The organism is Streptomyces sp. NPDC048002, assembly GCF_040653275.1.
In the GTDB taxonomy this organism is placed as follows: domain Bacteria; phylum Actinomycetota; class Actinomycetes; order Streptomycetales; family Streptomycetaceae; genus Streptomyces.
Window position 1 is genome coordinate 1 of record NZ_JBEZNL010000028.1, and the last position, 95,029, is coordinate 95,029.

94 protein-coding genes, 1 rRNA gene and 1 riboswitch are annotated in these 95,029 nt (G+C 72.3%); of the genes, 59 read left to right on the forward strand and 36 right to left on the reverse strand.

Annotated elements, in window-relative coordinates; all coding sequences use genetic code 11:
- From rrf to AB0E07_RS28000, 11 genes are all read left to right on the forward strand, one after another.
- Positions 1 to 95, forward strand: a 5S ribosomal RNA gene (gene rrf / locus AB0E07_RS27950); the annotation flags it as partial.
- 110 nt (positions 96 to 205) lie between these two features.
- Positions 206 to 814, forward strand: a complete 609-nt coding sequence (locus tag AB0E07_RS27955) for a CDP-alcohol phosphatidyltransferase family protein (RefSeq protein WP_362257908.1) — start codon at positions 206 to 208, stop codon at positions 812 to 814.
- 113 nt (positions 815 to 927) lie between these two features.
- On the forward strand, positions 928 to 3,423 hold the full coding sequence (locus AB0E07_RS27960; RefSeq protein ID WP_362257911.1) for a mannose-1-phosphate guanyltransferase: 2,496 nt from the start codon (positions 928 to 930) through the stop codon (positions 3,421 to 3,423).
- A 107-nt stretch (positions 3,424 to 3,530) separates the two neighbouring features.
- Positions 3,531 to 4,433, forward strand: coding sequence for a DUF881 domain-containing protein (locus AB0E07_RS27965; protein WP_362257914.1), 903 nt, complete (start codon positions 3,531 to 3,533; stop codon positions 4,431 to 4,433).
- Positions 4,430 to 4,762: a small basic family protein gene (locus AB0E07_RS27970; protein WP_003988855.1), complete on the forward strand. Its 333-nt coding sequence runs from the start codon at positions 4,430 to 4,432 to the stop codon at positions 4,760 to 4,762. The genes AB0E07_RS27965 and AB0E07_RS27970 overlap by 4 nt, the downstream gene beginning before the upstream one ends.
- Positions 4,763 to 4,767: 5 nt before the next feature.
- Positions 4,768 to 5,601 carry a DUF881 domain-containing protein gene (locus tag AB0E07_RS27975; protein ID WP_362257918.1) on the forward strand — a complete coding sequence of 278 codons (834 nt, stop codon included), beginning with the start codon at positions 4,768 to 4,770 and terminating at the stop codon, positions 5,599 to 5,601.
- 61 nt (positions 5,602 to 5,662) lie between these two features.
- A complete protein-coding gene (locus AB0E07_RS27980; protein ID WP_362257921.1) occupies positions 5,663 to 6,598 on the forward strand; it encodes an FHA domain-containing protein in 936 nt (311 codons plus the stop codon).
- A gap of 19 nt (positions 6,599 to 6,617) precedes the next feature.
- Positions 6,618 to 7,355, forward strand: a complete 738-nt coding sequence (locus tag AB0E07_RS27985; protein ID WP_362257924.1) for a MerR family transcriptional regulator — start codon at positions 6,618 to 6,620, stop codon at positions 7,353 to 7,355.
- Positions 7,356 to 7,436: 81 nt separating this feature from the next.
- Positions 7,437 to 7,910, forward strand: coding sequence for a bifunctional nuclease family protein (locus AB0E07_RS27990; protein WP_004002801.1), 474 nt, complete (start codon positions 7,437 to 7,439; stop codon positions 7,908 to 7,910).
- 249 nt (positions 7,911 to 8,159) lie between these two features.
- The gene (locus AB0E07_RS27995; RefSeq protein ID WP_362257928.1) at positions 8,160 to 8,843 is read left to right on the forward strand and encodes a MerR family transcriptional regulator; all 684 of its coding nucleotides are present in this window, start codon (positions 8,160 to 8,162) and stop codon (positions 8,841 to 8,843) included.
- Between the two features lie 88 nt (positions 8,844 to 8,931).
- Entirely contained in the window at positions 8,932 to 10,308 is a 1,377-nt protein-coding gene (locus AB0E07_RS28000; protein ID WP_362257931.1) for a DNA polymerase IV, read from the forward strand.
- 102 nt (positions 10,309 to 10,410) lie between these two features.
- Here AB0E07_RS28000 and AB0E07_RS28005 read toward each other — a convergent pair whose 3' ends face one another.
- A complete protein-coding gene (locus AB0E07_RS28005; protein ID WP_362257934.1) occupies positions 10,411 to 10,785 on the reverse strand; it encodes a PRC-barrel domain-containing protein in 375 nt (124 codons plus the stop codon).
- A 113-nt stretch (positions 10,786 to 10,898) separates the two neighbouring features.
- Positions 10,899 to 10,995: riboswitch (glycine riboswitch) on the forward strand.
- Between the two features lie 176 nt (positions 10,996 to 11,171).
- Between AB0E07_RS28005 and gcvP the strand changes: the two genes are divergently transcribed.
- Positions 11,172 to 14,057 (forward strand): aminomethyl-transferring glycine dehydrogenase, encoded by a 2,886-nt coding sequence (gcvP, locus tag AB0E07_RS28010; RefSeq protein ID WP_362257937.1) that lies wholly within the window; start codon positions 11,172 to 11,174, stop codon positions 14,055 to 14,057.
- A gap of 65 nt (positions 14,058 to 14,122) precedes the next feature.
- Here gcvP and AB0E07_RS28015 read toward each other — a convergent pair whose 3' ends face one another.
- Together AB0E07_RS28015 and AB0E07_RS28020 are read right to left on the reverse strand one after the other, a co-directional pair.
- Entirely contained in the window at positions 14,123 to 14,542 is a 420-nt protein-coding gene (locus AB0E07_RS28015) for a TOBE domain-containing protein (RefSeq protein ID WP_362257940.1), read from the reverse strand.
- A gap of 95 nt (positions 14,543 to 14,637) precedes the next feature.
- Complete coding sequence (locus AB0E07_RS28020; protein WP_362257943.1) at positions 14,638 to 15,036, reverse strand: helix-turn-helix transcriptional regulator; 399 nt, start codon at positions 15,034 to 15,036, stop codon at positions 14,638 to 14,640.
- A 172-nt stretch (positions 15,037 to 15,208) separates the two neighbouring features.
- Between AB0E07_RS28020 and AB0E07_RS28025 the strand changes: the two genes are divergently transcribed.
- The 12 genes from AB0E07_RS28025 to AB0E07_RS28080 all read left to right on the forward strand — a co-directional run bounded on the left by AB0E07_RS28025 (position 15,209) and on the right by AB0E07_RS28080 (position 28,461).
- The gene (locus tag AB0E07_RS28025) at positions 15,209 to 16,690 is read left to right on the forward strand and encodes an APC family permease (protein WP_362257946.1); all 1,482 of its coding nucleotides are present in this window, start codon (positions 15,209 to 15,211) and stop codon (positions 16,688 to 16,690) included.
- Positions 16,691 to 16,873: 183 nt separating this feature from the next.
- Entirely contained in the window at positions 16,874 to 17,059 is a 186-nt protein-coding gene (locus tag AB0E07_RS28030) for a hypothetical protein (protein WP_362257949.1), read from the forward strand.
- Positions 17,056 to 17,145: a K(+)-transporting ATPase subunit F gene (kdpF, locus tag AB0E07_RS28035; RefSeq protein ID WP_340491115.1), complete on the forward strand. Its 90-nt coding sequence runs from the start codon at positions 17,056 to 17,058 to the stop codon at positions 17,143 to 17,145. Before AB0E07_RS28030 ends, kdpF begins: the two co-directional genes overlap by 4 nt.
- 8 nt (positions 17,146 to 17,153) lie before the next feature.
- Entirely contained in the window at positions 17,154 to 18,815 is a 1,662-nt protein-coding gene (kdpA, locus tag AB0E07_RS28040; RefSeq protein ID WP_362257953.1) for a potassium-transporting ATPase subunit KdpA, read from the forward strand.
- Entirely contained in the window at positions 18,815 to 20,929 is a 2,115-nt protein-coding gene (gene kdpB, locus AB0E07_RS28045; RefSeq protein WP_362257956.1) for a potassium-transporting ATPase subunit KdpB, read from the forward strand. The genes kdpA and kdpB overlap by 1 nt, the downstream gene beginning before the upstream one ends.
- Positions 20,930 to 20,933: 4 nt before the next feature.
- Positions 20,934 to 21,602 carry a potassium-transporting ATPase subunit C gene (locus AB0E07_RS28050; RefSeq protein WP_362257959.1) on the forward strand — a complete coding sequence of 223 codons (669 nt, stop codon included), beginning with the start codon at positions 20,934 to 20,936 and terminating at the stop codon, positions 21,600 to 21,602.
- A 118-nt stretch (positions 21,603 to 21,720) separates the two neighbouring features.
- Positions 21,721 to 22,404: a response regulator transcription factor gene (locus AB0E07_RS28055; protein WP_362257962.1), complete on the forward strand. Its 684-nt coding sequence runs from the start codon at positions 21,721 to 21,723 to the stop codon at positions 22,402 to 22,404.
- Between the two features lie 146 nt (positions 22,405 to 22,550).
- Positions 22,551 to 24,053, forward strand: a complete 1,503-nt coding sequence (locus tag AB0E07_RS28060; RefSeq protein WP_362257965.1) for a glycoside hydrolase family 43 protein — start codon at positions 22,551 to 22,553, stop codon at positions 24,051 to 24,053.
- Between the two features lie 181 nt (positions 24,054 to 24,234).
- On the forward strand, positions 24,235 to 25,530 hold the full coding sequence (locus AB0E07_RS28065) for an extracellular solute-binding protein (protein ID WP_362257968.1): 1,296 nt from the start codon (positions 24,235 to 24,237) through the stop codon (positions 25,528 to 25,530).
- Positions 25,531 to 25,536: 6 nt separating this feature from the next.
- On the forward strand, positions 25,537 to 26,535 hold the full coding sequence (locus AB0E07_RS28070; protein ID WP_362257971.1) for a sugar ABC transporter permease: 999 nt from the start codon (positions 25,537 to 25,539) through the stop codon (positions 26,533 to 26,535).
- Positions 26,536 to 26,603: 68 nt separating this feature from the next.
- Positions 26,604 to 27,368: a carbohydrate ABC transporter permease gene (locus AB0E07_RS28075; RefSeq protein WP_362258160.1), complete on the forward strand. Its 765-nt coding sequence runs from the start codon at positions 26,604 to 26,606 to the stop codon at positions 27,366 to 27,368.
- 58 nt (positions 27,369 to 27,426) lie between these two features.
- Positions 27,427 to 28,461, forward strand: a complete 1,035-nt coding sequence (locus AB0E07_RS28080) for an endo-1,4-beta-xylanase (RefSeq protein WP_362257974.1) — start codon at positions 27,427 to 27,429, stop codon at positions 28,459 to 28,461.
- Positions 28,462 to 28,593: 132 nt separating this feature from the next.
- Here AB0E07_RS28080 and AB0E07_RS28085 read toward each other — a convergent pair whose 3' ends face one another.
- Positions 28,594 to 28,800, reverse strand: coding sequence for a DUF5999 family protein (locus AB0E07_RS28085; protein ID WP_362257976.1), 207 nt, complete (start codon positions 28,798 to 28,800; stop codon positions 28,594 to 28,596).
- A 340-nt stretch (positions 28,801 to 29,140) separates the two neighbouring features.
- Positions 29,141 to 29,731 (reverse strand): hypothetical protein, encoded by a 591-nt coding sequence (locus tag AB0E07_RS28090; protein WP_362257979.1) that lies wholly within the window; start codon positions 29,729 to 29,731, stop codon positions 29,141 to 29,143.
- A 553-nt stretch (positions 29,732 to 30,284) separates the two neighbouring features.
- On the opposite strand from AB0E07_RS28090, the gene AB0E07_RS28095 reads away from it, so the two are divergent.
- Both AB0E07_RS28095 and AB0E07_RS28100 read left to right on the forward strand, forming a co-directional pair.
- The gene (locus AB0E07_RS28095) at positions 30,285 to 31,802 is read left to right on the forward strand and encodes a glutamate-cysteine ligase family protein (protein ID WP_362257981.1); all 1,518 of its coding nucleotides are present in this window, start codon (positions 30,285 to 30,287) and stop codon (positions 31,800 to 31,802) included.
- A gap of 90 nt (positions 31,803 to 31,892) precedes the next feature.
- Complete coding sequence (locus AB0E07_RS28100; protein ID WP_362258163.1) at positions 31,893 to 32,693, forward strand: type II CAAX endopeptidase family protein; 801 nt, start codon at positions 31,893 to 31,895, stop codon at positions 32,691 to 32,693.
- A gap of 40 nt (positions 32,694 to 32,733) precedes the next feature.
- On the opposite strand, the gene AB0E07_RS28105 is transcribed toward AB0E07_RS28100, so the two are convergent.
- Positions 32,734 to 33,546 (reverse strand): PhzF family phenazine biosynthesis protein, encoded by an 813-nt coding sequence (locus AB0E07_RS28105; protein WP_362257984.1) that lies wholly within the window; start codon positions 33,544 to 33,546, stop codon positions 32,734 to 32,736.
- Between the two features lie 165 nt (positions 33,547 to 33,711).
- On the opposite strand from AB0E07_RS28105, the gene AB0E07_RS28110 reads away from it, so the two are divergent.
- Complete coding sequence (locus AB0E07_RS28110; RefSeq protein ID WP_362257987.1) at positions 33,712 to 34,344, forward strand: PadR family transcriptional regulator; 633 nt, start codon at positions 33,712 to 33,714, stop codon at positions 34,342 to 34,344.
- A gap of 66 nt (positions 34,345 to 34,410) precedes the next feature.
- Here AB0E07_RS28110 and AB0E07_RS28115 read toward each other — a convergent pair whose 3' ends face one another.
- On the reverse strand, positions 34,411 to 34,839 hold the full coding sequence (locus AB0E07_RS28115) for an SRPBCC family protein (RefSeq protein WP_362257989.1): 429 nt from the start codon (positions 34,837 to 34,839) through the stop codon (positions 34,411 to 34,413).
- Between the two features lie 110 nt (positions 34,840 to 34,949).
- Complete coding sequence (locus tag AB0E07_RS28120) at positions 34,950 to 35,141, reverse strand: hypothetical protein (RefSeq protein ID WP_362257992.1); 192 nt, start codon at positions 35,139 to 35,141, stop codon at positions 34,950 to 34,952.
- A gap of 199 nt (positions 35,142 to 35,340) precedes the next feature.
- On the opposite strand from AB0E07_RS28120, the gene AB0E07_RS28125 reads away from it, so the two are divergent.
- On the forward strand, positions 35,341 to 35,883 hold the full coding sequence (locus AB0E07_RS28125; RefSeq protein WP_362257995.1) for a Clp protease N-terminal domain-containing protein: 543 nt from the start codon (positions 35,341 to 35,343) through the stop codon (positions 35,881 to 35,883).
- Between the two features lie 111 nt (positions 35,884 to 35,994).
- Positions 35,995 to 36,999, forward strand: coding sequence for an EamA family transporter (locus AB0E07_RS28130; protein WP_362257998.1), 1,005 nt, complete (start codon positions 35,995 to 35,997; stop codon positions 36,997 to 36,999).
- Between the two features lies 1 nt (position 37,000).
- Here AB0E07_RS28130 and AB0E07_RS28135 read toward each other — a convergent pair whose 3' ends face one another.
- Positions 37,001 to 37,678 (reverse strand): pyridoxamine 5'-phosphate oxidase family protein, encoded by a 678-nt coding sequence (locus AB0E07_RS28135; protein WP_362258001.1) that lies wholly within the window; start codon positions 37,676 to 37,678, stop codon positions 37,001 to 37,003.
- Between the two features lie 47 nt (positions 37,679 to 37,725).
- Between AB0E07_RS28135 and AB0E07_RS28140 the strand changes: the two genes are divergently transcribed.
- Positions 37,726 to 39,057 carry an aminotransferase class I/II-fold pyridoxal phosphate-dependent enzyme gene (locus AB0E07_RS28140; protein ID WP_362258004.1) on the forward strand — a complete coding sequence of 444 codons (1,332 nt, stop codon included), beginning with the start codon at positions 37,726 to 37,728 and terminating at the stop codon, positions 39,055 to 39,057.
- A gap of 600 nt (positions 39,058 to 39,657) precedes the next feature.
- Here AB0E07_RS28140 and AB0E07_RS28145 read toward each other — a convergent pair.
- On the reverse strand, positions 39,658 to 40,719 hold the full coding sequence (locus AB0E07_RS28145; protein ID WP_362258007.1) for a DMT family transporter: 1,062 nt from the start codon (positions 40,717 to 40,719) through the stop codon (positions 39,658 to 39,660).
- 74 nt (positions 40,720 to 40,793) lie between these two features.
- Between AB0E07_RS28145 and AB0E07_RS28150 the strand changes: the two genes are divergently transcribed.
- The gene (locus AB0E07_RS28150) at positions 40,794 to 41,699 is read left to right on the forward strand and encodes a LysR family transcriptional regulator (protein WP_362258009.1); all 906 of its coding nucleotides are present in this window, start codon (positions 40,794 to 40,796) and stop codon (positions 41,697 to 41,699) included.
- Positions 41,700 to 41,729: 30 nt separating this feature from the next.
- On the opposite strand, the gene AB0E07_RS28155 is transcribed toward AB0E07_RS28150, so the two are convergent.
- Complete coding sequence (locus AB0E07_RS28155; protein WP_362258012.1) at positions 41,730 to 42,197, reverse strand: pyridoxamine 5'-phosphate oxidase family protein; 468 nt, start codon at positions 42,195 to 42,197, stop codon at positions 41,730 to 41,732.
- Between the two features lie 137 nt (positions 42,198 to 42,334).
- On the opposite strand from AB0E07_RS28155, the gene AB0E07_RS28160 reads away from it, so the two are divergent.
- Positions 42,335 to 42,985, forward strand: a complete 651-nt coding sequence (locus AB0E07_RS28160; RefSeq protein WP_362258015.1) for a cysteine hydrolase — start codon at positions 42,335 to 42,337, stop codon at positions 42,983 to 42,985.
- Here the strand turns inward: AB0E07_RS28160 and AB0E07_RS28165 are convergent.
- Complete coding sequence (locus AB0E07_RS28165) at positions 42,972 to 43,409, reverse strand: Rieske (2Fe-2S) protein (RefSeq protein ID WP_362258018.1); 438 nt, start codon at positions 43,407 to 43,409, stop codon at positions 42,972 to 42,974. The genes AB0E07_RS28160 and AB0E07_RS28165 overlap by 14 nt on opposite strands.
- An 89-nt stretch (positions 43,410 to 43,498) precedes the next feature.
- On the opposite strand from AB0E07_RS28165, the gene AB0E07_RS28170 reads away from it, so the two are divergent.
- Together AB0E07_RS28170 and AB0E07_RS28175 are read left to right on the forward strand one after the other, a co-directional pair.
- Positions 43,499 to 44,254 carry a HipA family kinase gene (locus tag AB0E07_RS28170; protein WP_362258021.1) on the forward strand — a complete coding sequence of 252 codons (756 nt, stop codon included), beginning with the start codon at positions 43,499 to 43,501 and terminating at the stop codon, positions 44,252 to 44,254.
- On the forward strand, positions 44,251 to 44,667 hold the full coding sequence (locus AB0E07_RS28175) for a DUF3037 domain-containing protein (RefSeq protein ID WP_362258024.1): 417 nt from the start codon (positions 44,251 to 44,253) through the stop codon (positions 44,665 to 44,667). The genes AB0E07_RS28170 and AB0E07_RS28175 overlap by 4 nt, the downstream gene beginning before the upstream one ends.
- Position 44,668: 1 nt before the next feature.
- On the opposite strand, the gene AB0E07_RS28180 is transcribed toward AB0E07_RS28175, so the two are convergent.
- A complete protein-coding gene (locus tag AB0E07_RS28180; protein ID WP_362258027.1) occupies positions 44,669 to 45,184 on the reverse strand; it encodes an excalibur calcium-binding protein in 516 nt (171 codons plus the stop codon).
- Positions 45,185 to 45,464: 280 nt separating this feature from the next.
- On the opposite strand from AB0E07_RS28180, the gene fabG reads away from it, so the two are divergent.
- The 5 genes from fabG to AB0E07_RS28205 all read left to right on the forward strand — a co-directional run bounded on the left by fabG (position 45,465) and on the right by AB0E07_RS28205 (position 50,216).
- Entirely contained in the window at positions 45,465 to 46,226 is a 762-nt protein-coding gene (gene fabG / locus AB0E07_RS28185; protein ID WP_351928992.1) for a 3-oxoacyl-ACP reductase FabG, read from the forward strand.
- Between the two features lie 11 nt (positions 46,227 to 46,237).
- Positions 46,238 to 46,996, forward strand: a complete 759-nt coding sequence (locus AB0E07_RS28190; RefSeq protein ID WP_362258030.1) for an SDR family oxidoreductase — start codon at positions 46,238 to 46,240, stop codon at positions 46,994 to 46,996.
- Between the two features lie 213 nt (positions 46,997 to 47,209).
- On the forward strand, positions 47,210 to 48,793 hold the full coding sequence (locus AB0E07_RS28195; RefSeq protein ID WP_362258033.1) for an ABC transporter substrate-binding protein: 1,584 nt from the start codon (positions 47,210 to 47,212) through the stop codon (positions 48,791 to 48,793).
- Positions 48,794 to 48,899: 106 nt separating this feature from the next.
- Complete coding sequence (gene ung / locus AB0E07_RS28200) at positions 48,900 to 49,583, forward strand: uracil-DNA glycosylase (protein ID WP_362258036.1); 684 nt, start codon at positions 48,900 to 48,902, stop codon at positions 49,581 to 49,583.
- A 105-nt stretch (positions 49,584 to 49,688) separates the two neighbouring features.
- The gene (locus AB0E07_RS28205; RefSeq protein WP_362258039.1) at positions 49,689 to 50,216 is read left to right on the forward strand and encodes a hypothetical protein; all 528 of its coding nucleotides are present in this window, start codon (positions 49,689 to 49,691) and stop codon (positions 50,214 to 50,216) included.
- A 37-nt stretch (positions 50,217 to 50,253) separates the two neighbouring features.
- On the opposite strand, the gene AB0E07_RS28210 is transcribed toward AB0E07_RS28205, so the two are convergent.
- A complete protein-coding gene (locus AB0E07_RS28210; protein WP_362258042.1) occupies positions 50,254 to 50,751 on the reverse strand; it encodes a hypothetical protein in 498 nt (165 codons plus the stop codon).
- Between the two features lie 112 nt (positions 50,752 to 50,863).
- On the reverse strand, positions 50,864 to 51,373 hold the full coding sequence (locus AB0E07_RS28215) for a DinB family protein (RefSeq protein ID WP_362258045.1): 510 nt from the start codon (positions 51,371 to 51,373) through the stop codon (positions 50,864 to 50,866).
- Between the two features lie 148 nt (positions 51,374 to 51,521).
- On the opposite strand from AB0E07_RS28215, the gene AB0E07_RS28220 reads away from it, so the two are divergent.
- Positions 51,522 to 52,427, forward strand: coding sequence for a Gfo/Idh/MocA family oxidoreductase (locus AB0E07_RS28220; RefSeq protein WP_362258048.1), 906 nt, complete (start codon positions 51,522 to 51,524; stop codon positions 52,425 to 52,427).
- On the opposite strand, the gene lnt is transcribed toward AB0E07_RS28220, so the two are convergent.
- The 5 genes from lnt to AB0E07_RS28245 form a co-directional block, all read right to left on the reverse strand.
- Positions 52,351 to 53,925, reverse strand: coding sequence for an apolipoprotein N-acyltransferase (gene lnt / locus AB0E07_RS28225; protein ID WP_362258050.1), 1,575 nt, complete (start codon positions 53,923 to 53,925; stop codon positions 52,351 to 52,353). The genes AB0E07_RS28220 and lnt overlap by 77 nt on opposite strands.
- Before the next feature lie 78 nt (positions 53,926 to 54,003).
- Positions 54,004 to 54,471: a nuclear transport factor 2 family protein gene (locus AB0E07_RS28230; protein WP_362258053.1), complete on the reverse strand. Its 468-nt coding sequence runs from the start codon at positions 54,469 to 54,471 to the stop codon at positions 54,004 to 54,006.
- Positions 54,472 to 54,535: 64 nt separating this feature from the next.
- Entirely contained in the window at positions 54,536 to 54,715 is a 180-nt protein-coding gene (locus AB0E07_RS28235; RefSeq protein ID WP_362258056.1) for a hypothetical protein, read from the reverse strand.
- An 88-nt stretch (positions 54,716 to 54,803) separates the two neighbouring features.
- Positions 54,804 to 55,679, reverse strand: coding sequence for an undecaprenyl-diphosphate phosphatase (locus AB0E07_RS28240; RefSeq protein ID WP_362258059.1), 876 nt, complete (start codon positions 55,677 to 55,679; stop codon positions 54,804 to 54,806).
- Positions 55,680 to 55,821: 142 nt separating this feature from the next.
- Positions 55,822 to 56,295 (reverse strand): helix-turn-helix domain-containing protein, encoded by a 474-nt coding sequence (locus AB0E07_RS28245; protein WP_362258062.1) that lies wholly within the window; start codon positions 56,293 to 56,295, stop codon positions 55,822 to 55,824.
- A gap of 104 nt (positions 56,296 to 56,399) precedes the next feature.
- On the opposite strand from AB0E07_RS28245, the gene AB0E07_RS28250 reads away from it, so the two are divergent.
- Positions 56,400 to 57,569 (forward strand): thiolase family protein, encoded by a 1,170-nt coding sequence (locus tag AB0E07_RS28250; RefSeq protein WP_362258065.1) that lies wholly within the window; start codon positions 56,400 to 56,402, stop codon positions 57,567 to 57,569.
- A gap of 94 nt (positions 57,570 to 57,663) precedes the next feature.
- Here AB0E07_RS28250 and AB0E07_RS28255 read toward each other — a convergent pair whose 3' ends face one another.
- Positions 57,664 to 58,425 carry a TVP38/TMEM64 family protein gene (locus tag AB0E07_RS28255; protein ID WP_362258068.1) on the reverse strand — a complete coding sequence of 254 codons (762 nt, stop codon included), beginning with the start codon at positions 58,423 to 58,425 and terminating at the stop codon, positions 57,664 to 57,666.
- Positions 58,426 to 58,474: 49 nt separating this feature from the next.
- On the opposite strand from AB0E07_RS28255, the gene AB0E07_RS28260 reads away from it, so the two are divergent.
- The 3 genes from AB0E07_RS28260 (at position 58,475) to AB0E07_RS28270 (ending at position 61,597) form a co-directional block, all read left to right on the forward strand.
- Entirely contained in the window at positions 58,475 to 59,197 is a 723-nt protein-coding gene (locus tag AB0E07_RS28260) for a DNA alkylation repair protein (protein WP_362258071.1), read from the forward strand.
- A gap of 292 nt (positions 59,198 to 59,489) precedes the next feature.
- Positions 59,490 to 60,659 carry an elongation factor Tu gene (tuf, locus tag AB0E07_RS28265; protein ID WP_362258074.1) on the forward strand — a complete coding sequence of 390 codons (1,170 nt, stop codon included), beginning with the start codon at positions 59,490 to 59,492 and terminating at the stop codon, positions 60,657 to 60,659.
- Between the two features lie 92 nt (positions 60,660 to 60,751).
- Positions 60,752 to 61,597: a fused MFS/spermidine synthase gene (locus AB0E07_RS28270; protein WP_362258077.1), complete on the forward strand. Its 846-nt coding sequence runs from the start codon at positions 60,752 to 60,754 to the stop codon at positions 61,595 to 61,597.
- Here AB0E07_RS28270 and AB0E07_RS28275 read toward each other — a convergent pair.
- Positions 61,559 to 62,845 carry an MFS transporter gene (locus AB0E07_RS28275; RefSeq protein ID WP_362258080.1) on the reverse strand — a complete coding sequence of 429 codons (1,287 nt, stop codon included), beginning with the start codon at positions 62,843 to 62,845 and terminating at the stop codon, positions 61,559 to 61,561. The genes AB0E07_RS28270 and AB0E07_RS28275 overlap by 39 nt on opposite strands.
- Before the next feature lie 73 nt (positions 62,846 to 62,918).
- Positions 62,919 to 63,923, reverse strand: a complete 1,005-nt coding sequence (locus tag AB0E07_RS28280; protein WP_362258083.1) for a hypothetical protein — start codon at positions 63,921 to 63,923, stop codon at positions 62,919 to 62,921.
- Between the two features lie 179 nt (positions 63,924 to 64,102).
- On the opposite strand from AB0E07_RS28280, the gene AB0E07_RS28285 reads away from it, so the two are divergent.
- The 3 genes from AB0E07_RS28285 (at position 64,103) to AB0E07_RS28295 (ending at position 67,224) form a co-directional block, all read left to right on the forward strand.
- On the forward strand, positions 64,103 to 64,540 hold the full coding sequence (locus AB0E07_RS28285; protein WP_362258165.1) for a DUF4442 domain-containing protein: 438 nt from the start codon (positions 64,103 to 64,105) through the stop codon (positions 64,538 to 64,540).
- A gap of 285 nt (positions 64,541 to 64,825) precedes the next feature.
- On the forward strand, positions 64,826 to 66,502 hold the full coding sequence (locus tag AB0E07_RS28290; protein WP_362258086.1) for an RICIN domain-containing protein: 1,677 nt from the start codon (positions 64,826 to 64,828) through the stop codon (positions 66,500 to 66,502).
- Between the two features lie 74 nt (positions 66,503 to 66,576).
- Positions 66,577 to 67,224 carry a DedA family protein gene (locus AB0E07_RS28295; RefSeq protein WP_362258089.1) on the forward strand — a complete coding sequence of 216 codons (648 nt, stop codon included), beginning with the start codon at positions 66,577 to 66,579 and terminating at the stop codon, positions 67,222 to 67,224.
- A gap of 40 nt (positions 67,225 to 67,264) precedes the next feature.
- On the opposite strand, the gene AB0E07_RS28300 is transcribed toward AB0E07_RS28295, so the two are convergent.
- The gene (locus AB0E07_RS28300) at positions 67,265 to 67,786 is read right to left on the reverse strand and encodes a gamma carbonic anhydrase family protein (protein ID WP_362258092.1); all 522 of its coding nucleotides are present in this window, start codon (positions 67,784 to 67,786) and stop codon (positions 67,265 to 67,267) included.
- A 107-nt stretch (positions 67,787 to 67,893) separates the two neighbouring features.
- Here AB0E07_RS28300 and AB0E07_RS28305 point away from each other — a divergent pair, with 107 nt between their 5' ends.
- The 3 genes from AB0E07_RS28305 (at position 67,894) to AB0E07_RS28315 (ending at position 69,914) form a co-directional block, all read left to right on the forward strand.
- Entirely contained in the window at positions 67,894 to 68,658 is a 765-nt protein-coding gene (locus tag AB0E07_RS28305) for an acyltransferase (protein ID WP_362258095.1), read from the forward strand.
- A gap of 95 nt (positions 68,659 to 68,753) precedes the next feature.
- On the forward strand, positions 68,754 to 69,326 hold the full coding sequence (locus AB0E07_RS28310) for a helix-turn-helix domain-containing protein (RefSeq protein ID WP_362258098.1): 573 nt from the start codon (positions 68,754 to 68,756) through the stop codon (positions 69,324 to 69,326).
- 30 nt (positions 69,327 to 69,356) lie between these two features.
- Complete coding sequence (locus AB0E07_RS28315; RefSeq protein WP_362258100.1) at positions 69,357 to 69,914, forward strand: YbaK/EbsC family protein; 558 nt, start codon at positions 69,357 to 69,359, stop codon at positions 69,912 to 69,914.
- A 2-nt stretch (positions 69,915 to 69,916) separates the two neighbouring features.
- Here AB0E07_RS28315 and AB0E07_RS28320 read toward each other — a convergent pair whose 3' ends face one another.
- Positions 69,917 to 70,966, reverse strand: a complete 1,050-nt coding sequence (locus AB0E07_RS28320) for a cation diffusion facilitator family transporter (protein WP_362258105.1) — start codon at positions 70,964 to 70,966, stop codon at positions 69,917 to 69,919.
- A 61-nt stretch (positions 70,967 to 71,027) separates the two neighbouring features.
- Between AB0E07_RS28320 and AB0E07_RS28325 the strand changes: the two genes are divergently transcribed.
- Positions 71,028 to 71,387 carry a metalloregulator ArsR/SmtB family transcription factor gene (locus AB0E07_RS28325; RefSeq protein ID WP_362258108.1) on the forward strand — a complete coding sequence of 120 codons (360 nt, stop codon included), beginning with the start codon at positions 71,028 to 71,030 and terminating at the stop codon, positions 71,385 to 71,387.
- A 24-nt stretch (positions 71,388 to 71,411) separates the two neighbouring features.
- Here AB0E07_RS28325 and AB0E07_RS28330 read toward each other — a convergent pair whose 3' ends face one another.
- The 3 genes from AB0E07_RS28330 to AB0E07_RS28340 all read right to left on the reverse strand — a co-directional run bounded on the left by AB0E07_RS28330 (position 71,412) and on the right by AB0E07_RS28340 (position 74,201).
- Entirely contained in the window at positions 71,412 to 72,635 is a 1,224-nt protein-coding gene (locus AB0E07_RS28330; RefSeq protein WP_362258168.1) for a 4-hydroxybenzoate 3-monooxygenase, read from the reverse strand.
- Positions 72,636 to 72,681: 46 nt separating this feature from the next.
- Positions 72,682 to 73,638 carry a formylglycine-generating enzyme family protein gene (locus tag AB0E07_RS28335; protein WP_362258111.1) on the reverse strand — a complete coding sequence of 319 codons (957 nt, stop codon included), beginning with the start codon at positions 73,636 to 73,638 and terminating at the stop codon, positions 72,682 to 72,684.
- A 155-nt stretch (positions 73,639 to 73,793) separates the two neighbouring features.
- Positions 73,794 to 74,201, reverse strand: a complete 408-nt coding sequence (locus AB0E07_RS28340) for a CoA-binding protein (protein ID WP_362258115.1) — start codon at positions 74,199 to 74,201, stop codon at positions 73,794 to 73,796.
- A gap of 157 nt (positions 74,202 to 74,358) precedes the next feature.
- Here AB0E07_RS28340 and AB0E07_RS28345 point away from each other — a divergent pair, with 157 nt between their 5' ends.
- The 5 genes from AB0E07_RS28345 to AB0E07_RS28365 all read left to right on the forward strand — a co-directional run bounded on the left by AB0E07_RS28345 (position 74,359) and on the right by AB0E07_RS28365 (position 80,540).
- Positions 74,359 to 75,099 (forward strand): hypothetical protein, encoded by a 741-nt coding sequence (locus tag AB0E07_RS28345; RefSeq protein ID WP_362258117.1) that lies wholly within the window; start codon positions 74,359 to 74,361, stop codon positions 75,097 to 75,099.
- Positions 75,096 to 75,653 (forward strand): histidine phosphatase family protein, encoded by a 558-nt coding sequence (locus tag AB0E07_RS28350; RefSeq protein ID WP_362258120.1) that lies wholly within the window; start codon positions 75,096 to 75,098, stop codon positions 75,651 to 75,653. The genes AB0E07_RS28345 and AB0E07_RS28350 overlap by 4 nt, the downstream gene beginning before the upstream one ends.
- A 9-nt stretch (positions 75,654 to 75,662) precedes the next feature.
- Positions 75,663 to 76,289: a YigZ family protein gene (locus AB0E07_RS28355; RefSeq protein ID WP_362258123.1), complete on the forward strand. Its 627-nt coding sequence runs from the start codon at positions 75,663 to 75,665 to the stop codon at positions 76,287 to 76,289.
- A gap of 97 nt (positions 76,290 to 76,386) precedes the next feature.
- On the forward strand, positions 76,387 to 77,550 hold the full coding sequence (locus AB0E07_RS28360; RefSeq protein ID WP_362258126.1) for an exonuclease SbcCD subunit D: 1,164 nt from the start codon (positions 76,387 to 76,389) through the stop codon (positions 77,548 to 77,550).
- Positions 77,547 to 80,540 (forward strand): SMC family ATPase, encoded by a 2,994-nt coding sequence (locus AB0E07_RS28365; RefSeq protein WP_362258128.1) that lies wholly within the window; start codon positions 77,547 to 77,549, stop codon positions 80,538 to 80,540. The genes AB0E07_RS28360 and AB0E07_RS28365 overlap by 4 nt, the downstream gene beginning before the upstream one ends.
- 237 nt (positions 80,541 to 80,777) lie before the next feature.
- Here the strand turns inward: AB0E07_RS28365 and AB0E07_RS28370 are convergent, their stop codons facing one another.
- Positions 80,778 to 81,224, reverse strand: coding sequence for an Lrp/AsnC family transcriptional regulator (locus AB0E07_RS28370; protein WP_362258131.1), 447 nt, complete (start codon positions 81,222 to 81,224; stop codon positions 80,778 to 80,780).
- A 123-nt stretch (positions 81,225 to 81,347) separates the two neighbouring features.
- On the opposite strand from AB0E07_RS28370, the gene AB0E07_RS28375 reads away from it, so the two are divergent.
- The gene (locus tag AB0E07_RS28375) at positions 81,348 to 81,830 is read left to right on the forward strand and encodes a rhodanese-like domain-containing protein (RefSeq protein ID WP_362258134.1); all 483 of its coding nucleotides are present in this window, start codon (positions 81,348 to 81,350) and stop codon (positions 81,828 to 81,830) included.
- A gap of 80 nt (positions 81,831 to 81,910) precedes the next feature.
- Complete coding sequence (locus AB0E07_RS28380) at positions 81,911 to 82,414, forward strand: immunity 21 family protein (protein ID WP_362258137.1); 504 nt, start codon at positions 81,911 to 81,913, stop codon at positions 82,412 to 82,414.
- 61 nt (positions 82,415 to 82,475) lie between these two features.
- Here the strand turns inward: AB0E07_RS28380 and AB0E07_RS28385 are convergent, their stop codons facing one another.
- Both AB0E07_RS28385 and AB0E07_RS28390 read right to left on the reverse strand, forming a co-directional pair.
- The gene (locus tag AB0E07_RS28385) at positions 82,476 to 84,164 is read right to left on the reverse strand and encodes a DUF885 domain-containing protein (RefSeq protein ID WP_362258139.1); all 1,689 of its coding nucleotides are present in this window, start codon (positions 84,162 to 84,164) and stop codon (positions 82,476 to 82,478) included.
- A gap of 32 nt (positions 84,165 to 84,196) precedes the next feature.
- The gene (locus AB0E07_RS28390) at positions 84,197 to 84,688 is read right to left on the reverse strand and encodes an Lrp/AsnC family transcriptional regulator (RefSeq protein WP_362258142.1); all 492 of its coding nucleotides are present in this window, start codon (positions 84,686 to 84,688) and stop codon (positions 84,197 to 84,199) included.
- A gap of 60 nt (positions 84,689 to 84,748) precedes the next feature.
- On the opposite strand from AB0E07_RS28390, the gene AB0E07_RS28395 reads away from it, so the two are divergent.
- Positions 84,749 to 85,942, forward strand: a complete 1,194-nt coding sequence (locus AB0E07_RS28395) for a PLP-dependent transferase (protein ID WP_362258145.1) — start codon at positions 84,749 to 84,751, stop codon at positions 85,940 to 85,942.
- A gap of 3 nt (positions 85,943 to 85,945) precedes the next feature.
- On the opposite strand, the gene AB0E07_RS28400 is transcribed toward AB0E07_RS28395, so the two are convergent.
- From AB0E07_RS28400 to AB0E07_RS28420, 5 genes are all read right to left on the reverse strand, one after another.
- Entirely contained in the window at positions 85,946 to 87,355 is a 1,410-nt protein-coding gene (locus AB0E07_RS28400; RefSeq protein ID WP_362258148.1) for a GNAT family N-acetyltransferase, read from the reverse strand.
- 199 nt (positions 87,356 to 87,554) lie between these two features.
- Positions 87,555 to 90,176 carry a DUF6493 family protein gene (locus AB0E07_RS28405; protein ID WP_362258152.1) on the reverse strand — a complete coding sequence of 874 codons (2,622 nt, stop codon included), beginning with the start codon at positions 90,174 to 90,176 and terminating at the stop codon, positions 87,555 to 87,557.
- Positions 90,173 to 91,630 carry an SWIM zinc finger family protein gene (locus AB0E07_RS28410; RefSeq protein ID WP_362258154.1) on the reverse strand — a complete coding sequence of 486 codons (1,458 nt, stop codon included), beginning with the start codon at positions 91,628 to 91,630 and terminating at the stop codon, positions 90,173 to 90,175. Before AB0E07_RS28410 ends, AB0E07_RS28405 begins: the two co-directional genes overlap by 4 nt.
- Before the next feature lie 130 nt (positions 91,631 to 91,760).
- Complete coding sequence (locus AB0E07_RS28415) at positions 91,761 to 93,335, reverse strand: alkaline phosphatase D family protein (protein ID WP_362258157.1); 1,575 nt, start codon at positions 93,333 to 93,335, stop codon at positions 91,761 to 91,763.
- Positions 93,336 to 93,459: 124 nt separating this feature from the next.
- Positions 93,460 to 94,866 carry a PLP-dependent aminotransferase family protein gene (locus tag AB0E07_RS28420; RefSeq protein ID WP_362258171.1) on the reverse strand — a complete coding sequence of 469 codons (1,407 nt, stop codon included), beginning with the start codon at positions 94,864 to 94,866 and terminating at the stop codon, positions 93,460 to 93,462.
- Positions 94,867 to 95,029 lie beyond the last annotated feature (163 nt).

Below are 95,029 nucleotides of genomic sequence, written 5' to 3' on the forward strand. Positions count from 1 at the left end.
AAACGCCCGGTTACATTCCGAACCCGGAAGCTAAGCCTCACAGCGCCGATGGTACTGCAGGGGGGACCCTGTGGGAGAGTAGGACGCCGCCGAACTCCTTTTATAGCTCTGGCTCTTGGGCAATGCGCCCAGGAGCCAGAGCTTTTTTGCGTTGAGGTAGGGTCAGGGGGCATCGTTCGCACGTTTCCCCACAGGAGGCCCCCGGGTGGAGGTCCAGGAGACCCGTGTCCAGACGGACAGGGTCCTCACCATCCCCAACATCCTCAGCATGGCGCGGCTCCTTGGTGTGCCGCTGTTCCTGTGGTTGATCCTCTGGCCCGAGTTCGGTGGGCCCAAGGCCGATGGCTGGGCGCTGCTGGTGCTGATGCTGAGCGGCATCAGTGACTACCTCGACGGCAAGCTCGCGCGGCGCTGGAACCAGATCAGCAGCCTTGGCCGGCTGCTCGACCCGGCCGCGGACCGGCTCTACATTCTCTCGACTTTGGTCGGACTGACCTGGCGCGAGATTCTGCCGCTCTGGTTGACGGCCGTACTTCTCGCGCGGGAACTGGTTCTGCTGGTGATGGTGGGCATCCTCAGGCGCCACGGCTATCCGCCGCCCCAGGTGAACTTCCTAGGGAAGGCCGCTACTTTCAACCTGATGTATGCCTTCCCGTTGCTCCTGCTCAGTGACGGAAGCGGGTGGCTCGCGTCACTCGCTGCGATTTTCGGATGGGCGTTCGCCGGATGGGGTACAACGCTCTACTGGTGGGCAGGAGTCCTCTATGTGGTACAGGTCCGCCGCCTGGTACGTGCGGACGCCATGGCCGATTGAACTCGCCCCTGATGCGACCCCGCGGCTCGATGGCCCGCGAAGCGAAAGTGCGGGACAATCTGGACGGGTGAAGTCGGCTAGACCGTCGTCTCTTTGAGGAGGACGCTTCCGACATGAAGGCCGTCGTGATGGCCGGAGGCGAAGGCACACGCCTTCGCCCGATGACCTCAAGCATGCCCAAGCCGCTCCTGCCGGTGGCCAACCGGCCGATCATGGAGCACGTTCTGAGGCTGCTCAAAAGGCATGGGCTGAACGAGACCGTTGTTACTGTCCAGTTCCTGGCCTCGTTGGTCAAGAACTATTTCGGTGACGGCGAGGAGCTCGGAATGGAGCTCAGCTATGCCAACGAGGAGAAGCCACTCGGTACCGCAGGAAGTGTCAAGAACGCCGAAGAGGCGTTGAAGGACGACGCCTTCCTTGTCATCTCCGGCGATGCCCTCACCGACTTCGACCTCACCGAGCTGATCCGTTTCCACAAGGAGAAGGGCGCGCTGGTCACCGTCTGCCTGACGCGCGTTCCGAATCCGCTGGAATTCGGAATCACGATTGTCGACGAGGACGGCAAGGTCGAGCGGTTCCTGGAGAAGCCGACCTGGGGACAGGTCTTCTCCGACACCGTGAACACCGGTATTTACGTCATGGAGCCCGAAGTCTTCGACTACGTCGAGGCCGATGTGCCCGTCGACTGGTCCGGTGATGTCTTCCCGCAGCTGATGAAGGAGGGCAAGCCGGTCTACGGCTATGTCGCCGAGGGCTACTGGGAGGACGTGGGCACCCACGAGAGCTATGTGAAGGCGCAGGCCGACGTCCTGGAGGGCAAGGTCGACGTCGAGATCGACGGGTTCGAGATCTCGCCGGGCGTATGGGTGGCGGAAGGCGCCGAGGTGCATTCCGACGCCGTGCTCCGCGGACCGCTCTACATCGGGGACTACGCGAAGGTCGAGGCCGGCGCGGAAATCCGGGAGCACACGGTCGTCGGATCCAACGTCGTCGTGAAGACCGGGGCCTTTCTGCACAAGGCCGTCGTGCACGACAACGTGTATGTCGGCCAGCACAGCAACCTCCGCGGCTGCGTGGTCGGAAAGAACACCGACATCATGCGCGCGGCCCGCATCGAGGACGGTGCGGTGATCGGCGACGAGTGCCTCGTCGGTGAAGAATCGATCATCCAGGGCAATGTGCGGGTCTACCCGTTCAAGGTCGTCGAGGCCGGTGCCTTCGTCAACACGTCGGTGATCTGGGAATCCAGGAGCCAGGCGCACCTCTTCGGAGCCCGCGGTGTGTCGGGAATCCTGAATGTGGAGATCACGCCCGAGCTGGCCGTGCGTCTCGCCGGTGCCTACGCGACGACCCTGAAGAAGGGGTCGACCGTCACCACCGCCCGGGACCACTCCCGTGGTGCGCGGGCCCTGAAGCGGGCGGTGATCAGCGCACTCCAGGCCAGCGCCATCGACGTACGCGACCTGGAGAACGTACCGCTGCCCGTGGCGCGGCAGCAGACCGCGCGCGGGAGTGCCGGCGGGATCATGATCCGGACGACACCCGGTGTGCCGGATTCCGTGGACATCATGTTCTTCGACGGGCAGGGCGCGGATCTGTCGCAGGGCAGTCAGCGCAAGCTGGACCGGGTGTTCGCGCGCCAGGAGTACCGGCGGGCGTTCCCCGGGGAGATCGGGGACCTGCACTTCCCGTCCAGCGTGTTCGACTCCTATACGGGGTCGCTGCTGCGCAACGTGGACACGACCGGGATCGCCGATTCCGGGCTGAAGGTCGTCGTGGACGCCTCCAACGGAAGCGCCGGGCTGGTGCTGCCCAGCCTGCTGGGCAAGCTCGGTGTCGACTCGCTGACGATCAACCCCGGTCTTGACGAGTCACGGCCCACGGAGACGGCGGATGCCCGGCGGTCGGGGCTCGTGCGGCTCGGCGAGATCGTCGCCTCCGCCCGGGCCGCGTTCGGTGTGCGGTTCGACCCGGTGGGTGAGCGGTTGTCCCTGGTCGACGAGAAGGGACGGATCGTCGAGGACGACCGGGCGCTGCTCGTCATGCTCGACCTGGTGGCCGCCGAGCGGCGCAGCGGCAGGGTGGCCCTGCCGGTGACCACGACGCGGATCGCCGAGCAGGTGGCGGCCTATCACGGCACTCAGGTGGAGTGGACGACCACCTCGCCCGACGACCTCACACGCGTCGGACGCGACGAGACCACGATCTTCGGTGGCGACGGCAAGGGTGGCTTCATCGTCCCCGAGTTCAGCAGCGTCTTCGACGGTACGGCGGCCTTCGTGCGGCTGATCGGGCTGGTCGCCCGTACACAGCTCACCCTCAGCCAGATCGACGCGCGGATTCCGCGTGCGCATGTCCTGAAGCGGGATCTGGCGACCCCGTGGGCGGTCAAGGGGCTCGTGATGCGGCGGGTCGTCGAGGCGGCCGGAGACCGCTCCGTGGACACCACGGACGGGGTACGGGTGGTCGAGACGGACGGGCGCTGGGTGATGGTGCTGCCCGACCCGGCCGAGGCCGTCACCCATCTGTGGGCGGAGGGGCCGGACGACGCCTCCGCGCAGGCCCTGCTCGACGAGTGGTCGGCCGTGGTGGACAGCGCCGGCAGCTGAAACGGGTCCTACGCGCGCGTGCCGGACAAGTGTCCTCAAGGGGGCCTGTCCGGCACGCCGGTGGGGCCATTCGGAGGTACTGGTCGCGACGTGCGACGATGTGCGGCATGCCGCAGCAGCCCCCCGTTCGGAGCACACCTACGCGCCCCTCGCGCCCGGACGCCTCCATGTCGCTGCTCAACAACGTCATGGATCACAGCCTCGACGACGGGTACGCCGAGGCGGCGGCCAGGAAGCAGGCGGCTGACGGGGGCATGCCGAAGACGCTGAGGGCCAAGCTCGGGCTCGCCGCGGGCCTGGTGCTCGCCGCGCTCGTCGTGACCGTCGGTGCCGCGCAGGCCCGGGTGGCCGCTCCCGTCGTGGCCAAGGAGCGCGAGGAACTGATCGACCGGATCGATCAGGAGACCGAGGCCGCGGACAAGCTGGAGGACAGCGTCGAGGAACTGCGGGCCGACGTCAGCGCGCGCCAGCGCGAGGCGCTCAGGTCGAGCGGTGGCAGCGACCGAAGTGAACTCATGGGCATTCTGGCCGGCGCGCTGGAGGTGCACGGGCCCGGGGTGAAGCTTGTTGTGGACGACGCCAAGGACTCCAGTGCGGGCGGTGACGGGGATCCCAGGGAGACCTCCGGGTTCTCGGACACCGGACGTGTCCGGGACCGTGACATGCAGCGTGTGGTGAACGGGCTCTGGGAATCGGGGGCCGAGGCGATCTCCATCAACGGGCAGCGGCTGACGGCGCTGTCGGCGATCAGGGCCGCGGGTGACGCGATACTGGTCGACAACAGGCCGCTGGTGCCGCCGTACACGGTGCTCGCGGTGGGGGACGGGGAGCGGCTCAGCGCCAGGTTCCAGGACAGTGCCGACGGGCTGTACCTGAACGCCCTTCGGGAGAACTTCGGCATCCGGAACGCGATCTCCGTGGAGGGGGATCTCCGGCTGCCCGCAGCACCCAGTGTGACCGTACGAACGGCACAGCCGAACACCGAGAAAACCGAGAAGGGCACATCGTGATCGCCGTACTGGGCCTCGTCGTGGGAGTCGTGGCCGGCCTGTTGGTCCGGCCCGAGGTTCCGGCGGTCGTCGAGCCTTATCTCCCGATCGCCGTCGTGGCGGCGCTGGACGCCGTCTTCGGTGGTCTGCGGGCCATGCTCGACGGCATCTTCGACGACAAGGTCTTCGTGGTGTCGTTCCTGTCCAACGTGGTCGTCGCCGCGTTGATCGTCTTCCTCGGCGACAAGCTGGGCGTGGGGGCGCAGTTGTCCACGGGCGTCGTGGTGGTGCTCGGTATCCGCATCTTCTCCAACGCCGCGGCGATCCGTCGGCACGTGTTCCGGGCGTGAGGCCGATGAGCGAGCAGGACGAGACGGCCGGGAACAGGCTGCGCAAGGAACTGCCCGAGGAGGTGCCCGCCGCGGCGCCCGAGGCTGCGCCGGACGCCCCCGAGCCCGAGCCCGGTCTCACCGGTCGGCAGCGGCTGGCCAAGGGGCTGTGGCCGCCGCGTGTGACGCGGGCCCAACTGATCGTCGCGCTGCTGCTGTTCGGCCTCGGATTCGGCCTGGCCGTGCAGGTCGCGTCCAACAGTGACGGGGACGACGCCCTGCGCGGGGCGCGCCAGGAGGATCTCGTCCGCATCCTCGATGAACTGGACGACCGTACTCAGCGTCTTGAGGACGAGAAGCAGGGACTCGAGAACCAGCGGGACGAGCTGGAGAACAGCTCGAACCAGGCCGAGGAGGCCCGTCGGCAGACGGTCGAGAAGGAGAGACAACTCGGCATTCTGGCGGGCACCGTGGCCGCGCAGGGTCCCGGCATCACGATGACCATCGACGACACGAAGGGGACGGTCGAGGCGCACATGCTGCTCGACGCCATTCAGGAGTTGCGTGCGGCCGGAGCCGAGGCGATCCAGGTGAACGGGGTACGCGTGGTGGCGGGCACGTATCTCACGGATTCGGGGAACTCCGTGAGCGTCGACGGGAACAAGATCAACGCTCCCTATCGTTTCAAGGTCATCGGCAAGCCGCAGGACCTGGAACCGGCGCTCAACATCCCTGGAGGCGTGGTGCAGACCTTGGAGAAGGAGCAGGCCACCGTGACCGTGGAGCGGTCCGACAAGATCATTGTGGATGCCTTGCGAGCCGCGGAGCGGCCTGACTACGCTCGGTCGTCATCGCGGTGAACCGGGGGTGCATGGGGGACGTCCGGCGAGGGCATGAGCTTGCGGGGGGTCGGCGCACCGAATGGGTGGTGCGTGGTGGAAACTGTCTGGTGGACAGGGACGTTGTGAGGATGTCCGGGTCGGCCGGAGTGTGCAGTCAGGGTTCGTCCTGCCCCACGGGCGGGTCTGTTTCAGTCAAGGGGAATCGCCCGTGAAGTTGTTTGCGAAGTTGTTCGGCAAGAGCGCGCGAGAGGGCAATGACAACGCCACCGCCCGTCATCGCGCACAGCCTGACGCGGAGGGCCAGCGGCCCCTGTTCAGGGACCAGGTGGGTGGTCAGGGCGCGCCGTCGGTTGACCCTGCTCAGGCCGGCGGCATAGGTTTCGGGCAACCGTCAGCCTCAAGTGCGGGTGGAGGGTTTTCCGCCGACCCGTACGCGTCCAACGCCCCGGTGGGGCAGCCGCGGCAGGAGGATCCGTCGATGTCGGCCCTGGTGTGCACGAGGTGCGGTAACCGCAACGCGGAGAACAGTCGCTTCTGTTCCAACTGCGGTGCGCCGCTGCGGGCGGGTGCCGTGCCCGAGCGTCCGTCCGAGACCACCTCCACGATCTCCATCTCCGGTCTTGAGGCCTACGACGCCGAGGTCACCGGCCAGACGCAGATCCCGGCGCTGTCCCCCGAGGCGCAGGCGGCCGTCGAGGCGCTCCCGCTCGGCTCCGCGCTCCTGGTGGTGCGCCGGGGTCCGAACTCGGGCAGCCGCTTCCTGCTCGACGGCGACCTGACCACGGCCGGCCGTCACCCGCAGAGCGACATCTTCCTGGACGACGTCACGGTCTCCCGGCGGCACGTGGAGTTCCGCCGGAGCCCGGACGCCTCGTTCACGGTCGCCGATGTGGGGAGTCTGAACGGCACGTACGTCAACCGCGAGCGGATCGACCAGGTCGCCCTGTCCAACGGCGACGAGGTGCAGATCGGCAAGTACCGGCTGGTCTTCTACGCGAGCCAGCGGGGCTACTGACCCTCCCCGGAGTTGGTCCATGCTTCACACACCGAGCGGCGGTGCCGGACACGGCACCGCCGCCACGGACAGCGGGCTGATGAGCATCGGCACGGTCCTGAACGCGCTGCGCGACGAGTTCCCCGAAGTCACCATCTCCAAGATCCGCTTTCTGGAGTCGGAGGGCCTCATCGAGCCGCAGCGGACTCCTTCGGGGTACCGCAAGTTCAGCGTCGGCGACGTCGAGCGGCTCGGCCATGTGCTGAGGATGCAGCGGGACCACTATCTGCCCCTGAAGGTCATCAGGGAGCATCTGGACGCCATGGAGCGGGGCGAGGCGGTCGTGCTGCCGTCCGTGGGCCGTCAACGCGACGCGGAGGCCGCGGAGGAGTTCGCCGACGCCCGGACGGCGGCCCGGATCGGCCGGGCCGAGCTGCTCGCCGCCGCCGAGATCGGTGAGCCGGAGCTGAAGGAGTGGGAGTCCTACGGGCTGATCGCTCCGCTGCCGGACGGCGCGTACGACGCCGAGGCGGCCACCGTGGCCGCGCTCGTCGCGGAACTGGGGCGCTTCGGGATCGAGCCGAGGCACCTGAGGGTGATGAAGGCCGCCGCCGACCGTGAGGCCGGGCTGGTGGACCAGGTCGTCGCGCCGCTCAAGCGCCATCGCAACCCGCAGACCAGGGCGCACGCCGAGGCGCGCACCAAGGAGCTGGCGGGGCTCACGGTCAAGCTGCACGCCGCGCTGGTGAAGACGGCTCTCGGGGTGCGGCTGCCCTGAGCGGCCCGCCGGGCGGGCCGGATCGGGGCCCGTTTCCGGCCCGACTACCCAAACATCCCGAGCACGGCCTAGGGTTGCTGTGTGAACGAGCTCGATGTCGTAGGTGTCCGGGTCGAAATGCCCTCCAACCAACCGATCGTGCTCCTGCGCGAAGTGGGAGGCGACCGCTACCTCCCCATCTGGATCGGGCCGGGTGAGGCGACGGCCATCGCCTTCGCCCAGCAGGGCATGGCCCCCGCGCGACCGCTGACCCACGACCTGTTCAAGGACGTGCTGGAGGCCGTCGGCCAGGAGCTGACCGAAGTGCGCATCACCGATCTGCGCGAAGGCGTCTTCTACGCCGAGCTGGTCTTCGCCAGCGGGGTCGAGGTGAGCGCGCGCCCGTCCGACGCGATAGCGCTCGCCCTGCGCACCGGAACGCCCATCTACGGCAGTGACGGGGTGCTCGACGACGCGGGCATCGCGATCCCGGACGAGCAGGAGGACGAGGTGGAGAAGTTCCGCGAGTTCCTCGACCAGATCTCGCCCGAGGACTTCGGCACCAGCAGTCAGTGAGACGCCGGCGCGGGTGTCCCGCCGTGACCGCCCGTGGCGGGCGTCGGCTCGGAACCACGGCAATTGCCACCGGCCAGTGAGAGCGTCCTGCGGCCCGCCCGGAGCGCATTCGGCTAGCCTTTCCCCGCGGTGGGGCACGGGAAACCACTCCTAGGGTGATTATCACTCGGCGTGCCGAGTGTGGCGATCGTTGACGCACCCCTGGTGACTGCCTACCGTCGTGAAGGCAGGTCAAGGACGGAGGTCGGCGTGAGAAGCAGCGGCGACGGTACGGCTGGGGGTGCCCCCGGACGCGGTTTCGGGGAGAGCGGTCCGTACCCTCCCCCGGGCTCACGGTTCCGCCCGAACGGGGGATACCCCCAGCCGGGTGGTTCGGCCGAGCGCGCCCCGCAGCTGTCGGCGGCCGTGCCGAGCGGCGGAGGGGCGACGTCCATGGCGTCCGAACAGATCGGCTATCGCGGCCCGACGGCCTGCGCGGCAGCCGGAATCACCTATCGGCAGCTGGACTACTGGGCGCGCACCGGGCTCGTGGAGCCGAGCGTGCGGCCCGCGCACGGGTCGGGGACGCAGCGGCTCTACAGCTTTCGGGACGTCGTCGTCCTGAAGATCGTCAAGCGTTTCCTGGACACCGGGGTCTCCCTGCAGAACATCCGCACCACGGTCCAGCACCTGCGGGAGCGGGGTTTCCAGGACCTGGAGCGCATGACGCTGATGAGCGACGGTGCCACGGTCTACGAGTGCACCTCGCCCGACGAGGTGCACGCGCTGCTCCAGGGCGGTCAGGGCGTCTTCGGGATCGCCGTCGGAGTGGTGTGGCGGGACGTGGAGAGCGCGCTGTCCCAGCTGCACGGCGAGCGGATCGACACCGGGGAGACGCTGGTCGGCCAGAACCCGGCGGACGAGCTGGCGCGACGCCGCAACCGGGCCGTCTGAGACGGGCCGGGGCGCCCGGACTGCCCGCCGGGCCGGGGTGCCCGGTCGGTGGCCCCCGTTGTCAGTGGCGTAGGGCAGCATCGGAGGGGTGAGAAGCGCTCCCACGATCCTGCATCTGGACATGGATGCCTTCTTCGCCTCGGCGGAGCAGGCGTCCAAGCCCAGTCTGCGCGGGAAACCGGTCGTCGTGGGCGGGCTGGGGCCGCGCGGAGTGGTGGCGACGGCCTCGTACGAGGCCCGGGTCTTCGGGGTCAATTCGGCGATGCCGATGGCGCAGGCGCGGCGGCTGGTGCCGAACGCCGCGTACCTCGTGCCGCGCTTTGCGTTCTACCGGTCGATCAGCGAGCAGGTCATGGGGCTGCTGCGGGCGCTGTCGCCGCTGGTGGAGCCGCTCAGCCTCGATGAGGCGTTCGTCGATCTGGAGGCCGGGGGAGCGGCCTGGGACGCCGACTCGGCCCGGCTGACGGGCGTACGGCTGCGCGCCGACATACGGGCGGTCACGGGGCTGACGGGGTCGGTGGGGCTCGCCGCGTCCAAGATGCTCGCGAAGATCGCGTCCGAGCAGGCCAAGCCGGACGGTCTGGTGCTGATCGAGCCGGGCTCGGAGCGGGCGCTGCTCGCGCCGATGTCCGTGCGGACCCTGCCGGGCGTGGGGCCCGCCACCGGGGACCATCTGCGGCGGGCCGGGATCCACACGGTCGGCGAGCTCGCTGAGGCCGGCGAGGACGAACTGGTGCGCATGCTGGGCAAGGCGCACGGGCACGCGCTGTACGCCATGGCGCTGGCGCGTGACGAGCGGGCGGTGGTGGCCGAGCGGGAGACGAAGTCGGTGTCGGTGGAGGACACCTACGACGTCGACATCCATGACCGCGTGCGGGTGGGGCTGGAGGTGCAGCGGCTGGCCGACCGGTGTGTGCGGCGGCTGCGCGGGGCCGGGCTGTCGGGGCGGACCATCGTGCTGAAGGTGCGGCGCTACGACTTCTCGACGCTCACCCGGTCCGAGACCCTGCGCGGGCCCACGGACGATCCGGCGGTGGTGCGGGAGGCGGCCGCGCGGCTGCTGGAGTCGGTGGACACCACGGGAGGCGTGCGCCTGCTCGGGGTCGGGGTCAGCGGGCTCGCCGACTACACCCAGGAGGACCTGTTCGCGCAGGCCGCGGGGGAGCTGGAGACGGCCGAGGACACGGAGGACGGCGAGCGGGAGCCCGGCGGTGGTGCGGGTGACGCCGAGGCGCCGAGGGAGCGGCGGTGGGCCGCCGGGCACGACGTACGCCACGCCGAGTACGGGCACGGCTGGGTGCAGGGGAGCGGTCTTGGCCGGGTCACCGTGCGGTTCGAGACGCCGGACTCCGAGGTGGGGCGGGTGAGGACGTTTCGCGTGGACGATCCGGAGCTGGCGGCGGCGGAGCCGTTGCCGCTGGTGGCGGCCCGGCCCGGAGCCGCGGTGGACGGGGCCCGCCCATGAGACCGAGGAGTTCGGGGAGGGAGGGGGCCGACCGCGCCCGCCCGTGCAGGAAGCGCGCCGGCCGCCGCCACCCGTTCGGCTCAGCGGTCCGGGAGAAGAGGGTCAGGTGTCCGCGTCCTCGGTGCCCGCCAGTTTGCCGAAGTCGTGGTCGGAGGGCGGGGGTGAAGTGATGTCCAGACCGTAGTGGTGGTACAGCTGGAGTTCCTGTTCCGGGGAGAGGTGGCGTCCCACCCCGAAGTCGGGGGCGTCCTTGATCAGGGAGCGTTCGAAGGGCACGTGCAGGGTGCCCTCGACCAGTTCGCTGGGCTCCAGCGGGACGAAGGCGTCCCGGCTGAACAGGCCGGTGCGTATGGCCGCCCACTCCGGTATGCCGGTCGCGTCGTCGAGGTAGATCTCGTCGATCGTGCCGATCTTCGTCCCGTTCTGGTCGAAGGCCTTGCGGCCGATCAGGTTGCGCGGATCGATGTCGGTCTGCACGGGCCCTCCACTTGCTCGCGAATCATCCGTAAGCACTACAAAAGAGCACATCGGGTGAAGCGGCCACTCGAACGCCCGGCCATTGACCTCGCTGGTACGCTTCAAGCGGCTGCTGACCCCGTGCGGGAGAGTCCTTCGGACACCATCCGGAGGCGCCGAAGGAGCAAATCCTCCCCGGAATCTCTCAGGCCCACGTACCGCACGGACGAGGTCACTCTGGAAAGCAGAGCGGGTGTCGACGGTGTCCGCTCTCACCGACGGTGAAAGCCGGGTGCCCTTCGGGGGCCCGGTGAAGCTCTCAGGTTGAGATGACAGAGGGGGAGGCCGTCCGGGTACCCGTGCCGTGGTGCCCCCCGAAGGTCGTGTCAGACCAGGAGGCCTCCGCAATGACCGCCCACCGCATTCCTCTCTCCGAGCTCGAGTCGGGCATCCCCTTCGAGCAGCGTCACATCGGACCTGACCAGGAAGCCCGGGCCAAGATGCTCGCCCAGGTCGGATACGGCTCGCTGGACGAGCTCACCGCCGCCGCGGTCCCGGATGTGATCAAGAACGCCGACTCGCTCGCGCTGCCGGGTGCCCGTTCCGAGGCCGAGGTGCTCGCCGAGCTGCGTGCGCTCGCCAACCGCAACCAGGTGCTCGACTCCATGATCGGGCTCGGTTACTACGGCACCTTCACCCCGCCGGTCATCCTGCGCAACGTGATGGAGAACCCGTCCTGGTACACGGCCTACACGCCGTACCAGCCGGAGATCTCGCAGGGGCGCCTGGAGGCCCTGCTGAACTTCCAGACCGTGGTCGCCGAGCTCACCGGGCTGCCCACCTCCGGCGCCTCGCTGCTGGACGAGGGCACGGCCGCCGCCGAGGCGATGGCCCTGTCCCGGCGCATGGGCAGGAACAAGAAGGGTCTGTTCCTGATCGACGCGGACGCGCTGCCGCAGACGATCGCGGTGATCGAGACGCGCGCCGAGCCGACCGGCGTCGAGGTCGTCGTCGCCGACCTCAGCGACGGCATCCCCGCCGAGATCGCCGCGCGTGAGATCAACGGCGTGCTGATCCAGTACCCCGGCGCCTCCGGTGCCGTGCGGGACATCAAGCCCGTCATCGAGCAGGCCCACGAGCTCGGCGCGCTCGTCACCGTCGCCGCCGACCTGCTCGCGCTGACCCTGCTGGCCTCGCCGGGCGAGCTGGGCGCCGACATCGCGGTCGGCACCACGCAGCGCTTCGGTGTCCCCATGGGCTTCGGCGGTCCGCACGCCGGTTACATGGCCGTGCACGAGAAGTTCGCGCGCAGCCTTCCCGGGCGGCTCGTCGGTGTCTCCGTCGACGCCGACGGCAACAAGGCCTACCGGCTGGCGCTCCAGACCCGTGAGCAGCACATCCGCCGGGAGAAGGCGACCAGCAACATCTGCACCGCGCAGGTGCTGCTCGCCGTCATGGCCGGCATGTACGCCGTGTACCACGGGCCCGACGGCCTGAAGGGGATCGCCGGCCGGGTCCACCGGTACGCCACGATCCTCGCCGCCGGCCTCACCGCCGGCGGGGTCGAGGTCGTCCACGGCGCCTACTTCGACACCATCACCGCGCGCGTGCCCGGACGGGCCGCCGAGGTCGTCGCCGCGGCCCGCGCCAACGGCGTCAACCTCCACCTCGTCGACGCCGACCACGTCTCCGCCGCCTGCGACGAGACCACCGGCCGGGCCCAGCTGGCCGCCGTGTGGAGCGCCTTCGGGGTCGAGGGCGACGTCGAGGCACTGGACGCGAGCACCGCGGACGCGCTGCCGCAGGCTCTGGTGCGCGAGGGCGAGTTCCTCACCCACCCGGTCTTCCACCAGCACCGTTCCGAGACCGCGATGCTGCGCTACCTGCGCCGGCTCGCCGACCGCGACTACGCGCTGGACCGCGGCATGATCCCGCTGGGCTCCTGCACCATGAAGCTCAACGCCACGACCGAGATGGAGCCGGTCACCTGGCCCGAGTTCGGGCAGCTGCACCCCTTCGCGCCCGAGGAGCAGGCCGAGGGCTACCTCACGCTCATCCGCGAGCTGGAGGACCGTCTCGCCGAGGTCACCGGCTACGACAAGGTCAGCCTCCAGCCGAACGCCGGGTCGCAGGGCGAGCTGGCCGGACTGCTCGCGGTGCGCGGCTACCACCGCGCCAACGGCGACGAGCAGCGCACCGTCTGCCTCATCCCGTCCTCCGCGCACGGCACCAACGCGGCCAGCGCCGTGATGGCCGGGATGAAGGTGGTCGTGGTGCGGACCGCCGAGGACGGCGAGATCGACGTCGAGGACCTGCGGGCGAAGATCGAGCAGTACCGCGACGAGCTGTCGGTGCTGATGATCACGTACCCCTCGACCCACGGTGTGTTCGAGGAGCACGTGGCGGACATCTGCGCGCAGGTGCACGAGGCCGGCGGGCAGGTCTACGTCGACGGCGCCAACCTCAACGCGCTCGTCGGGCTCGCCAAGCCGGGGCACTTCGGCGGCGACGTCTCGCACCTGAACCTGCACAAGACCTTCTGCATCCCGCACGGCGGCGGCGGTCCGGGTGTCGGCCCGGTCGGTGTCCGCGCGCACCTGGCGCCGTACCTGCCGAACCACCCCATGCAGCCGAGCGCCGGGCCCGAGACGGGTGTGGGGCCGATCTCGGCGGCGCCGTGGGGCTCGGCCGGCATCCTGCCGATCTCCTGGTCGTACGTCCGGCTGATGGGCGGCGAGGGGCTCAAGCGGGCCACCCAGGTCGCCGTGCTCAGCGCCAACTACATCGCCAAGCGGCTGGAGCCGCACTTCCCGGTGCTGTACACCGGTCCGGGCGGACTGGTCGCGCACGAGTGCATCATCGACCTGCGCCCGCTGACCAAGGCGACCGGCGTCAGCGTCGACGACGTGGCCAAGCGCCTGATCGACTACGGCTTCCACGCGCCGACCATGTCCTTCCCCGTCGCCGGCACGCTGATGATCGAGCCGACGGAGTCCGAGGACCTGATCGAGCTGGACCGGTTCTGCGAGGCGATGATCGCCATTCGCGGGGAGATCGAGAAGGTCGGTTCCGGCGAGTGGGCCGCGGACGACAACCCGCTGCGCAACGCCCCGCACACCGCCGCCTCGCTGGGCGGGGCGTGGGAGCACGGCTACAGCCGCGACGAGGCCGTCTTCCCGGCCGGGGTCTCGGCGGCCGACAAGTACTGGCCGCCGGTGCGCCGGATCGACCAGGCCTTCGGTGACCGCAACCTCGTGTGCTCCTGCCCTCCGCTGGACGCCTACGAGGACTGATCCGCGGTAGCGCGTGACGGGCTCCGCCCGGGCTGTTTCCGGCCCCGGCGGAGCCCTTTCCCGTATCAGGGGGTGGCCAGGGAGATCTCGGTCGACTTGATCAGGGCCACGACGGGGGTGCCGGGGGCCAGGCCGAGTTCGGTGGCCGCGTCCGTGGTGATGGCGGAGGTGAGGTCGCCGCCGGTCGTCGTGATCCGCACGGTGGTCATGGCGCCGCCCGTGGCGACGGAGCTGACGGTGCCCGGGAGCTGGTTGCGGATCGACAGGCCCGCCACGGGGGTGGTCGCCAGGGAGACCTCCGTCGACTTCACCAGGGCCCGCACCTCGGAGCCCGTGGACAGGGAGAGCTCCTCGGCGGCCTCCCGGGTGATCGCGGCGGTGAGGTGGTGGCCTCCGGGCAGGTCCACCTTGACCGTCGCCATCACCTCGCCGGGGGTGACGGCCGCGACGGTGCCGGGCAGTTGGTTGCGGATGCTCAGGGGCATGGGGCGCCTCGCCTTCGGGCGGGATGGGGGGCGTCCCACGGTATCCGCGCGAGGGTTTTGGTCCCGGTACGCGGGGGCTTGCGTCGCCCGAGGTGTCAGGTGCGGTCGATGTGCACGTTCGTCGACTTCACCCGGGCCGTGGCCTCCATGCCGACCTCCAGGCCCAGCTCCTCGACCGCCTCGCGGGTGAGGAGGGAGACCAGCCGGTGGGGGCCCGCCTGGATCTCCACCTGAGCCGCCACGTCCCCCAGCTTGATCGCCGTGACGATGCCGGGGAAGGCGTTGCGGACGGAGGTGTACGAGGTCTCCTCGTCGGGCGAGGCGGACGTCCTGGCCAGTTCCACGGAGAACGCGGCCAGGTCCCGCCCGTCGATGAGGCGCCGGCCGCTGTCGTCGCGGTGGGTGGCCACACGGCCCGCGTCCGCCCAGCGGCGGGCGGTGTCGGGGCTGACGCCGAGGAGTCGTGCGGCCTGGCCGATGGTGTAGGACTGCATGCCGGTCACGATATTGCGTCAGCGTCAGCGTCAGTGTGTGCGGGACGCGGGCGTCGGTCCGCGCGGTCCCGGGCCGCAGCCCGTGTGGTCCCGGGCCGCAGCCCGTGTGGATCCGGGTCTTAGCCCGTGTGGATCCGGGTCTCAGCCCGTGTGGACCCGGGTCTCAGCCCGTGTGGACCCGTCGGCGGCGGCCCCGGTCCGGTTCGGCCTCGCGCAGGACCTCGCGGGTCACGGGGGCCACCTCGCCCTGCCCGAAGAGGAAGAAGCGGAGGACGTTGGCGAAGGGACTGCCCTCGGTCCACTCGAAGTAGATCTGCGGGGTGCGGCCCGTCGTGTCGCGGACGGGCAGGAGGAGGGCGGCCAGCGCGTCGGGGATGGAGGAGGACTCCAGATCACCGGTGTGAACCTGCGCGGCATCGTCGACTCGGCGAAGGCCTTCATCGTGCCGACCGTCGTGTTCGTCGGGTCGATCCTGGTGCTGATCACGGTGGGCCTCTTCCGGGCCGCGCCCGTCAGTACCGCCACGGCCGACGGACACGCCTCCGTCCTCGCCGACAACGCGACCACCGTCGGCGCGCTGCTCCTGCTGAAGGCGTTCGCCTCCGGATGCAGCGCCCTCACCCGCGTCGAGGCCATCGCCAACGCCGTCCCCTCCTTCCGCGTCCCGCGCGCGAAGTCGGCCCAGCACGCCGAGGTCGCCCTCGGCCACAACTGGGCCTTCTACGTCGTCCAGTTCGCCACCGTGGTGCTGCTGGCGCTGTCCGCCAACACCTCCCTCGGCGGCCAGCCCGTGCTGCTGAAGCTGCTCGCCCGCGACAACTACCTCCCGCACGTCTTCGCCCTCAAGGCCGACCGGCAGGTCCATCGGCACGGGGTTCTCACGCTGGCCGGTGTCTCGGCCGCGCTGATGGTGTTCTCCGGCGGCGACACCAACACCCTCGTGCCGCTCTTCGCGATCGGTGTCTTCGTCGGCTTCACCATCGCCCAGGTCGGCATGGTCCGGCACTGGCGACTGCACCGGGGTCCGGGATGGGAGGGCAAGGCGCTGCTCAACGGCTTCGGCGGGCTCCTCACCGGTGTCTCCGCGGTCGTCGTCACCGCGACCACGTTCGAGGAGGGCGCCTGGCTCGTGGTCGTCGCCCTGCCCCTGCTGGTGCCGGCCTTCGAGACCGTGCACCGCGCCTACGGCCGCATCGGCGAGCGGCTCGGTCTGGGGCAGGTGCCCGAGGCCCCGCACCGCGAGCGCGCGGTGGTGATCGTGCCGGTCTCCTCTCTGTCCCGGCTGGCCTCGGAGGCCCTCACCGCGGCCCGCTCCCTCGGCGACGAGGTCCGCGCGGTCACCGTCTGCCACCCCGACGCCGAGGACCGGGCCGCGCTGCACGCCCTGGAGCGCGCGTGGGCCGAGTGGGATCCCGGGGTGCCCCTGGTCCGGCTGGACTGCGCGCGCCGTTCCCTGGGCCGCCCCATCGCCGCCTACGTGCGTGAGGTGGGCGCCGTCGAGCCGGCCACCCGCGTCACCGTGCTGATACCGGAGACCGAGCCGGAGCACGTGTGGCAGCGGCTGCTCCGGAACCCGCGCGGCGCCGTCGTCGCCCACGCCGTGCGGCGGGAGACCGACGCGGTGATCTGCCGGCTGCGGTTCCGGCTGCGCTGAGGCGCCCGGCGCCCCTCTCCGAGCCGGAGACACCCCTCTCCGAGCCGGAGACACCCCTCTCCGAGCCGGAGACACCCCTCTCCGAGCCGGAGACGTCCCTGGTCGAGCCGGAGACGTCCCTGGTGGGTGGCCCACGCGGGGCCGTGGCCGCCCTCGGCGTCAGAGTCCCGTCAAGGCGGCGCGGTGCCCCGTAAGGGACCCGTCAACGACGGTCGTTCTCGGCCGCAGAAGCGGTTTCCTCTAACCGTTCCTGTTCCACCGAACCTCACACTCCAGGAGTTCACGATGGCCGATCTGGCCTTCGTCGTCACCACGATCGCGGCTGTCGCGCTGGTGGTCCTCGTCGCCAAGGGGGTGGCGAAGCTGTGACTGCCGAGAACATCGTCGGCCTCGTGGTCGCCGCCGCCCTGCTGGGCTATCTCGTCCTCGCCCTTGTCTTCCCGGAGAGGTTCTGAGAGCGGCCATGGGTCCCGTACTCGCCGGCGTCCTCCAGCTGCTCGCTCTCATAGCGGCGCTGGCCCTCGCCTACGTTCCCCTTGGCAACTACATCGCCAAGGTCTACACCTCCGAGAAGCACTGGCGTGTGGAGAGGTGGATCTACCAGGGGATCGGAGCCGACCCCGACACCGAGATGCGCTGGCCCGCGTACCTGCGCGGCGTCCTCGCCTTCTCCGTGGTCGGCATCCTCTTCCTCTACGGACTCCAGCGGCTCCAGGGTGTCCTGCCCGGCTCGCTGGGCTTTTCCTCGATCGACCCGGACCAGGCGTTCAACACCGCCGTGTCGTTCGTGACCAACACCAACTGGCAGTCGTACTACGGCGAACAGGCCATGGGCCACGTCGTGCAGACCGCCGGTCTCGCCGTGCAGAACTTCGTCTCCGCGGCCGTCGGCATCGCGGTCGCCGTCGCCCTCGTCCGGGGCTTCGCCCGATCCCGCACCGGTGAGCTGGGCAACTTCTGGGCCGACCTGGTGCGCGGCACCGTCCGGATCCTCGTGCCCCTCGCGGCCGTGGCCGCGGTCGTGCTGGTCGCCTGCGGCGTCATCCAGAACTTCTCCGGCATCCACGAGGTCGGCCAGTTCATGGGCGGCACGCAGGAGTGGAACGGCGGAGCGGTCGCCTCCCAGGAGGCCATCAAGGAGCTGGGTACCAACGGCGGCGGCTACTTCAACGCCAACAGCGCCCACCCCTTCGAGAACCCCACCCCGTTCTCCAACCTCTTCGAGATCTTCCTGATCCTCGTCATCCCGTTCTCCCTGACCCGCGCCTTCGGCGTGATGGTCGGCTCGGTGAGGCAGGGGTACGCGATCCTCGCCACGATGGGCACCGTCTGGCTCGGTTTCGTCGGCCTGATGATGTGGACCGAGTTCGCCCACCACGGCCCGGCCTTCGAGCTGGCGAACGGGGCGATGGAGGGCAAGGAGCTGCGCTTCGGGGTCGGCGCCTCGTCGGTCTTCGCGACCTCCACGACCCTCACCTCGACCGGCGCGGTGGACTCCTTCCACTCCTCCTTCACGGGCCTCGGCGGCGGTATCACCATGCTCGGCATGATGCTGGGCGAGATCGCGCCCGGCGGCGTCGGCTCCGGCCTCTACGGCATGCTGATCATGGCGATTATCGCGGTGTTCATCGCCGGTCTGATGGTCGGCCGGACGCCCGAGTACCTGGGCAAGAAGATCGGCACCCGCGAGATCAAGCTGGCGGCCTGCTACATCCTCGTCACCCCGGCGCTGGTGCTGGTCTTCACCGCCTTCGCGATGGCGCTGCCCACCCCGGCGAACTCGATGACCAACAGCGGGGCGCACGGATTCTCCGAGATCCTCTACGCCTATACGTCCGCCTCGAACAACAACGGCTCGGCCTTCGCCGGTCTGAACGCGGACACGCAGTGGTTCAACAGCACCCTCGGCCTGTGCATGCTCTTCGGCCGCTTCCTGCCGATGGTGTTCGTCCTGGCCCTGGCCGGCTCGCTCGCCGAGCAGAAGCCGGTTCCGGTGACCGCGGGCACGCTGCGTACCGAGAAGCCGCTGTTCACCGGTCTGCTGGTGGGAGCGATCCTCATCATCACCGGTCTCACCTACTTCCCGGCCCTCGCGCTGGGTCCGCTCGCCGAAGGGCTGGCGTGATGACCACCGACGTACAGAAGCAGGACTCCATGTCCACTCCCACCCTGGCGCCGCACCCTGACGCGCCCACCGGGCACAAAACGCCCGAGGGCCGTGTCGGCGCGGGTCTGTTCGACCCCAAGCAGCTGATCAAGTCGCTGCCGGACGCCTTCCGCAAGCTCGACCCGCGGATCATGATCAAGTCCCCCGTGATGTTCGTGGTCCTCGTCGGCTCCGTGCTGACGACCCTGTTCTCCTTCAAGGACCCGGGGGACTGGTTCGGCTGGACGATCAGCGCCTGGCTGTGGCTGACCGTGATCTTCGCCAACCTGGCCGAGGCGGTCGCCGAGGGCCGCGGCAAGGCCCAGGCGGACACCCTGCGCAAGGCCAAGACCGACACCGTGGCCCGCAAGGCCGACGGCACCGTCGTCGCCGGCACCGAGCTGACGACAGGCGACCTGGTCGTCTGCGAGGCCGGCGACGTCATCCCCGGCGACGGTGACGTGATCGAGGGCGTCGCCTCCGTCGACGAGTCGGCGATCACCGGTGAGTCGGCGCCCGTCATCCGGGAGTCCGGCGGCGACCGCTCCGCCGTCACCGGCGGCACCAAGGTCCTCTCCGACCGCATCGTCATCAGGATCACGACGAAGCCGGGCGAGACCTTCATCGACCGGATGATCAACCTGGTCGAGGGCGCGGCCCGGCAGAAGACACCGAACGAGATCGCCCTGAACATCCTGCTGGCCTCGCTCACGATCGTCTTCCTGCTGGCCGTCGCCACCCTGCCGCCGTTCGCGAACCACGCGGGCACCGACCTGACCATGGTCGTGCTGGTGGCGCTGCTGGTCTGCCTCATCCCGACCACCATCGGCGCACTGCTCTCCGCCATCGGCATCGCGGGCATGGACCGGCTGGTCCAGCGCAACGTGCTGGCGATGTCCGGGCGCGCGGTCGAGGCCGCCGGTGACGTCTCCACCCTGCTCCTCGACAAGACCGGCACCATCACCCTCGGCAACCGCCAGGCCGCCGAGTTCGTCCCGGTGTGCGGGACCACGGAGGCCGAACTGGCCGACGCCGCGCAGCTCTCCTCGCTGGCCGACGAGACCCCCGAGGGACGCTCCGTCGTCGTGCTGGCCAAGCAGAAGTACGGCCTGCGCGAGCGGCACCAGGGCGAGCTGGCCGGCGCCACCTGGACGGCCTTCACCGCCCAGACCCGCATGTCCGGCGTGGACGTCGACGGACGCATGATCCGCAAGGGCGCGGCCGGTTCGGTCATCGCCTGGGTCGAGGAGCGGGGCGGCCGGGTCGCGGACGACGCGGACGGGCTCGCCGACCGGATCGCCGAGGCCGGCGGAACTCCGCTGCTCGTCGCCGTCGAGGACGCCGAGGGCGCCCGGGTACTCGGTGTCATCCACCTCAAGGACGTCGTCAAGGACGGCATGCGGGAGCGGTTCGACGAACTGCGCCGCATGGGCATCAGGACCGTCATGATCACGGGCGACAACCCGCTGACCGCCAAGGCGATCGCCGAGGAGGCGGGCGTCGACGACTTCCTCGCGGAGGCGACTCCCGAGGACAAGATGGCGCTCATCAAGCGGGAGCAGGCCGGCGGCAAGCTGGTCGCGATGACCGGCGACGGCACGAACGACGCCCCCGCGCTCGCGCAGGCGGACGTCGGCGTGGCGATGAACACCGGTACGTCGGCCGCCAAGGAGGCCGGCAACATGGTCGACCTCGACTCCAACCCGACCAAGCTGATCGAGATCGTCGAGATCGGCAAGCAGTTGCTGATCACGCGCGGCGCGCTGACCACGTTCTCCATCGCCAACGACGTCGCGAAGTACTTCGCGATCATCCCGGCGCTGTTCGCGGCGGTCTACCCGGGCCTGGACAAGCTCAACATCATGAACCTGTCCTCGCCCGACTCCGCGATCCTGTCGGCCGTCATCTTCAACGCGCTGATCATCATCGCCCTGGTGCCGCTCGCTCTGAAGGGCGTCCAGTACCGGCCGGTGAGCGCGGACCGGATGCTCCGCCGCAACCTCGGGATCTACGGCCTCGGCGGGCTGATCGCGCCCTTCATCGGCATCAAGGCCATCGACCTGATCATCTCCCTCATCCCCGGAATCGGCTGACGCGATGAACAACTCAGTGACCAACACGGCCCGAGTGCTCGGGGCGGGCCTGCGCGCCCTCCTCGTGCTGACCCTGGTGACGGGCGTCGTCTACCCGCTCGTCGTCACCGGCATCGCGCAGGGGCTGTTCAACAACAGTGCGAACGGCTCCGAGATCGAGGCGGACGGCGAGGTCGTCGGCTCCTCCCTGATCGGGCAGGCGTACAACCTGCCGCTGAAGGAGGGGCAGGAGACCCCCGAGCCCGACCTGAAGTGGTTCCAGGGCCGCCCGCAGAACGGTCTCGGCACCAACGGCGTCAACACCCAGTACGCGCTGATCCTCTCGGGCGCGACCAACCGGTCGGGCGACAACCAGGAACTGGTCCAGTGGGTCAAGGACGCCAAGGCCGCCGTCGTCAAGGACAACTCCACCGCCGACCACCGGGTCGAGCCGTCCCAGGTGCCCGCCGACGCGGTGACCTCCTCCGGCTCCGGCCTCGACCCGGACATCTCCCCGGCCTACGCGGACCTCCAGGTCCACCGGGTCGCCGAGAAGAACGGTCTGACGCCCGGCCAGGTGCAGAACCTCGTCGACGAGCACACCGAGGGCCGAACGCTCGGCTTCATGGGCGAGCCCCGGGTGAACGTCCTCGAACTGAACATCGCCCTCAAGGAACTCGTGGCGAAGAGCTGATGGCGTTGTCCGACCCGAACGGGAGTCGGCGGGGCCGGGACTGCACAGCCCCGGACCCGCCGACTCCCGCTGTCATCAAGTCCGCAGACCTCGGTACGACCGGAAAGGCGCTCCCCCGATGACCCGCGTGCTGGTCGTGGAAGACGACCCCCAGCTCGTCCGGGCGCTCGTGATCACCATGCGGGCCCGCCGGTACGAAGTGGACGCGGCCCCCGACGGCGCCACGGCGCTCCGGCTCGCGGTCGCGCGGCAGCCGGACGTCGTCATGCTGGACCTGGGCCTGCCCGACATGGACGGCGTCGACGTCATCAGGGCCCTGCGCGGCTGGAGCCGCGTCCCGGTCCTCGTCCTGTCCGCCCGGCAGGGGGCCGAGGAGAAGGTCGCCGCACTCGACGCCGGCGCCGACGACTACGTCACCAAGCCGTTCAGCATGGACGAACTGCTGGCCCGGCTGCGGGCGGCGGTCCGGCGCACCGAGGAGCTGCCGGTACGGGCGGAGGCGACCAAGGTGGAGACGGACGCGTTCACCATCGACCTGCTCGCCAAGAAGGCCGTCCGTCAGGGACGCGACGTGCGTCTGACCCCGACGGAGTGGCAGCTTCTGGAGATCCTGGTGACCCACCCCGGACGGCTCGTCACACAGAAGCAGCTGCTCCAGGAGGTCTGGGGGGTCACGCGCAGCGGCAAGACCCACTATCTGCGGGTCTACATGGCCCAGTTGAGGCGCAAGCTCGAAGCGGACCCAGCACACCCCCGCTATCTGATCACCGAGCCCGGTATGGGCTACCGCTTCGAAGGATGAACGCGGGGTCGTGCCGAGTGCCCCGGGCGCCCGGCACGACCTCCGTCGCGCGGTCTTGCTGAGCCGGGGGACCCCTCCTACAGTCCGCTCCGTAATGTTCGTCGAAGGGACCGAATGTTTCGACCGGTCTCCGGAAGGACTGACCCATGCGGACGTACGACAACCCCGTGCTCCCCGGCTTCCACCCCGACCCCAGCGTGTGCCGCGTCGGCGAGGACTACTACCTGGTCTGTTCCAGCTTCGAGTACTTCCCCGCCGTTCCCGTCTTCCACAGCCGGGACCTCGTCCACTGGCGGCAGATCGGCAACGTCCTCGACCGCGCCGGGCAGTTCGAGGTCCCCCGGGGCCTGAACGTCTCCGACGGGATCTACGCCCCGACCATCCGTCACCACGACGGCCGCTTCTACGTCATCACCACCAACGTCGGCGCTGGAGGCAACTTCGTCGTCACCGCCGAGCGGCCCGAGGGACCCTGGTCCGACCCGGTCCGGATCGACCTGCCCGGTATCGACCCCGACCTGGCCTGGGACGAGGACGGCACCTGCTGGAGCGCGGTCGCCGGGGTCGGACTCGCCCGCGTGGACCCCGACGCGGGCAAGGTGCTCGAAGGGCCGCACCCGGTGTGGTCCGGTACCGGCATGGCCGACCCGGAGGGGCCGCACCTCTACCGCATCGGCGACTGGTGGTACCTGCTGGTCTCCGAGGGCGGCACCGCCGAGGGGCACAGCGTGTCGGTCGCCCGCGCCCGCTCGCCCCGCGGGCCCTTCGAACCCGCCCCGCACAACCCGGTGGTGTCCAACCGCAGCACCGGACTGCCCGTCCGCTGCACCGGGCACGCGGACCTGGTCCAGGCGGCCGACGGCACCTGGTGGGCGGTGCTGCTGGGGACCCGCCCGCGCGGGTTCTTCCCGCGGTTCCACGTCCTGGGCCGGGAGACCTTCCTGGTCCCGGTGGAGTGGTCCGAGGGCTGGCCGTACATCGGCACGGTGGCGGAGCGGTACCCGGCTCCCGCAGCCTTCAGCCAGTTCCCGGCGGAACCGGCCCGGGACGACTTCGACGGCCCGGCCCTCGCCCCGTGCTACCTCTCCCCGCGCGGCCGGCCCGACGGGTCGTGGTCCCTGCGGGAACGGCCCGGCCGGCTCACCCTGCACGCCGCGGGCGACAGCCTCGACCGGCCGGGGTGCACCTTCGTCGGCCGCCGGCAGACCGACCACGACTGCCGGGTGGCGGCCGCGGTCGAGACCGGCCCCGGCGGCCGAGCCGGCCTGTCCGTCCGGATGGACGAGGCCCACCACTACGAGATCGAGGCCTCCGAGGGGGCGGCCGAGGTGTGGGCCCGCATCGGCCCGCTCCGCCGTCGCGTCGCCCGGCTCGCCGTCCCGGGCGGCCCGCTCACCCTGGCCGTGGAGTGCCGCACGGACGACGCGCCGCCGCCCGCGCGCGGTGTCCGCCCCGGCGGGCCCGACACGATCGCCTTCTCGGTCGAAAGCCCCGAAGGGGCGGTGACCCTGGCCGAACTCGACGGCCGCTATCTCTCCACCCAGGTGGCGGGCGGCTTCACCGGCAGGGTGATCGGCATGTACGTCACCGAAGGCAGCGCAGCCTTCGACTGGTTCGAGTACCGGGGACGCGGCTCCACGGCCCGCTGATCACAACTCCCCCTCGCGCTCCGACGGTTCGGCGGCGGATTCCCCGTGTACGAGGGGTTGCCACCCGTCCGGAGCTGTCTCTAGGGTGCGGCAGCAGCGAAGATTTCTGGATTCTGACCGAAACTTTCGAAATCCCTCGTGGGCGGAGTGGACGCGCCGTCCCGGACTCAAGGAGCGCATGATGGGCGACCCGGCACTGTCCCGCCGCGGCTTCCTGGCGGCCTCCGCCGCTGCCGGTCTGAGCATGACGGCACTGAGCGGCTGCGGCGGCGACTCGGACGGAGGGTCGTCCGACGGCACGACCACCATCGAGTGGTGGAACATCTCCACCACACAGCCCACGAAGGACGTGTGGGCGGGCCTGGCGCGGAAGTTCGAGGCCCAGAACCCCAAGGTCAAGGTGAAGATCGTCCAGTTGGAGAACGACGCCTACAAATCGAAGATGACGGCGCTGACCGCCTCCGGTGAACTCCCGGACATCTTCCACACCTGGGGCGGCGGTGTCCTGCGGCAGCAGGTCGACGCCGGCCTCGTCGAGGACCTCACGGGCCGCACGCAGGACTGGTCGGAAGGACTGCTGCCGGTCGCCAAGGAGCCCTACCTGCTCGACGAGAAGCTCTACGGCGTCCCCTTCGACATCGGGATGATCGGCTTCTGGTACAACAAGGCCCTCTTCAAGAAGGCCGGCATCAGCGCGCCCCCGGCCACCTGGACCGCCGTCCTGGAAGCGGTCGAACGGCTGAAGTCCGCCGGGATCACCCCCCTCGCCCTCGCGGGCAAGGAGAAGTGGCCCGGCATGTACTACTGGTCCTACCTCGCGATGCGCACCGCCGGAGTGGACGCCCTGCGCAAGGCCGACGAGGACAAGGACTTCACCTCCCCCGGGCTCGTCCAGGCGGGCGAGCACCTGAAGGAACTCGTCGAACTGGAGCCGTTCCAGAAGGGGTTCCTCGGCGCCTCCTACTCCGGCCCCACGGGACAGGCGGCCACCGTCGGCAACGGCAAGGCCGCGATGGAACTCATGGGCCAGTGGGCGCCCGTCGTCCAGGCCGACGCGGGCAAGGGCCTCGGCGACGACCTCGGCTTCTTCCCCTTCCCCGCCGTCGAGGGCGGACAGGGAGCGATCACCGAGGTGTTCGGCGGGGGCGGCGGCCACGCCCTGCGCAGCGGCGCCCCGCAGGCGGCCGTGGACTTCCTGAAGTTCTTCGCCTCGGAGGCGACCGACCTGGAACTGGTCGAGAAGACCGGCGTGCTCCCCGTCGTCCCGGCCGCCGAGAGCGCCATCGCGGACCCCAACATCAAGGCCGTGCAGAAGGAACTGACCGCCGCCACCGGCTTCCAGCTCTACCTCGACCAGGCGTACGCGCCCGCCGTCGGCCAGGAGGTCAACGACAGCGTGGGAGCGCTGATAGCCGGGTCCAAGTCGCCGGAGCAGGTCGGCGAGTCGATCACCGGCGTCGCGAAGCAGGAGCAGTAGCCGCCGATGACGTCCACCTTCCTCCCGGACAAGCGGACCGGTCCGGACCCGGAACCCCCGCCCCCGACCGCAGCGGCGGACCGGGAGCGGGCCCGGCGGCGGGCCCTCGACTGGCTCACCGCGGTCTCCTTCCAGGTGCCCGCCCTGGTCCTGTTCGGCGTCCTGGTGCTGCTGCCGATCCTGTTCGCGCTGTACGCCGCCTTCTTCCGGTGGGGCGGCTTCGGCATGCCCTCCGACTACATCGGCGTCGACAACTTCACCCGGCTCCTCGACGACCCGGTCTTCCTCGGCGACCTCTGGCGCTGTCTGGTGCTGGTCGTGCTCTCGCTGGCGCTGCAACTGCCGTTCGCGCTCGCCATGGCCGTCGCGCTCAACCAGCGGATGCGCGGCCGCGCTGTGTACCGGATGCTCTTCTTCGCGCCGTACGTGCTCTCCGAGGCGATCACCGGCGTGCTGTTCAGCATGATCTTCGCGCCGGGCGAGGGCCTCGCCGACCACGTCCTCGGCGGGATCGGCCTGGACGGTCTGGGCGGTGAGTGGTTCGCCGACCCGGACATGGTGATGGCCACCCTGTTCCTCGTCATGACCTGGAAGTACTTCGGCTTCCACATGATGCTGTACCTGGCCGGACTCCAGGCCATCCCGAAGGAGTTGCACGAGGCCGCGCTGATCGACGGCGCCGGTCCCTGGCAGCGGTTCCGCAACGTCACCCTGCCGCTGCTCGCGCCGACCCTGCGGATCAGCGTCTTCCTCTCCGTCATCGGGGCGATCCAGCTCTTCGACCTGGTCTGGGTGGTCACCGCGGGCGGCCCCGACCACCACTCCGAGACCATGGCCGTGACCATGTTCCAGTACGGCTTCAAGCGCTACCAGGTCGGTTACGCCGGCGCGATCAGCGTGGCCATGTTCGCCATCAGCCTCGTCTTCGCCCTCGCCTACCAGCGGTTCGTGCTCCGCCGGGACCTGGAGGGCGCGACCACCACCATGCGGGGAGGCGTCAAGTGACGGTCCGGCCCAAGACCCGTGGACGCGGTCTGCCGCTGCATCTCGTTCTGATCGCGGTCGGCGCGCTGATGGGCGTACCCCTGCTCTACGCGGTCATCTCCGGCTTCAAGTCCACCGACCAGCTCTCCCGCAACCCCATCGGGCTGCCCGACCCCTGGGTGACCGGGAACTACACCGGCATCCTCGCCTCCGGCGACTTCTGGCGGCTGGTCGGCAACAGCACCCTGATCGCGGTGGCCACCACGGTCCTGGTGGTGGCGGCCTCGGCGCTGGCCGCGTTCTCCTTCGCGCGGTTCGCCTTCCGCGGCCGGGAGTGGCTGTTCACGCTGTTCACGATGGGGCTGATGTTCCCCTTCGCGGTGGCGGCGCTGCCGCTGTTCCTGCTGCTGCGCTCGATGAACCTGCTCGACAACCCGCTCGGCGTGATCCTGCCGCAGGCGGCGTTCGGGCTGCCGATGACCATCATCATCCTGCGCGGCTTCTTCCGGCAGATCCCCGGTGAGCTGGAGGAGGCCGCCACCCTCGACGGCTGCGGCCCGCTCGGCTTCTTCTGGCGGGTGCTGCTGCCCATGGCGCGGCCCGCGCTCGGCACGGTGTCCGTCCTCGCCGTGGTCACCAGCTGGAACAACTTCTTCCTGCCGCTGCTCGTCTTCAACGAGCCGACCTGGTGGACGATCCCGATCGGCGTGCAGCAGTTCCAGGGCCAGTACTCGCAGGACGTGGCCCGTGTCTTCGCGTACCTCGTCCTCGCCATGGTCCCGGCCCTGGCCTTCTACTCCGTCGCCGAGCGCCAGCTCGTCGGCGGCCTCACCGCCGGCGCGACGAAGGGATGACCCGCGCCGGCGGACGTACGGCTCACCCACACCCCCTTCGTTCGTGAGGAGTCGCACCATGCGCAGGAACCGCCTCAGACTCGCCGGCCTGCTCGCCGCGGTCCTGGTCGCCGTCACCGCCCCGGCCGCCGAGGCCCGTCCCGAACCGCCCACCCTCGCCGACCTGGCCCAGCGGCACGGCCGCTACTTCGGCAGCGCCACCGACAACCCGGAGCTGACCGACGCCCCCTACACGGCCCTGCTCGGCAGCGAGTTCGACCAGATCACCCCCGGCAACGGCATGAAGTGGTACGCCACCGAGCCCCAGCAAGGCGTCTTCGACTTCTCCCAGGGCGACGAGATCGTCGACCTCGCCCGCGCCAACCACCAGAAGGTGCGCGGGCACACCCTGGTCTGGCACAGCCAACTGCCCGGCTGGCTCAGCGACCGGGAGTGGACGGCGGACGAACTGCGGGCCGTGCTGAAGAAGCACATCCAGACCGAGGTGCGGCACTACCGCGGCAAGGTCTTCGCCTGGGACGTGGTCAACGAGGCCTTCAACGAGGACGGCACCTACCGCGAGACGGTCTTCTACAGGACCCTCGGCCCCGGCTACATCGCCGACGCGCTGCGCTGGGCCCACCAGGCCGACCCCCGCGTGAAGCTCTACCTCAACGACTACAACATCGAGTCGATCGGCCCCAAGAGCGACGCCTACTACCGCCTCGCGCAGGAGCTGAGGGCGCAGGGCGTCCCGTTGCACGGCATCGGTCTACAGGCCCATCTCGCCCTCCAGTACGGCTATCCGGCCACGCTGGAGGACAATCTGCGCCGGTTCTCCCGGCTGGGCCTGGACACCGCGCTCAGCGAGGTCGACATCCGCATGTACGTACCGGCGGACGAGGCGAAGCTGGCGACGCAGGCCGCCTGGTACCGGGATCTGACCGAGGCGTGCCTCGCGGTGCGGCGGTGCGTGGGCATCACGCTCTGGGACTACACGGACAAATACTCGTGGATCCCGGCCTTCTTCGAGGGCGAGGGGGCGGCCCTGCCGTGGGACGAGCAGCTGCGTCCGAAGCCGGCGTACTACGCGATCCGGGAGGCGCTGAAGTAGCCGGAACCCCAGCACGCACGGGGGACTACGGGGAGTGACCGGTGCCGGACACGCGTCGGGGCCGGTGCGCGGATCTGGTCCGCGGGCCGGCCCCCTGGATCTCCGGGCGGTCGGCGGACCGCCCGGCCGCGGTCAGGCCGCGGTCATCACCTGGCCGGTGCCCAACGGGCGGTGCGGGGCGATGATCTGACCGTCGGGCAGGAGCTCACCGGTGTCCTCGAAGTGCAGAACGCCGTTGCACAGCAGGCTCCAGCCCTGTTCCGGGTGGTGCGCCACGAGGCGGGCGGACTCCCGGTCGGCGGAGTCTGCGGAAGGACACGGTGTCTGGTGCTGGCACATGGGTGGGATCTTTCGCTCTGTCGTGGTGTTCATGGCCGCCCCCGTTGCGACAAGTGGTTCGAACCCAGTGTTGCCCCACGGGCGTCGATCCGCAGGGATTTCGGTGCACCGCTTCTCACAGGTTGATGACGCGTCACCCGCGCGGACGGTTCAGCCCAACTGCACTGTCAATTCGGATGGTTCAGGGGGGCCGGATCGGGCTAGTCCATGCAGGTCGGCGGCTCTTGGGAGCGCGTCCTTGCTCGTACGAGCGGGCCAGGGTCGCACACGGCGCCGTACCCCGCGACCGGTGTTCCGGTGGCGGGGTACGGGGCTCGGGGCGGGGGTGAGGGTCGGCCGTTCAGGCGGGGGAGCCGAGCAGCGGGGCCGGGGTCGGGGTCACGCGATGGGTCAGTACCGGCAGCAGATCGGCGGCCCGGTGCGGGCGGTGGGCCGCGATCCCGGGCGGCGCGGGCGCCAGCGGGACGAGGAGGTCCGTGGGCTCGGGGTTCCCGGTCTCGGGGTCGGCCGCGCAGTCGCCGTGCAGCCACAGGGTGAGCATGTACAGGCTCGGGAAGGACAGCAGCCGGGGCTGGTACTCCTGCGGCATGGTCTCGGCCTGGCGCAGCGCTCGCTCGGTGGAGGCGATGTAGGGGCCCTCGAAGAAGTGCGAGAAGGCCCAGCCGTCGGGGGTGAGCCGGGTCTCCGCCGCGGCGACGGCCCGGTCGCCGCAGCGGATCAGGAACCGCCATCCGGCGAGCCGGGTGACGGCGGGTCCGGTGGCGGTGATGCCGTCCAGGACGTGCACCGGGAGGGGCAGTTCGGGGGTCGCGGGCGCCTGAGCGGCACGCAGGGACGGCGTTCGGGCCTCGCGGACCGCGGTGGGTGACCCGAGTGCGGTGAGGACGGAGCGAAGTGCGGGCGTGGGAGCCGGGGGGACATGCAGCGGCATGGTGGGTCGCCTCTCATTCGACAGGCACGGTGGCGCGAGGGCGTGGCGGACGGCGCTGTCAGCTCGCGGGGGGTGGCGAGGGCAGGGGCCGAGGTCTGGATGCGTGGGTGTGCGTCAGGCCTGCCGCAGTCCATCCCTGTGGCAGGTTCTCCGACCGGGCGCCAACCTTCTGCCTTGTCCGCGGAGTTTATACGACAAGTGTTCAGTGAGTGTTTCGTCTACACCTTTGCGGTGCACTCGGCAAGGGTGTATTCGGACGACGATCCGCGGTAATCATCCCGATTCCGGATGGGGTGCGAGGCCTTGACCTCGGTGAATGCGCGTGGAGCGGTCGGCCCATTGTCGTCGGCGTTTTTCACGAGTTCGTCAAGGCGCCGAAACTGCGTACTGCCCCATGCCTGGCGAATGTGCCGCCGGTCACGTGCGACAGCCTAGCGGGCCGCGAGTCGGTCCGGGGACGTTATCGATCGCTCCTGCGGGGCATCATCCAAGCTGACCCGGGACACGGCGGCCGGACGCACGGCCCGCCCAGACGAGGACAGGAGGGACTCCGATGGGGGAGAAGGTCGTGGCAGGGCGGTTCGATCCGTCCGACCGCCAGCGCTACCGCGACAAGCTCCGGAAGTGTCTGGTGGGTCTGGAGCGGCTGCTGGCCGAGAAGCGGTTCGACCGCCCGAAGAACCTCATGGGGCTCGAGATCGAATTGAATCTCGCCGGAGCCGACGGCATGCCGAGAATGTTGAATGCACAGGTTCTCGAGCGGATCGCGAGCCGGGATTTCCAAACAGAACTGGCCATGTTCAACCTGGAAGTCAACATAGCCCCACACCGGCTGGGCGGGCGGGTATTCGACCAGTTGGAGGAGGAGCTTCTCACCTCACTGGCATATGCCCACCGAAAAGCCGGGGAACTCGATGCCGGAATCATGATGATCGGCATTCTGCCGACCCTCGACCGGGACGACCTGGTCTCGTCCAACCTTTCCGACGTCGACCGCTACACCTTGCTCAACGATCAGATCGTCGCCGCCCGCGGCGAGGACTTCGTGCTCGACATCCAGGGCGTGGAACACCTCACCTGCACCTCGAAGTCGATAGCGCCCGAGGCCGCCTGCACCTCGGTCCAACTCCACCTCCAGGTCACGCCGGGCCGCTTCGCCGACGTGTGGAACGCGGCGCAGGCCGTCGCCGCCGCCCAGATCGCGGTCGGCGCCAACTCGCCGTTCCTGTTCGGCCGGGAGCTGTGGAGCGAGTCGCGGCCGCCGCTCTTCCAGCAGTCCACCGACACCCGGCCGCCCGAACTCCAGGCCCAGGGGGTGCGCCCGCGCACCTGGTTCGGGGAGCGCTGGATCACCTCCGCGTACGACCTCTTCGAGGAGAACCTGCGCTACTACCCCGCGCTGCTGCCGATCTGCGACGACGAGGACCCGCTGAGGGTGCTCGACGAGGGAGGCGTCCCCTCGCTCGCCGAACTCGTCCTGCACAACGGCACGGTGTACCGCTGGAACCGCCCGGTCTACGGCATCGCGGACGGCGTCCCGCACCTGCGGGTCGAGAACCGCGTCCTGCCCGCCGGCCCCACCGTCACCGACGTCGTCGCCAACGCGGCCTTCTACTACGGCGTCGTCCGCGCCCTCGCCGAGGAGTCCCGCCCGGTGTGGACCCGGATGCCGTTCGAGGCGGCCGCCGCCAACTTCGACGCCGCCTGTCGGCACGGCATCGACGCCCGCCTCCAGTGGCCCCGGCGCGGACGCCACGGCGGTACCACGGAAGTGGACGCCACCACCCTCGTACGGGACGAACTGCTGCCGCTGGCGGCGGCCGGTCTGGACGCATGGGGTGTCGAACCCGTCGACCGGGATCTGTACCTGGGCGTCATCGAGGAGCGCTGCCGACGGCGGACCAACGGCGCCGCCTGGCAGTCCGCCACCTTCCACCGGGGCCTGGAGCAGGGGCTGTCCCGGGACGCCGCGCTGGCCGCCACGACCCGCCGCTACTGCGAGCTGATGCACGTGGGCGAGCCGGTGCACACCTGGCCGGTGGGACTGCCGGAACCGGTTCCGCTGGGCTGAGGAGCGCCGGACCGGGGGGCGCCGCCGCTCGCTCCATACTGATCGGGCAAGCTGTGACGTCCGATGACGGTGGTGCCCCTGGGAGGCAGTGTGCAGGCGGAGGCGGGTCCCGTTCCCGGTTCGTTCCCGCAGGAGGGGCCCTCGCGCCGGATCCTGAGGGACGAGACGCTGCTGGTGCTGGCGCTCTCGCTGGGGGCGAGCGGGGTCTCGGCCCTGATCAGTTTCATCGGCTCGGTCACCCGCCCCGGGGGCCTGAAGGACCAGGCGGCCACCCTCAACGCCTCCGCGGCGCCGGGCCGTCCCTGGCTGGACCTGGCCTGGCAGCTGTTCGGGATCACCACCTCGCTGGTCCCCGTGCTCCTCGTCGCGCACTTCCTGCTGCGCGAGGGCAGCGGACTGCGCGACCTCGGCTTCGACCGCACCCGCCCCTGGCCCGACCTGGGCCGGGGCGCGGCGATCGCCGCGGTGATCGGCAGCACCGGCATCGCCTTCTACCTCGCCGCCCGGGGCCTGGGCTTCAACCTGACGGTCGTCCCCGAGGCGCTGCCCGAGGTGTGGTGGAAGTACCCGGTGCTGATCCTCTCGGCGCTGCAGAACGCGATCCTCGAAGAGGTCATCGTCGTCGGCTACCTGCTGCGCAGACTGCAGCAGTTGGGCTGGTCGCCGGGTGCCGCGATGGCGGCCAGTTCGGTGCTGCGCGGCTCCTACCACCTGTACCAGGGCATCGGCGGGTTCATCGGCAACCTGGTGATGGGCGTCGTCTTCGTCTACCTCTACCGCCGCTGGGGCCGGGTGGGCCCGCTGGTCGTGGCGCACTCGCTGCTCGACATCGGCGCCTTCGTCGGGTACGCCCTGCTCGCGGGCAAGGTGGACTGGCTGCCCACGGCCTGACCGGGCCGTACGGCGGGGCGCCGGACCCGCCGCCCGGTGCTCATCCGACCAGCAGCTCCCCGTCGATCACCGTGACCGCGCGTCCGCCCAGCAGGGTGCGGTCGCCGCGCGCCTCGGTACGGACGGCACCGGAGCGCGCGGACGCCTGGAGCCCTGTCAGCGCGGGGCGGCCGAGGCGTTCGGACCAGAACGGGGCCAGCGCCGTGTGCGCGCTGCCGGTGACCGGGTCCTCGTCGATGCCGATGTTCGGGAAGAAGCAGCGCGAGACGTAGTCGTACCCCTGGGAGGGGTCCTCGGCGCGGGCGGTGGCGATCACACCGCGCTCGGAGAACGCGCCGAGGGACCTGAGGTCGGGTGCCAGGGCGCGCACGGTCTTCTCGTCGGGCAGTTCCAGCAGCAGATCACCCACGTTCGGGCCGGTGTCGAACGCGCACAGCGGCAGCGCGCCCAGCGCCTCGGCGACCCCGTCCGGAACCTCGGCCGCGGTGAGCGGCGCCGTCGGGAAGTCGAGCACGAACGACCCGTCCTCCTGCGGCGAGGCGACCAGGACGCCGCTGCGCGTGGCGAACCGCACCGGGCCCTCGTGCGCCCCGGTGGTGCGCAGCACGTGGGCGGTGGCGAGGGTCGCGTGACCGCACAGCGCGACCTCGGCGGCGGGTGTGAACCAGCGCAGCGCCCAGTCGGCCGTCGGGTCGCCGGTCAGGGGGTGGGCGAACGCGGTCTCGGCGTGGTTGACCTCCAGGGCGACGTTCTGGAGCCAGTCGTCGGCCGGGAAGGCGTCGAGGAGCAGGACCCCGGCGGGGTTCCCGCTGAACGGGCGGTCGGTGAAGGCGTCGACGATTCGGATGCGCATGGCACGACGGTAGAGGGGTGCCGGGGGCGCGGGCCAAGGCCAATTCCGGGGCGCTGGACCGACCCGGCCGCGCGGGTCCGCCCGAAACAGGGGCTTGCCGTAAGAATAGTTCCGATATATCGTTGACGCATCGCGACAGATCAACGATGGAATGGAGTGATTGCGATGCGTTCCCATGGATTCGAACGTGGACACGGTGGTGCCGGTCGTCAGGGCCGGGGCGGTTTCGACGGTCGGCGTGGTGCCTTCGGGCCCTTCGGGCCGGGCGGTCCCGGTTTCGGGGGCCCGGGCTTCGGCGGCGGACCCGGATTCGGTCCGGGGCCCTGGGGGCCCAGGGGTCGGGGCGGCGGACGGGGGAGGGCGCGGCGCGGTGACGTACGCGCCTCGATCCTGGCCCTGCTCAAGGAACGGCCGATGCACGGCTACGAGATGATCCGCGAGATCGCCGAGCGCAGTGGCGGGGCCTGGAAGCCCAGTCCCGGCTCGGTGTACCCCACTCTCCAGCTCCTGGAGGACGAGGGTCTGATCTCCAGTGAGAGCGAGGGCGGCAAGAAGCTGTTCTCTCTCACCGACACAGGTCGCAGCGCGGCCGACGAAGGCCCCGAGGCGCCCTGGGAAGAGGCCGCGCGAGGGGTCGACTGGGAGGCCGTGAACGACATCCGGCAGGCCGGCTTCGGTCTGATGGAGGCGTTCGGCCAGGTCTGGAAGACCGGCAGCAAGGAGCAGCGCGAGAAGGCGATCTCCGTGATCAACGAAGCGCGCAAGAAGCTGTACCTGATCCTCGCCGACGAGGGCTGACGGCCTCCCCGCCGAGAAGAGGCGCCCCGCGGAACGGTCCGCGGGGGGCCTCTTCTTCGTGTGCCCTCAGGTCACCAGCCCGGCCAGCTTGCGCAGCGACTCGTTCAGCGCGGCCGTCCCCGAGTCCTTCAGCCGGGCCGCCATCAACGACACCGCGGCGCCGGTGAACTCGCCGTCGATCCGTACGGTGGTGGCGTCCCCGTCCGGCGTGAGGGTGTAGCGGGTGGCGACGCTCACCGCCATCGGTCCCTTGCCGCGCAGGGCCAGCACCCGGGCCGGCTCCAGCTCCTCGATGGTCCACTCGACCTCGGCCGGGAAGCCCATCAGCTTCATGTTCTCCTGGAAGGTCCCGCCCACTTGGAGAGCGGCCGGGCCGCCCTTGGGGAAGCTGGTGTGGGTCGCGTTCCACTCGCCGTACCGGGGCCAGTCCGTGAGCTGTGCCCACACCTTGTCGGCCGGTGCCCCGATCCGCGCCTCCGCGTTGACTTCGGCCATGCCGCCACCCTTCGTCGCACGCTACGGTGTCGCGGAACGTAGTCGTGGGGCCCGGAACATTCAATACTGATGAACCGTCAGAATGTGTGGAGGTCGGTGCCGGTCCGGCATCAGGTGGTGACGAGCCGTATGACCGCGGCGTCGAACAGGTCCCAGGCGCGCGGCAGGGCGCTCTCGTCGTGGCAGTGCCAGGCGTCCCAGAACAGGTCGCCGGGCAGCGCGTCCTCCGGGGCGTACACCCGGTAGACGTACTGTCTGCCGTCCACGGCCGGCAGCGCCACCAGCCAGCACCTGCTCTCCATCCACCAGTGGGACGTGCCCCGGACCGGACCCGGTTGCGCGCGGGGCGCGGGGCAAGGCGGCGCGCGCCGTCGACCCGGGAACGGCCTGATCTCATCCCCAGGGAGGAGATTCCGGCGGGCCGGGTCCACTCTGCGTGGGACCCGAAGATGCGTCCCGCCGGGGATGACCGCGTCCCCGGCGACTGATGGGGTAGGGGTTGTGCCATCCCGTATTCCCCGCCAACCGGACCCCGAACAGGCCGGAAGGCGCACGGACAACGATGCCAGGCTCAGCGCGGAGCTGGCAGCGGTGATCTCCGGCGCCCGCCGCCGCGCCGTGCGGGACGCGGACCGCCAGGTCGACACCGCCCATCTGCTGCACTCCCTGCTGGAGTACGACCCCGAGGTGCGGGACGTCTTCGGCGACGCGCCCCGGATCGCCCGGCTGCTCGGCTATCTCGTCCAGCGCAGCATCGGCTACGGCCTGCGCTGGCAGGGCACCGTCGAGGACTCCGGTGCCGTACCCGTGGTGACCGACACCGACGGCCTCTCCCCGCTCGCCGCGGGCGCGCTGGAGTACGCCTGTGAGCGCGCCGCGCTCCGGGAGGAACGCGCCGTCGGCCTGGACCTGCTCGCCGCGCTCGTCGTCGACGCCGGGGCGCGCGCGGTGGAGGTGCTGACCCGCGCCGGGATCGACGCCGACGAGGTGTACGCCCGGATCGACAGCCGGCCGGGGAGCCTCGCGGGCGACCCCGGCTGCTGACCGGACCGGGCTGAACCGGAACGGGCCGGGCTGACCGGTCCGGTCCGCCGCTGTCCATGCGGTGAGACAGGTGTCATCGGGGGTGACGCTCATGTCGTCGCCTGTCATCATGTGCCGGTGCGTACGTCAGAGAGCAGTCAGGGCAGCGGCAGGGGAATGGGGCTGAGCCTCGCCCTCGTCTCCGCGCTCGCCTTCGGGGGATCCGGTGTCGCGGCCAAGCCGCTGATCGAGGCGGGCCTGGACCCGCTGCACGTGGTGTGGCTGAGGGTGGCCGGGGCCGCCCTGGTGATGCTGCCGCTCGCCGTGCGTCATCGCGCGCTGCTGCGGCAACGGCCCGCGCTGCTCGCCGGGTTCGGACTGCTCGGCGTGGCCGGTGTGCAGGCCTTCTACTTCGCCTCCATCTCCCGGATCCCGGTCGGCGTCGCGCTCCTCGTGGAGTACCTCGCGCCCGCGCTGGTGCTGGGCTGGGTCCGCTTCGTGCAGCGGCGGCCGGTGACCCGGGCCGCCGCGCTCGGGGTGGTCCTGGCCGTCGGCGGACTCGCCTGCGTCGTCGAGGTGTGGGCCGGTCTGAGCTTCGACGCGCTCGGCCTGCTCCTCGCGCTCGGCGCGGCCTGCTGCCAGGTCGGCTACTTCGTCCTGTCCGACCAGGGCAGCGATTCGGCCGACGACGTCCCCGACCCGCTCGGTGTCATCGCCTACGGCCTGCTCGTCGGTGCCGTGGTGCTGACGGTGGTGGCCCGGCCCTGGTCGATGGACTGGGCCGTCCTCGCCGACAGCGCGGACATGGACGGCACCCCGGTCGCGGCCGCGCTGCTGCTCTCCTGGATCGTGTTCATCGCCACCGTCGTCGCCTACGTCACCGGTGTGGTCTCGGTGCGCCGGCTCTCCCCGCAGGTCGCGGGCGTGGTCGCCTGTCTCGAAGCGGTCATCGCGACCGTCCTGGCCTGGGTGCTGCTCGGCGAGCACCTCTCCGCACCGCAGATCATCGGCGGCGCGGTGGTCCTGCTCGGCGCCTTCATCGCCCAGTCCTCGGCGCCGGCCAAGGGCTCCGGGGAACCCGTGGCCGCCGGTGGCGGGGCCGAGCGGGAGCTGTCGGCCAGGGGAACGGCCGCGTAGGTCACCTCAGGTAGGCGGGCACCTCGGTGCCCGGGGCCAGGTCCGGGTCGTCGACCGGGGCCTCGTAGCCCTTGCGCAGCGGGACGACGCCGGCCCAGTGGGGGAGGGCGAGGTCCTCGGGCTCGTCGTTCACGCCGCCGGTGCGCAGCTTGGCGGAGACCTCGTCGAGGTCGAGGCGGATGACCGCGGTGGCGGCCAGCTCCTTCTTGTTGGCGGGGCGGGAGTCCGCCGAACGGCCCGGTACGACATGGTCGACCAGGGCGTCCAGCGCGATCCGCTTCTCCTCCGGGTCCGTCACCTGGCGCGCGACCCCGTGCACCACCACGGACCGGTAGTTGATCGAGTGGTGGAAGGCGGAGCGGGCCAGGATCAGCGCGTCCACGTGGGTGACGGTCAGGCACACGGGGAGTCCCGGGTCCTCCTGGCCCGTCATCCGCAGCGGGCGGGAGCCGGTCGAGCCGTGCACGTAGAGCGTGTCGCCGACCCGGCCGAAGAGGGTCGGCAGCACCACGGGCGCGCCGTCCCGGACGAAGCCCAGATGGCAGACGTACGCCTGGTCGAGTATCGAGTGCACCAGTTCCCTGTCGTACGACGCCCGCTCGGCGGAGCGGGTGGGGACGGTGCGGTCCGTCGGCGTGTAGGCGGCGGGCGGTGGCGTCTGCTGAGGCGTCCCCTGCATGGCGGTCTCCATTGCGGTGTCTATTGCACTAGTGCATAATGTGGTTTGTGCTAGGAGAATATCGGATCACGGGTCGGCGCGCATCGGAGATTGCGGCCGGTATCGAGGCGGCCGTCGGCTCGGGCGAGCTGGCACCCGGGCAGACCCTGCCGCCGATGCGGGAGTTGGCGGTGGAGCTGGGGGTCAACCCCAATACGGTCGCCGCCGCGTACCGCACCCTGCGGGAGCGCGGAGTCATCGAGACCGCGGGTCGCCGCGGCAGCCGGGTGCGCCCGAAACCGGCCACCACGGCCCGCGACTACGTCCGGGACGACGTCCCCGAGGGCGTACGGGGACTGGCCGACGGCAACCCCGACCCCGCGCTGCTGCCATCGCTCGCCCCCGCGTTCACGGCGGCGGCGGAGCGGGCGGACCGGGTTCCGGTGCTGTACGGAGACGCGCCCGTCGAGCCGGAGCTGGCGCGGATCGCCCGTGCCCAGTTCGACGCCGACGGTGTGCCGGACGGGCCGCTCGTGGTGACCGCCGGCTCGCTCGACGCCATCGAGCGCGTCCTGGCCGCGCATCTGAAGCCGGGCGACACCGTGGCCGTGGAGGATCCCGGCTGGGGCAGCGTCCTGGACCTGGTGCCCGCGCTGGGGCTGCGCCTCGCGCCCGTGGGCGTCGACGACGAGGGGCCGCTGTCCGACGACGTCCGCGGGGCGCTGGCCGCCGGGGCCCGCGCCCTGATCGTGACCGACCGGGCTCAGAACCCGACCGGCGCCGCGGTCGGCGCCGCCCGCGCGCGGGCGCTGCGCTCGGTACTCCGCGAGTACCCGGACACCCTCCTCGTCGAGGACGACCACGGATACGCCATCGTCGACGTTCCGCTCCACCCCCTGGCGGGCGTCACCCGGCACTGGGCCCTCGTCCGCTCGGCCGCCAAGGCGTACGGCCCCGACCTGCGGCTCGCGGTGCTGACCGGGGACGAGGTCACCCTCGACCGGGTGCGCGGTCGGCAGCGCCTGGGGCCCGGCTGGGTGAGCCTCCTCGTCCAGCGTGCCGTCGCCCGGCTGTGGGCGGACGGTGCGATCGATCCGAAGGCGGTGGCGGCGGCGTACGGTTCGCGCCGGGATCTGCTGATCGGGGCGCTCGCGGAACGGGGTGTCGTCGCGCGCGGCCGCACGGGCATGAACGTCTGGGTGCCGGTTCCCGACGAGACCGGCGCCGTCTCCCGTCTCCTGCACGCGGGCTGGGCCGTCGCCCCGGGCGCCCGCTTCCGCCTGAACTCCGGTCCCGGGCTGCGCGTCACGGTCTCGACCCTCACCGAACGGGAGACCCACACCCTGGCCGACGCGATCGCCTCGGCGGCCCGCCCGGCACCGGGCAGGGGCGGGGTCTAGGGGCGGCCCTGGCCGGCTGACCTCTTCGCGGCCCGGGGCCGCGGAGCTGCCGTGGGGGCGTGATCCGCACGGTGCGGCGCACTGTTCGGTTCGGCGCGCGCGTGCCGGCCCGAGTCGCCGCGAGCGCTTCGGCCGGCGGTCGCGAGGCCGGTGGGCCGCGGAGCTGCCGTGGGTCGCGTCGTCCGCACCGCGCAGCGTGCCGTCCGGTCGGGTGCCGGCCGTGTGCGCCGGGTGGGCACCCGGCCCGGGTCGGTGTGAGCGTTCCGGTCGGGGCGCCGCCGGGGCGGGATCGGCGTGGGCGCTGCCTCAAACCGCCGAGGAGCACCGCGCCGACGTCATCGGCATGTCCGGCCTGCTGGTCGAGTTCACGGTGATCGTGAAGGGCCCGGAGACGGGCGAGGATGTACGGGTGATGCGGGCCCTGATCCCCGGGCAGTGGGATCCGCGCGTCGAGCGCCGCGCCTCGGGCGGCCCGACCGGGTACGCGATCGACCCGGCCCGTGATCTGTGTGCCGGAGGGCGCTGCCGCGCGTTCGTGCCGCGACGGGGCGAAGCCGCACCGCGGCACCGTAGCGGCCGGGGCCGGGGCCGGGCCCGCGCTCAGCGGCCCGTGGTGCCCTGGCCCGCGGGTGCGGTCGTCCCGGCGGGCTGCTTCGGCAGCGAGGTCTCGCGCCGGACGGGCGCGGACGGGGCTGTGGTGTCGCGCCGGACCGGCGTGGCCGTGGCTGTGACGTCGCGCCCGACCTGCGTGGGTGTGGCGGTGCTGTCCGGCCGGTGCCGGGGGCGGAGTTGGGTGAGGGCCGCTCCGGCCAGGACGATCACCGCGCCGACCGGGGTCGACCAGGTCAGGGGCTCGCCGAGCAGCCAGACGCCCGCCGCCGTCGCGATGACCGGGATGAAGTACGTGACCATCTGGGCCGTCGTCGGACCGACCTCGGCCACCAGGCCGTACTGGAGCAGCACCGCGAAACCGGTGCCGAGCGCGCCGAGGGCCACCACCGCGAGCAGCGGGAGGAGGGGGAGCCCGGTCGGGGCGGTGGTGAACAGTGGCGTGACGACGGCCAGTTGGGCCGTGGCGAGCAGCAGTTGGGCGCCGGTCAGGGAGAGGTGCGAGGACGGGGAGCCGGCCAGGGTGCGGCGGATGTGGATCCAGCCGACCGGGTAGCAGAGCGAGGCCAGCAGGGCCATGCCGGTGCCCCGGGCGTCCATGCCGCTGAAGCCCTGCCACGCGCCCAGCACCGTCAGCACCCCGAGGAAGCCGAGGCCGAGACCCGCGACGCGCACCCGGGTGGGCCGGTCCTCGGAGAGCGCGACCATCGACAGCGCCATGCCCCACAGCGGGGACGTCGCGTTGCAGATGCCCGCCAGCGTCGAGGGGATGGTCAGCTCCGCGTACGCGAACAGCGAGAAGGGCAGCGCGTTCAGCAGGAACGCGGCGACCGTCAGATGCGCCCAGGTCCGGGCCCCGCGCGGCAGCCGCTCCCGGCGCACGGCCATCGCCACCGCCAGGACGGCCGTGCCGAACAGCAGCCGGCCGAGGGTGACCTGGAAGGGCGCGAACCCCTCCGTGCCCACCTTGATGAGCAGAAAGCTGAAACCCCAGATCAGGGAGAGCGCGGCGAAGCGCAGCCGCCAGTCGAGCCGAGAGCGTGAGCGGGTCATGGCACCAGCGTGCGGGAGGAAGATCTCGTAGCACAAGCGAGAATTCGCGAGCCTTATCTCGTAGCATCGCTTACATGTTGAACCTGGAGCGCCTGCGCACCCTCGATGCCCTCGCCCGGCACGGCTCGGTCAGCGGCGCCGCCGAAGGGCTGCACATCACCACGTCCGCGGTCTCCCAGCAGATGTCCAAGCTGGAGCGCGAGGTCGGACAGCGACTGCTGGCCAAGAACGGCCGGGGCGTCCGGCTCACCGACGCCGGACGGCTGCTCGCCGAGCACGCGGCCCGCATCCTCTCCCAGGTCGAGCTGGCCCAGGCCGATCTGGAGGCCCAGCGCGGCCAGGTCGCCGGGGAACTGAGGATCTCGGCGTTCCCGACGGCGGCGCGCGGACTGTTCCCCGTCGCCCTCGCCGCGCTGCGCGCCGCGCACCCGGCACTGCGGCTGCGCTCCTGCGAGCTGGAGCCGGAGGCGGGCGTGGCCGGGGTGGTCCGCGGCGACCTCGACCTCGCCGTGGTCCTCGACTGGTACAACAAGCCGATGCCGCTGCCGGACGGCCTGGTGAAGGCGCCGATCCTGGACGACCCCGCCGATGTGGCGATGCCGGTCGGCCACCGCTTCGCGGACCGCGAGGAGGTCGACCTCGCCGAGTTCGCCGAGGACGAGTGGATCACCTGGGGCCAGGGCGAGTTCTGCCACGAGTGGCTGATGTTCACCCTGCGCTCCAAGGGCATCGAGCCGATCGTCGGCCACCGCGCCGCCGAGACCCACACCCAGCTCGGCCTGGTCGCCGCGGGCCTCGGGGTGTGCGTCGTTCCCCTGCTGGGCCGCGATCCGATGCCCCCGGGTGTCGTCGCCGTACCGCTGCGCCAGCGGGTGCGGCGGCACGTGTACGTCGTATGGCGGGCGGACGCCGACCGCCGGCCCTCGATCCGGGCGGCGGTCGAGGAACTGCGCGCGGCGGGGGACCGGATCACCGCGTAGCGCACCCGCGCGCGGCACCCGAGGCCCGCTTCAGGCCCCCGACAGCTTCCTGAAGTCCCAGGACACCGTCTTCTCGGGGGTCAGACGCACCCACGCGTGGCGGCCGTCGTGCGGCATCTCCTCCAGGTTGAAGTTCTTGCGCGCGAACAGCGTCTCCGGCACGTCGAGTTCGGCGCACAGCTCCCCGGTGCGCGGACTCTCGCCCACGAACTCCACCGTCCCGGACAGCTCCACGCCCCGCAGCTCGTCGTACTCCTCGCCCGTGTCGACGACGACCGCGACCCGCTGGTCGCGCCGCAGCTGGGCCCAACGCCTGCTGCGCACCACGGAGTAGAGCCACAGCGAGGTGCCGTCCCACACGAACCAGAGCGTGCTCACGTGCGGCGCCCCGTCCGCCGACACCGTGGCGACCCGGCAGGTGCGCTGGGTGGCCAGGAACTCGTCCAGTTCCCCCGGTGTCATCATGATCTTCCGGCCCCGGCGCTGAGTGACGGTCATACGTACCCCCTCTTCTCCCACGTCGTGCCAGAGGAGATCCTCTGACATCACGTCAGAAAAGAATGAGTCGTCTTCCGTCCGCACGCAATGGTGGCTACTGTCGCCCGCTCCGGCCCGTCGGCGAGAAGGGGACCACCGTGCCGTCCTTCGACCAGCTCAGCCAACTCCTCGACCCCGCCGGTACCGTGCTGCTCACGGTCGAGTGCCAGCAGGGGGTCGTGGGACCGGACAGCGCCCTGCCCGAACTCGCCCGCGCCGCCCGCTCCTCGGGCGCCCTCGCCAACGTCGCCCGGCTGGTGGCCGCCGCCCACGAGAGCGGGGTGCAGGTGATCCACGCGCTCGCCGAGCGCCGCCCCGACGGCCGCGCCGCGAACCGCAACGCGCGCCTGTTCCGCGCCGCCGAACGGCTCCCCGTCCAGCAGCTCGCCGGCTCCACCGCGGTCCGCGTGGCGGCCCCGATCGAGGTCCGGGAGGAGGACATCGTCGTACGGCGCCTGCACGGCCTGTCGCCGATCCAGGGCACCGACGTCGACGCCCTGCTGCGCAATCTGGGCTGCCGCACCCTGGTCGTGTCCGGAGTCTCGGCCAACGTGGCGATCCCCAACGCCGTGTTCGACGCCGTGAACCGCGGCTACACGGCCGTCGTCCCCACCGACGCGATAGCCGGGGTGCCCTCCGAGTACACCCCCGCGATGATCCGTCACACACTCGCCCTCGTCGCCACCCTCACCACCACCGACCAGGCGGTGGCCGCCTTCCGTCGTGACCGCCGGCTCAGGCCAGTGTGATCGCGTCGCCGTCCACCGCGACCTCCCGAGCGGCCAGCGGTTTCGTCGCGGGCCCCTTCTGCACACTGCCGTCCTCGATGGAGAACCGGCTGTTGTGGCACGGGCAGGTGATGGCGCCGTCGGCGACACCGGTCACCGGGCAGCCCTGATGGGTGCACTCGTAGCTGAACGCCTTGAAGGTGCCCGCGGTCGGCTGGGTCAGTACCACCTTGTGTTCGGGGACCACCCTGCCGCCGCCCTCGGGGATGTCCGCGGTCCGCGCGACGACCGTCCCTCCGGCATCCTGCGCCCCGGACGACCCTGAGGCGTCCTCGTCCTCCGAACCGCACGCGTTGAGCGCGAGGGAGATCCCCACCGCGCCCACGGCGGCCACGACGGTCCGGCGGCTCGGGGCGGCGGCGGGGTGCAGCGGTTCGCTCGTCATGCGGGTCATCCCTTCCACGGAGGTACGCCTTGCGCCCTCAGGTACGGGCGGCGCGCGTGTGCCGTTCAGAGCGCCAGTAACCTGGGGCGATGCTCAAGGAAGTCATCGCGACCCGCTTCGTCGCACCGCTGCGCGAAGGCGGCTCGCTGCCGGGACTCGTCGAGGCCGACGACTTCCGCGCGTACGTCATGAAGTTCCGCGGCGCCGGACAGGGCCGCAAGACGCTGGTCGCCGAGGTGGTGTGCGGGGAACTCGCCCGCCGGCTGGGGTTCCGGATGCCGCGCCTGGTCACCGTGGAACTCGATCCGGTCCTGGGCCTCGGCGAGCCCGAGCAACAGGTGCAGGAACTGCTCAGGGCCAGCGGCGGCACCAACCTGGGCATGGACTTCCTGTCCGGCGCGCTCGGCTTCGACCCGCTGGCCTTCCCGGTCGGCCGCGAGGAGGCCGGCCGGATCCTCTGGTTCGACGCGCTGGTCAACAACGTCGACCGCTCCTGGCGCAATCCCAACCTGCTGATGTGGCAGGGCGAGCTGTGGCTCATCGACCACGGCGCCACCCTGATCTGGCACCACAACTGGCCCGGCGCCGAGACCTCGGCGGCCCGCCCCTACGACGCCGGCGGCCACGCCCTCGCGCCCTTCGCCCCCGATGTGGCGGCGGCCGCCGCCGAGTTGGCGCCCCGGATCACCGAGGACCTGCTCGCCGAGGTCACCGCGGAGATCCCGGACACCTGGCTGGCCGACGAACCCGGCTTCGACTCCCCGGACGAACTCAGGCGGGCCTACGCGCGCCCCCTGCTGGCCCGCGCCGCCGTCATCCACGAACGCATCGAGGGGATCAAGTGAGCGACGACCGTCACTTCATCAAGGGCGGACCCACCGGCCGCGAGGTCTTCGAGTACGCCGTCCTGCGCGTCGTACCGCGCGTGGAGCGCGGCGAGTGCATCAACGCCGGCGTGCTCGTCTACTGCCGCGCCAAGGGCTACGTGGGCGCGCGCACGCATCTCGACGAGGCCCGGCTGCTGGCCCTGGACCCGCGGGCGGACGTGGCCGGGGTACGGGCCGCGCTCGGCGCGGTGGAGCGCGTCTGCTCCGGCGGCGAGGCGGCGGGCCAGGCGGCGCCCGACGACGCGGGCCGCCGGTTCCGCTGGCTGATCGCCCCCCGCTCCACGATCGTCCAGCCCGGCCCGGTGCACACCGGCCTGACCACCGACCCGGCGGCCGAACCGGAACGCCTTCTGGAGCTGCTCGTACGGTGACTCAGGAGCGGGAGCGGCGACGCTTCACCACGTAACCGGCCGCCACCGCGCCGCCGGCGAACAGGGCCGCCCCGGCCGCCGCCTCCCAGCCCCGGAACGCGGAGCCGGAGGAGCCGCCCAGGCCGCCCCGCACGCCGAGGGTCGGCGAGAGCGTGGCCGCGGGACTCGGGGCGGCGGGCGCCGTGGTGGCGGGCGTCACCGTCGCCGGGGCCGTGGTGGCGGGCGTGACGGTCGCGGGCGTCGAGGGCGGCGGCGTGACCGTGGCGGGCGGGGTCGCGGGCGGGATCAGGGTGGCGGCCGAGCGCCGGGGCAGGGCCTCGCAGGCGATGCCGTCGTCCGGCCCGTCGTCCTCGTCGAGCCTGTTCGGGTCGGCGGGGTTCGCGTCGTACACCGCCTGGGCGTCCTCCTGGTAGGTGAAACTGCCGCAGTCCAGGTCCTGCGGGTGGGCGATGCCGGCCATCGGCATGATCGCGGCTATCGCGATCAGCGTGCCTGCGGCCCCGGTGCGACGGCGCATGGCGCGCCTCCTCTCCGCCCGTACGGGCTCTCCGGCCGACGCTAGGGGCGGCCCGCGGCGGTGACCCGCCCAGCGGGGCCGATCGGGTGTCGCGGGCGGGCGCGGCGCGGGAGGATGACGGACGGCCGCGGCTCGGGACCAGGTAATGGATCACACGTGACGATGTGCCGTTGACACCGAGTGCCAGGGCTTCTAGCGTCACGTCTGCTGAAGGTACTAAGCGGTCGCTCACCGATGGGCGGGCCGCTGAGCCGCACCCCAAGGGCGAGGAGAAGCAGCCATGTCCACCACTGACCAGCGGGTCGCCGTAGTCACCGGCGCAGCGCGCGGGATCGGCGCCGCCACCGCCGTACGCCTGGCCGCCGAGGGCCGCGCGGTCGCCGTCGTCGACCTCGACGAGGCCGCCTGCAAGGACACCGTGGAGAAGATCACCGCGGCCGGCGGCAAGGCCCTCGCGGTCGGCTGCGACGTCTCCGACGAGGCGCAGGTCGAGACGGCCGTCGCCCGGATCGCCGAGGAGCTCGGCGCGCCGACCATCCTGGTCAACAACGCGGGCGTGCTCCGGGACAACCTGCTGTTCAAGATGAGCGTCTCCGACTGGGACACCGTCATGAACGTCCACCTGCGCGGCGCCTTCCTGATGGCGAAGGCGTGCCAGAAGTACATGGTGGAGGCCAAGTTCGGCCGCATCGTGAACCTCTCCTCGTCGTCCGCGCTCGGCAACCGCGGCCAGGTCAACTACTCCGCCGCCAAGGCCGGCATGCAGGGCTTCACCAAGACCCTCGCCATCGAACTCGGCAAGTTCGGCGTCACCGCCAACGCCGTCGCCCCCGGCTTCATTGCCACCGACATGACGGCCGCCACCGCCGCGCGCGTCGGCATGGGCTTCGACGACTTCAAGGCCGCCGCCGCCACCCAGATCCCGGTCCAGCGGGTCGGCGAGGCGGACGACATCGCCAACGCCATCGCCTTCTTCACCGGTGAGGCGGCCGGCTTCGTCTCCGGCCAGGTGCTGTACGTGGCCGGCGGACCGCTCGACTAGGGGATCGACAGATGACTTCAGCAGCACTCTCCGGCAAGGTCGCCCTGGTCACGGGTGGCAGCCGCGGCATCGGCTACGGCGTCGCCGAGGCGCTCGTGGCGCGCGGCGACCGGGTCGCCATCACGGGCCGCAACGAGGACTCCCTCAAGGAGGCCGTCGAGCAGCTCGGCTCCGACCGCGCGATCTACATCGCCGGCAAGGCGCACGACGAGGCCCACCAGGCCGTCGCCGTCGAGCGCACCATGGAGGCCTTCGGCCGGGTGGACTTCCTGATCAACAACGCCGGCACCAACCCGGTGTTCGGGCCCATCGCGGACCTGGACCTGGGTGTGGCCCGCAAGGTGTTCGAGACCAACGTGATCTCGGCGCTGGGCTTCGCGCAGAAGACCTGGCACGCCTGGCAGAAGGAGAACGGCGGCGCGATCGTCAACATCGCCTCCGTGGCGGGTATCGCGCCCTCGCCCTTCATCGCCGCCTACGGCGTCAGCAAGGCCGCGCTGATCAACCTGACCCAGCAGCTCGCGCACGAGTTCGCGCCCAAGGTGCGGGTCAACGCCATCGCCCCGGCCGTGGTGAAGACCAAGTTCGCCCAGGCGCTCTACGAGGGCCGGGAAGCGGAGGCGGCCGCCTCCTACCCGCTGGCCCGCCTCGGCGTGCCCTCCGACATCGGGGGCGCCGCCGCGTTCCTCACCTCCGAGCAGTCGGACTGGGTGACCGGACAGACCCTCGTCGTCGACGGAGGCATCTTCCTCAACGCCGGCGTCGGCTGACGGACGCTTCGAAAAGGCCCGCATCCCTCCCGGGGCGCGGGCCTTTCTCCGTACAGAGCGGGGCGGAATGTCCAAAGGGAATAAGTTCACAGGACGTTGACAACGTAGTCAAAGGTTTATCGATCAAGAACCCTTGTGACAGACCGGTTCAACTGGTGAAGCTCTGCGGTATGGTCTGCCGACCCTTGGTATGGCAGATCGAGGAGCGTGCGCGTGTTCAACCGGAACCGATGCCTGCGGCAGGTGGCGGCCATCGCGTCCATATCGTCCCTGGTGACCGGATGCGGAATTCTCTCGTCTGACTCTTCCGAGGACGAGGGGCCGATCATTGTCGGGACCACCAGTGCGCCCAGCACGCTGGATCCCGCCGCCTCCTGGGACAGTTCCTGGGAACTGTTCCGCAACATCTACCAGACGCTGCTCAGCTATCCGGCCGGCGCCAGTGTGCCCGAGCCCGACGCGGCCGAGGAGTGCGCGTTCACCGACACCTCGAACACGGCCTACCGCTGCGAGCTGCGCGAGGGCCTGGAGTTCTCCAACGGTGACACGCTGGACGCGCAGGCCGTGAAGTACTCGATCGACCGCATCCGGGACATCAACGTCAACGGCGGTCCCGCCGGTCTCCTGGGCAGCCTCGAACGGGTCCAGGCGCTGGGCGACCGAGAGGTGGTCTTCCACCTCAACAAGCCGGACGCCACCTTCCCGTTCGTGCTGGCCACGCCCGCGATGTCGATCGTCGCCCCGGACAGCTACCCCAAGGACAAGCTCCGCGAGGACGACGGCATCGTCGGCTCCGGGCCCTACACGCTGGAGTCGTACGAGGACGGCGCGAAGGCCGAGCTCGTCCGCAACGGCAGCTACGACGGGTACGCCGAGCGCAAGAACAGCGCCGTGACCATCCGCTACTTCCAGGACTCCGGCGAGATGGTCGGCGCCCTGCGCGAGCACGAACTGGACGTCGCCTTCCGCGGTATCGCCGCCGACGACATCCTCGACCTCCAGACGCACGAGGCGCAGAAGGAGTTCCAGGTCGTCGAGAGCGTCAGCACCCAGATCAGCTACCTGGTCTTCAACCCCAAGGACCCGTGGGCCGCGAAGCCCGCCGTCCGCAAGGCCGTCGCCCAGCTCCTGGACCGCCCCGCCATCGCGCACAAGGTCTACAAGGACACCGTGGAGCCCCTGTACTCCATGGTCCCCAAGGGCCTGACCGGCCACACCACCGGCTTCTTCGACGACTTCGGCCAGCCCAGCACCGCCAAGGCCCGCGAGCTCCTCACCGACGACGGCATCACCGAACCGGTGCCGCTCGAACTCTGGTACACCACGGACCGCTACGGCTCCGAGACCAAGGCGGAGTTCGAGGAGATCAAGAAGCAGCTGGACGCCTCCGGCCTCTTCGCCGTCACCCTCAAGAGCCGCCCCTGGAAGACCTACGTCACGGGCTACCAGAAGGGCGAGTACCCGGTGTTCGGCCGCGGCTGGTCCCCCGACTTCCCCGACGCCGACAACTTCATCGCGCCCTTCGTCGGCGACCAGAACGCCCTCGGCACGCCCTACCCGGCCCCCGAGATCACCGGCGACCTGCTGCCCCGCTCACGTCAGGAGAGTGACCGGGCCGCGGTGGAGAAGGAGTTCGAGGAGGCCCAGAAGTACCTCCTCAGGGACGCGCGGCTGATCCCGCTGTGGCAGGGCCGGCAGTACGTCGCGGCCAGCAACGAGATCTCCGGCGCCGAACGGGCGCTCGACCCGTCGACGATCATGACGATGGGCTCGCTGTACCGCAAGACCAGCTGGTAGCGGACCGGGACCCGGGTACGCGCGGCGCGTTGTCAGTGGTCGCCGGTAGGTTCTGTGGTCAGGAAGCGACGCACGTCGTAGTGACCGCACACCGAAGGAAGTTGACGTGACCGACATCGCCATGCTGCCCGAGTCCTGGCGCGGGGTTCTGGGCGACGAACTGCAGCAGCCCTACTTCAAGGAGCTGACGGAGTTCGTCGAGGAGGAGCGAGCGAAGGGTCCCGTCTACCCTCCGCGCGACGAGGTCTTCGCGGCGCTCGACGCGACCCCCTTCGACCGGGTCAAGGTCCTGGTCCTCGGCCAGGACCCGTACCACGGCGAGGGACAGGGACACGGTCTGTGCTTCTCGGTCCGGCCCGGGGTGAAGACGCCGCCCTCGCTGCGCAACATCTACAAGGAGATGGAGCAGGAGCTGGGCCTGCCGGTGCCGGACAACGGCTACCTGATGCCGTGGGCCCAGCAGGGCGTGCTGCTGCTCAACGCGGTCCTCACGGTCCGGGCCGGCGAGGCCAACTCCCACAAGGGCAAGGGCTGGGAGAAGTTCACCGACGCGGTGATCCGCGCGGTCGCCGGCCGGCCCGACCCGGCGGTCTTCGTGCTGTGGGGCAACTACGCGCAGAAGAAGCTCCCGCTGATCGACGAGACCCGGCACGTGGTCGTGAAGGGGGCGCACCCCTCACCGCTGTCGGCGAAGAAGTTCTTCGGGTCCCGTCCCTTCACGCAGATCGACGAGGCGGTCGCGGCACAGGGCCACGAGCCGATCGACTGGCGGCTGCCGAACCTCTCCTGACCGGGGCCGGGGCCGCCCTCCCGGGTCGGCCCCGCCTCGCCCGGTTTGCCCCGGGCTGAGGTTAGCGTCGGGTGCGACCAGGGCCGGTGAGGTGTGGAGGACGCGGTGGCGGAGCGACAGGAGCGTACGGCGCCGGACGCCGTGATGACACGGATCGGGCAGCTCGTGATGCTGCATCACGCGGGGGACCGGGAGGAGGCCCGGCACCGCTTCCTCGATCTGTGGTCCGAGATCGGCGAGGACGGCGACGCCCTGCACCGCTGCACCCTGGCCCACTACCTGGCCGACACCCAGGACGAGCCCGACGACGAACTCGCCTGGGACTTGAGGGCGTTGACGGCGGCGGAGGAGCTGACCGACGACCGGCTCGCCGAGCACGAGGGCGCCCCGGCGGTGCGGGCGCTGTACCCCTCGCTGCATCTGAACCTCGCCGCCGACTACGTGAAACTCGGGCGCCCCGACGCCGCCCGGTCCCATCTGCGCCGGGCCCGCAGCGCGTCACAGGCGCTCGCCGAGGACAGCTACGGGGACGGGGTGCGGGCGGCCATCAGCCGACTGGAGCTGCGGCTGGGGGACGGGGACGGGGACGGGGACACCTCGGGCGGCTGGGGTCCTCCTGGGCAGCGCCTCTGAGACCGGCCGTCCACGGGGGATCCTCCACCGGGGATCCTCACCGCCCGTACGTCCGCTCGCACAGACGGGCCTCCGGGCTGTCCGCGCGCCAGCCCCCGTACTTCCGGCCCAGCGCGCAGACATCGGTGTTCTCCCGTACCGACTCCGCGAGATCGGGGACGACCTCGACGCCGGGGCGCCGCGGGAGGGTGTGCTCGGGACGCCGGGGTTCGGGGTGGTCCGGACGCGTGCGGGCCCGCGGCACCGACGGCCGTACCTCCGGGGCGGCCGGTGCCGCCGAGGCCCCGTCCGGCCGCTCGGCTGCCGGTGAGCGCCGCTTCTCGGGGCTGCGGGAGGGACCGATCAGCTCCAGGGCCTCCAGCGCCGGCGCCTGCACGGTCTGCGGCTCGGAGCGGGCGTCCGGCAGCGGCGCGGACGGCTGGTCCGACGCGGGCACGGGGGCCGACACGGGCGGGCGCTGGATCGTCACACAGCCCGAGAGGGCCGAGAGGGCGACGGTGACCAGGAGGGTCGCGGTGGTCGTCGTTCGATGCACCCGCGCCACTCTGCTGGTTCCGCCCGCTCCCGCGACACCGGACGGGCGCAGGATGCCCCGCACGGGTGATCTCGGCCCCCGTACGGAGGCCGCGCGCCCGCCGAGGGTGACGTCACTCCCCGGTGGCCCCGTCGATGCGCTCGCGCAGCAGGTCGGCGTGGCCGTTGTGGCGGGCGTACTCCTCGATCATGTGGGTGTAGATCCAGCGCAGGTTGAAGGCTTCGCCGGACCGGCTGGTGCCCTTGGACAGCTCGTCCAGGCCGAGGCCGGCGCTGTTGCCGCGGGCCCGTTCGATCTCGGCCCGCCAGGTGTCCCGCGCCTCCTGCCAGGTGTCGGAGTCGGAGAAGTGGAAGTCGCCGTCCCGGTCCTCCTCGGAGGAGTACAGCACGCCGAGGTCCTCGCCGAGGAGGATCTCGTGGAACCAGTACCGCTCGACCTCGGCCAGGTGCCGCACCAGACCCAGCAGGGTCAGCTCGGACGGCTCCACGGAGGCCGTCCGCAACTGGGCCTCGGTCAGGCCCTCGCACTTCCCGGCGAGCGTGGCCCGGTGGTAGTCGAGCCAGCCCTCCAGCATGGAGCGTTCGTCGGCGGTCAGGGAAGGTTCACGGCGTTCGGTCGTCATGGCCGCATCCTCGCCCAACTCCCCGCGGCCCACCAGCGGTTTTACGCCTCCTCGGCGCTTTCCGAAGCGCTTGCCGAAGGCGCTTTCGGAAGCAGCTCCGCCGTATGCTTCGGTGGTGTCACCTCGGGCACCCGGACAAGGAGCATCAGTGAAGGTCGGCGTCATCGGACTCGGCGACATCGCGCGGAAGGCCTACCTTCCCGTCCTCGGCCAGCTGCCCGAACTGGAACTGCATCTCCAGACCCGCACCCCCGCCACCCTGACGCGGGTCGGCGACAGCCTGCGCGTCCCCGGCGGGCAGCGGCACACCTCGCTGGACGCGCTGCTCGACGCGGGCCTCGACGCGGCCTTCGTGCACGCCCCCACCGACGTCCACCCGGCCATCGTCACGCGGCTGCTCCAGGCGGGCGTGCCGACCTATGTCGACAAGCCGCTGGCGTACGAGTTCGCCGACTCCGAGCGGCTGGTGGAACTCGCCGAGCGGAGCGGGGTGACCCTCGCGGTCGGCTTCAACCGCCGGCACGCCCCCGGGTACGCGCAGTGCGCCGAGCACCCGCGCGAGCTGATCCTCATGCAGAAGAACCGGGTCGGGCTCCCGGAGGAGCCGCGCGCGATGATCCTCGACGACTTCATCCATGTCGTGGACACCCTGCGGTTCCTGGTGCCCGGCACGGTGGACGACGTGACGGTGCGAGCCCGCACCGAGGGCGGGCTGCTCCACCACGTGGTGCTCCAGCTCGCCGGGGACGGATTCACCGCCCTCGGCGTGATGAACCGGCTCAGCGGCTCGGCCGAGGAGATCCTGGAGGTGTCCGGGCAGGACACCAAGCGGCAGGTGCTCAACCTGGCCGAGGTCGTCGACCACAAGGGCCAGCCGACCGTGCGCCGCCGCGGGGACTGGGTGCCGGTGGCCCGGCAGCGGGGGATCGAGCAGGTGGTGCTGGCCTTCCTGGACGCCGTGCGGGCCGGAAAGGTGCTCAGCGCCCGGGACGCGCTGGCGACCCATGAACTGTGCGAGCGGGTGGTACGAGCCGTCCAGGATCAGGCCGCCTGACCCGGCGGGTGCGCACCCCCTCGCCCGTGCACCAGGCGGCGAGCACCAGCAGCGCCATCAGCAACGGCCAGTCCCCGAACCGGACGTAGACCGTGGTGCCCCGGGCCAGCGGTACGTCGTAGACCTGCGCGGCGGCGACGCTCGTACCGAGCCAGGGGCCGACGCGCCGCCCGCTCGCGTCGTGCACGGCGGACACCCCCGTCAGGGTCGCGTGCACCATCGGGCGGCCCGTCTCCGCGGCGCGCAGCGCGGCCAGGGAGGCGTGCTGCTCGGGGGCCCAGCTCTGCTGGAAGGTCGACGTCGCCGACTGGGCGACGAGCACTTCGGCGCCGTCCGCCGCGAGATGGCGGCTCATGTCGGGGAACGCCGACTCGAAGCAGACCATCGGGCCCACCCGCAGCCCCGGTCCGGTGTCCATCACGACCTGCTCGGTGCCGCGCCGCCGGTCCTCGCCGGCCGCCTCGCCCACCGAGGTCGCCCAGCCGAGCAGCGACCGGGCCGGCACGTACTCGCCGAAGGGGACGAGCCGCATCTTGTCGTAGCGCTGCCCGGTCAGGCCCGCCGGCCCGACCAGCACCGAACTCTTGTAGATCCCGGGCCGGTCGGAGCGCCGGGCGTCCACGTTGACGAGGACGGGGGCGCCCGTCTCCCGGACCAGCGCCGCCAGCCGTACCGTCAGGTCCGGACGGCTGCCGAGGTCGAAGCCGACACTGCTCTCGCCCCACACGACCAGGTCCACGTCCTGGCCGGCGAGTTCACGGGTGAGGCGCTCCTCCACCGCGAAGCGCCGGTCGGGGCTGTCGGCGCCCTTGATCACCCCCGGCTGGACCACGGCGATCCGGGTGCGCCCCGCGTTCTCGGGGCGCGGCGCCCAGGCCCAGGCGGCCGAGGTGACGGTGGCCGTGGCGACCAGCCCCGCCACGGCGGGCACCCGGGACCGGCGTACCGCGATCAGCACGGTCACCGCGACGTTGAGGGCCACCACCAGGAAGCCGATCAGCCAGACCCCGCCGACCGAGGCGATCCGCAGCGCCGGGTCCACCTGCCACTGGGAGGCGCCCAGCACCCCCCAGGGCCCGCCGAGTCCCTCCCAGGAACGGACCAGCTCCACCATCAGCCAGCCCGACGGCAGGACCACCAGCGCGGCCGCGACCCGGCCGGGCCCCGGCTCCCCGGCGAGGAAGTGACGCACCAGCAGGCCCCAGGGCGCCCACAGCACGCCCAGCAGCGCGGCGATCACGAGGGTGAACACGTGCAGGTTCGGCAGCAGCCAGTGGTGCATGGCCAGCATGAAGCCGAAGCCGCCGCACCAGCCGTCGTACAGCGCCCGGCGCCCCGTGGGTGCGGTGCGCAGCAGCAGGAGCCAGGGGACGAGGGCGGCGTAGGCGAACCACCACAGGGAGGGGGCGGGGAAGGCCAGCACGGGCAGTGCCCCGGCCACGGCGGCGGCCGTCGAACGCCGCCACGGGGTGACGAGCCAGTGGCCGAACCTCTGCATGCGCCGCCTCCCTGCCCGTGGTGCCTCCAGTGTGCGCGCCGGCAACGCCCGGGGAACAGAGCTGCCGCGCGCGGTTGATCATCGTGTCGCCGCGGGTTCGGGCAGCCGCCGCCATTTCTCCCGCACCACGACCCCGTCGAGCCGCCAGCCGTCGTGGGTGCGGGTCAGGCCGAAGTCGTAGCGTCCGCCGCAGACGAAGTCGGGGGCGGTGCCGTCGGGGGCCATGCGCATCGGGTTGACGTAGTCCGCCTGGACACGGGCGGTGTCACCGGTGTCGTGTTCCAGGACACCGAAGCGGATCAGACGGTTGACGATGAGGTGCTGGCGCATCGGGAACAGCCGCATGGACTCGGCGAGCCACTCGGCGACCTGCCGGGCGTCGCCCTCGATGCCGCCCGCCGAACGGTAGTCCGCGCGCCCCGCGGGGGCGAACAGCCCGCGGTACGCCTCCCAGTCGCCGTCGTCGACGGCCACCGCGTACGCGGTGACCAGACCGTCGACGGCCAGCCGGTCCATCACGGTCGCGAGCTCCACACGCTGCGTCATCGGCTCAGTGTTGGGCATGGGAGGAACGCAGCCAAGAGGTGTGCGGGTACGTACATCGGCCGGCTCAGGCGGCCTCGGCGACGGCGCCGCGGATGGCGGCGGCCCACTCGACGACGAGCAGTTCGTACTCGGCGCGCTCCTGGGCGGTCAGGGTGCCGCCCGCGCGCACCCACAGCGCGCGGATCTGCTCGTTCACCTCGGCGGCGGAGCGCACGGAACCACGGGTTAAGTAATCCGGGGACATGCGGACCAGCCTAGGGGCAAGCACTGACACTGCGCTACCGAATGGCTACGCATCCCCTATGCCCTGGGTCACGGGCGCGGCCCCCGGGTCAGTGCGCGGGCTCGCCCGCGTCGGGGCTCAGCGCACCGGTGGCCACCAGCACGATGATGACGATGCCCAGGGCGATGCGGTACCAGACGAACGGCATGAAGCTCTTGGTGGAGATGTACTTCATGAACCACGCGATGACCGCGTAGCCGGTCGCGAAGGCGATGACGGTCGCGAAGATCGTCGGACCCCAGGTGACGTGACCGCCCTCCATCGCGTCCTTCAGCTCGAACAGGCCGGAGGCGAGTACGGCGGGGATCGCGAGGAGGAAGGAGTAACGGGCCGCCGCCTCGCGCTGGTAGCCCATGAACAGGCCGCCGCTGATGGTGGCGCCGGAGCGGGAGACGCCCGGGATCAGGGCCGCGGACTGGCACAGGCCGAAGATCAGGCCGTCCTTGACGTTGAGGCTCTGGAGGTCCTTGCGCTGCTTGGCCGCGCGGTGCCGGCCGCCCTGCTCGTCCCGGGCCGCCATGCGGTCGGCGATGCCGATGACGATGCCGACGACGATGAGCATCGTCGCGGTGATCCGCAGGTCGCGGAAGGGACCCTCGATCTGGTCCTTCAGCGTCAGGCCGAGGACGCCGATCGGGATCGAGCCCACGATCACCAGCCAGCCCATCTGGGCGTCGTGGTCGCGTCGCATCGCCTTGTCGGTCAGCGACTTGGACCAGGCCAGCACGATCCGCCCGATGTCCTTGCGGAAGTAGATCAGCACGGCTGCCTCGGTGCCGATCTGGGTGATCGCGGTGAAGGCGGCGCCCGGGTCCTCCCAGCCGGAGAACGCGGCGGTGAGCCGCAGATGCGCGCTGGAGGACACGGGGAGGAACTCGGTCAGCCCCTGGACGAGTCCGAGGATGAGAGATTCGAACCAAGACATGAAGTTACGACGTCCAAGTGCTGATCGGGTAGGCGCGAACGGGTGCACCGCGCCCGCGGGGCGCGGTGATCACAGTGGTCGAGGGCAGCGTAGCGCCCCTCGACTCCGGCCATGGCACAGGGGTTTCACGGAATGGGGCGCCTCAGGTCGTGGCCGTGGGCCCCGACACCGTCCACCCCGGCGTCTGCGGATGCGCGGTGAGGTCCTGGTGCCGGACGTGCTCGCCGCAGGCGGAGCAGGTCACGACCGGATCGAGCGGCCGGCCGCACACATGCTCGACGATCATCGGGGGCTCCGCCGTGCCGCGCAGATGCCGGTCGCCCCACGCCATCAAGGTCATGAGGACCGGTTCCAGTTCGAGGCCCGCCCGGGTGGGCCGGTACTCGAACCGCTGCGGCCGCTCGCTGTAGGGCCGCCTGGTCAGGATTCCGGCCTCCACGAGACGGCGCAGCCGGGCCGCCAGGACGTCGCGCGGGGCGCCGATGTTGCGCACGAGCTGGTCGAAACGCCCGTTGCCCAGGCAGACCTCGCGCAGGACCAGCAGGGAGTACTTCTCGCCGACCAGCGCGAGGGCGTCGGCGATGGAACAGGGGCGCGGGTCCTTCGGGGCGGGCATGGCGCCCAGTCTAGAGGGAGCCTTCGGAAGGGTTTGTTTTTCAAACTGACCGGGTTATGGTGAGTTCGGATTTCCTACTGACCGGTAGCTGTGGAGGCCGCACCATGCGAGACGCAGTGATCGTCGAAGCCGTACGCACCCCGATCGGCAAGGGCAGGCCCGGTGGCGCCCTCGCCCACGTCCACCCCGTGGAACTGCTCGCCCACACCCTGCGCGCCCTCGTCGGACGCGCCGGCGTCGACCCGGCGCTGATCGACGACGTCATCGGCGGCACCGTCGACCAGGTCGGCGAGCAGGCCATGAACACCACCCGCTACGCGGCCCTGTCGGCCGGGTTCCCCGAGTCGGTCCCGGCGACCACCGTGGACCGCCAGTGCGGCTCCTCCCAGCAGGCCGTGCACTTCGCCGCGCAGGGCGTCATGGCGGGCGCCTACGACCTCGTCGTGGCCTGCGGGGTGGAGTCGATGAGCCGGGTGCCGATGTGGTCCAACGTGCCGCCCGGCGCGGACCCCTTCGGCCCCGGCGTCGCCGAGCGCTACCCCGAGGGCCTGGTACCGCAGGGCATCAGCGCCGAACTCATCGCCGCCAAGTGGTCGCTCACCCGCGAGCGCATGGACGCCTTCGCCGTCTCCTCGCACCGCAGGGCCGCCGACGCCTGGGAACGGGGCCTGTTCGACGCCGAGGTCGTCCCCCTGGACGGTGTCACCCGGGACGAGTGCGTACGGCCGGACAGCACCACCGAGGTCCTCGCGGGCCTCAGGTCCGCCTACCACGACCCCGGGTTCGCCGAGCGCTTCCCGCAGATCGAGTGGAACATCACCGCGGGCAACGCCAGCCCCGTCAACGACGGCGCGTCCGCCGTGCTCGTCGCCTCCGCCGAGACCGCCGCCCGGCTGGGACTGCGCCCGCTGGCCCGGCTGCACAGTTTCGCCGTCACCGGCTCCGACCCGCTGCTGATGCTCACCGGCGTCGTCCCCGCCACCGAGAAGGTGCTGCGCCGGGCCTCGCTCACCCTCGACGACATCGATCTGTTCGAGGTCAACGAGGCGTTCTCCAGCGTCGTCCTGGCCTGGCAGCAGGAGACCGGCGCGGACCTGGCGAAGGTCAACGTGCACGGCGGCGCCGTCGCGCTCGGCCATCCGCTCGGCGCCAGCGGCACCCGCCTGACCACCACGCTGGTCCACGCGATGCGCGAACGCGGCGCCCGGTACGGCTTGCAGACCATGTGCGAGGCGGGCGGACTGGCCAACGCGATGATCCTGGAGAGCTGCTAGGCCGTGTCCGACGCCCCGAGGGCCGCGGGGGGCCGCGTGACCGGCCACGGCCGACCCGCGGGGGACCGGCCGAGTGCCCCGGCACCTTCCACGGTCAGCCCCGCAGGTGATGCCGCTTGCGCCAGGCCACCACCACGCCGGCCAGGGCGGGTACCGCGATACAGGCCAGCGCGATCAGGAAGGCCGGGGACGTCGGCGTCGAGGCACGGGCGCCGGCCACCACGTAGGCGGCGGTGTTCGGGATCGAACCGAGCGCCGTCGCCAGCAGGAACGGCACGTATCCCATGCGGGAGACGGCGGCGCAGTAGTTCGCCGCCCAGAACGGCACCCCCGGGAAGAGCCGCACCGCCAGCATCGAGCGGAAGCCGTGCCGGGAGAGCTGTCCGTCCGCCGCCTTCAGCCAGCGACCCCGCAGCAGCGGGCGCAGCGCCTCCTGCCCGAGGATCCGGCCGAGCCCGAAGGCGAGCCCCGCCCCGAGCACGGTTCCCGCGATCGCCGCCGCCAGACCGACCTGGGAGCCGAACAGCGCGCCCGCCGCGAGGTTGAGCAGCGGCCGCGGCACGAACGCCACCGTGCACAGCCCGTACGCCGCCGCGAACACCAGCGTCGCGGCGGCGCCGCTCAGTTGCGGGGGCCAGCCGTCCGCCAGCAGCCGCTGCGGTTCGAAGAGCAGCACGCAGACCGCGGCCGACACCAGCAGGGCGAGCAGCAGTGACAGACGGGACCACGGCGACAGCAGCGCTCTCGAACAGCGCGCGGCGAACGGCAGGGGAGCCGGCACGGGGAAGGCCGGCTCGGCGGAGGCCGGGGGAACGGCCAGGGCGGTGCCCCCAGAGCGGGTGGTGGCATCGAGCATCCGGTGACACTAACCGACATATGTGTGTGATCGCCGTATGGTTCGTCTCATGAGCGTGACAGGCGGGGGAACCCCGGGCGTCCCCGACAGCTCCCTCGCCGACGTCCTGCTGCCCCGGCTGACCGCCGTCTACGGCGCCGCAGCCGATCCCGAGCGGGCCGCGGGAATGCGGGCGTACATGAAGGACGTGGCGCCCTTCCTCGGCCTCACCACCCCCGTGCGCCGGTCCCTGTCCCGGACGGTCCTGGAGGGCACGCCCCGGCCGGACGAGGCGGACTGCGCGGCCGTCGCCCTGCGCTGCTGGCGGCTGCCCGAGCGCGAGTACCAGTACTTCGCCGTGGACTACCTGCGCCGGCACGCCGGACGCTGCTCCTCCGCCTTCCTGCCCGTGGCCCGGCACCTGGTCTCCACCGTCCCCTGGTGGGACACCGTCGACCTGCTCGCCGCCCATGTCGTCGGCGCGCTCGTCGCCGCCGATCCCCGGCTCACCGCCGACATGGACGCCTGGAGCACGGACGACGACCTCTGGATCGCCCGCACCGCCCTGCTCCACCAGCTGCGCTACAAGGAGCGCACCGACGCGGACCGCCTCTTCGCCTACTGCCGGGCGCAGTCCGCCCACCCGGACTTCTTCATCCGCAAGGCGATCGGCTGGGCCCTGCGCGAGTACGCCAAGACCGACCCGGAAGCCGTACGGGCCTTCGTGGCGCGGGAGGAGGGCCGTCTCGCGCCGCTGTCCGTGCGCGAGGCGCTGAAGAACATCAGCGCCTGAGACCGCCCCCAGCCGAACTGCCGCACCGGGCCGCCGAACTCCCGTACCGGCGAAAACCATTCGACGTCGGACACCCGGTCGACGATGATCGGCGTCATGTTCCGGCACGCCTTCCTCCTCGCAGCATCCGCGGCAGCGGATGCCCCGAAGGCTGCCGTTGTCGTCCTCCCGGCCGCTGTCGACGGCGCCCGAAGCTGACCCTCTCCGGATCGTCCGGCGGACCCCGCAGGGGGAGGGTCGGCGAGTCCCCGGGGTCCCACCACCGCCACTGACGACGCTTCGAGGTACCGCCATGTCCAAGACGGCTTACGTCCGCACGAAACCGCATCTCAACATCGGCACGATGGGCCATGTCGACCACGGCAAGACCACCCTGACCGCCGCCATCACCAAGGTGCTCGCCGAGCGCGGCTCCGGCACCTACGTGCCCTTCGACCGCATCGACCGGGCGCCGGAGGAGGCCGCGCGCGGCATCACCATCAACATCGCGCACGTCGAGTACGAGACCGACACCCGGCACTACGCCCATGTCGACATGCCCGGCCACGCCGACTACGTCAAGAACATGGTGACCGGCGCCGCGCAGCTCGACGGGGCGATCCTCGTCGTCTCCGCGCTCGACGGGATCATGCCGCAGACCGCCGAACACGTCCTGCTCGCCCGGCAGGTGGGCGTCGACCACGTGGTGGTGGCGCTGAACAAGGCGGACGCGGCCGACGACGAGCTGGTCGAGCTGGTGGAGCTGGAGGTCCGCGACCTGCTCACCGCGCACGGCTACGGCGGCGACACCGCGCCCGTCGTCCGGGTCTCCGGGCTGCGCGCCCTGGCCGGGGACCCGAAGTGGACGGCGTCCGTGGAGGCGCTGCTGGACGCCGTGGACACCTACGTCCCGATGCCGGAGCGGTACGTGGACGCGCCGTTCCTGCTGCCGGTGGAGAACGTGCTGACCATCACCGGCCGCGGCACGGTCGTCACCGGCGCCGTGGAGCGGGGCACCGTCCGGGTCGGCGACCGGGTCGACGTGCTCGGCGCGGGCCTGGAGACCGTCGTCACCGGCGTCGAGACCTTCGGCAAGCCGATGGAGGCGGCGCAGGCCGGCGACAACGTGGCGCTCCTGCTGCGCGGTGTGCCCCGCGACGCGGTCCGGCGCGGGCACGTCGTGGCGGCCCCGGGGAGCGTGGAGCCCCGGCGGCGCTTCACGGCGCGGGTCTACGTGCTGTCGGCGCGCGAGGGCGGCCGTACGACCGCGGTGTCCACGGGCTACCGGCCGCAGTTCTACATCCGGACCGCCGACGTGGTCGGCGACATCGACCTCGGTGAGGCCGCGGTGGCGCGGCCCGGCGAGACGGTGACGATGACGGTCGAGCTGGGGCGGGAGATGCCGCTGGAGCCCGGCCTCGGGTTCGCCATCCGCGAGGGCGGGCGGACCGTGGGGGCGGGAACCGTGACCGCCGTGGCGTGACGAGCGTGTCCTCCGTCGTACGAGGGGGACCGCGGGCCTGCCCGCGGTCCCCCACCTCACTGACGGCGGCCGGAGCCCCGCACAATGGAGGCGTGAGCGAATCTGTCCCCGTCAGCCGGGCCGTCGATCACGGCACCGCCAAGCTGATGCCCGACGTCGACCGGGAGCGCGCCTGGCTACTCACCGTGGACGGGGCTCCCCAGTCCTACGTCGACCTCGACGAGCCGACCCACCTGGAGTTCGAGTACGCCCGGCGGCTCGGCCACGTCCTGGACGTCGTCGCGGAACCCGGGCTGCCGCTGGAGGTGCTGCACCTCGGCGGCGGGGCGCTCACCCTGCCCCGGTACGTGGCGGCGACCCGGCCCGGCTCCCGGCAGGACGTGGTCGAGGCGGACCGGGGGCTCTCGGAGCTGATCGCCGAGCAGTTGCCCCTGCCGGACGGCGCCGGGATCACGCTGCACGCGGCGGACGCGCGGGCCTGGATCGAGGGGGCGCCCGCCGCTTCGGCCGATGTCCTGCTCGCCGATGTCTTCGGCGGCTCACGGGTGCCGGCGCACCTGACCTCCGCCAGCTACGCCCGTGCGGCCGAGCGGGTGCTGCGCCCGGACGGCGTGTACCTCGCCAACCTCGCCGACGCCGCGCCCTTCGGCTTCCTCCGCTCCCAACTCGCCAACTTCGTGGCCGTGTTCGAGGAGCTGGCGGTGATCGCGGAGCCCGCGGTGCTGCGCGGACGGAGGTTCGGCAACGCCGTGCTGGTCGCCTCGCACCGCCCGGTCGACCTCACCGCCCTGACCCGGCTCGCCGCCTCCGACGCCTTCCCGGCACGTGTCGAACACGGTCCGGCGCTGAGGGAGTTCATCGGCAGGGCCCGCCCGGTGCGGGACGAGGACGCGGTGCCCTCACCCGTGCCCCCCGACGGGACTTTCGGCATCGGCTGAGGGGCGCGCGGCCGAGGTCACCTGCCGGGTGCGGCGGCGCAGGTTCCGGATGTCCGGTACGCACAGCGCGCCCGCCGTGACCACCACGACCAGCGCGGCGCAGCCCCACAGCGCCGAGGTCCGCCCGAACGCCGACTCCGCGGGGCCGGCCAGGGCGGTGGCCATCGGCACCAGGGCGACCGAGCCGAACCAGTCGTAGGCGGCGACGCGGGAGAACTTCTCCTCCGGGATCTCCTGGTGCAGGGCGGTCATCCAGCTGACCCCGAACACCTCCAGCGTCACCCCGGTGACGAACATCACCGCGCACAGCAGGCCGACGGAGACCGGGATCGCGAGGGCGGCGGAGGGAAGCGCCAGCGGGAAGACGCACAGGGTGCCCGCGAGGAGCAGGCGGCGGGGCTTCCAGCGGGTCATCAGCAGGGCGCCCGCGACCGTGCCGGCGCCGAAGAAGCCCAGGGCCAGGCCCCAGGGTCCGGCGCCGCCCAGATGGTCCCGGGCGACCAGCGGGCCGTAGACCGCGTCCGCCGCGCCGACCACCGCGTTCGCCACCGAGAACTGCACGACGACGGCCCACAGCCAGGTCCGGCCGGTGAACTCCCGCCAGCCCTCGCGCAGGTCGGACAGCAGGCCGCCGCCCGGCGCGCGGGGCGCGATGTGACCGACGTCGAGGAAGGCCCGGAGCGACCCGGCGACGCCGAAGGCGACGGCGTCCGCCGCCAGCACCCAGCCCGGCCCGATCGCGGCGACCATCGCGCCGCCCAGCGCGGCACCGCCCACCGCGGCGCCCTGCATGGCCATCCGGAAGACGGCGAACGCCCGGCTGACCTGCTCACCGCTGACCGAGGAGAGCAGCATGCCCTCGGCGGCGGGGGAGAAGAACGCGTGCCCGGTGCCGCCCAGCGCGGTCAGCAGCATCATCTGCCACAGCTGCGGCTCGCCGGTGAGGACCAGCAGGGCGAAGGCGCCCTGGGAGACAAAGTTCAGCGCGTTGGCGGCGACCATCACCCGGTGCCGGGGGAGCCGGTCCGCGACCGCGCCGCCGATCAGCAGGAACAGCACCAGGGGGAGCGTCCGCGCCGCCGCCACCAGGCCCACGTCGCCGCCGTCGCCGCCCGTCTCCAGCACGGCGAAGGCGGCGGCGATGAGCGCGCCGTGACTGCCGAGGTTGGTCACGACCGCGGCGGCGGTCAGCAGCGAGTAGTTGCGGCCCGCCCAGGTGGGGCGGTGGAGCGAGACGGTGGGTTTCACCTGGCGACTATCACCGCGGCGGGGCCGACTTGCCAAGTCGGTTCCCGACCGTTCTCACCCCCGCGACCTGCGCCTAACTGTCGGTGGGCATGCTCTCCGTGAGGCGGACGGTGCTCAGGATCTTCTGGACCGTCGCCTCCGGGAGCTCGTCCTTGACGCCCTTGGCGCCGAACAGGTTCCAGGTGACGTAGTCGCCCGCGCCGTTCTCGAAGGCGAAGGTGATCGCCTTGCCCTCGCTGTCGCACTTGCCGTTCTGCGGGGTGTTCTCCGAGTGGGCGGTGATGAGGCTGCCCTCGATGCCGGAGGCCGTGGTGTACGGCTTGGGCTTGCCGTACTTCACGCTCTTCTTGTCCGGCTGGGTGTAGCCGCCGTAGATCCACCACGGCACCCGGGTCAGCGCCGCCTCGTCCAGGTCCTTGGCTCCGCCCTCACCACGGGTACCGGCGGTGACCAGGGCGGTGTCCTCGGTCCGGCCGTCCTTGTCGGAGTCGACGGTGCACCACTTGGACTTCAGATAGGCCGGAGCGGTGACGGTGGTCCGGTCGAGCTTGCCGTCCTTCTCCTCCCACTCGAAGCCGACGCTGGTGTCCGCGCTGTCGATCTCCCAGTCGGCGGGCACGTCGAACATCGTGCCGAACCGCGTGTTGACGACGACCTTCCAGCCCTCGACGGTCGGTTCCAGCTCCTCCTCGCCGCGCGGGTCGTCGTCGCCGGAGCCGGACGGGCTGGGGTCGGCCGACTTGCTCACGGTGGGACTGGGGGACGCCTTGCCGTCCGCCTTGTCGTCCTTGTCGTCACCGCCGAGCACCAGGACCCCGGTGACCCCGGCCGCCACGACCACGGCCGTGGCCGCCACGATCGCGACCAGCTTGGTGCGGTTGCCGCCGCCACCGCCCTGCGGCGCCGGTGACCCGGCCGAGGTCGGCGCACCCCACTGCGACTGCTGCCCGTAGGGGTTGGGCTGCTGATAGCCGGGCTGCTGATACGGATTCGGCTGCTGGTACCCCGGCTGCTGGTACGGGTTGTTCGACTGTTGCGGGTTCTGCTCGCCCCCGGGCGGCTGCTGTCCTGGCCACATGGGCAGTCACCCTAGCGGCGCCATGGACACGATTCGGTCACCGGGTCTTGTCAGGGACGTAGCAAAGCGGCGCGGGGTCCGGGCCGGGGGCCGCTGCGACCGGTGGCGGGAGGATCACGGCGCGAACCTGGCCAGCCGAGGCTACTCGTGGGTAACATGCCGCCATGAGCGCAGATCAGATGTCGATCGGCGAGTTGCTCGCCGCCACGGTGCCGATGGTTCGGACGCTGAACCTGGAGTACCGGGAGACCACCCCGGAGAAGGCCGTCCTGGTACTGCCGGACCAGGACGAGTACCGCAACCACGTCGGCGGGCCGCACGCCGGCGCGATGTTCACGCTGGGTGAGTCGGCCAGTGGCGCCATCGTGCTCGCGGCCTTCGGCGACCAGCTCTCGCGTGCCGTGCCGCTGCCGGTGACCGCCGAGATCGCCTTCAAGAAGATCGCCCTCGGCCCGGTGACCGCCACCGCGACGCTCGGCCGGCCGATCGACGAGGTCGTCGCGGAACTGGACGCCGGTACGCGCCCGGAGTTCCCGGTGAGCGTCGCCATTCAGCGCGAGGACGGCGCGGTGACCACCGAGATGACCGTCGTGTGGACGCTCCGCCCCAACAGCTGAAAGCTCAAATCCTCCTCAGCGGGTCCCGTACCGGGGCCCGCTGTGTCTTTTCCGGACCACGAGTTCCAAATCGGGTGGGATACCGGCGGTAACTAATCCGCATTCCACGCTCCTTACCCGCGGGGCCTTCGAACTTCTTGTTTCCCGTGAGTAGTTCGTGCGAAGGTGAGCGACCCCTGACCGGCCGAGCCGCTCTCACGCCGTTCAGGTATGCACCAATCGCACGCCCGCTTTTCGACGGACGGCCCCACCGACTGTCGTACGGCGGCTTGGAAGGAACGTTCCATGCCACCCCCCAACCCCCCACGTCCGCCGTACTCCCCGTGTCCCGGCGCCGGTTCCCCGGACTCCGACCGCGACCTCGTCGCCCGGCTGGGCCCCTCCGGCACCGGCGCCGAGGTGCCGCTGCTGATGGCGAGGCACTGGCGGGCCACCCACGCATACGCGTCGATCTGCCTGGCCACGGCCGGCAGCGCCGCGTCGATCGTGACCGCCGCCGCCTTTCACCGACTGCTCGGCCAATCCTCCTGCGGCGCCCTGCGGCCGTACCTTCTGATGACCGTGCGGGACACGGTCAAGGAATGGGTGGCCGATGAAAGCATTTCCGCCGTTCTCCCGGAACTCCGCAAACCCACCGGAGGCCGCGGACTGCGCGCGGCGCGGCCCGCCACACCGGAAAGGAGACAACTCGCCGAGCGTGCCTTCCGGGCCCTTCCGGACGCCTCGCAATGTCTGTTGTGGCACGCCGAGGTGGAGGCGGACCCCCTTTCCGTACCGGCCCGTCTGCTGGGCATCGACACCGCTACCGCCTCGGCCGCGCTGGAACGGGCCCGCGAGCAATTCCGCCTCGCCTGTGTGGGCGCCCACCACGAGTACGCGCCCACCGCGGAGTGCCGGCACCACAACCGCCTGATCGGCCTCCCGGTCCGCCGGGGCGGCTCCCCGCTGCCCGACGTCCGTCGGCACCTGGCGCACTGCCGCTACTGCCGGCACGCGGCCGAACAGCTCGGCCACTTCGAGGACGACCTCGGCACCCTGCTCGCCGAGACGGTCCTCGGCTGGGGCGCACGCCGCTATCTGGACTCCCGCCCCGTCCGCGCCGCCGCGCGCACCGCCCCGGTCCGGCGCCACCGGCGGCCCGCCCCCGCGCGGGTGCCGCGATCCTCGCAGGCACGCGCGAGGGCTGTCGTCGGGGTCGGCGTCCTCTCGCTCGCCCTGCTGGCGACGGTGCTCGTGAGCGACGGCGGCCTCGGCGACAACGGTGTCCCCGACCCGCGGGGCACCTGGAGTGCCGAGCACACCACGAAGGGAACCCCGGCGACCGGCACCGCCGCGACCCGCACGCTCGGACCGGACAGCGGCCGCTTCGTCAACCTGGGCACCGGGCTCTGCCTGGACGTCCGCGGCTCCGCACCCCGCCCCGGCGCCCCCGCGGTGCTCGCCGGCTGCTCGGCCGCCGGGTCCCAGCAGTGGTCGTACCAGGACGACGGATTCCTGCGCAGCGCCGCCGATCCGGCCCTCTGCGTGGCCTCGCCCGCCGGTGGCGGCGCCGTACGGCTCGCCGGCTGTTCCGGGCACGGCTCGGAGACGCGCTACGACCTCACCGTCCACGGCGAACTCCTGGCCCGGGACGACGGCCGCGGCGCCCTCGCGCCCGGCCCCGGCCGGACGGTGACCGTCGCCGACCGGGACCTCTCGGCCGCCCAGAGCTGGCGGTTCGAGGCGGCGACCGCCGAGCCGCGGCGGGAGCGGTCGCCCGGCGCCGGGCCGGACCGCGCGCCGACCCGGGACCGGCAGCCGTACGCGACGCGGCTCGCCGCGGCCGACGGCGGTACCGCACCCGAACCGGCCCTCGGCGCGGACCGGCCGGAGCCGGCGGGCGCACTCCCGGCCCGGCTCACGGAAGCGCTCACCACGCTGCTCTCCCGGCCGCACCCGCGCGTCACGACCCCTTCGGGGTGAGCGGGTAGGCTGCCCCGGCGCGCGCGGCCACGAGCGCGCGCCGGGAACAGGCCCGTACAGGAGAGGAAGCGGCGTTGCACGTCCAGGAATGGCTCGAAACGGTGCCCCCGCTCGCCATCTATCTGCTGGTGGGCCTGGTCATCGGGCTGGAGAGCCTCGGCATCCCGCTGCCCGGCGAGATCATCCTGGTCTCCTCGGCGCTCCTCGCCTCGCAGCACGGTGACATCGACCCCTTCGTCCTCGGCGCCTGCGCCACCGCCGGTGCCATCATCGGCGACTCCATCGGCTACGCCATCGGCCGCAAGGGCGGGCGCCCGCTGCTGGCCTGGCTCGGCGGGAAGTTCCCACGGCACTTCAGCGAGGCGCACATCGCGACCGCCGAGCGGTCCTTCCAGAAGTGGGGCATGTGGGCCGTCTTCTTCGGCCGCTTCGTCGCCCTGCTGCGCATCTTCGCCGGCCCCCTCGCGGGCGTCCTGCACATGCCGTACTGGAAGTTCCTCGTCGCCAACGTCCTCGGCGGCATCCTCTGGGCGGGCGGCACGACGGCGGTCATCTACTACGTCGGCGTGGTCGCCGAGTCCTGGCTGAAGCGGTTCTCCTGGCTCGGGCTGGTCGCGGCGGTCCTCATCGGCCTCGCGTCGTTCCTGGTGGTGCGCCGCAAGGCCAGGAAGGCGCAGGCCCACGGGACGGCGGAGCCCGACCTGGTGCCCGCCGGGGAGTAGTCGGGGGTGCGGCGCGTCACCGGCCGCACCCTCTCGTCGACTACTTCTCGCCGTCGTGCTCCTCGCGGTGCGCCTGGGCGAGTCCCGCGTACATCGTGCCGTTGAGGGTGAGCCCGGCGCGCTCCTCCTCCGTCAGCTCCCGCCTGACCTTCGCCGGTACCCCGGCCACCAGGGAGCCGGGCGGCACGACCATCCCCTGCGGCACCAGGGCCTGCGCCGCCACCAGGGACCCGGCGCCGATCACCGCGCCGTTGAGCACGGTCGCCCCCATGCCGATGAGGCAGTCGTCCTCCACGGTCGCCCCGTGCACCACGGCGTTGTGCCCGATGGAAACACGTTCCCCCACGGTGACCGGGAACCCGGGGTCCGCGTGCAGCGTGCAGTTGTCCTGCACATTGCTGCTCGCCCCCACGGAGATCCGCTCCACGTCGCCCCGCAGCACCGCCCCGTACCAGACGCTGGCGCCCCGCAGCAGCGTCACATCGCCGATCACCGAGGCCGTGGGCGCCACGAAGACGTCCTGGTCGACCTTCGGCTCCCGGCCGCCGATGCCCTTGATCATTCCTGCCTCCCGGTCAGCTGGTACCCGGCACGGTACGCCACCCGTTGGGGCGAAGATCACAGCCCCATCACCGTATCCGGGCGCCGTGCGCTCAGTACCGTGAGCCCGTGCCGAAGAGCAGGAACACGTTCTCGTCCTGGAGTCGCCGAGCGACCCAGCGCGCCGTCCACGCCGGCTGGGCCTGGGTGCAGCGCACCGGCTCGGTGACCGCCGAGCGTCCCGGCCGCCTCCGGTTCGGCGCGATCGGTGAGGCCACCCGGCTGGCCTTCCCGCTCGGCACGGTCTTCGGCGAGCCGTGGATCCACCTCGGCTCGCACTGCATCGTCGGGGAACAGGTCACCCTGACCGCGGGCCTGATGCCCGACCTCGACCTCGGCCCCGAACCGATCCTGCGCATCGGGGACGGCGTGGTCCTCGGCCGCGGCAGCCATGTCATCGCCGACACCACGGTCACCATCGGCAGCGACTGCTACTTCGGGCCGTACGTCTACGTCACGTCCACGAACCACTCCTACGACGACCCGCACGAGCCGATCGGCAAGCAGTGGCCGCGGATGGAGCCGGTGTCGATCGGACCCGGGTGCTGGATAGGCACCGGCGCGGTGATCCTGCCCGGCGCGCGGATCGGCCGCAACGTGGTGGTCGCGGCCGGTGCCGTGGTCCGCGGTGTGGTGCCGGACCACGCGGTGGTGGCGGGCGCGCCGGCCAGGGTGGTCCGGCGCTGGACGCCCGCCGAGGGCTGGCAGCCGCCGCTCAGGACGCCCGCGCCGGTGCCGATCCCGGACGGGGTGACCCCGGAGCAGTTGGCGGCGCTCGCCGAGCTGGACGAGGAGACGGTGGCCCGGCTGGCGCGGCTGGACGCCGAGGGCTGAGCGGGACGTGCTGCCGCGGGCGCCCTCGCAGTACAGTTCGGTGCACGATCGGTGCAGTTCACCGTAGTTCATCGGACCAAGACGTTGGGCGGAATGTGTCGGACCTCGATCTGCTGACCCAGTCCCTGGCGCGCAACGTCAAGCGCTGGCGCACCGAGCGCGGCTTCACCCTGGACACGCTCGCCGCCCGTGCCGGGGTCAGCCGCGGCATGCTCATCCAGATCGAGCAGGCCCGCACCAATCCCAGCCTCGGCACGGTCGTGAAGATCGGCGACGCGCTGGGCGTCAGCATCCCCACCCTGCTCGACTACGAGCAGGGCCCGAAGGTGCGGGTCGTGCCGGCCGAGCAGGCCGTGCGGATGTGGCACTCCGAGACCGGCGGCTACAGCAGGCTCCTCGTCGGCACCGAGGCCCCCGGGCCGTTGGAGATGTGGAACTGGCGGCTGATGCCCGGCGAGAGCAGCGCCTCGGACCCGCATCCCTCCGGCACCGTCGAACTCCTCCACGTCACCTCGGGCGAGTTGACGCTGACCGTCGACGGCGAGGCGCACCGCGTCCCGGCGGGCGCGAGCGCCTACTTCGAGGCGGGCGCCGCGCACACGTACGGCAACGACGGCGAGGTACCGATGGAGTTGGTGCTGGTCGTCTCCGTGCCACCGGTGCGCTGAGCCCCGCCGCGCGGTTGCTACCGTGCGGCCATGCGCGCACCCATCGGACACTTCGACCGTGCCGTCCCCGCCCCCGACTGCCTCGACGAACTGAGCACCCCCGTCGCAGCGGCCCTGCGGGACTGGAGCGGCAGCGTCCCCGCCGACCAGGTCGTCTACGTCGACACCGACCCGCAGTGGGCCGACACCGCCGTGTTCGTCGAGCACTACGGGCGGGAACTGCTGGAGCGGTCGGCCAACTGCGTGGTGGTCGCGGGCAAGCGCGGCGGCGAGACCACCCTGGCCGCCTGTGTGGCGCTCTCCACCACCCGCGTCGACGTCAACGGTGCCGTCCGCCGCCAACTCGGCGCCCGCAAGGCGTCGTTCGCCGCCATGGACACCGCCACCGGCGAGACCGGCATGGAGTACGGCGGCATCACCCCGATCGGACTGCCCGCCCACTGGCCGGTGCTGGTGGACTCCGCGGTCGTCGACCTGCCCTACGTCCTCGTCGGCAGCGGGCGCAGGCGGGGCAAGCTGCTGGTGCCGGGCAAGGCGTTCGCCGAACTGCCCGGCGCCGTCGTGCTGGAGGGGCTCGGGCTCGCCTGACCTCAGTGCGCCGTGTGGTGGGCCAGCGCCTGGTGCGGGTCCGCCGTGCCGGGCACCGGCGCCGGGTCCGCGTGCACCAGGGCGGCGGTGAGCCGCGGGATGGCGTGCAGCAGGGCGTGCTCGGCGTCCACGGCGATCGCGTGCGCCTGCCGTACCGTCGCCTCGCCGTCCACCACCACCGCCACCTCGGCCCGCAGCCGGTGCCCGATCCACCGCAACCGCAGCTCGCCCACCGCGTGCACCCCCGGGACCTGCCCCAGCGCCCGCTCGGCCCGGTCCACCAGGGCCGGGTCGACGGCGTCCAGCACCCGCCGGAACACCTCGCGTGCCGCGTCCCGCAGCACCAGCAGGATCGCCACGGTGATCGCCAGCCCCACGACCGGGTCGGCCCGCTGCCAGCCGAGCGCCGCACCGCCCGCGCCCAGCAGCACCGCCAGCGAGGTGAAGCCGTCGGTGCGGGCGTGCAGGCCGTCGGCGACCAGCGCGGCCGAGCCGATGTCGCGGCCCACCCGGATCCGGTACCGCGCCACCCACTCGTTGCCCGCGAAGCCCACCAGCGCCGCCACGGCCACCGCCGGCAGGTGCTGCACCGGACGCGGATCGAGGAGCCGCTCCACCGCCGCCCACCCGGCGAACGCGGCCGAGGCGGCGATGGTCAGCACGATCGCGAGGCCCGCCAGGTCCTCGGCACGCCCGTAGCCGTAGGTGAACCGCCGGGTCGCCGCGCGGCGGCCGAGGACGAAGGCGATGCCCAGGGGGACGGCGGTCAGCGCGTCGGCGGCGTTGTGCGCGGTGTCGCCGAGCAGCGCCACCGAGCCGGACATCAGCACGACCACTGCCTGGGCCAGAGCCGTCGCGCCGAGCACCGCGAGCGAGACCCACAGGGCGCGCATGCCGCGCGCGGAGGACTCCAGGGCGGCGTCGACCTTGTCGGCGGTGTCGTGGGAGTGGGGCTTGAGGAGATGGGCGACGCGGTGCCGGAGCGGGTGGCGGTGAGGGGGATGGGGGTGGTGGTCAGCGTGGGTGTGAGGGTGGTGGTGCGACTCGGTCACGGGTCCCCCTTGCGGACGGTGTCGGTGGACTTGAGCGGTCCGCTGCCGCCATTATGTGCGTATGAGCGCACGCATGCACCTATCACCTGCGCACCCTGCGCATCCGCACATCCCCGGCGAGGAACAGCTCGCGCTCGCCGCCGAACTCCTCGCCCTGCTCGGGGACCGCACCCGGCTGACCCTGCTGCACGCCCTGACCGGGGGAGAGGCCGACGTCACCACGCTCACCGAGGCGTGCGGCGCCGCCCGCCCGGCCGTCAGCCAGCATCTGGCGCGGCTGCGGCTGGCCGGACTCGTGAGCACGCGCAAGGAAGGCCGACGGGTGGTCTACGCGCTGCGCGACGGCCACCTGCGGCGGCTGGTGGACGAGGCGCTGAACGTGGCCGACCACCGCCTGAGCGACCGGCCCCCGCACGACTGAGGGCGAGCACGGCGGGGCCCGCGCTCAGCGGGTGGGCGTCCTGCCGAGGTACTGCTCCGCGAAGGCCAGCGCCGCCGAGGGGGAGGCGAAGAGACGGCGCAGCCGGGCCAGCGTGGTGCCCGCCCGGTGCGGGTCGCCGGAGGAGGCGCCGTGGTACACCTCCGACAGCCACTGCGAGAACTCCTGGTACTCCCAGACCCGGCCGAGGCACGCCCCCGAGTAGCCGTCGAGACCGGCCGACTCGCCCCGCGTGACGTACGCGACGAGCGCCTCCCCGAGCAGGAAGGCGTCGTGCAGGGCCAGGTTCATGCCCTTGGCGGCGATCGGCGCGGTGAGGTGCGCGGCGTCCCCGGCCAGCAGGAGCCGGCCGAACACCATCGGCTCCACGACGTAGCCGTGCAGGTCCAGCACCCGCTTCTCGATCAGCCGCCCCTCCGTCAGCGGCGGCGCTCCGGCCGCCCCGAGCCGCTCCCGGAGTTCGGCCCAGACCCGGTCGTCGGGCCAGTTCCCGAGGTCGTCGCCCGGCGGGCACTGGAGGTAGTAACGGGTCACCTCGGGGCTGCGGGCCATGTGCCCGGCGAAACCGCGCGGGTGCACGCCGAACACCACGCAGTCGTTGGACGGCGGCGCCTCGGCGAGCAGCGCCAGCCAGCCGACGCCGTGGTCGTACCGCGCGATCCGGACCCGACCCGGCGGGATCGCCTCCCGCGACACCCCGCGCGCCCCGTCGCACCCCGCGACGAAGTCGCAGTGGACGAGCTGCCGTTGGCCGGAATCGGGGTCCGTGTACGACACGGAGGGCCGCTCCGATTCGAGGTCGTGCAACTCCACGTCGCGCACCCCGAAGCGGACCGCGCCGCCCCGGACGTCCGCGTACTCCCGCACCAGGTCCGTCACCAGCAACGGCTGCGGGTAGATGTAGTGGTGATCCCCCGTCAGCTCCGTGTACCCGAGGCGATGACGCTCCCCGGCGAAGCGGAACTCGCACTCCTCGTGCACCTGGGCGCGGGCCGGCAGGTTGCCGGCGAGTCCGCGCTCCTCCAGACCGCGGACCGCCCACTCCTCCAACACGCCCGCCCGGGGCCGCTGTTCGATGAAGGCGCGGCTCTCGGTCTCCAGGACCAGACAGTCGACGGACGCGGCGCGCAGGATGTTGCCGAGGGTGAGCCCGGCCGGTCCGGCGCCGACGACGACCACCGGAAAGCGTTGCGGGGAAGGGGAGTTGGGGTGGGGGGATGAGAACGTTATCCGAGCATTATGTTGCCCCCGGCGGGTGGGGCCCCTGCGACCGGGGTCAGGCGTCAAGTGCGCAGCGGAAGCCCGCGTGACCGCTGGAACTGTCCGGGGTGTTGGAGCTGCGGGCGGCCACGCGGTAGCGGTTGCAGTAGGAGACGTGGCACAGGTGGGAGCCGCCGCGGATGACCTTGGCGGTGCCCTCCGCCGCACCGGCCGGGTCGACGGAGCCCCGGTGCCCGGTGGACCACCAGTCGGCGCACCACTCCCACACATTGCCCGAGGTGTTGTACAGGCCGAAGCCGTTCGGCTCGAACGCGGTCACGGGCGCCGTGCCCCGATGGCCGTCGGCGGCGGTGTTCCTGGTGGGGAAGGTGCCGCGCCAGATGTTGCAGCGGAACTCGCCGTCCTGGTCCAGTTCGTCGCCCCACGGATAGCGGCGTCCCTCCAGGCCGCCCCGGGCGGCGTACTCCCATTCGGCCTCGGTGGGCAGCCGCTTGCCCGCCCAGGCCGCGTACGCGGTGGCGTCGTACCAGGACACGTGGACCACCGGGTGGTCGCCGCGGCCCGCGAGGTCGCTGCCCGGGCCCTCCGGCCGGTCCCAGGAAGCGCCCGCCACCGCGCACCACCAGGGCGTCCGCTCCGGTCGGGGCGCGCCACGGCGCAGCGCCGCGGGCAGGAACCCGGCGAAGACGAAGGACCAGTCCAGGCGTTCGGCGTCGGTGACATGACCGGTGTCGGCGACGAACGCAGCGAACGCGTCGTTGGTCACCGCGCAGGTCTCGATCCGGAACGGCTTCAGCCGTACCGTCCGCACCGGGCCCTCGCCGTCGTCGGGGAAACCCTCGCTGTCCTCGGCGCCCATGAGGAACTCACCGCCCGGCAGGAGCACCGTGCCGTCGACGGCGGCGGGCCCGGTCGGGGCGGTGTACGGGACGGGAGCGGGAGCCGTCGGGGCGGACGTGCCGCCGCCGGACGAGGGCATGCAGCAGGGAGCGGGGGACTGGGGCTCGTGCATCGGCTCATCCTCGTGGACCTGAGGCGGGTGCGGGGTCCCTGTCTACGGCATGGTCCGGGCAGCGGTCCGGCCGGGTCGGCGTCTCCGCCATGGTCCGGGCGGCGGTCCGGCCGGGTCGGCGTCTCCGCCATGGTCCGGGCGGCGGTCCGGCCGGGTCAGCGCAGGAGCGGGATCTCGATGGCCGGGCAGCGGTCCATCACCATCTCCAGCCCCGCCGCGCGGGTCCGCTCGTAGGCCGCCTCGTCGATCACGTCCAGCTGGAACCAGACCGCCTTCGCGCCCTTGGCGACCGCCTCGTCGGCCACCGGTCCGGCCAGCTCGCTGTTGACGAAGACATCGACGACGTCCACCTCGAAGGGGATGTCCGCCAGGGAGGCGTAGCCCTGCTCGCCGTGCACCGTCTCCGCCTTGGGATGGACGGGCACCACGCGCTTGCCGTGGCGCTGGAGCACCTGGGCGACGCCGTACGCAGCCCGCCGCCGGTTCGACGACAGACCGACCACGGCCCAGGTGTCGCCGAGTTCGGTGAGGATCTTGCGGATCGTCGCTTCGTCGCCGTACACCCGTGCCTCCTAGGCCCCATGACATGCCCGTGCTCCGGCCGTTCTCCGGCCCGTCCTGGGGAGAACGGCCGGGAGCGCGCGGAGATTCCCCGGACCGCGCTGTCCGGAAACGGCTTCGCGTGCTGCGCCGGGGCGCCCGCCCGCCTAGGCTCGGGGAGTGCTGCGCATCACCGACGCCCGAACGGGCGCGTCCGTCGACGCCACGCCCGCCCGGCGCGGCCTGACCCGGGTCGAGGCCCATGTGTCGGGCTTCGACACCGGCGCCCTGCGCGTGCTCCTCGTCACCGACCTCCTGGTCCGGGCCCTGGAACTCGGCGGCACGCCCGTCTGGGCGGTGCTCCGCACCGGCCACGAGCAGCCGGAACTGCGGGCCGGCGCCGCCGCCCTCGGTATCCGCCCGCTGGAGGACGGCCGGGAGGTCGGCCGGAGCCTGGGTGAGAAACAGGTCATTCACGTCGTCGCGGCCGACGCGGGACCGGAGGCGGACCAGGGCCCGGAGGGTGTGCGGCTCGCCGTCGCGCCGGTGCACGCGGCGTCGCCGGCGCCCCTCGCGGGCGCGGACCCGGTCGCCCTGCGCCTGGCCCTGCTCACCCCGCGCCGGGACCGGCCCGTACGGCTGGACACGGAGGCCCTGACCGAGGCCCACGACACCCTCGCCCGGTGGCGGCACGCGGTGGCCGGATGGGCGCGGCACCCCTCGCGGCCCATCCCGGACCACGTCCGCACGGAACTGCGCGCGGCCTGGGAGGACGATTTGGACGTGCCCGGCGTGCTGCGCCTGCTCGCCCGCGTGGCCGAGGAACCGGAACTCCCCGACGGCGCCCGCTTCGAGACCTACGCCTACGCCGACCGGCTGCTCGGGCTCGACCTCGTCCGCGACCTGGGACACCCGCTGTGATCGCGCGCGCCGGCACGGGCCCGCTGCGCAGACTGGTCGTCCTGCGGCACGCCAAGTCGGCCTGGCCCGAGGGGGTCGCCGACCACCGCCGTCCGCTCGCCCCGCGCGGTCTGCGGGACGCCCCGGCCGCCGGCCGCGCCCTGGCCGAGTCCGACCTGCTGCCCGACCTCGCCCTGTGCTCCACCGCGGTACGCGCCCGGCGGACCTGGGAGCTGGCGTCCGCCGAGTGGGGCACCCCGCCGCCCGTGCGGTACGTGCCGCAGCTGTACGCGGCCGAGGTCGCCGATCTCCTCGACGCCGTGCACGCGACGCCGGACGCGGTGGAGACGCTGCTGCTGATCGGGCACAACCCCGGTCTCGAACAACTGGTGACCGAACTCGCCGGGGACAGCCTGGACGACGCGCTCGACGCGGTCCGGGTGAAGTTCCCCACGTCCGCCGTCGCCGTACTGGCCTGGCGCGGCACCGCCTGGAGCGCCCTCGCCCCCGGCACCGCCCTGCTGACCTGGTTCGCGGTGCCCCGCGGAAGGAAGGACCGGCCGGCCCTGTCATAGGCTGGCCGGATGCAGGACGAGTACCGCACAGTGGCCCGCGCGGGCGTGCACGAGACCGAGGTCAACCGCTCCCGCTTCCTGTGCGCCCTCGCCCCGGCGGCCACCGAGCGGGAGGCCCAGGACTTCCTCGCCGCCGTCCGCAAGGAGCACGCCGACGCCACCCACAACTGCTTCGCCTACGTCATCGGCGCCGACGCCGCGGTCCAGAAGGCGGGCGACGACGGCGAACCGGGCGGTACCGCCGGCGTCCCGATGCTCCAGATGCTGCTCCGCCGCGACATGCGGTACGTGGTCGCCGTCGTCACCCGCTACTACGGCGGCGTGAAGCTCGGCGCGGGTGGCCTCATCAGGGCGTACGGAGGTGCCGTCGGCGAGGCACTCGACGCGCTGGGCACGATCACCCGCCGCCGCTTCCGGCTGGCCACGGTGACCGTCGACCACCAGCGGGCCGGCAAGGTCCAGAACGATCTGCGCGCCACCGGACGCGAGGTGCGCGACGTCCGCTACGGCGAGGCGGTCACCATCGAGATCGGGCTGCCCGACGCCGACGTCGACGCGTTCCGGGCCTGGCTGGCCGACGCCACCGCCGGGACCGCCGGGTTCGAACTGGGCGGGGAAGCATACGGAGATGCCTGACACAACGGTTATAAGCGGCGATCTCGAAACGGGTAGGACGGTCGATACGGGAGTAACCGCCCGTGATGTCAGACCCGGCCGTTAGTCTTCGGGGATCATGAGGCTCCTGCACACGTCCGACTGGCACCTGGGCCGGGCGTTCCACCGCGTGAACATGCTCGGCGCCCAGGCCGACTTCGTCGACCACCTCGTCACCACGGTGCGTGAGCGCGAGGTGGACGCCGTGGTCGTGTCGGGAGACGTGTACGACCGGGCGGTGCCCCCGCTCGCCGCCGTCGAACTCTTCGACGACGCCCTGCACCGCCTCGCCGCCCTCGGCGTACCCACCGTGATGATCTCCGGGAACCACGACTCCGCCCGCCGGCTCGGGGTCGGCGCCGGGCTGATCGACCGCGCGGGCATCCATCTGCGCACCGACCCGGCGGCCTGCGGGACGCCCGTGCTGCTCACCGACGCCCACGGCGACGTGGCCTTCTACGGCCTCCCGTATCTCGAACCGGCCCTGGTGAAGGACGAGTTCGCGGTGGACCGGGCCGGACACGAGGCGGTGCTGGCCGCCGCCATGGACCGGGTGCGCGCCGATCTCGCGGCACGCTCGCCGGGCACCCGTTCCGTGGTCCTGGCGCACGCCTTCGTCACCGGCGGCGAGGCCAGCGACAGCGAACGGGACATCACCGTCGGCGGGGTCGCCGCGGTACCGGCCGGGGTCTTCGACGGCGTCGACTACACCGCGCTCGGCCACCTCCACGGCTGCCAGACCATCACCGACCGGGTGCGCTACTCCGGCTCGCCGCTCGCCTACTCCTTCTCCGAGGCCGCCCACCGCAAGAGCATGTGGCTGGTCGAACTGGACGCCGAGGGCCGGGTGAGCGCCGAGCGGCTCGACTGTCCCGTGCCGCGCCCGCTGGCCCGGATCCGCGGCACCCTGGAGGACCTCCTCGCCGATCCGGCCCTCGCCCGCCACACGGACGCCTGGGTCGAGGCCACCCTCACCGACCCCGTCCGCCCCACCGAGCCCATGGCCCGGCTGACCGAACGCTTCCCGCACACCCTCAGCCTGGCCTTCGACCCCGACCGCTCCCCGGACGACCCGGACGTCTCCTACGCCCGGCGGCTGGCCGGACGCGACGACCAGCAGATCGCCGAGGACTTCGTCGCCCATGTGCGCGGCGCCGGACCGGACGAGGCCGAGCGCGCCGTCCTGCGCGACGCCTTCGACGCGGTCCGCGCGGACGCGGTCGTACGGGAGGTGGCCCGGTGAGGCTGCACCGGCTCGACATCACGGCCTTCGGCCCCTTCGGCGGCTCCCAGAGCGTCGACTTCGACGACCTCTCCGCGGCCGGGCTGTTCCTGCTGCACGGCCCCACCGGGGCGGGCAAGACCACGGTCCTGGACGCCGTCTGCTACGCGCTCTACGGCACCGTGCCCGGCGCCCGCCAGACCGGCCAGGGCCTCACCCTGCGCAGCGACCACGCCGAACCCGCCACCCGCACCGAGGTGCGCCTCGAACTCACCGTGTCGGGACGCCGGTTGGAGATCACCCGGCAGCCGCCCTGGGAACGCCCCAAGAAGCGCGGCACGGGCACCACCCTCGACAAGGCCCAGAGCTGGCTGCGCGAGTACGACGCCACCACCGCGGCCTGGAAGGATCTCAGCCGCTCCCACCAGGAGATCGGCGAGGAGGTCACCCAGCTGCTCGGCATGAGCCGCGAACAGTTCTGCCAGGTGGTCCTGCTGCCCCAGGGCGACTTCGCGCGCTTCCTGCGCGCCGACGCCGAGGCGCGCGGCCGGCTGCTGGGCCGCCTCTTCGACACCCACCGCTTCGCCGAGGTGGAGAAGCGCCTCGCCGAGCGCCGCCGCGCCGCCGAGGCCGAGGTGCGCGAGGGCGACACCGCGCTGCTGGCCGACGCCCACCGTATGCAGCAGGCGGCGGGCGGCGCCATGGAGCTGCCCGCACTCGATCCCGGCGAGCCGGGCCTCGCCGAGGCCGTCCTCACCGCGGCCGCCGTCGCCCGCAGCACCGCGCGCGAGGAACTCACCGTCGCCCACTGCCGGTTGGCCACCGCCGAGTCCGCCCAGCACGCGGGCGAACGCGCGCTGGCCGACGTACGGGAGACCGCGCGTCTCCAGCGCAGGTTCGCCGAGGCGGGCGAGCGGGCCCGGCTCCTGGAGGAACGGGCCGACGGGTACCGCGAGGCACAGGCGCGCATGGAGCGGGCCCGCAAGGCCGAAGCGGTGGCCCCCGCCCTGGAGTTGCGGGACGACACCGACGCCGAACACCGGCGGGCGGACCTCGCCCGCGCCCGCGCGGGCGCACTGCTCCCGGACGCTCTCACCGAGGCCGGCGCCGGTGTGCTCGCCGCCGAGGCGCGGCGGACCGCCGAGGAACTCGGCGGCCTGGAGTCGGCCCGCCGCGCCGAGCAGCGCCTGGCCGGACTCGTCGACGAGCGGGCCGGACTGGACCGTCAGGAACGAGCCGACGAGGACGTCCTGGAGGAGACCGGGGCATGGCTGGCCGGATGGGAGACGGCCCGCGCGGCTCTGCGGGCCCGGATCGACACCGCCCAGGAGGCCGCCACCCGCGCCGAGCAGATCGCCGGCCGACGGGATCCCGCGGCGAAGCGGCTCGACGCGGCCCGGCTGCGTGACCAGCTCGCCCGGGACACCGACACCGCCGCCGAACTGGCGCGCGGGGCACAGGAGAAGACCCTGGCGGCCAAGGCGCACTGGCTGGAGGTGAAGGAGCGGCGCCTGAACGGCATCGCGGCCGAACTCGCCACCCAGCTCGCCGACGGCGAGCCCTGCGCGGTCTGCGGCGCCACCGAACACCCCGCGCCCGCCCGCAAGGACGCCGGGCACGTCGACCGGGCCGCCGAGGAGCGTGCGCTCGCGGCCTTCCAGGCCGCGGAGCGGACCCAGGGCGAGCAGGAGCGCCGGCTCGGTGTCGTCCGTGAGGCGCTCGCCGCCGCCTCCGCCGAGGCCGGGGACACGCCCACCGGGCGCCTCGTCGAGGAAGTCGAGGAGCTGGAGCGGCTGTTCACCGCCGCCCGGCACGAGGCGTCCGACCTCCTCGCGGCCCGAGAGGAGCTGTTCGGCGCCGAGCAGGAACACGAGCGGCGCACCACGGCCCGCCGGCAGGCCGAGGTGCGGACCGCCGCGCGGGTGGGGCACCGCGAGCGGCTCGACCGCGAACGGGCTTCGCTGGAAGCCGAGTTGGCCGAGGCCCGGGGCACCGAGGACAGCGTGGCCGCCCGCTTCACCCAACTCGAACGCCGGGTCGCGCTGCTCACCGACGCCGCCGACACCGCCCGGGCCGCCGAGGACAGCGCCCGGCGCCTCAAGGACGCCGACGCCCGGCTCGCCGACGCCGCGTTCCGCGCCGGCTTCGACACCCCGCGGGCCGCCGCCGACGCCCTGCTGGACGGCGCCGCGCACCGCGAACTCCAACGGCGCCTTGACGCCCACCAGGCGGAGGAGGCCGCGGTACGGGCCGTGCTCGCCGAGACCGACACCACGGCCGCAGCCCAGCGCCCGCCCGCCGACCTCGCCGAGGCGGAACGGACCGCCGCCGAGGCCGCCCGACGCCTGCGCGAGGCGTCCTCCGCGCGCGACGCCGCCGACCGGCGCTGCGCCGAACTCGACCGGCTCTCCGCCCGCTCGGCGGAGGCCGTACGGCGGCTCGCGCCGCTGCGCGCCCGGCACGACCGGGTGGCCCGCATGGCCGGGCTCACGGCGGGCACCTCGGCGGACAACGAACGCCGGATGCGCCTGGAGTCCTATGTCCTGGCCGCCCGGCTGGAACAGGTCGCGGCCGCCGCGACGGTACGCCTGCGCCGGATGTCGTCCGGCCGCTACACGCTGGTTCACTCCGACGACCGCTCCGGACGCGGCCGCAGCGGGCTGGGGCTGCATGTCGTCGACGCGTGGACCGGGCGTGAGCGGGACACGGCGACCCTGTCCGGCGGCGAGACCTTCTTCGCCTCGCTGGCCCTGGCCCTCGGGCTCGCCGACGTGGTCACCGACGAGGCGGGCGGTGTCCGGCTGGACACGCTCTTCATCGACGAGGGCTTCGGCAGCCTGGACGACCAGACCCTCGACGAGGTCCTGGACGTGCTGGACTCCCTGCGGGAACGCGACCGCAGCGTCGGCATCGTCAGCCATGTCGCAGACCTGCGCCGCCGAGTCCACGCCCAACTGGAGGTAGCAAAAAGCCGAACAGGCTCAACCCTCCACCAACACCCGACAACCTGACCGAGACCACCCCGCAGGGGCGCGAGGAACGGCGCGACCCAGCCACAACGTCCCCGCGGCCAACCACGGCGCCGACCCCCCCAAAGGGGCGCGGGGAACTGCGCGACAAACCACGACGGTCCCGCGGCCAACCACGGCGCCGACCCCCCAGGGGCGCGGGGAACTGCGCGACCAGCCACAACGGCGCCGCAGCCGAAACCACTCACCGCGGCCGAACCCCGCACCGCAGCAGGAGCGTCACCGCCCCAGCGGCCGCCGCGGCAACGGCGAGGAATAGACGACGGACGTAGTCACGGACCCCAGCGCGCCGATCTTCCCCGACACCTCCTCCAGATGCCGCATGGAACGCGCGGCCACCTTGATCACAAAGCAGTCGTCGCCCGTGACATGGTGCGCCTCCAGAATCTCCGGTGTCACGTCCACCAGATCATGGAACGGCTTGTAGTTCCCCGTCGGATACCGCAGCCGCACGAACGCCAGGATCGACATGCCCAGCGCTTCCGGTGCCACCACCGCGGAGTACCCCTGGATGACACCCGCCTCCTCCAGCCTGCGCACCCGCTCGGTGACCGCGCTGGCCGACATCGACACGGCCCGCGCCAGCTCGGCGAAACTGGCCCGTCCCTCCCGCTGGAGGACATCGAGGATGCGCCAATCCGTGGCGTCCGGTGAAAACGTGGTCATGAACCAGAGCTAACAGGGATTCCCCGGCCGATCAAGAGTCGTGCCGGGGATTGTCCCTTCAGGGAGGAGATCCACCCCCCGTAGATTTCCGGTCATAAGGAGCCACCTCGGAAAGGCCAGCCCATGAACAGCGTCACCACCACCGCCAACCCGGTCCTGCGTGTGGCCCCCGCCGCCCCGGCCGTCGCCGCCGCCCACTTCCGGGCGAGCCTCGCCTTCCACGCCGATGTCTCCGACGTCGCCGCCGCGCTCGCGGCCGACGGCGACCCCGGGTTCGTCGTCCTGGACTCCCGCTCCACCGCCTCCTGGGACCAGGGCCACGTCCCCGGTGCGGTCCACCTGCCGACCGCGCTCATCGCCGAGCAGGCGGAGCGGCTCCTCGACAAGTCGGTGCCCGTGGTCACCTACTGCTGGGGCCCCGGCTGCAACGGCGCCACCCGCGCCGCGCTCGCCCTCGCCGAACTCGGCTACCAGGTCAAGGAGATGCTCGGCGGATTCGAGTACTGGGCCCGCGAGGGCTTCGCGTACGAGACCTGGGAGGGCGCCGCCCGCAAGCCCGCCGACCCGCTGACCGCCCCGGTCGACGGCGAGGACTGCGGCTGCTGACAGGGCGCCCGGCGCACCGCGGGAAAAGGTGTCCGGGACACCGAACTCCGGTGCGGAGACGGCGTGTAGGTTTCTGCGCCATGGTGCGACACAGGGTGCAGTGGGTGGAGTCGGGCGGCGGGCCGCTCATCGCGGTGCCGGAGACGGTGCTGCCCTTCTGGGCGGGTGCCGAGGGCGACGAGACCGCCTCCGACTACGACCGGGCCTGTGAGATCGACGGCGCGCTCGGTCTGCTGCCGGTGGGGGACAGTGCGGCCCTGGTCCTGGGCGACGAGCCCGCGTCCACCACCTTCGTCCAGGAGCACGGCACCTTCGTACGCCGGTCCGCCGCCACCTCGGAGGCCGCGGTCCTCGCCGCCCTGCCGTCGGCGCTCGTGGGCGCGGAATGGGGCGAGGAGGTCCGCTGGAAGGTGCCGGGTCCGGTGTTCCTCTTCGACTCGGCCCGGCCCGGCACCGAGACCCGACGCGCCGCCCCACTGCGCATCCCCCTGACGCCGGGCCCGTACGCGGTGCGGGCGGCCCGGGTGCGAACCGGCACGGAGACCTGGCCCGGACTCGTACAACTACGGCCGCTGGAAGGCTAGTTCAGCGGTCGCGGTCCGCCCCGTCGACCGCGGCGGCCGAGATGGCGGACCGGAAGTCACCTCAGAGCTGGGCGAGTTCGTCGACCAGGTCGTCCAGGCCCAGGGAGCCCTGGGACAGGGCGGCCATGTGCCAGGTCTTGAGGTCGAACGCGTCGCCCTGCCGCTCGCGGGCCTTGTCCCGCCCCAGCAGCCACGCCCGCTCGCCCAGCTTGTAACCGATCGCCTGGCCCGGGATCGTCAGATAACGGGTCAGCTCGCTGCTCACGAAGTCCTTCGGCCGGCTGCTGTGCGCACCGAAGAACTCCTCGGCCAGCTCGGGCGTCCAGCGCTCACCCGGGTGGAAGGGGGAGTCGGCGGGGATCTCCAGCTCCAGGTGCATGCCGATGTCGACGATGACCCGGGCGGCACGCATCATCTGCGCGTCGAGGTAGCCGAGCCGCTCCTCGGCGTCCGCGAGGAAGCCGAGTTCGTCCATCAGCCGCTCCGCGTACAGCGCCCAGCCCTCGCAGTTGGCGCTGACCAGGCCGACGGTGGCCTGGTAACGGGAGAGGTCGTCCTTGACGTGCACCCACTGCGCGAGCTGGAGGTGATGGCCGGGAACGCCCTCGTGGTACCAGGTCGAGACCAGGTCGTACACCGGGAAGCGGGTCGCCCCCATCGTGGGCAGCCAGGTGCGGCCCGGCCGGGAGAAGTCCTCGCTCGGCGAGGTGTAGTACGGGGCCGCCGCGCCGCCGGGCGGAGCGATCCGCGACTCCACCTTCCGCACCCGCTCGGCGAGTTCGAAGTGGGTGCCGTCGAGGGCTTCGATGGCCCGGTCCATCAGGCCCTGGAGCCACTTCTGGACCTCCTCGACCCCTTCGATCGCCCTGCCGTGCTCGTCGAGGTGGGCGAGCGCCGTCCACGGAGTCTCCGCGCCGGGCAGGACCTTCTCGGCCTCGCTCCGCATCTCGCCGAGCAGCCGGTGGAACTCCGACCAGCCGTAGGCGTACGCCTCGTCCAGGTCGAGATCGATGCCGTTGTAGTGGCGCGACAGCCGGGCGTAGCGCTCGCGGCCGACGATGTCGGGGGCGCCCTCGACGGCCGGGGCGTACACCTCCCGCATCCAGTCGCGCAGTTCCACGACGGCCGCGGTCGCCGTGCGGGCCGCCTCGTCCAGCTCGGTGCGCAGCGCCTCGGGGCCCGCGGCGGCGAAGTCCTCGAACCAGCCGCGGCCCTCGCCGGTGTCGGCCCACTCGGTGAGCTGCTCCAGGAAGGTCCCGGTCGGCCGGGGTGCCGCGTACAGCTTCCGTTCCAGGCCCAGTTCGAGGGCCTCGCGGTAGCCGCCGAGCGCGGCCGGCACCGCGCGCAGCCGCTCGGTGATCGCCGCCCAGTCCTCCTCGGTCTCGGCCGGGGTGATGGCGAAGATCTCGCGCACCGAATGGGCGGGCGTGCCCATGTTGCCGACCGCGCGCAGACCCTCGTCCGCCTCGTGCACGGCGAGTTCGGCGGTCAGCCGCTCCCGCAGCAGGCGGGCGCACCGGCGCTCGATGGCGCTGTCCGCGCCGGGCTGCCGCTCGGCGGTGTCGAGCCTGGCCAGCGTCGTCCGAGCCAGCTCCGCGAGCGCCTCCTGCCCCGCGGGTGAGAGGTCGGGCAGCCGACTCGAACTCTCCCTGTCGCCGAGATACGTACCGGTGACGGGGTCGAGGGCGATGAGTTCGTCGACGTAGCTGTCGGCGACCTCACGGGGCAGCGGGCTCTTCGTCTCTGACATGCGGCCCATCCTCCAACGGGGCCCGCCGCCCGTCACCCCGATTGCGCCGAGGGCGAAGGCGGGAGCAGCGGGCCGCACTCCCACCGCTGGAAGATCAGCCGGGTCTCCACCCGGGCGACCTCCCGATGGGCCGTGAACTCGTCCAGGACCAGCCGTTGGAGATCGGTCATGTCCGCGACCGCGACATGGACCAGATAGTCGTCGGGGCCGGTGAGATGGAAGACGGTCAGTGACTCCGGCAGCGCCCGGATCCGCTCCACGAACGGTCCCACCAGCTCCCGGCGATGCGGCCTGACCTGCACCGACAGCAGGGCTTGCAGGCCACGCCCGAGCTTCGCGGGGTCCAGCCGCAGCTGATGGCCGAGTATCACTCCGGCCCGCCGCAGCCGGGTCACCCGGTCCAGGCAGGTCGACGGCGCGACCCCGACCTGCGCGGCGAGGTCCCGGTACGTCGTCCGGGCGTCGTTCTGCAACAACCGCAGCAGATGAAGGTCCACCGGATCCAGTACGACAGATTCGGCCACTGGCCGAACGTAGCACGGTGTTCGATTCCTGTGACCCGGTGGGCGTTCACTCTTCCGCCCATGGAGACCCCTGTGCGATCGAGAGCCCTCGCCACCGAAGCCGTGCACGCAGGCCGCGACGATCTCGCCGGTCTGGGCCTGCACGCCCCGCCGATCGACCTGTCCACGACGTACCCCTCCTACGACAGCCGCGGCGAGGCCGCCCGGATCGACGCGTTCGCCGAGACCGGCGCCGATCCGGACGGCCCGCCGGTGTACGGACGGCTCGGCAACCCGACCGTCGCCCGCTTCGAGACCGCGCTGGCCCGGCTGGAGGGCACCGAGTCGGCGGTGGCGTTCGCCAGTGGCATGGCCGCGCTGAGCGCGGTCCTGCTGGCCCGGGCCGCGACGGGCCTGCGGCACGTCGTCGCGGTACGGCCCCTGTACGGATGCAGCGACCATCTGCTGACGGCCGGGCTGCTCGGCTCCGAGGTGACCTGGACCGGCCCGGCGGGCATCGCGGACGCGCTGCGCCCCGACACCGGCCTGGTGATGGTGGAGTCCCCGGCCAACCCCACCCTCGCCGAGGTCGACCTGCGGGCGGTGGCGCACGCCTGCGGGTCGGTGCCGCTGCTCGCGGACAACACCTTCGCCACCCCCGTGCTCCAGCGTCCGGCCGAGCAGGGCGCGCGACTGGTGCTGCACAGCGCGACCAAGTACCTCGGCGGGCACGGCGACGTGATGGCGGGCGTGGTGGCCTGCGACGAGGAACTCGCCGGGCGGCTGCGGCAGGTGCGGTTCGCCACCGGCGGGGTCCTGCACCCGCTGGCCGGGTACCTGCTGCTGCGCGGCCTGTCGACGCTGCCGGTCCGGGTCCGCGCGGCCTCCGCGACCGCCGCCGAACTGGCCCGTCGGCTGGCCGCCGACCCGCGGGTGGCCCGGGTGCATTATCCGCGCATCGGCGGCGCGATGATCGCCTTCGAGGTGCACGGCGACCCGCACGAGGTGATCTCCGCGGTCCGGCTGATCACCCCGGCGGTCAGTCTCGGCAGCGTCGACACCCTGATCCAGCACCCGGCGTCCATCAGTCACCGCATCGTCGACGCGGACGACCGGCGGGACGCCGGGGTGAGCGACCGGCTGCTGCGGATGTCGGTGGGCCTGGAGGACGTGGCCGACCTGTGGTCGGACCTGGACGCCGCGCTGGGCGCCGCCGGGGGCGGGAACGGCGCCGGCCACCAGGGCGAACCCCTGATGGCCGGCCGGTCGTCCTGATCGCTACGGGGTCTCGGCCCGGGTGACACCCACCGTGCCCCTCGGCTGCCCGACCGGAGCGATCCGCGCTGTGATCACCAGCGTGCCCTCCTCGATCTGGTAGTCCAGGGGCAGCCCCAGCCCCCGCATCGCGGCGACCATGCCGGTGTTGGACGCCTGCGTGACCGCGTACACGCTGTCGCAGTCGGCCTCGGCGGCCAGGGCCACCAGCCGTCGGAGCAGCTCCGCCCCGATGCCCCTGCGCTGCCACGCGTCCTCGACGATCAGCGCGACCTCGGTCTCGTCGCCGTCCCAGAGCAGGTGCCCGAGGCCCACGATCCGCCCCGACGCCGTCTGCACGGCGAGCGTGCGCCCGTACCGCGGACTGAGCAGGTGGTTCAGGTACCGGTCCGCGTCCCCGACCGGCCCGTGGTACCGCCTGCTCAGCGTGTGCGCCGAGCACCGCTCGTGCATGGCCTTGGCGGCGTCGACGTCATCGGTGTCGGCCCGCCGTACGGTGATGTCGCTGCCCTCGGGCAGCGTCAGCACGTCCTGTCCGCCGGGCACCCGCGGACCGAGCCGGGCGTCCAGCTCCACCAGGGCGCGGGCCCGCGCGAACTCGGTCGGGGTGAACGGCAGGTACGGCCGCTCCACGGTGATCACTCCGCCTTCCGGTGCCCGCAGCCGCATCACGGTCTCCTCCAGTACGCCCTCCACGGGAACGCCCTCCGGCGCCCGTCCGGCGACCGGTGCGCCCGGCAACTGACGGATGGTGCAGCGGCCCAGCAACTGGCGTAGCGCCAGCGGAAGTTCGGCGGCGTCCAGCGCGGTGCGGGTGGCGAGGCCGAGGACCCGGGTCGGCGCGTCGACCAGGTCGTGCGCGTCGGCCCGCTCGATCCAGGTGTCCGTGCCGCCCGCCAGGGAGACGGCCCGGGTGATCTCCGCGGCGGCCCGGTCGCCCGGGGCGCGCAGCAGGAACTCGTCGACCGTGCCGTTGCCCAGCGGATGCGTCTGGAGGCTCAGGATGTCCACCCGCTGCTCCGCGAGGGCCGTGCACAGCACGGCGAGCGATCCGGGCTCGTCCTTCACGGTCGTCCGCATCCGCCACAGGGTGCTCTCGCCGATCGCGTCCTCGGCCGGCCGCGACGACTCGTCCGCGGGCCCGGCCTGCCGCTCAGCGGCGGGCCGGGCACCGGTATGGTCCGCGGGCGGTGCGTGACCGTGGCGGCGTGCCCACCAGACGTGGAACACCGCCGTGGCGATCAGCACGACCGCGGACACCAGCAGCAGCTGGGGGCCGTCCGGGCCGTGCCCGATCAGGTTGGCGACGGCGTCCGCTACGGCCACGGCCGTGAACAGCGCGGCCAACTCGATGACGTCCCGCCGCCAGTGGTGGACGGGACGGCCGTGCTTCGCACGGGTCACATCAGACATGTCTCGACTCATGCAGCCACTGTGAAGGAATGGTGTTGCGTGATCACGAACGCTTTGTGACCGGGCGGTAAAGATCACTTCTGCACCTTTTGCCGCTCTTTTTGCCGTTGTGTTGCCGGCGTCGCACGGTCACGTTTCCTGCCTGGCCGCCCCACCCGTGTCCACCGCCGGCCACCCTGCATGGCCCCCGGCGGCTACGTCACGCGGCCACCCCGGCCTCCAGCGTGCCGCGCAGCCGCCGTGCCTGCGCCACCAGCCGGGAGGAGCCGCCCCGCTCCGCCGTCTGCGCCAGCTGCGGCACCTCGCCGCGCGCGCCGCAGCGCCCGGCACAGTCCGCGGCCAAGGCCAGCAGATCCGCAAGCCCGCGCGGCGGCGGGCCGGTCCTCGCACCCGCCGGTTCGGCCAGCACGGCCGGCAGGGTGTGCCGGAGCACCTCCCAGACGGTGGCCTCGGCACCGGTGGCCGCCGCCGTCCGCACCGACTCCACCAGCCGTGACGGCTTGACCGTCCCGCTCGCCATCAGACCGCCGAGGTCCCCGCCCAGCCGCGCGGTGTCCAACTGCCCTCCGGCCGCGAGGACCAGCAGCGCGTCCACCGCGGCGAGCCGGTCCGCCTCGTGCCGGGCCCCCAGCCCGTACGCCACCCCCAGATGCAGGGCCGGGCCCGCCTCGCCGCCGGACTCCGCGAGCCGGGGAAGGATCGCGGCGGCGCCCCGGGTGTCCTCCACCGCGGTCGAGGACAGATCTCGCAGCAGCCGGACCGCGACCAGTTCCCGCCGTTCGGGCAGGAGGGCCGCCCAGTGCGGGCGCTGGGCGCCGTCCCAGTGGTAGCAGTGCCAGCGCTCGCGGTAGACGCTCACGGGGCGGCCCAGTGGTCGCAGCTCGGGCGGGAAGTCCCGCTGGAGCTCTTCGACTTCGGAGAACTCCAGCAGCACTCGCGGGCCCGCCGTGCGCCGCCGTACCGCCGGCAGGTCCGGCCCGCCCGAGGTGAGCCACCGGGCCAGCCGGTCGCCCTCGGGCGTGCCGAGCGCGACGGCCCGTTCGGCCGCCGCCCCGGCCGCGGTCCGGTCCCTCCGTCCGACCCGGAGCAGCGCCAGCGCGAAGTCGACGGGCGCCGGGGTCACCCCCAGCTCCCGGTAGGTGTCGAGCCGGGACACCAACTCGTCCGGTACGAGGAGGCCGGTGCCGAAGGAGGGGGTGGCGAGCAGGAAGGGCGGCGGGTCCGCCGACACGAGCCGGGCGACCTCCCAGATGCGGGCGTTGAACGCCCGGCTCAGCGGGGCGTGCACACAGTCCGTCCGCGACATCGGGTCCTGGGGTATGCCGCGGAACCCGTGCGGAGCGGTCCGGCCGAGCAGCGCGGCGAGGACGAGTTCCAGAGGCCGATGGCCGAAGAAGTCACCCGGATCGACCTGGTCGACGGAGAACCAGTGCAGCCGGCCCACCACGGGCGCCAGCGCCTCCCGCAGCGCGTCCCGGTCCCGGTGGGCATGGCGCACCAGTCCGTCCAGCGTGCGCTCGAAGGCGGCGACGTCGTCCTCCGCGGCGAGCAGCGCCCCCACCTCCTCGGCGAGTTCGGCCGCCGACTCCGGAGCGGGCGCCAGCCGTTCCGGCACCGGGGCGGGCGGCAGGGACTCCTCGTAGGGCGCCGCCGGTGCCGGGGCGACCCCGAGCGCGCCGGCCACCCGCGCGCGCAGGGCGGGCGTCAACTGCTCGGCAGCCGACACGAGTTCCTCCCGGATTCCCGTTTCCGCGGTTCCAGGGGCGTGCCGTTCCACCAGCTTGACCGCCCGCTCCTGGATCTCGGAGTCCGGGTGCGCGAGGGCCTGCGCCAGGGCGGGCAGCAGCACCTCGGTGGCGGAGGCGTCCCGGGCGAGAACCTTGCCGAGCAGGACGAGCTGGGACCGCACCAGCTTCTTCTCGGTGCGGAACAGCACCGCCTGGGACATCTCGGCCAGCCGGTGCGGCGCGAGTTCCCCGTCCAGTGCCAGCCCGGCCAGCACCGACTGGGCGTGCGCGGCGACCGGCGAGGCCGCGTCCCCGGCGAGTGCCGTCCAGTCGGCCACGCGCTCCCGCTGCTCCTCACGGGTCGGTTCCAGCGCCCGCACCAGGTGCAGGAACGCCCGGACGTCGGAGGCCCGGCCGCCCCGCAGCAGCCGGGCCACACATCCGTCCAGCAGCGCCTTCCGCTCCAGGACGCCCTCCTCGGCGAGCCGGGCGAGCGAGGCGTGCCAGCTGTCCCGGCCCTCCCCGGTCAGCCATCCGAGGACCGAGCCGATCTCGTCGATCTCGAACAGCGCGGCCACCAGCTCGGCCAGCTGCGGCTCCTGGCGGAGCCGGTCGGCGAGCGGGCCAGAGCGAACCCAACTGCCGCCGATGTGCATGAGCCAGCCCCGTACATAGGTGGCCGTCGTGGGCACCGGGCAGGCGGAGAGCCGGACCAGGCCGCTCATCAACTCGTACGGCACGCGCGCGTTCTCCGGGCGGCGGGCGAGCCGGTGCGTCACATCGGCGAGCCACGCGGTGTCCCGGTCGGCCAGGACGTCGACCAGCCGCACGGGCGGAGCGGGGGACCAGGCGAAGTCACCGGCCGCCAGCCAGTCCGCCACGGCCGCCGCGCCGGTCTGGCAGGCCGCGCCCGCCAGGTGCAGGGCGGGCAGGACGCGTCGGCTCCACCGGCTCCAGCGGTCCGGACGCAGCTCCTTGCGCAGCGCGCGCAACTCGGGTACGAACGCCCGCCGTTCGCCGTCCGTCATGCCGTCCAGCAGGCTCACCGTCTCCGCGATCCGGCCCGCGCGGACCGTCTCGATCAGCGAACTCATCGCACACCCCCGTCGATCCCCGCCGTCACCGTGTCCCCCGCCGTCACCGTGTCCCGCGCCGTCACCGTGTCCCGCTCCTGGGCCGGGGTCGCGGCGCCCCGCCGGACCATCCGTACCGCCAGCGCGTGCTTGCAGGGACCCCGCCCGCCCCGGTATTTCGCCCACCACTGGCAGGTGCAGGTGAGCACGCCCGCCTCCGCCCGCACCCGGTGCACATGACCGTCCTCGGCGGTCACCGTGCCGAGGGCGCCGTCCACGGCGACCGCACCCGCCGCCACCAGCGCGCGGGCGGAGCGGAGCCTCGGGTTGTGCCGCTCCACGCGCGCCGCGTCGTAGGGCAGTTCCCGGTGGAAGTAGGCGGCCTCGGCGGTGTCGTAGCCGACCCGTCCCGAGGTCCCGAGGCGCACCAGCGCGGCCCGGACGCGCTCGGCGCCGAGCCCCGAGGCGGCGGCGAGGTCGGCGACGTCCACCCGCGGCTCCCACGCGAGCAGGACCGAGATCAGTTCGGCGTCCTCGGCGGCCTCGTCCGTGGCGAGCGCGTCGAGGACACCGCCCTCACCGGAGAAGCCCCGGGAGGCGTCAGGCGAGAGCGTCAGGGTGAGCCGCATGCCCGGCAGGACCAGCTCCCAGGCGCTCGCGGTCGCGGCGGCCCCCGCGCCCACCGCGGGCCCGTACACCCGCAGCGCCGTGGCGTGCCGCAGCACCCGCTGGAGCGCGACCAGCCGCTCGGGCCCGGGCAGGCACACCGCCCCCGGTACCGCCCGCGTCGTGGGGCGCAGGGCGCGGCCCGCCGGGACCAGCCAGCGCGGGCCACCCGCCGCGCCACGGGTGCCGGCCCTCGGCAGCGCGCGCAGCAGGCGCACCGCCTCCACGGCCGGCAGCTCGGCACGCAGGTCGAAACCGGCCGCGACGACCTGGGACTCCGCGAAGCCGCGCAGCCAGCGGTCGGGGAGCGGGACCTTCTTCTCCACGACCGGCCCGTCCAGCGTGGTCACCGCCAGCTCGTCCGGCCCCACCCGCAGATGCAGCGGATCGTCCGTGCCGGTCCTCGACAGCGCCTCGCGCAGCGGGTTGTTGACGTCCACGTTCGTCGTGCCGTGGCCCACCTCGGCCCCGTCCAGACCCGCCGACAGCACGTCCAGGCGGGCGTACACCCCGCCGCAGCCGGAGAACGACTCGAAGCGCAGCCGGTCGCCGTTCCCGGTCACCACCGGGTCGAGGGAGGCGCGCAGCTGCTGCCGGTAGTAGCGCGCCGCCGCCACGTCGGCCACCGCGAGCAGGCCCGCCGAAGCCGCCTGAGGGTCCGTCAGGAACCCGGAGAAGAAGCGGGGATGGTCGGCGGCGCCGGTGGGCGTCGTACCCCGTGAGGTCTCCAGGCCCAGGCGGCGGCCGTCCGCGGCTGACTCCAGCACGGAGGGTCGGCGATAGGCCACTGCCTGCAGTGATCGCGTCATGGAAAAACCGTAGACGCGACCACTGACAATCGCCCCGACCAGCCAAAACACCCTCGCGGAGGTCACGTTGCGCGTGCCGCGCGCCGGGGGATGACGCCGGTGCGCGACACGCGTGTGAAGCCTACGCCGCCTACTGGCCGACCCGGCCCGGCTGGAGCACCTGCGTGAAGAGCACGGTGCCGTCCTGCTCGCGCAGCCGTACCGTCAGCTCGCCGCTGCCTCCGTCGATGTCGACCTCGCCGAAGAACTGGTAGCCCTCGGCGGGGGAGACGTTGGCGACCATCGGGGCCTTGAGGAACACCCGCTCCGGGCCGAATGTCCCGTCGAGCGCGTTGGCCGGGAAGGCGCCGGCGTTCAGGGGGCCCGAGACGAACTCCCAGAACGGCTCGAAGTCGGTGAACGCGGCCCGCGAGGGCTGGTAGTGCTGCGCCGAGGTGTAGTGCACGTCCGCCGTCAGCCACACCGTGCCGGTGATCCGCCGGTGCTTGACGAACCGCAGCAGCTCGGCGATCTGGAGCTCACGGCCGAGCGGGGCGCCCGGGTCGCCCTGCGCGACCGCCTCGATGTTCGGCCTGCCGTCGCCGGTGTCCGGGACGACCAGACCGATCGGCATGTCGGAGGCGATCACCTTCCACACCGCCCGGGAGCGGGACAACTCCCGCTTCAGCCAATCCAACTGCTCGCGGCCGAGGATGCCGACCGGGTCGGTGGACTGGTCGTCGGGGGAGTTGGCGTTGCGGTACGTGCGCATGTCCAGGACGAACACGTCGAGCAGCGGACCGTGGTGCAGGGCCCGGTACACCCGGCCCTCGGGGCGGCGGAGGGTGGAGATCGGGAAGTACTCCGAGAACGCCTGCCGGGCGCGGGCGGCGAGCACGTCCACGCTCTTCTCGGTGTAGCGGCTGTCGCCGAGGATCTCGCCCGGGTACCAGTTGTTGGTGACCTCGTGGTCGTCCCACTGGATGACCGAGGGCACCTGCGCGTTGAAGGCCCGGAGGTTCTCGTCGAGCAGGTTGTAGCGGAAGTTGCCGCGGAACTCCGCGAGCGTCTCGGCGACCTTCGACTTCTCCTCGGTGGTGACGTTCCGCCAGGTCCGCCCGTCGGGCAGGGTCACGGTCGGGCTGATCGGCCCGTCCGCGTAGACGTTGTCGCCACTGCACAGGAAGAAGTCCGGGTCGAGGCCGGCCATCGTGTCGTAGATGCGGTAGCCGCCGAGGTCGGGGTTGATGCCCCAGCCCTGTCCGGCGAGGTCGCCGGACCAGACGAACCGCACTCCGTCGCGCCGCTTCGCCGACGCGGTGCGGAAGGTGCCGGTCACCGGTTCGCCCGTGCGGCGCGGGTCGTCCGGGTCGGCGAGCAGGACGCGGTAGTGGATCTGCTCCCCGGAGGGCAGGCCGCGCAGGCGGGTCGTGCCGGTGAAGTCGGTGCCGGGGCCGAGCAGCGGTCCGTGCCATCTGCGCGGATTGGGGAACGACTCGGTGGCGGAGGTCTCGACGATCATCCGGGCGGGACGGTCGGAGCGGACCCACACCAGACCCGAGTCGGTCGTCACGTCGCCCGTCTGCACGCCCCAGCCCGCCGAGGGCCGCCCCGAGCGGGCGAACGCGGGTGCCGCGCCGAGCGCGGTGGGCAGGGTCAGTGCCGCCGACGCGGCGAGCGAGCCGCGCAGAACGCTGCGACGGCCCGGGAACGGACGTTGTGCCATGAGTGCGCCTCCAGGACGGGATCCGGCCAGTGTGCGGTCCACACCTACTGGTGCACCGCAGCGCACACGCAAACCAGAAGTGAACAACTGCCCGACGGGCCGGGGGACAGCCCCCGCCGCGCCCTCACCCGCCGGCGGCCTCCGCCATCAGCCGCACGCCCTCCCGGATCCGGGCCGGCGCCAGATGCGCGTACCCCAGCACGAGCCGTACGTCCTCGTACCCGGAGGTACCCGCGTGCGCGCACTCCGCGAGGGCGCGGACGGCGATCCCGGCCGCCGCGACGCGCGCGAGGAAGTCCGCCTCGGGCGCGTACCGCCGCGGCAGCACCGCGATCACATGGAGCCCGGCGGCGATGCCCGACACCCGGGAGCCCGGGAAGTGTTCCTCCAACGCGGCCACCAGGGCGTCCCGCCGCTCCCGGTACGCGCGCTGGCAGCGGCGCAACTGCCGGTCGTAGTCGCCCCGTTCCACGAACCGGGCGAACAGCGCCTGGTCCAGGGTGGGATGACCGAGGTCCATGGTCCGCTTGCGTTCGACCACCTCGTCGGCCAGCGCCTCCGGGACCAGCAGCCAGCCCAGCCGCAGGCCCGGCGCGAGCGACTTGCTGACCGAGCCCGCGTAGGCCACCCGCTCGGGGTCCAGGCCCTGGAGCGCGCCCACGGGAGCGCGGTCGTAGCGGAAGTCGCCGTCGTAGTCGTCCTCCAGCACGAACCCGTCCACCGACCGTGCCCAGTCCAGGAGTTCGGCACGACGGCGCGCGGAGCAGGCGATACCGGTCGGGTACTGGTGGGCCGGCGTGGTCACGACGCCCCGCGCGGCCGAGGCCCGCAGTGGCCCTACGGCCGGACCCTCGTCGTCCAGGGGCAGCGGGACGGTCGTGACGCCGGCGGCGGCGTAGAGGTCGTTGTGCTGGGGGCTGCCGGGGTCCTCGACGGCCACCGTGCCGATCCCGCGGGCGCGGAGCGCGAAGGCGAGCAGGGTCGTCGCCTGGGCCACCCCGGAGACGACCAGCAGCCGCTCCGGGTCCGCGACGACACCCCGGCGCCGGGCCAGCAGTTCCGCCAGCGCCGTACGCAGCCGGGGCAGGCCCCGTGGGTCGGGGTATCCCAGCTCCTGGTGCGGCAGTTCGGCCAGCACCCCGCGCTGCGCGGCGGCCCACGCGGCGCGCGGGAACAGCGACAGGTCGGGCGTGCCGGGCACGAAGTCGGCCACGGCGCCCGGAGCGCGGGGCGCCAGGTCACGCACGCGTGGCCGCGCCGAACGCGTGGCGCCGCCCACCCAGGTGCCCGCGCCCCGGCCGCTGCGCAGGTAGCCCTCCGCGGTGAGCTGCTCGTACGCCTCGGTGACCAGACCCCGCGACACGCCGAGGTCCGCGGCCAGGTTCCGGCTCGACGGCAGCCGCGTGTCCGGGGCGAGCCGCCCGGACCGGACCGCCTCGCGCAGCGCGGCCTGAAGCGCCCGCCCCCGCGCGCGTGCCGGCGCCCCCGCCGCGGGAAGCAGCACCTCCCACGCGGCGGACCCGACCGACACCCCGCCCCCCGAGCCCGGCTCCGCCCCGCCGTCCCCGCCGTCGCCCGTGGCGCCGCCCCGGTCCGCGGCACCACGCGCCCCGCCCGCGCCCTCGTCCGCCGCGGCCGGCTCCGTACCGCCGTCGCCGGTGGCGCCGCCCCGCGCCAGGGCGCCCACGTCCTGG

Bases quoted from the DNA above. Each gene is read 5' to 3' on its own strand.
- AB0E07_RS27960 (WP_362257911.1), top strand. From the start codon at position 928: ATGAAGGCCGTCGTGATGGCCGGAGGCGAAGGCACACGCCTTCGCCCG.
- AB0E07_RS27965 (WP_362257914.1), top strand. From the start codon at position 3,531: ATGCCGCAGCAGCCCCCCGTTCGGAGCACACCTACGCGCCCCTCGCGC.
- AB0E07_RS27975 (WP_362257918.1), top strand. From the start codon at position 4,768: ATGAGCGAGCAGGACGAGACGGCCGGGAACAGGCTGCGCAAGGAACTG.
- AB0E07_RS27980 (WP_362257921.1), top strand. From the start codon at position 5,663: ATGGGTGGTGCGTGGTGGAAACTGTCTGGTGGACAGGGACGTTGTGAG.
- AB0E07_RS27985 (WP_362257924.1), top strand. From the start codon at position 6,618: ATGCTTCACACACCGAGCGGCGGTGCCGGACACGGCACCGCCGCCACG.
- gcvP (WP_362257937.1), top strand. From the start codon at position 11,172: ATGACCGCCCACCGCATTCCTCTCTCCGAGCTCGAGTCGGGCATCCCC.
- AB0E07_RS28015 (WP_362257940.1), bottom strand. From the start codon at position 14,542: ATGCCCCTGAGCATCCGCAACCAACTGCCCGGCACCGTCGCGGCCGTC.
- AB0E07_RS28020 (WP_362257943.1), bottom strand. From the start codon at position 15,036: ATGCAGTCCTACACCATCGGCCAGGCCGCACGACTCCTCGGCGTCAGC.
- kdpA (WP_362257953.1), top strand. From the start codon at position 17,154: ATGGGTCCCGTACTCGCCGGCGTCCTCCAGCTGCTCGCTCTCATAGCG.
- kdpB (WP_362257956.1), top strand. From the start codon at position 18,815: ATGACCACCGACGTACAGAAGCAGGACTCCATGTCCACTCCCACCCTG.
- AB0E07_RS28050 (WP_362257959.1), top strand. From the start codon at position 20,934: ATGAACAACTCAGTGACCAACACGGCCCGAGTGCTCGGGGCGGGCCTG.
- AB0E07_RS28055 (WP_362257962.1), top strand. From the start codon at position 21,721: ATGACCCGCGTGCTGGTCGTGGAAGACGACCCCCAGCTCGTCCGGGCG.
- AB0E07_RS28060 (WP_362257965.1), top strand. From the start codon at position 22,551: ATGCGGACGTACGACAACCCCGTGCTCCCCGGCTTCCACCCCGACCCC.
- AB0E07_RS28065 (WP_362257968.1), top strand. From the start codon at position 24,235: ATGGGCGACCCGGCACTGTCCCGCCGCGGCTTCCTGGCGGCCTCCGCC.
- AB0E07_RS28070 (WP_362257971.1), top strand. From the start codon at position 25,537: ATGACGTCCACCTTCCTCCCGGACAAGCGGACCGGTCCGGACCCGGAA.
- AB0E07_RS28075 (WP_362258160.1), top strand. From the start codon at position 26,604: ATGGGCGTACCCCTGCTCTACGCGGTCATCTCCGGCTTCAAGTCCACC.
- AB0E07_RS28080 (WP_362257974.1), top strand. From the start codon at position 27,427: ATGCGCAGGAACCGCCTCAGACTCGCCGGCCTGCTCGCCGCGGTCCTG.
- AB0E07_RS28085 (WP_362257976.1), bottom strand. From the start codon at position 28,800: ATGTGCCAGCACCAGACACCGTGTCCTTCCGCAGACTCCGCCGACCGG.
- AB0E07_RS28090 (WP_362257979.1), bottom strand. From the start codon at position 29,731: ATGCCGCTGCATGTCCCCCCGGCTCCCACGCCCGCACTTCGCTCCGTC.
- AB0E07_RS28095 (WP_362257981.1), top strand. From the start codon at position 30,285: ATGGGGGAGAAGGTCGTGGCAGGGCGGTTCGATCCGTCCGACCGCCAG.
- AB0E07_RS28105 (WP_362257984.1), bottom strand. From the start codon at position 33,546: ATGCGCATCCGAATCGTCGACGCCTTCACCGACCGCCCGTTCAGCGGG.
- AB0E07_RS28110 (WP_362257987.1), top strand. From the start codon at position 33,712: ATGCGTTCCCATGGATTCGAACGTGGACACGGTGGTGCCGGTCGTCAG.
- AB0E07_RS28115 (WP_362257989.1), bottom strand. From the start codon at position 34,839: ATGGCCGAAGTCAACGCGGAGGCGCGGATCGGGGCACCGGCCGACAAG.
- AB0E07_RS28120 (WP_362257992.1), bottom strand. From the start codon at position 35,141: ATGGAGAGCAGGTGCTGGCTGGTGGCGCTGCCGGCCGTGGACGGCAGA.
- AB0E07_RS28135 (WP_362258001.1), bottom strand. From the start codon at position 37,678: ATGCAGGGGACGCCTCAGCAGACGCCACCGCCCGCCGCCTACACGCCG.
- AB0E07_RS28145 (WP_362258007.1), bottom strand. From the start codon at position 40,719: ATGACCCGCTCACGCTCTCGGCTCGACTGGCGGCTGCGCTTCGCCGCG.
- AB0E07_RS28150 (WP_362258009.1), top strand. From the start codon at position 40,794: ATGTTGAACCTGGAGCGCCTGCGCACCCTCGATGCCCTCGCCCGGCAC.
- AB0E07_RS28155 (WP_362258012.1), bottom strand. From the start codon at position 42,197: ATGACCGTCACTCAGCGCCGGGGCCGGAAGATCATGATGACACCGGGG.
- AB0E07_RS28165 (WP_362258018.1), bottom strand. From the start codon at position 43,409: ATGACGAGCGAACCGCTGCACCCCGCCGCCGCCCCGAGCCGCCGGACC.
- AB0E07_RS28170 (WP_362258021.1), top strand. From the start codon at position 43,499: ATGCTCAAGGAAGTCATCGCGACCCGCTTCGTCGCACCGCTGCGCGAA.
- AB0E07_RS28180 (WP_362258027.1), bottom strand. From the start codon at position 45,184: ATGCGCCGTCGCACCGGGGCCGCAGGCACGCTGATCGCGATAGCCGCG.
- fabG (WP_351928992.1), top strand. From the start codon at position 45,465: ATGTCCACCACTGACCAGCGGGTCGCCGTAGTCACCGGCGCAGCGCGC.
- AB0E07_RS28190 (WP_362258030.1), top strand. From the start codon at position 46,238: ATGACTTCAGCAGCACTCTCCGGCAAGGTCGCCCTGGTCACGGGTGGC.
- AB0E07_RS28215 (WP_362258045.1), bottom strand. From the start codon at position 51,373: ATGACGACCGAACGCCGTGAACCTTCCCTGACCGCCGACGAACGCTCC.
- lnt (WP_362258050.1), bottom strand. From the start codon at position 53,925: ATGCAGAGGTTCGGCCACTGGCTCGTCACCCCGTGGCGGCGTTCGACG.
- AB0E07_RS28230 (WP_362258053.1), bottom strand. From the start codon at position 54,471: ATGACGCAGCGTGTGGAGCTCGCGACCGTGATGGACCGGCTGGCCGTC.
- AB0E07_RS28235 (WP_362258056.1), bottom strand. From the start codon at position 54,715: ATGTCCCCGGATTACTTAACCCGTGGTTCCGTGCGCTCCGCCGCCGAG.
- AB0E07_RS28240 (WP_362258059.1), bottom strand. From the start codon at position 55,679: ATGTCTTGGTTCGAATCTCTCATCCTCGGACTCGTCCAGGGGCTGACC.
- AB0E07_RS28245 (WP_362258062.1), bottom strand. From the start codon at position 56,295: ATGCCCGCCCCGAAGGACCCGCGCCCCTGTTCCATCGCCGACGCCCTC.
- AB0E07_RS28250 (WP_362258065.1), top strand. From the start codon at position 56,400: ATGCGAGACGCAGTGATCGTCGAAGCCGTACGCACCCCGATCGGCAAG.
- AB0E07_RS28255 (WP_362258068.1), bottom strand. From the start codon at position 58,425: ATGCTCGATGCCACCACCCGCTCTGGGGGCACCGCCCTGGCCGTTCCC.
- AB0E07_RS28260 (WP_362258071.1), top strand. From the start codon at position 58,475: ATGAGCGTGACAGGCGGGGGAACCCCGGGCGTCCCCGACAGCTCCCTC.
- tuf (WP_362258074.1), top strand. From the start codon at position 59,490: ATGTCCAAGACGGCTTACGTCCGCACGAAACCGCATCTCAACATCGGC.
- AB0E07_RS28280 (WP_362258083.1), bottom strand. From the start codon at position 63,923: ATGTGGCCAGGACAGCAGCCGCCCGGGGGCGAGCAGAACCCGCAACAG.
- AB0E07_RS28285 (WP_362258165.1), top strand. From the start codon at position 64,103: ATGTCGATCGGCGAGTTGCTCGCCGCCACGGTGCCGATGGTTCGGACG.
- AB0E07_RS28290 (WP_362258086.1), top strand. From the start codon at position 64,826: ATGCCACCCCCCAACCCCCCACGTCCGCCGTACTCCCCGTGTCCCGGC.
- AB0E07_RS28300 (WP_362258092.1), bottom strand. From the start codon at position 67,786: ATGATCAAGGGCATCGGCGGCCGGGAGCCGAAGGTCGACCAGGACGTC.
- AB0E07_RS28315 (WP_362258100.1), top strand. From the start codon at position 69,357: ATGCGCGCACCCATCGGACACTTCGACCGTGCCGTCCCCGCCCCCGAC.
- AB0E07_RS28325 (WP_362258108.1), top strand. From the start codon at position 71,028: ATGAGCGCACGCATGCACCTATCACCTGCGCACCCTGCGCATCCGCAC.
- AB0E07_RS28335 (WP_362258111.1), bottom strand. From the start codon at position 73,638: ATGCACGAGCCCCAGTCCCCCGCTCCCTGCTGCATGCCCTCGTCCGGC.
- AB0E07_RS28355 (WP_362258123.1), top strand. From the start codon at position 75,663: ATGCAGGACGAGTACCGCACAGTGGCCCGCGCGGGCGTGCACGAGACC.
- AB0E07_RS28360 (WP_362258126.1), top strand. From the start codon at position 76,387: ATGAGGCTCCTGCACACGTCCGACTGGCACCTGGGCCGGGCGTTCCAC.
- AB0E07_RS28370 (WP_362258131.1), bottom strand. From the start codon at position 81,224: ATGACCACGTTTTCACCGGACGCCACGGATTGGCGCATCCTCGATGTC.
- AB0E07_RS28375 (WP_362258134.1), top strand. From the start codon at position 81,348: ATGAACAGCGTCACCACCACCGCCAACCCGGTCCTGCGTGTGGCCCCC.
- AB0E07_RS28380 (WP_362258137.1), top strand. From the start codon at position 81,911: ATGGTGCGACACAGGGTGCAGTGGGTGGAGTCGGGCGGCGGGCCGCTC.
- AB0E07_RS28385 (WP_362258139.1), bottom strand. From the start codon at position 84,164: ATGTCAGAGACGAAGAGCCCGCTGCCCCGTGAGGTCGCCGACAGCTAC.
- AB0E07_RS28395 (WP_362258145.1), top strand. From the start codon at position 84,749: ATGGAGACCCCTGTGCGATCGAGAGCCCTCGCCACCGAAGCCGTGCAC.
- AB0E07_RS28400 (WP_362258148.1), bottom strand. From the start codon at position 87,355: ATGTCTGATGTGACCCGTGCGAAGCACGGCCGTCCCGTCCACCACTGG.
- AB0E07_RS28405 (WP_362258152.1), bottom strand. From the start codon at position 90,176: ATGAGTTCGCTGATCGAGACGGTCCGCGCGGGCCGGATCGCGGAGACG.
- AB0E07_RS28410 (WP_362258154.1), bottom strand. From the start codon at position 91,630: ATGACGCGATCACTGCAGGCAGTGGCCTATCGCCGACCCTCCGTGCTG.
- AB0E07_RS28415 (WP_362258157.1), bottom strand. From the start codon at position 93,335: ATGGCACAACGTCCGTTCCCGGGCCGTCGCAGCGTTCTGCGCGGCTCG.